We start from the raw sequence: 115,343 nt of genomic DNA, 5'->3' as shown, positions 1-115,343 counted from the left end.
TGCCCGGCACGGCGAAGATGATCTGGAATCCGGCTGCTTCGAGTGTCGGGCCGAACCAGCCCTCCCGGCCGCCGTAGACCAGGATCAACGCGAGGCCGACGACGATCGGCGACACCGACAACGGCATGTCGAGCAGGGCGTTCAGCGTCCGTTTGCCGGGGAAGTCGTAGCGGACCAGCAGGAGCGAGATGCCGACGCCGAAGACGGTGTTGATGACCACCGCGACGACCGCGACCAGCACGGTGAGCTGCAACGCGTGGGTCACGTCGGGGTCGGTCAGGATGTCGTTGAGGTTGACGAAGCCGTCGGCGAACGCGTTCCGTCCGACCAGGTACAACGGCCAGGCCACCAGGAAGAAGAGGTACGCCGTCACGACGAACCGCAGGACGTACCGGCCGGGACGGCGACCGACACTGTTCCGCGCGACGGTGCGGTGTTCAGCCACGGCGCATCACCCTCCGCTGAATGACGTCGAGTACGACGATGACGGCCAACGACACGGCCAGCAGCACCACGGCGACCGCCGCCGCGCTGTCGGGATTGTCGTTCTCGATGCTGCTGAGGATGCGGACCGAGGCCACCTCGGTCCGCATCGGCAGGTTGCCGGAGAGCAGGACCAGTGAGCCGTACTCGCCGACGGCCCGGGCGAACGACAGGGTGGCGCCCGCCGCGATGGCCGGCGTGAGACTGGGCAGGATGATCCGCCGGAAGGTGGTGAACCGGCTCGCGCCCAGCGACGCTGCCGCCTCCTCCGCGTCCGGGTCCAGTTCGGAGAGCACCGGTTGCACGGTGCGCACGATGAACGGCAGCGTGACGAAGAGGAAGGCGAGGAAGACCGCGATCCGGGTGTTGGCGATGTTGACGCCGAGCGGGCTGTCCGGCCCGTACAGCGACAGCAGCACCAGGCCCGCGACGATCGTCGGCAGCGCGAACGGGACGTCGATGAGGATCTCCAGCGCCCGCTTGCCGAAGAACCGGTCCCGCACCAGCACCCAGGCGATCAGCGTGCCCATCACGACGTTGACCAGCGTGACCAGCAGCGCGGTGCCGATGGTCAGCCGGAGGGTGGCGGCGGTCTGCTCGTTGGTCACCGTCCGCCAGAAGCCATCCCAGCCGCCCTCGCTGGCGGTCACCACGACGGCGGCGAGCGGGATGAGGACCAGCAGGCTGAACCAGACCATCGCCACGCCGAGCCCGAGGCCGGAGACCCAGGTGAGCGGGAGGCCGGCCCGGGCCGACCGGCGGTTGCCCGCCGGCCGGTCCGGAACCAGGGTCGCCGAGGTCACTTGGCCTTCCCGGAGGCCGCGATGATCTTGGTCACGATGCCGTCACTCTCGTCGAAGAACTTCTCCGACAGCGCCGACCAGCTCTCGAAGTCCTTCTCCACGGTCAGCAGCTTCTGCGGGGCCGGGAACGGGTTGTTCGGGTCGATCGCGCCCTCGACGCCGCTGGTGTCGACGCCGTCGATGATCGGCCGGAAGCCGGTCAGCGCGAACTGCCGCTGCCCCTGCGGACCGAGCACGAAGTCCAGCCACTCCTTCGCCTTGGGGTCGGCGTCCTTGAGGATCGCGCCCGGGTTCTCGATCAGCATGGTGGTCTCCGGCAGGACCCAGTCCAGCTTCTCGCCGTTCTGCCGGGCGAGGATCGTCTCGTTCTCGTACGCGAGCAGGACGTCACCGGTGCCACCGAGGAACGTGGTGGTGGCGTCCCGTCCGCTGTTCGGCAGCGACACGACGTTGCCGAAGAGCTTGGTCACGTACTCCTGTGCCTGGGCGTCCGTGCCGCCGTTCGCGGCGATGTGGCCCCAGGCGGCCAGGGCGTTCCACCTGGCGGCACCCGAGGACGCCGGGTTCGGGGTGACGATGCCGATGCCGGGCTTGACCAGGTCGTCCCAGCCCTGGATGTTCTTCGGGTTGCCCTCACGGACCGCGAGCACCACCACCGACGACGAGACGATGCCCTTGGTCGGGCCGTCGTCCCAGGTTTCCTCGACCAGTCCGGCGTCGACCAGACGGGTCACGTCACTGCTCACCGAGAAGTGCACGTAGTCGGTCTTCAGGCCGGCCACCACGGCGCGGCTCTGGTCGCCGGAGGCGCCGTACGAGGTCCGGAACCGGACCCCCTCGCCCGCCTCGGTCTTGTTCCACTCGGCGGCGATGGCCTTGTTGGCCGCCTCGGGTACCGCGAAACCGACGATGCTCAACGTGGCGGAGCTGCCGCCGGCCGCGTCACCGCCGCCGCAGCCCGACAGCGCCACGCCGGTGACCATGGCGAGAGCGATGGCCGCTCTGATCCGGTGCCTCATCGGAACCCGTCCTCCTCCAGTGCGTGACCGCACTATATAAATCCGACCGATTAGATAGGGAATATGCCCGTTTTGAGCTGTCGTGTACCGAAACAGTGTTGGAGGCGGTCACGGACCGGGCGCCGATGCCCGGCCGGCACGGCGACGATCCCCCGTCGCGCCCGACTCCACATCGGACGCGGCAGGTCTGGTCGTCCGCGCCGACCGCGCACCGAATATCCCACTAACTCGACAGGTTTTCAAGCCTTGCCCAGAGGGGCTGTCCGACCGGCTCGACGCGCCGATCCGTCACGCCACCCGGGGTGGCCGATCAACGACGTCGCGCGCCAGCCCGACCGCCGGCGCGAGCAGGTCGGCCAGCGTGGTGTGGTCGACCACGTCCTCGATCGCCCGATGCACCGACAACCACACCTCCCCCAGCCCGGCGGCCACGCCGTGATAGGTGGCGACGTCGGCGGGCGCGCCACGGACCGTCGTCAACGCCCCGCCGGTGGCGCGCAGCACGTCACCCACGGTGATCCCCTCCGGCGCGCGGGTCAACGCGTACCCGCCGTCCGCGCCGCGCAGACTGTGCAGCAGGCCGGCCCTTCGCAGGTCCAGCAGGATGCCCTGGAGGAACGAGTACGGGATGTCCTGGCTCGCGGCCAGCACCGCCGCCTTCACCACCGCCGGGTGGCGCTCGGCCACCGCCAGCATCGCCCGTACGGCGTAGTCCGATCGCGCTGAGACGTACACGTCACCCCACCAGCGCCCTACATAATCCATCAAACATATAGGAATGGTGGACAGTTAGGGGCGGCGCGTCAAGGTGTCGGGCCCGACGGGCTACTCGCCGCGCATCGCGCGTACCGCCTCCCCGGCGAAGAGACAGGCGGCCCGGTGCCCCGGGACGACCTCGACCGGCGGCGGATCGGTCCGGGCGCAGTCCGACCTGGCCTGCGGGCACCGGGTCCGGAAGCGGCAACCCGTCGGCGGGTCCACCGGGCTGGGGATGTCGCCGTTGAGGATGATCCGCCGACGGGCCCGCTCGACCTGCGGATCCGCCACCGGGATCGCCGACAGCAGCGCCGCAGTGTACGGATGGGCGGGCTGCTGCCAGATCCGGGCCGGCGTACCGGACTCCACGATCCGCCCCAGGTACATCACCGCCATCCGGTCGCTCATGTGCTCCACGGCGGCCAGGTCGTGCGCGATGAACAGATAGGTCAACCCCAGATCCCGTTGCAGCCCCCGCAGCAGGTTCATGATCTGCGCCTGCACGCTGAGGTCGAGCGAGGCGATCGGCTCGTCCAACACGATCAGGTCGGGCTCGCCGGCCAGGGCGCGGGCGATGCCGACCCGCTGCCGTTGACCGCCGGAGAGCTCGTGCGGATGCCGGTCGGCGAGGTCCCGACGCAACCCGACCATGTCGAGCAGTTCCGCCACCCGCTGCCGCCGCGCGGCACCCCGATCGGTGAGCCGATGCACCACCAGCGGTTCGGCGATGCTCGCGCCCACCGTGCGACGAGGATCGAGAGACGCCTGCGGATCCTGGAAGACCATGGCCACCCGGCGACGCAGCGCCCGCAACCGCCGCCGCGACCAGTGGGTCACGTCCTGCCCGGCCACCCGCACCGTGCCCGAGGTCGGGTCGACCAACCGCAGCAACGCCAACCCGGTGGTCGACTTGCCGCTGCCCGACTCGCCCACCAGCCCCAACGTCTCGCCTCGGCGTACCCGCAGCGACACCCCGTCCACCGCGCGGACCACACCCGCCGGGGTGGGGAACCACACCGTCAGGTCGTCGAGGGCGGCGACCACGTCGGCCGGCTCGCCGGGCCGGTCGCCGGTCAGGTGCGGCTCGGTCCGCTCGGCGGTCATCGGGCCTCCCCGTCGTGCCGGTGCGGATAGAACGTGCGGACCTCGTGCCCGGCCGACACCGGCACCAGCGGCGGCGACTCGTGCTCGCAGCGGGCCTCACCCCGCACCGGGCAGCGGGGCCAGAAGGCACACCCGGCCGGCAGGTCCAGCGGGCTCGGCGGGGCACCCCGGATGGTGACCAGCTCGCCGCCGCCCGCCGCCGGGTCCGGCCGCGCCGCCAGCAGCGCGCTGGTGTACGGGTGCGCCGGCCGGCCGAAGACCGCCTCGACCGGCCCCTGCTCCACGATGCGACCGGCGTACATGACCGCCACCCTGTCCGCGATGCCGGCGACCACGCCCAGGTCATGGGTGATCCAGACGACCGCCGTACCGAGTCGCCGCCGCAGGTCCGCCACCAGCTCGACGATCTGCGCCTGCGTGGTGACGTCCAACGCGGTGGTCGGCTCGTCGGCGATCAGCAGGTCCGGCTCGCAGGACAACGCCATCGCGATCACCACCCGCTGCCGCATACCGCCGGAGAACTGGTGCGGGTACGCGTCCACCCGCCGCGCCGCCGACGGGATCCCGACCAGGTCGAGCAGCTCGACGGCGCGCGTGCGGGCGGCCCGCCGACTCAGGCCGAGATGCTCCTCGCTCGCCTCGGCGACCTGCCGACCCACCGTCAACACCGGGTTGAGCGACGTCATCGGATCCTGGAACACGAAGCCCACGTGCCGCCCACGCAACCGACGGCGCTCCGACTCCCGCAGCCCGGTGAGTTCCGTACCCAGCAGGTGCACGCGCCCGGTCACCCGGGCAGAGCGCGGCGCGAGCCCGGTCGCGGCCAACACGCTCATGCTCTTGCCGGAACCCGACTCACCGACCAGGGCCAGGGTCTCCCCCGCCCGAACCGACCAGTCCACCCCGACGACCGCCCGCGCCGGTCCCCGCCGGGTCCCGATCGTCACGGCGAGATCCTCGATCCGCAGCACCATCCGCTCGCTCATGTCACCTTCCTTCGGGCTTCGGCGACGGTGAGCTGGCGGGGGTCGAGCACGTCCCGCAGCGCGTCGCCGACCAGGTTGAACGCCAGGACGGTGAGGAAGATGGCGGCACCGGGGAAGACACCGAGCCACCACGCGTCGGTGACGAACTCCCGGCCGTCGTCGAGCATCCGCCCCCAGGCCGGTTCCGGCGGCTGCACGCCGAGACCGAGGAAGGAGAGCGCCGCCTCGGAAAGGATCGCGAACGCCAACGACAGCGAGGTCTGCACGATCAACGGCGCCGCGATGTTGGGCAGGACGTGTTGACCCATGATGCGCAGGTCCGACGCCCCGATGGAGACCGCCGCCCGGACGAAGACCTGCTCGCGCACCGAGAGCACCCCGGCTCTGGTAACCCGGGCGAAGATCGGCGTGTAGACCACCCCGATCGCGATCATCGCGGTGAGCAGTCCGGGGCCGAGCACGGCCACGATCGCCACCGCGAGCAGCAGCACCGGGAACGCGAACACCACGTCCATGCACCGCATCAGGACGTTGTCCAGCCAGCCGCCGTAGTAGCCGGCGAGCAGCCCGAGGGTCACCCCGACCGCCAGGGCGATGCCGACGCTGACCAGCCCCACCTGGAGCGACACCCGGGCCGCGATCATCACCCGGCTGAGCACGTCCCGGCCCAACTCGTCGGTGCCGAACGGATGCGACCAACTCGGCGCCTGGAGCATCCGGTCGGTGTCCACGTCGTTGATGCCCGACGGTGCCAGCCAGGGACCGGCCACCCCCACCACGACCAGCACCACGAGCACCGCGCTGCCGCTCAGGGCCAGCGGATCACGCCCCAGCGCCGACAACGCGCGGCGTACCTGCCCGTCGCCGCCGGATCCCCGCGAACGGACGCCGGCCCAGGGCGGGACGAGGCGTCCGAACCGCCCGCTCATCGGACCCTGATCCTCGGGTCGAGGCGGGCGTAGAGGACGTCCACCAGCAGGTTCACCAACAGGAACAGGGCCGCGACCAGCAGCACCGCGCCCTGCAACACCGGGTAGTCACGGGCCCGGACCGCGTCGAAGGTGAGCCGGCCGATGCCGGGCCAGGCGAACAGCACCTCGATCACGATCACCCCGCCGAGCAGACTGGCCAGTTGCACCGCCACCACGGTCACCACCGGGATGAGCGCGTTGCGCAGGACGTGCCGCAACACCACCACCCGGGCCCGCAGCCCCTTCGCCTCGGCGGTGCGGACGTAGTCCTCGGAGAGCACCTCCAGCATCGACGAGCGGATGAAGCGGGTCAGGATCGAGGCGGTGACCAGGCCGATCGTGGCGGCCGGCAGGACCACGTGCGAGGCCCACCGCGCCGGGTCCTCGGTCAGCGCCACGTACCCCGACGGTGGGAACCATCCCAGCACCCCGGCGAAGAGCAGGATGCCCATGATGCCCATCCAGAAGTCCGGCACCGAGACACCGAACTGGCTGAACACGCGGACCGCGTGGTCGACCAGCGAGCCGCTGCGGATGGCCGAGACGATCCCGAGCGGGAACGCCACGAGCACCGCGAACAGCACCGCGGTGAGCGCCAGCGACAGTGTCGCCGGCAGCCGTTCCAGCAGGATCGCGGTGACCGGCCGGCCACTGCGGAAACTGACGCCGAGGTCGCCGGTCAGCGCCCGGAAGAGGTAGTCGAAGTACTGCGGGACCAGCGGCTGGTCCAGCCCGGAACGGGCCCGCAGCGCGTCGTACGTCTCCTGGTCGAAACGGGTGCCGAGCGCGACGCGTACCGGGTCACCCGGCACCAGTTGGATCAGCAGGAACACCACGAGGGTCACGCCGATCAGCACGACGCCGGACTGCACCAGCCGGCGGATCACGAAGCGGGCCACCTGCGGTCCCCGCCCCGGTCACTTCGCCAGCGCCGCGTCGCGGAACCGGATCGCCCGGTCGGTGCGTACCTCGTAGCCGGTCAGACCGCTGGACCAGCCCTGTGCCACATCCGGGTTGTAGAGGTAGATGTAGCTGGCGTCGTCGACGATCTGCTTGGCCACCTGCTCGTACCGCTGCTTGCGGGCGCCCTGGTCGGTCTCGGTGCGGGCCTGGTCGAGAAGCCGGTCCACGGTGGGGTTGGCGTACTTGTGGAAGTTGAAGGTGCCGCCACTGTGGTGCTGGGCGTAGTAGAACTCGTCCGGGTCGATGTTGCCCAACCAGCCGAGCATGAACGCGTCGAAGTTGCCGTTGCCCTGTTCGTCGAGCCACTGCGCGAAGTCCAGCGTACGGATCTTGACGGTGACGCCGACTCCCGCCAACTGCGAGGCGATCACCTGTGCGGCGGTGACGGTCTCCGGGTACTCGGTGGTGACCATCAGGTCCAGGGTCAACCCGCTGACACCGGCCTGGTCGAGCAGTTGCCGGGCCTGGTTCACATCGTGCGTGTACGGCGCGTACTCGTAGTGGTAGGCGCTGTTCTGCGGGATGGCGGTCTGGTTGACCGTGGCCAGCCCGAACTTGGCGGCCTTGGTGATCGCCTCCCGGTCCAGGGCGAAGGCGATCGCCCGGCGCACGGCGACGTTGTCGAACGGCTTACGGGCCTGGTTGAGGGCGAGGTACCAGTAGTCGGTGGACGGCACCGAGCGCACCGTCAGGTCGTCGGCGTCGAGCAGCGCGGGCACCTGCTGCGGCGGCAGGTTGTCGGTCCAGTGGACCTCGCCGCCACGCAGGTTCTGCAGGGCCACGGTGGGGTCGCTGACGAAGGTGAAGTTCACCCCGTCCACCTTGGGCTTCTCGCCCCAGTAGTTGTCGTTGCGGACCAGCCGGATGCTGTCGCCACTGGTGTAGGAGCCGATCGCGAAGGGACCGCTGCCGACCGGCTTGGTGGTCACCTCACCGGACTCGATGTTGGCCTTCTGCACGATCGCCACACCCTTGAAGCCGCCCAGGTTGGCGAGCAGGTTCGGGGTGGGCGCGGTCAGCGCGATGACCACCGTGGCGGGATCGGGCGCGGTCACCGACGTCACGGTGGAGAATTTGTACGCGGTGTTCAGCTTCTCGTCGATGATCCGGGTGTACGAGTAGACGACGTCCTCGGCGGTCAGTGGCGACCCGTCGGAGAACGTGACTCCCTCGCGGAGCGTGAACGTCCAGGTGAGCTGGTCGTCGCTGGTGGTCCACTCAGTGGCCAGCGCGGGTTGCATCTCCAGGTTCGCGTCCGGCTCGACCAGGGTGTCGTAGACGTTCTCCAGGACCTGGAAGCTGTAGTAGGCGGAGGTCTTGTGCGGGTCGAGCTGGTCGGGTTCGCCACCGATGGCGGCGTTGAGGACACCGCCCGCGCTCGCCCCGTCGGCCCCGTCGACGTCGACCCCCTCGCCCGTGGTGCAGCCCGCGACTGCGACGAGCATCAGGGTGAAGGTGGCGCCGGCCAACCGGAATCTGGTGCTGGACATGGTCCTCCCCTGGATTCTTTCCCGGCTACTACTGAAAGATTTTGGCGAGTCTGGCCTGCTCTCCGGCGATTGTCAACATAAATCGGGGTATATCTGGCAGGACGTGGTTCCGCCGGCTCCCTCCTGGACCTCACGCTAACCGCAAACGGCCGTGACGGCAGGACGCGTACGGCGGCAGGATCAGAGGCAGGACCAGCAGTAGAGGTGTTCGTCGGCGCTCCGGGCCCGTCGGGCGAGCGCGCTGACCTCCTCGATCACCGGCTGCATCTGGTCGTCGGGAAGCGGCCCGTCCCAGGCGAGTTCCTCGCTGCGTCCCCATCGCGCGGACAACTCGGGCGTCTGGTCGGCGGTGATCGACGCCAGCGTATCCCGGGTCGCGTCGTCGAGCGCGGTCAACCAGGGGCCGTCCTCGGCCCCGCTCCACACCAGCCGGTCCTTCACCGGGTCGTCGGCGTCCGCCTCATTGCGCACGAGAGCCACCAACTCGCCCAGCGTCACCGACGGGTCGATGCCCTTGCAGTCGATCGCGTCGACACCGGGCCGCCCGTCGGCGAGAGCCACCGGCCCGCCGTCGATCTCCGCCATCAGCCGCACCGCCGCGGCGTCGTCGGCCGCGCGAAAGTAGGCGTACAGAACACCCATGCCGGTATCCCAGCAGAGGGGTCCGACACTGTCGTCCTCGCCGCTGACTCAGGGCTGCCCGTCGGGGCAGTTGTTGCTGGTCAGCTTCATCGTGAACTCGGCGTCGTCGCTGGTGATGCCGGACGGCACGCCGTCGAACCAGGTCTCCACCTTCTGCCAGCCCACCCGCTGCTCGTAGTGCAGGTGCGGAGCACCCGAGTTGCCGGTGCTGCCGATCCGCCCGATCTGCTCACCCTGCGCGACCCGCTGCCCCTCCTCCACCAGCGGCGGTTCGAGCAGGTGCAGATACTGCGTCTCCCACCGACCGCCGTGGTCGATCTTCACCCAGTAGCCGCCGCCCCGGCCCCGGGGGCCCTCCGGATTCTCCGGTGTACGCCCACCCAGCGACCCGTTGATGCCGGACACCGTGACGGTGCCCGCGTACGAGGCGAGCACCGGCTGCCCCCACTGCTCGCCCTGGAGCGGGAAGAAGTCGACGTCGTACTCGCCGTGGCCGGGGTAGGTGCCCACCTGCCACGTCTCGCCGCAGCCCACCGGCATCTGGAACAGCGGGCGCGGTCCCGGCGGCAGCAGTTGCGGCACCACCACGTAGGCGGCCGCGCCCAGGGCCGCGACGGCACCGAGCGCGAGCAGGAGTCGCCAGGGACGGCGGGTACGACGATGGGTGCGGGGATGGCCGGTCGTCACCCTGCCAAGCATGGCAGAGGCCGGCGAGTGGCTTCGCCGCCGCCGAGGCCCGACCCCGACGGCCACGTTCACCAGGGCCGCGTTCGGGTAACGACCCGGCATGGCGCGGTACACGAAACCGGAACTCCGGGAGCAGATCAAGGCCGAGATCATGGCCTCCGACCGGGGCGGCCGGCCCGGTCAGTGGTCGGCCCGCAAGTCGCAACTGCTCACCAAGGAGTACGAGCGGCGCGGCGGCGGCTTCCTGGGGCCGAAGGACTCACGGCAACGGTCGTTGGAGCGCTGGGGTGCGGAGAAGTGGCAGACCAGCACCGGCTCCACCCGGGCCCGCAAGGGTGACGAAACGGCGCGATACCTGCCGAAGAAGGCGTGGGAAAAGCTCTCGGACGAGCAGAAGCGCGACACCGAGACCAAGAAGCGACAGGCGTCGCGAACCGGTCGGCAGTTCGTCGCCAACACCGGACCCGCCAAACGTGCCCGCAAGGAGGCGACCTCGCCCCGAGGCCGGGCCGCCACCTCGGCCGAGCGGCTCACCGAACTGACGGTTCCCGAGGCCAGTCGACTCGTACCCGGCCTGGACAAGAACCAGCTCCGGGCGGCGCTGCGACGCGAACGCGGCGGCAAGGCCCGCAAGACCCTCCTGCAACGCCTCCAGTCGGAACTAGACCGCCGCTGACTCGCGCGCGCACCTCAGGCGCCCACTGGTGCAAGGAAGGGTCCCCTGCTAACGCCTGGTGCATAGCAGGGGACCCTTCCTAACATCTCCTCGCCGGCGCAGGGCGGCGTGGGCGCGCGAGGCGGGGCGAGCCCGCGAAGGTGGGTAGATTTGTTGCTGCTGGAGCGACAACAGATCTACCCGCCTATCGCTGTGTCTGCGTGGACGGAGCGCAGCTGCGGCGGCGGAGCGGGCGTGGCCGCCCGCACGCCAGCCACGGGCGGCAACGCCGTTTCGCCCGCCCAGCGTTCGCCTCCTGCTGCACCGGAGCTGCTCGACGCCGATCGCACCGCGTCGGCTGAGGTACGCCACCGCACCGCAGCCCGGGACGTCCTCGCCGACACGATCCGCCATCCGGACGCGCCTGCGACGGTCGTCTCGCTGGCCGTCACCCTCGGGGTGAGCTGAGCCGCGACCCTCCGGTCAGCTACGGCACAGCAGGGCGTCGGGTTCCTTGCCGGGTGACCAGATCCAGGCGCGGTAGGCGACGCCGACGAGGTGTTCACCGACGGCGCACTGCCCCTTGAAGTGCCCGTTGGCGAAGTCGCCGCCGGGATTGCCGGCCGGTCGGTTGTCGCCACGGTCGAACCAGACCGTCCGGCGGGTGCCACCGACGGTGGTGCCCGCGTCGCGGCAGAGCACGGACGACAGGTTGGCGCCACGGACGGCGTACCCGACGACGGTCTTGTGCGGCGGGCATTGCAGCTTGGTGAAGCCGGAGGCCCAGTCGACGTCGACGTGCGACTCGTCGCGGACCACCACGTGGCCGCCGGTGTCCGGGGTGTCGGTGCACAGGCCCCGGTTGCCGGTGCGGCTCAGGCCGATGAGCCGCTGGTCGTCGGGGCAGACCGCCTTGCGGGCGCCGGAGTCCCAGTCCGGGGCGGCACGCATCCGTACTGATTGGTTCAGGTCGGTGTGGTCGAGGGTCAGCATCGACCACTTCCGCACCGGGGCGACCGGGCCGGTCCGGCCACCGGTGACCAGGCGACGCCACGCGTCGGCCCGCCAGTCGTCGCCGTCGTAGAGGCCCATCCGGTGACCGGCGGCGTCCCAGTGCAGCAGCGCCCAACCGTTGCCCCGCCGGTTGTCGTGCCAGCCGACCAGGGGCCAGTACGCGAAGTCGGCGTCGGTGGCGATCAGGTGGTCGACGAAGTGGTGGAACCAGTCCCGGGAACGCTGGTTGGTGTTGTCCCGGCCGCCGACGCCGAACTCGCTGATCCAGACCGGTGCGGTGAAGTGCCGGTCGGCGTCGAGCGCCACGTACGTCGCCTGCCGCCGTACGGTCTCCACGAGCTGGTCGCGGGTGAGGTCCTGGTAGCGGGGGTCGCTGGTCTCGCCGATGCCGGTCGCGCCGCTGTGGTTCGGGCCGGTGTAGCCGTAGAAGTGCGCCGAGTAGACCAGTTTGTGGGAGCGCACGAGGGTGTGCGAGAGCCGGCCGACCGGTTCGAGGGTGGGGCGCCCGTGCGGGAATCCGTCCACCGGCAGGCCGTACCAGTTGATGCCCTCGATGATGATCAGCAGGTGGGGGTTGGCCTCGGTGAGGATCCGGTCACCGACCCGCTGGGCGGCGGCGTGCCAGTCGTGCCGGTCGCCGAGTCCCCAGTTCGGGTCGTCGAGGACGGTGCGGCGTACCTCGTTGTAGAGGTCGGCGCCGACGACCCGGGGGTTGCCGGCGTACCGGCGGGCCATCAGGAGCCAGTCCTGTTCCCACTGGGCGGTGCTCTGGCTGGCGTTCCAGCGTTCGTTGCCGTCGACGCCACAGCACCAGCGCGAGGTGTTGGTGTGGTTGTTGAGGATGACCGCGAATCCCTCGGCGGTCAGCGTCCGGACCGTCTCGTCGTACACCTGGATCGGGGTCCGGCCGCGCAGGTGCGGGTTGGCGCGGACGGCGGCGTCCGGCACCGGGCGGGTGTCGCGGATCATCTCGTTGGAGAACGGCAGGCGGATGCTGTTGAGGCCGAGTTCGTGGAAGCCGGCGACGATCTCGGCCATCGGGGCGCGGTCCAGGCCGATCGGGATCTGGTCGGCCATCTCCCCGGCGTGGTGGGTGGCCGGGTCGGCGCGGTCGCCGCTGCCGGTCCAGGTGCCGCTGGCGCCGTGCCAGTTGCCGGACCTGAGCTTGAAGCGGTTGCCGTGGGCGTCGACCACGTACCGGCCCCGGGTGCTCAACGGGCCGGTCCAGGAGGCGGCCAGATCGTCGGCGGCCGTCACGCTACCCGCAGCCGTCGAAGGACGGGCACTGGCCGGCACGACCGCCGGAACCAGCCCGGCCAGCAGGCCGGAGACGGCGACGAGGCACGGCATCGACCTGCGCATGGCGACCTCCCGACACCGGCTGATCACCGTCGATAGTAGACGGTCGATGGCAGTCGCGCACCGGCCGCGAGCCCCGTCCTCCAGACCGGGGTCGGAGGAGGGGCTCGCGGATGCCGGTCGGTCAGGCCGCGTCGAGGCGGGCCAGTTCCTCGGTCGAGAGTTCCAGGTCGGCCGCGCCGACCGAGTCCCGGATCGTCTCCGGGCGCGACGAACCGGGGATCGGGATCACCGTGGGCGCCTTCGCCAGCATCCAGGCCAGGCAGACCTGTTGCGGACTGACGCCGCGCTCCCGGGCGACCTCGGCGAAGACCGCGAACCGGGAACCCAGTTCGGCGGCGTTGGAGATGCCGCCGAGCGGACTCCAGGGCAGGAAGGCGATGCCGAGCTCGGCGCAGAGCGCCAGCTCCGGTTCGCTGGAGCGGAAGGCGGGCGAGAACTGGTTCTGCACGCTGACCAGTCGGCCGCCGAGGATCTCGTTGGCCTGCCTGATCTGGTCGGGGTCGGCGTTGGAGATGCCGGCCATCCGGATCTTGCCGGCGTCGAGCAGGTCCCGCAGGGCGCCGATGGAGTCCGCGTACGGGGTGTTCGGGTCGGGGCGGTGGAACTGGTAGAGGCCGATCGCCTCGACCCCGAGCCGCTTGAGCGACGACTCGACGGCGTCCCGGAGGTGCTCGGGCCTGCCGTTCAGCGTCCAGAGGCCGTCGCCGGGGCGTACGTGGCCGCCCTTCGTGGCGATCAGCACGTCGGACGTATCGCCGCCGTAGCTCGCCACGGCGTCGGCGATCAACGACTCGTTGTGACCGGCGTCGGCGGGGCCCAGGTGATAGGCGTCCGCGGTGTCGATCAGCGTGACCCCGGCGTCCAGCGCGGCATGGATGGTGGCGATCGAACGCTGTTCGTCGGGGCGGCCCTCGATCGACATCGGCATGGCGCCGAGGCCGATCGCGCCGACGGCGACGTCACCGATACGGCGGGTCTGCATACAGGCTCCTCCTCGAAGCAGTGCGGTTGGCGGGCGGGCGGGTGGCCCGCAACGCCCGGATTCCACCTTCTACCCCGATAGCTAAGCTGTCCAACAGAAGAATCTGATTCCGGCAATCGGTGGCGGTGATGAATCGTGGAGTTGCGCCAGCTCGAGTACTTCGTGGCGGTCGCCGAGGAACGGCACTTCACCCGCGCCGCCGAGCGTCTGCACGTGGCGCAGTCCGGCCTCTCCACGTCCATCCGCTCGCTGGAACGTGAGCTGGGCGCCAGCCTCTTCGTCCGCAACACCCGCAGCGTGGAGCTGACCGACGAGGGGCGGGCGCTGCTCACCCAGGCCCGGCACGCCCTGGCCAACGTGGCCGCCGCCAAGGACGCGGTCGCCGCCGTACGCGGACTGCTGCGCGGCACGCTGGCCATCGGCACCCTCCAGTGTCTCGGCGCGGTCGATCTCGCGGCGACGTTGGCCCGGTTTCACGCCGCCCACCCCGGTGTCGAGATCCGGTTGCGTCAGGGCGGCTCACCCGACCTGATCGAACGGGTCCGCACCGGCGACCTCGACCTGGCGTTCGTCTCCGCGCCCGCGAGCGTGGTGCCCGGCGTCGCGTTGGCTCCGTTCCGGGCCGAGCCGCTGGTGCTGGCCTGCGGGCCGACCCATCCGCTGCGCGACCGCACCGCAGTCGACCTGCGGGAGTTGCCGGGCGAGACGTTCGTCGACTTCTCCCCAGGCTGGATCAGCCGCGATGCCGTCGACCAGGCGATGGCCGCCGCCGGGGTGGAGCGGCGCGTCGCGTTCGAGGTCAACGACGTGCACTGGCTGCTCGACCTTGTCGGTCACGGGCTCGGCGTCGCCGTCGTTCCCCAGGTCTTCCGGGGCAAGCGGACCGCCGCGCGCTTCGTGCCGCTCACCGACCCGCCGCACTGGCAGCTCGCCGTGGCGACCGCGGGTGGTCGGCATCCCAGCACCGCCGCCACCGCGCTGCTCGGCCTCGACGGCATCCGGGCCGCCGCGACGAGTCGGCCGGCCTGACCGACGCCGGGTCGGCGCTGCGGTACGTCCGTGCGCCGACCCGACGCACGGCACCGAAGCGGTCCGTACACACTGGATGGTCATGCCTGACGACACCAGGACGACCGGATGCCGCACGTCGCTTCGTTTGTACGCGGAATAAATAATCTCCGCCTTCTCGATGCGGCAACACGCGCTTCTTCGCACCCTCACATCGCCCCGCGAATCGGACATCTGACCAGCTCAGAGCGGTGTCGTCGGACGCCCGAGACCAACTCGTTACTTGACGCAATAGTTCGTTCGCCGTAGGAAGGAAGTGTGACTGACGTGGTGACGCCACCAACGAGCCCGGTGAGCCGGGAGCGGTCGAAGGAGATCAAGCGCCTCTCGGTGATCTCCACCGCCCGCCAGGTGCGGCTGCTCTCCCGCGCCGAGCTGACCGAGCTGACCGGGTTGAGCCCCGCCACGCTCACGCCCCTCGTCCGCGAGCTCATCGCCGAGGGCTACCTGATCGAACGCGGCCCGGGCACCTCCCGGGCCGGTCGCCCCCGGGCCATGCTGGAGTTCAACCCGCGCGCCGAACTGGTCGCCGCGGTGTCGTTGGAGCCCACCCGGATCAGCTGCGAGATCGCCGACAGCGACGGCACCGTCATCGCCCACCGGGCGGTCCGACTCGCCGGCGACATCGTCGAGAGCATCTGCCGCTCCGTACCCGAACTGGCCGGCGACGGGCTGCCCGCGCTGCGCGGGGTGGCGATCGCCGCGCCGGGCGTCTCCTCGGGCGGCACGGTCCGGCTCGCCCCCTCGGTGGGGCTGGTCGAGGGCCGGGAGATAGGCGAATCGGTGCAACGCCACCTCGGCGTGCCGGTCGTGGTGGACAACGACGTCAACCTGATGGCGGCCGGTGAGCACGCGGCCGGGGCCGGCATCGACGTGGCCGACCTGCTGCTGCTGCACGTCGCCGACGGCATCGGCGCCGGACTGGTCCTGGACGGGCAGGTCCGTCGGGGCGCCGGTGGCGCGGCCGGCGAGGTGGGCTTCCTGCCGCTGGACCCGAGCGACCGGGGACACGACGGGATCGGCCCGTTCGAGGCCCGGTGGTCGGAGAACGCCGTCGCCGAACGAGTCGTCGCACTGGCTCCCGGGCGGCGGCCGGACGCACCGGTGGCCGCCCTGGTCGAGCTCGCCCGCACCGACGCGCGGGCGGCGGCGTACCTGGACGAGGTCCTGGCCGCCTGGACCCGGTTGATCGTCTCCTGCGTCTGCGTGATCGACCCGGGCCGGGTCCTGCTCAGCGGCGCCGCCACCCAGCTCGACGACGACGCCGTGGCGCGGCTCCAGACGCTCGTCGACGCCTCCGCGCCCGCCACCACCGAGGTACGCCGGGCGGTCCTCGGCGACCGCGCGGTGCTGCACGGCGCGGTCAGTTACGCCCTCGCCGCTGCGGCGGCCGGCACACCCCAACTCCTACCCACCCCTTGATCCCTTCCCTCGGAGGTACCTCATGAAACGACGACTTCTCCTGGCCGGGGCGCTCGCCTCCGTGCTCGCCGTCGGCACCGCCTGCGGCGGTGGCGGCTCGGACGACGCGGCCGGTGACGTCCAGCAGCTCACCATCTACACCGCCCGGGACAAGAAGGTCACGGACTTCGTGGTGGAGAAGTTCACCGAGAAGTACCCCGAGTACCAGGGCAAGGTCGAGATCCTCAACATCGGCGCCCAGGAGATCCTGGAGCGGGTCCGGGCCGAGAAGGCCAACCCGCAGGCCGACGTCTGGTGGGGCGGCACCCAGCAGGGTCTGTCGGCGGGTGCGGCCGAGGACCTGCTGGCCCCCTGGCAGCCGTCGTTCGCCGGGGACATGGACGCGCAGTACAAGGACGCCGAGGGCCGCTGGTTCGGGGAGATCCTGCTGCCCGAGGTCATCATGTACAACAACGCGGCGCTCACCCCGGAGCAGGCCCCGAAGGACTGGGACGACCTGCTCGACCCGCAGTGGAAAGACAAGATCATCATCCGGGACGTGGCCGCCTCCGGCACCATGCGGTCGATCTACGCCTCGATGATCCAGCGTCTCTCCCCCGACGGCAGCAACCCGCAGCCCGGGTACGCTTGGCTCAAGCGCCTCGACGCCAACACCGGCTCGTACGCGGCCAACCCGGCCGACCTGTACCTCAAGCTCTCCCGCCAGCAGGGCACACTGAGTGCCTGGAACCTGCAGGACGTGCTGTTGCAGGCCAACCAGTCGAACATGCCCTTCGGCTACGTGATGCCCACCTCCGGTGCGCCGGTGCTGGTCGACGGCCTCGCCGCGGTCAAGGGCGGCAACTCCGAGGGCGCGCAGAAGTTCATCGAGTTCCTCTTCGACGACGGGCTCCGCGCCGACCTGGCCAAGGACTTCTTCCAGATCCCCGCCATCGAGATCGCCGACCAGCCGGAGTGGCTGGCCCAGCTCGACCTGCGCCCGATGAACGTCGACTGGAACGTGATCGCCGAGCACGAGACCGAGTGGATCAACCACTGGAACAGCCAGATCAAGAACAAGGGCTGACCGCGTCGGCACCGGGTCGGGGTACGCGTACCCCGACCCGGCCGCCGTCCGGCCGACCGCTGTTAGGAAGGGACCCTTCCTATACCGCAGGCGTTAGGAAGGGCCCCTTCCTTTCATCGCGGCCGGCAGCACCCCTCTTACCTACGACCGGCAGCACGAGAAGGAGGACATCATGATCGATGTCACGCTGGAGTCGGTGAGCAAGCGATTCGCCCGCGCCGGTGACACCGCGGCCGTCGACGATGTCGACATCAGCATCGCCGCCGGTGAGTTCTTCACCCTGCTCGGCCCGAGCGGCTGCGGCAAGACCACCACCCTGCGCATGGTGGCCGGGTTCTACTTCCCCACCTCCGGCCGGATCCGCTTCGGCACCGAGGACGTCACCCGCCGCCCACCGAACAAGCGTGACACCGGCATGGTGTTCCAGAACTACGCGCTGTTCCCGCACATGTCGGTGGCGCAGAACGTCGCGTACGGGCTGAAGATCCGCAAGGTGGGGCGGGCCGAGTCCCGGCGACGCGTCGAGGAGGCGCTGGGCGAGGTGCACCTCGGCGGGTACGGCGAGCGGCGCATCGACCAGCTCTCCGGCGGTCAGCAGCAGCGTGTGGCGCTGGCCCGAGCCCTGGTCATCCGCCCGCGTACGCTGCTGCTCGACGAGCCGCTCTCCAACCTCGACGCGAAGCTGCGCGAGGAGACCCGGACCGAGATCCGCCGCATCCAGAAGGAGAGCGGCACCACCGCCATCTACGTCACCCACGACCAGGCCGAGGCGATGGCGATGTCGGACCGGATCGCGGTGATGGAGTCCGGCCGGGTGCAGCAGATCGGTGCTCCGCAGGAGATCTACCACCGGCCGACCAACGCCTTCGTGGCCCGCTTCATCGGCCGCAGCAACGTGTTGTCGCTGCCGGTCACGGCCGTCACCGACGAGACGGTCACCGTCGGCCGTCCGGACGGCACCGAGATCGTCGTGGCCGCGCCGGTCGGGCACGGCCTGCGTTCCGGCGAGACCGCGCTGGTGTCGGTACGCCCGGAGCACATCGGGCTCACCTCGGCCACCGAGGCGGGCGCGCTGCCCGGCCGGGTGACCGAGCTGGAGTTCACCGGCATGGCCACCAACCTGGTGGTCGAGGTGGCCGGCGAGTCGGTGCAGGTGGCCGCCATCGACGTGCCGTCCGGCGTCGCCGTCGGCGACCAGATCGGGCTGCGGCTCAACCGGGAGCGCATGTGGGTGGTGCACCCGTGACGGCCGCACCCAGCGCCGCCACCGTCCCGCCGATCACCGAGGACCCGACCCCGCCCGGACGGGGTCGCCGTCCCCGGCTGGGCGGACGCTTCGCCGGTGGCGCCAGCTCCCGCTGGTTCCCGTACGCGCTGGTGTTCCCGCTGGCGCTGATCCTGTTCGGGTACGTGGTCCAGCCGATGTTCGCCACCTTCGCGGAGAGCGTCGGGGTGGACGGGGTGGCCAACTACACCGAGTTCCTGCGCGGCGGGGGCGTGGCCCGGTCCGCGCTGCTCACCTCGCTGGGCATCTCGGCGGCCAGCGTGCTGCTCTGCGGGATCGTCGGCGTGGCGATGGCGTTCCTGCTCAAGCGCTTCCAGTTCCCCGGCCGCCGGCTGATCGAGGCGATCATCCTGGTGCCGGCCGCGCTGCCGCCGCTGATCGGCGCCATCTCGTTCCAGTTGCTCTACAGCGAGACCGGCATCCTGCCGCGCGGGCTCCAGCAACTGTTCGGCACCGAGAGCCCGGTGCTGCCGTTCACCGGCATCGCCGGGGTGCTGGTGGTGCACACCTTCACCATGTACCCGTTCTTCTACCTCGCCGCCTCGGCCGCCCTCGCCGGGATGGACCCGTCGGTGGAGGAGGCCGCGTACAACCTCGGCGCCGGTCGGGTCCGGGTGTGGCGGACCGTGCTGCTGCCGATGCTCACCCCGGCGCTGGTCTCGGCCTCGCTGCTGGTGTTCATGACCTCGCTGGCGTCGTACACCGCTCCGCTGCTGTTCGGGGTGGACCGCACGATGACCATGCAGATCTACATCAACCGCACCAACGGCGACCTGCCGATGGCCTCCACGTACGCCTCGGTGCTGGCGGTGGTGTCGATCCTGTTCCTGCTCGGCATGCGCTGGTACGAGGGGCGGCGCAGCTACCGCTCGCAGTCCAAGGGCGTCGCCGCGCACCGGCGGGAGATCACCAACCCGTTCGGCAAGTGGGCCGCGCTCGCCGCCTCGATCCTGGCCACGGTGGTGCTGCTGGCACCGGTGGTCACGATCGGCCTGGTGGCGTTCTCCGAGGACGGGTCGTGGACGACCGAGGTGATCCCGTCGGCGTACACCTGGCAGAACTTCGTCACCATCTTCTCCGACCCGAGGGCGTTCCAGCCGATCCTCAACTCGTTGCAGATGAGCCTGATCGCCACGGTCGCCTGTGTGGTGGTCGGCGTGCTCATCGCGTACGCGGTGCGGCGGTTGGACTTCCGGGGTCGGGCGCTGCTGGACGTGGCGGTCATGCTGGCGTGGGCGCTGCCCGGCACGGTGGTGGCGATCAACCTGATCTCGGCGTTCAGCACCGGCAACGCGTTCAGCTTCGGGCAGGTGCTGATCGGCACCTTCTGGATCATGCCGTTGGCGTACTTCGTGCGGTTCCTGCCGCTGGTGTTCCGGTCCAGTTCGGCCACGCTGGCGCAGATCGACCCCTCGCTGGAGGAGGCGGCCCGCAACCTGGGCGCCTCGTGGTGGCGGGCGTTCGGCACGGTCACCCTGCGGCTGATGATCCCCGGGGTGGCGGCCGGCGCGCTGCTGGCCTTCGTCAACGGCGTCGGTGAGTTCGTCGCCTCGGTGCTGATCTACACGTCGCAGACCGCACCGATCTCCGTCGAGATCAACAATCGGATGTACTCGTTCGAGGTCGGCACCGCCGCCGCCTACGGCATGCTCCAGGTGGCGCTGATCTTCGTGGTGATGGTGGTCTCCGGTCGGCTCCAGAGCGGCCGGTCGGCGTCCCGGGAGGCGGCGAAGTGGACGACGTGACGCGTACCGAGGTGACCGTGGACTGGCCGGAGTCGGGCCTGCTGCCGATCGGCCGGGTGCCCGGTGGCGAACTGGCGGCGGTGGCCGCCGCCGCGGACTTCGCGGTGCTGCCGGTGGGCGCGGTGGAGTGGCACGGCCCGCACCTGCCGCTGGGCACCGACCTGATCCTGGCCGAGGGGTTCGCCGCCGAGAGCGGCGCGACCGGCGACGGCCCGCGCGGGGTGCTCTTTCCCGCCGTGGCGTATGCGGCCTGCCCGGGGCAGACCCGTCCGTGGCCGGGGACGGTGGCGATCCGTCCGGAGATCGCGGTCGGCTACCTGGCCGACGTGATCGAGGGGATCGTCGCCGCCGGTTTCCCCCGCCTGCTGATCGTCAACGGGCACGACGCCAACATGTCCACCGCGCGGGCCGCGATGGAGTGGGTCTCCGGCCGCCGGCAGGCCAGCCTGCTCTTGGTCAACTGGTTCCAGTTGGTCACCCCGGCGGAGACCACGCAGATCTACGGCGAGCTGCCCGCGCGGGGGCACGGCGGGGCCTACGAGACCTCCGGCGTGCTCGGCTTCGACCCCGACGCGGTACGCCTCGACGCGGTCGAGGACCTGCCGCCGAAGCCGAAGCTGCCGGTGGCCCACCCGTACGTGCTGGTGGAGTCCCGGCCCGACCCGTGGCAGGGCTGGTCCGGGCACATCTCGCTGGCCGACGTGGCCAGCGGCGAGCGGGTCCGGCACATCGCCGGTGCCCGGTTGCGGGAGATCGTGGCCGCCTGGGTCGCCGCCCCGCCACCCGCGCCGCCCACCGCCGATCCCCTGCCCACCGATCCGCCGCCGTCCGGTGATCCGCTGTCCGGGGAGGAGGGGTGACCGTGGACCGGGGACTGGACGTCGTCGACTTCCACCTGCACTTCCGCATCGGCGCCGACGAGACGATCCACGCCTGCGAGGAGGCCGCCGGGATGCACCCCGGCGGGGCACCCGGGCGGGCAGCCCGCGCCGCCGCCTCCGCCCCGTACGCGCGGGCGTGGCGGCAGGCGTGGTCGTTCCCGGAACCGGAGCCGCCCGCCGCGCACTGGCCGGACGAGGCCGACCGGTGGGCCGACGAGTTGCGCCGGGTGGGCGTACGCCGGGCGGTGTTCGTCACCGGCGGCGGCAACGACGCGGTGGCCGACGTGGTCGACCGGCACCCGGACCTGCTGCTCGGCTTCGCCCACCACGACCCGTACGCACCGGACGCCGCGGCCGAGCTGGAACGGGCGGTCACCGAACGCGGCCTGCGCGGGTTGAAGCTGTTCGCGCCGTTGCTGCGCGGCCCGCTCGACGGGCCGGACCTCGATCCGCTCTGGGGCACCGCGCAGCGGCTCGGTGTGCCGGTGCTGATCCACATCGGGCACTACGGCAGCGCCGGCGGCCTCACCTTCGGCCGGCACGGTGGTCCGGAGGAGCTGGCCCGGATGGCCCGTCGGTTCCCGGAGCTGCCGGTGGTGGTGCCGCACTTCGGCGTGCAGTACGTGCAGGAGCTGCTCTTCACCGCCTGGGGCTGCCCGAACGTGCACGTCGACACCTCCGGCTCCAACCAGTGGGTGCGGTGGATGCCGTACAAGCTGACGCTGGAGGACCTGTTCCGGCGCTGCTACGAGACCATCGGCCCGGAGCGGATCGTGTTCGGCAGCGACTCGTCGTGGTTCCCGCGCGGGTACGTCACCCGCTACCTCGACGACCAGCTCCGCATCTGCCGGGAACTGGGCCTGCCCGACGAGCACCTGCGCGCGATCTTCGCCGGTAACGCCGAGCGCCTGCTCGGCCTGGACGACTGACCGGCCGACCGTCCGGGACGGCCCCCGCGCCGACCCGGCCCGCAGAGGAAGTAAGGAACTCCGTCATGAGCACACCCGCGCTGACCACCTACCAGCGGCACCACCTGCGTCCCACCTACGACCACCACGTCGGGCACCTGTTCCCGGCGATGGTGCGGGCCAGCCAGGCGCACGTGGTGATGCTGACCGAGCAGGGGTTGATCCCCGCCGATCGGGGCGCCCGGTTGCTGCGCGGACTGGCCGAGCTGCGCGCCGACCAGGCCGACGCGCCGCCCTTCGACGGCACCTTCGAGGACACGTACTACCTGGTGGAGAAGCGCCTCGCGGCGGCCTGCGGGATACCCACCTCGGAGCTGGACGTGCAGATGGCGCGCAGCCGCAACGACCTCGACGCCGGGGTGTTCCGGATGCTGCTGCGCGACCAGCTGACCGGCGTGCTCGACCGGGTACTGGCCACCGGCACGGTCGCGCTGGACGCCGCGGACCGGTACGCGGACGTGGTGATCACCGGCTACACCCACCGGCGTCCGGCCCAGCCGACCACCATCGGGCACGCCCTGGCCGGGTACGCCGAGGCGCTGGCCGGGGAGGCGCTCGCCTACGCCGACGTGATCGAGGCGCTCAACGTCTCGCCGCTGGGGTCCTGCGCCTTCGCCGGCACCGACCTGGACATCTCCCCCGCCCGGGTGGCCGAGTTGCTCGGCTTCGCGGGTCTGGTGACCAATTCGTACGAGGCGGTGGCCGGCGCCGACCATCTGGTGCGGGTCGGCACCCTCAACGCCCAGGCGCTGGCCACCGGGGCGCGGCTGGCGCGCACCCTGATGGACTGGCTGAGCTGGCAGTGGGTGACCACGCCCGGTGACTTCACCCAGGGCAGCAGCATCATGCCGCAGAAGCGCAACCCGGTGGTGCTGGAGCACCTGGTCTCGTACGCCGGGCAGGCCGCCGCTGACGCCGCCTCGGTGCTGAACAACGTGGGCGCGGCCTGGTGGGAGGACTCGAACAACGCCACCACCGACGTGCAGGTGCGGCTCTGGGAGAGCAACGACCGGACGGACCGGTTCTTCGCCCTGCTCGGCGGCTTCCTCGCCGAGATCGCGCCGTTGACGCCGCCGCCGGCGGCCGAGATCGTCGCCTCCGGGGCCACCACGACCGCCGCCGCCGACGCCCTGACCCGGCACGGTGTGCCGTTCCGGGCCGCGCACTCGGTGGTGGGTCGGCTGGTGCGCGGCGGTGCCCCGCAGGGCTGGACCGCCGACGATGTGCGGGCCGCCGCCGAGGGGCTGGTTCCCGGCGGGCTCGACGACGCCGCCGTGGACGACCTGATCGCCGCCGCCGTCCGGCCGGAGCTGGTGCTCGGCCGCGCCCAGGCCGACGGGCCGGGCAGCGACGCGGTACGCGCCCAGGTGGCGACGCTGCGAGGCAGCTTCGACGCGGCGCGGGCACGGCTGGCGGCGGTACGCGACCGTCTCGACCGGGCCGACACCGCACTGGACGCGGTCGCCACCGAGATGGCGGCCCGATGAGCGTGCAGCTGGCGCGACCCGAGTCGGGCGCGTACACCGACGGGCTGCTGCTCGGCATCGACTTCGGCGGGACGAAGATGGCCGTCGGGGTCGCCGACCGGCAGGGCCGGCTGATGGCCCGTGAGCGGGTTCCGACGTACGCCGAGCGCGGTGCGCCGCAGGCGCTGGACCGGGCGCTGCGGCTCGCCGCCCGGCTGCTGGCCGAGGTGGGCGGCCCGCTGCTCGCCGCCGGGGTGGCCTCCCCCGGGGTGATCCGGGCCGACGGCATCGAGCTGGCGCCGAACGTTCCCGGCTGGGAGAGCCTGCGGCTGGCCGACGCGGTGCGGGAGACGCTCGACGTCACCGAGGTGGCGGTGGACAACGACCTCAACGCCGCCGCCCTGGCCGAACTGCGGCTCGGCGCGCTGCGCGACGCCGATCCGGGCCTCGTGCTGGGGCTGGGCACCGGAGTGGCCGCGGCGATCACCGTCGGCGGCACGGTGGTCTCCGGCCACCGGGGTGCCGCCGGTGAGATCGGGTACGCGGTCTCCGGCGGCCCGTGGCCGGGCACCATGCTGGAGTTGGACTTCTCCGGTCGGGCCCTGGACGTGGTCGCCGCCGAACTGGGTCTCTCCGGCGGCGCGGCGGCCCTCGCCGGTGCGGCCGAACGACCGGGGTCGGAGCGGCAGGCGTTGATCGCCCGGCTCGACGAGTTGGCCCGGCACCTGGTCACGTGTTGTCTGCTGCTGGACCCGCAGCGGGTGGTGCTGGTCGGTGGGGTGGCCGGCAGCGCCCTGATCCGGGAGCTGCTGGTCGACCGGCTCACCGAGGTGCTGCCGCATCGGCCGGAGGTGGTACTGTCCCGGTTCGCCGACGACGCCGCCCTGCTGGGCGCGGTCACGCTCGCCCGGGAGGCGGTCGTGGTCACCGGCTGACCGCCGGGACGACACCCGCTACCGGATGGCGCCGCGCCACGACCACAGGTTAGCCTCACCTAACTTGTGGAGAGTGAGGCGAGATGGCAGAGCCGACGGCGGGGGTCCGCCGCACCGACCGACGGCGGGTGAGGTGACCGTGCGAGTCAGCCCGACCGGCCGGTTGTTCGGCGAGATGTTCTGGCGGCAGCGCCGGGACACCGCGCTCTGCACCGCCTTCTGGTCGCTGCACCAGGTGTGCGAGGCACTGGTCCCGGTGGCCATCGGCCTTGTCATCGACCAGGCGGTGAGCACCGGGTCGACCTCGGCGATGCTCTGGTCCGTCCTGGGGATCTTCGCGTTGTTCACCGCGTTGACCATGGGGTGGCGGTCCGGCTTCTGGTTCCTGTCGAAGGCGGTGACCGAGGAGTCACACGTGCTGCGGATGCGCGTGGTCCGGCGACTGCTGGGCGGGCAGGGCATCCGCACCGGCCGGCAGAGCGGAGAGCTGCTCTCCATCGCCACCACCGACACCCAGGCCGCCGCCGACTCACTGGAGCTGGGCAGCCGGGTGATCTCTGCGCTGCTCGGGCTGGTCGTCTCCACGATCGTCCTGCTGCGGATCGACTGGACCCTCGGCCTCGGGCTGGTGATCGGCATCCCGGTGCTGGTGCTCGCCCTGCACGCGCTCGGGCCGCTCGTGGAACGCCACACCTCGGCGCAGCAGCAGGCCATCGGCCGGGCCGCCGCGACCGCGTCGGACCTGCTGCAGGGGCTCCGCCCGCTGCGCGGGTTCGGCGGCGTCGACGAGGCGTCACGGCGTTACCGCACCGCCAGCCGCACCTCGCTGCGCGCCAACGTCGGCGCGGTCAAGGCCGGTGCCGCGTTCGTCGGGGTGTCGACGTTCACCACCGGCCTGCTGATCACCATCGTGGCCGCCCTGGCCGGCTGGTTCGCCCTGGAGGGGCGGATCACGGTCGGGCAGCTCATCACCATCGTGGGCCTGGCCGCGTTCATCACCGACCCGGTGCTCAACCTGGCCGACTGCGTCTTCCGGCTGGCCACCGCGCGGGCCAGCGCGGCCCGGGTGGCCGAGGTGCTGGCCGCGCCCGAGCGCGCCACCTCCGGCGTACGGGAGGCGCAGCCCGGTCCGCTGGTCCTCGCCGAGGTGCACACCTCGGGCCTGGACGGTGCCAGTCTCGAGGTGCGCCCCGGGGAGGTGCTCGGGGTCGTCACCGGGCAGACCACCACCGCCGACGACGTCACCGACCTGTTGGCCGGGGCACGGGCACCGGAGCGGGGCGAGGTGACCCTGGCCGGGTCACCGGTCGGTGACCTCGACGTCGCCTCGCTGCGGCAGGTCGTGCTCGTCGAGCCGCACGCGGTCGACCTGTTCGGCGGCACCCTGCGCGAGGTGCTGCAGAGCGGGGACGACCGGGACGACGCGGCGCTGCGGCAGAGCATGGCGGCGGCCTCCGTCGACGACCTGCTCGCCGAGGGCGGCACCGGGCTGGACCGCGAACTGCTCGACCACGGACTGAACCTCTCCGGCGGGCAACGGCAGCGGATCGCCCTGGCCCGGGCGCTGCTCGCCGACCGGCCGGTCACCGTGTTCCGCGACCCGACGACGGCAGTCGACGCGGTCACCGAGCACGCCATCGCCGAGGGCATTCGCTCCCGTCGGGCCGGGGACGACCGGGCCACCGTGCTGGTCACCACCAGCGCTCCCCTGCTCGACCGGTGCGACCGTGTCGTCTTCCTCGACGCCGGGCGGGTGGCCGCCGTCGGATCGCACCGGGACCTGCTCACCCAGTCCGCGTACGCCGAGGTGGTCCTGCGATGAGCGCGACGACGATACTGCCGGTCGCCTCCGGCCGGGAGACCCTGGCCACGTTCTGGCGCAACCTGCGCCGCTATCCGCTGCTGGCCTGGACGTCGGTCCTGACGTCCGTCGCGGCCAGCGCCGCGGCCGTGGTGGTGCCGATCCTGCTCGGTCGGCTGGTCGACCTGGTCGTCGCGGGCGGCACCGTCGACGCGCTGCTGGTGACCTCGGCCTGGATCCTCGGCATCGGTCTGCTCGCCGCCGTGCTGACCGGCGTGTCCCGGTGGCTGGTCACCGAGTGGGGCATGCGGGCCTGCGCCGACCTGCGGGAGGAGGTGCTCGACCGGGCCCTGCGGATGGACTCGGCCCGGCTGGAGAGCGCCGGCTCCGGCGACGTCGCCGCCCGGGTCACCGACGACGTGGAACAGGTCACCGACTCGGTCCGGCTGGCCGCCGGGATCTTCACCGCCCTGGTCACCGTCGTCATCACCTTCGCCGGTTTCGCCACCCTGGACTGGCGGATCGCGCTCGCGTTCCTGGTCGTCCTCCCGGTGCACGTGCTGAGCCTGCGCCGGTTCGTGCCCCAGGCGAAGCGGCTCTACGCCGCCGAGCGCGAGGCTGCGGCGGAACGGACGCAGAGCCTGCTGACCACCTTCACCGGCGCCCGGACGGTGCACGCCTACGGCATGGCGCAGCGGCAGGGCCAGCGGGTGGACGGGGCGTCACGCAAGGCGGTCACCGCGCGCCTGCGGGCGGTACGCGGGTTCCTGTGGTTCGCGAACATGATGAACTACGCGGAGGCGATCGGCCTCACCGCCGTCCTGCTGACCGGCTTCCTGCTGGTCCGCGCGGGCGAGAGCAGCGTGGGTGACGTCACCGCCGCCGCGCTGCTGTTCCACCGGCTCTTCGGCCCGCTCGGCATGCTCCTGATCTCGTTCAACGACGTCCAGTCGGCCGGTGCCGCGCTCGCCCGGCTGGTCGGCATCACCGGACTCGACGTGCCGGAGTCGCGCCCGCGTGCCGGTGACCGGCCGGCGGGCGGGATCGGCGCCAAGTCGATCGGGCACCGCTACCCCGGCGGCCCCACCGTGGTGCACGACGTCTCGGTGGAGATCGCGGAGGGCGAGTCGCTGGCGGTGGTCGGCGAGAGCGGTGCCGGCAAGACGACGCTGGCGGCCATCCTCGGCGGGGTGTTCCCGGCCGCCGAGGGCGAGGTGCTGCTCGGCGGGCGACCGATCGCCGACCTGGATCCGGTGGAGCTGCGCCGCACCGTCGGCGTCGTCACCCAGGAGGTGCACGTCTTCGCCGGCACCCTCGCCGACGACCTGCGACTGGCGGTGCCGCACGCCGACGATGAGCAGATGTGGGACGCGCTGCGGCTGGTCGGTGCCGACCAGTGGGTCGCCGCGCTGCCGGAGGGGCTGCACACCCGGGTCGGCGAGGGCGAGCACCCGGTCACCCCGGGGCAGGCGCAACAGGTGGCGCTGGCCCGGGTCGCCCTGCTCGACCCGCCGATCGTGGTGCTCGACGAGGCGAGTGCCGAGGCCGGCAGTGCCGGTGCCCGGCAACTGGAGCTGGCCAGTGCCGCGCTGGTGCGCGGACGCACCGCCGTGGTGGTCGCGCACCGCCTGACGCAGGCGCAGAGCTGCGACCGGATCGCGGTGATGGCGCACGGACGGATCGTCGAGCTGGGCACCCCGGCGGAACTCGTCGCCGCGGGCGGCCGGTACGCCGAACTCTGGGCCGCCTGGCAGCGCTGACCGTACGCCGGGCGGCGGGCAGGCAGCGCCGTCCGGACCGCCTGCCGCCGGTCAGGGCCGTCCGCGCCACCGGTCAGGGCCGTCCGGCGGGGGTCAGTCGGCGGTCGGCTCCGCCCGGCCGGCCCAGCGGCCGCGTACGTGACCGATGTGCACGCGCATCAGCCGTTCCAGTCCGGCCCGGTCGCCCGCCTCGATCAGGTCGAGCATCTCGACGTGCTCGCGGGCGGAGGGCACCAGTTCCCCGGTCTCGGCGAGCCGGGTCAGCCCGAACAGCCGCGACCTCGCCCGCAGCTCACCGACGAGCGAGACCAGGTGACTGTTGCCGGCCAGCGCGAGCAGTTCCAGGTGGAAGCGGCGGTCGTGCTCGATGTACGCGATCAGGTCCCTGCGTTCGGCCACCTCGACGATCCGGTGGGCGATCGGTCGCAGGCGCGCGACGTCCTCGGCGGTGGCCACACCGATCACCCGGACGGTGGTCGGCACCTCGATCAGCTGGCGGATCTCGGTCAGGTTGTCAAGCTCCCGATCGGACAGTTCGGTGACCCGGAAGCCCTTGTTCCGCACGGTCTCGACCAGGCCCTCCTTGACCAGGTCGAGCATCGCCTCGCGGACCGGGGTGGCGGAGACGCCGAGTCGGGCGGCGAGCGTCGGCGCCGAGTAGACCTCGCCGGGGCGCATCTGGCCGGCCACCAGCGCGGCCCGCAGGGCGTGCGCGACCTGTCCCCGCAGGCTCGGTCGCGCCCCCAGGGACGGCAGTTCCAAGGCGTCAGTCACCACCACGTCTCCTTCCCGCCGCATGGTAGGCGACGCCACGGCGGCGGGTCCCGGGACACCCGGCGCGGCTCAGCCTCCGGCGGGTGCGACGGTCACCGTGTGCAGGGCGGTGTAGAAGTCCTGCGCCGCCTTGCCCTGTTCGCGAGGTCCGTAGCTGGAGGCGCGCTCGCCGCCGAAGGGCAGGTGGAAGTCCACTCCGGCGGTCGGCGCGTTGACCTTGATCTGTCCGGCCGCCAGCCCGTCGGCGAAGCGCAGCGCGGCGTCCAGGTCGGCGGTGAAGACCGAGGCGGCGAGCCCGTACCGGACGTCGTTGGCGGCGGCCAGCGCCGCGTCGACGTCGTCCACCCGGCTCAGTGTGCAGATCGGACCGAACACCTCCGCGCGCTGGAGCAGGTGGTCGGCGGGGACGTCGGCCAGCAGCGTGGGGGCGACGAACCAGCCCGCTTCCCGGGGCGTACGGGCACCGGTGAGCAGCCGCGCACCGGCGGCGACGGCACTCTGTGCGGCCTCCCGCACCCGGGCCCGGGCGGCCTCGTCGATCACCGGCCCCACCACGGTCTCCGGCGCGGCGGGATCGCCGCAGGCCAACGCCGCCACGGCGGTCACCAGCGCGTCGGTGAACGCGGTCGGGTCACCCACCACGATGACGCGCTTGGTGGCGGTGCACTTCTGGCCGGCGTACCCGAACGCGGCGTAGGCGACCTGCCGGGCGGCGGACTCGACGTCGGCGTCCGGCAGGATCACCGCCGGGCTGAGCCCGCCCATTTCGCACTGCACCGGCACGCCCCGCGCCACGGCGGTCGCGCCGACGCCGGCGCCCACCTCGGCGGAGCCGGTGAACGACACGACGTCACCGGCGTCCACCACCGCCCGGCCCGTCTCGGCGTCACCCGGCAGCACCGTCAGCAGCCCGTCGGGCAGGTACGGCGTGACCAGCTCCGCCAGGCGCACCGCGCAGGCCGTCGCCTGCGGTGCCGGCTTGAGCAGGACGGCGTTACCGAAGGCCAGCGCCGGGGCCGCCTTCCACATCGGGATGGCCAGCGGGAAGTTCCACGGCGTGACCAGGCCGGCGACGCCACGCGGTCGGCGACGGGTGTACGCCAGGCCCCGACCGCCGCTGGGGTCGTGCACCGCACCGGTCGGGTCGTAGACCTGCTGGGCGTAGTACCGCAGCAGCGAGACCGTCCGGGCCGCCTCACCGCGCGCCTCCGTGATCGGCTTGCCCACCTCCCGCACGACCAGGTCGACCAGTTCGGCGGTGGCGTCGGCGACCGCGTCGGCGGCGGCGTGCAGCGCCCCGGACCGCTCGGCGGGTGGTGCCGCCGCCCACCCGGGCTGCGCGGCGCGGGCCGCCCCGGCGGCCGTGCCGACGTCCTCGATGGTCGCGGCGGGCACCGAGACGACGACATCCTCCGGACGCTGGGGGGAGGCGGACACGACGACGGACATGAGAACTCCAGTGCTGGTCAGAGCAGGAAACCGGCGGGGAACGGGTCGGTGGGGTCGAGGAGGTACTGGGCGGTGCCGGTGATCCAGGCGCGGCCGGTGACCGTCGGGATCACGGCCGGTCGGCCCGCCACGGTGGCGCGGTCGAGCAGCCGGCCGACGAAGCGGCTGCCGATCAGCGACTCGTTGACGAAGTCGGCGCCGAGCGCCAACTCGCCCCGGGCGTGCAGTTGGGCCATCCGGGCCGAGGTGCCGGTGCCGCAGGGCGATCGGTCGAACCACCCGGGGTGGATGGCCATCGCGTGCCGCGAGTGCCGGGCGTCGGACCCGGGGGCAGCGAGGTAGACGTGGTGGCAGCCGGCGATCGTCGGGTCCTCGGGGTGCGCCGGCCGGAGTTGGTCGGTGACGGCGTCCATGATGGCCAGACCGGCGTCGAGCATCCGCTGCCGGGTCTGTGGGTCGGTCGGCGTGAAGGCGATCCCGAGCCGGTCGAGGTCGACGACGGCGTAGAAGTTGCCGCCGAAGGCGAGGTCCAGGGTGACCGGGCCGTACCCGGGCACGTCGACCGTGGCGTCCAGGTCCGACACGAAGGCGGGCACGTTGCGCAGGGTCACCGACTCGGCGTGCCCGTCGCGGACCGCCACGTCGACCGTCACCAGCCCGGCCGGGGTGTCCAGCCGGATCACGGTGGTCGGCTCGGTGACGGTGACCATGCCGGTCTCCACCAGCACGGTGGCCACCCCGATGGTGCCGTGCCCGCACATCGGCAGGCAGCCGCTGACCTCGATGAAGAGGACGCCCCAGTCGGCGTCGGGCCGGGTGGGCGGTTGCAGGATCGCCCCGCTCATCGCGGCGTGCCCGCGTGGCTCGCACATGAGCAGGGTGCGGAGGTGGTCGAGATGGGCGACGAAGTGCCGGCGCCGTTGTGCCATCGAGTCGCCGGGGATCACACCGATGCCGCCGGTGACCACCCGGGTCGGCATGCCCTCGGTGTGCGAGTCGACCGCGTGGAACACCCGCGTGCTGCGCATCGTCCTACCGCCCTTCCCGTCACCGGCCGCCGGCCGCCACCGCCTTCTCGGTGGCCTCCCGGACGAGGCGCTCGTGGTCCGCCGTGAGGGGCACCCGGGGCGGGCGGCAGGGCCCACCGTAGCGTCCGACGACGTCCATCGAGAGCTTGATCGCCTGCACGAACTCGGTCCGCGAGTCCCAGCGCAGCAGCGGGTGCAGCGCGCGGTAGAGCGGCAGCGCGGTGGCCAGGTCGCCGTCGGCCGCCGCGTCGAAGAGCCGGACGCAGGCCCGGGGCAGCGCGTTGACGTACCCGGCGATCCAGCCGGGCGCGCCGGCCACCGCGAGCTCCAGGGTGACGTCGTCGGCCCCGGCGATGAGGTCGAGACCGGGTGCCGCCTCGGCGATCCGGTAGGCGCGGCGGACGTCGCCGGTGAACTCCTTGACGCCGACGATCAGGCCCTCGCCGTGCAGGCGGGCGAGCAGCTCCGGGGTGAGGTCGACCTTGGTGTCGATGGGGTTGTTGTACGCCACCACCGGCACGCCGACCTTGGCGACCTCGCGGTAGTGCGCGACCACGGCCCGCTCGTCGGCCCGGTAGGCGTTCGGCGGCAGCAGCATCACCGCCGCGCAGCCGGCCTCGGCGGCGTCCTCGGCCCACCGCCGCGCCTCGATCGCGCCGTACGCGGAGATGCCGGGCATCACGGTGAAGCCGTCGGGTGCGGCGTCGACCGCGACCCGGACCAGCGTGCTGCGCTCCTCGGGGGTGAGGGTCTGGTACTCGCCGAGCGAGCCGTTCGGCACGACCCCGTCGCAGCCCTCGTCGGCGAGCCAACGGACATGCTCGGCGTACCGGTCGACGTCGACCGCGAGTCGGTCGTCGAGCGGCACCGTGGTGGCCACCAGTACGCCGTGCCATGGTCTCGACCGAGGGGGCATCGGGTGCTCCTTATTCCGTGGCGGCCAGTACAATGTCACACACTACAACGGCGTCCCGCCGCCCTCCAGCCCCCGACGTCGGAGGTGCCATGCCTGCGCCCCGCCACCCCGCCGCCCCGCCGCCCCGCCACCCCACTGCCCCGCCGGGCCCTGTCGCACCGCTGCGCCCGGCCGACCGGGCCGGTGCTCGCGTGCGTAGCGGGGCGGTGGACCTGGTCGTGGTGGGGGCGGGCATCGTCGGCGCGGCCTGCGCCCACGAGGCGAGCCGGGCGGGCCTGTCGGTGACCGTCGTCGACAGTGGACCGATCGTCGGCGGCACCACCGGGGCGGGCGAGGGGAACATCCTCGTCTCCGACAAGGAACCCGGCCCGGAACTCGACCTCGCGCTGCACTCGCACCGGCAGTGGCGCGCCCTGGCCGACCTGCCGGTGCGCGACACGACCTTCGGTGACCTGGTGGAGATGGAGGCCAAGGGCGGACTGGTGGTCGCCACCGACGGGGCGTCGCTGGACGGTCTGGCCCGGCTCGCCGCGCGGCAACGTGACCTCGGCGTCGAGGCGGTCGCGGTCGACCGGGACCGGCTGCACGCACACGAACCGCACCTGGGCGACGACCTCACCGGCGGCTACCGGTACCCGCAGGACATGCAGGTGCAGCCGATGCTCGCCGCCGCCCACCTGCTGCGACTGGCCCGCCGGGGCGGCGCCACCGTGCTGCCGCACGAGCCGGTCACCGACCTGCTCCGGGACGGACCACGGGTGGTCGGCGTACGGACTCCGCGACGCGACATCCCCGCCGCCGCCGTCCTCAACGCCGCCGGCACCTGGGCCGGTCAGGTCGCCGCACTGGCCGGTGTCGTGCTGCCGATCGCGCCCCGACGCGGCTACATCCTGGTGACCGAGCCGCTCCCGGCGCTCATCCGGCACAAGGTGTACCTCGCCGACTACGTCGCCGACGTGGCCAGCGACTCGGCCGCGCTGCGGACCTCCACGGTGGTGGAGGGCACCCGGGCGGGCACCGTGCTCATCGGCGCCAGCCGGGAACGCGTCGGCTTCGACCGGAGCCTCTCCGTCCCGGCCCTGCGGCAGCTCGCCGCCGGTGCGGTACGCCTCTTCCCGGTGCTGCGCGACGTGGCGGTGATCCGCGCGTACCGGGGATTCCGGCCGTACTGCCCCGACCACCTGCCGGTGATCGGCCCGGACCCCCGGGCCCCCGGGCTGCACCACGCGTGCGGCCACGAGGGCGCCGGCATCGGCCTGGCACCGGGCACCGCGCGTCTCGTCACGCAGAGCCTGCTCGGCACGCCGCCCGAGATGGACCTGACCCCGTTCCGCCCGGACCGGTTCGACCCGGAGGTGCCCCGGTGATCCACCCCGACGAGTTCGAGATCCTCCTCGACGGCACGCCGGTGCCCTGTCGCGACGGCTGGACCATCGGCGCCGCCCTCACCGCCGCCGGGGTGCTGTCCTGGCGGGACACCCGCGTCGGCGGGCGACCCCGGGGGCTGTTCTGCGGCATCGGAATCTGTTTCGACTGCCTGGTGACCGTCAACGGACAGCCGTCGCTGCGGGCCTGCCTGGTGCCCGCCACACCCGGCGACGACGTCCGCACCCAGCAGGGCACCGGGCGATGACCGGCGTACGCGTGGACGTGGCGGTCGTCGGTGCCGGGCCGGCGGGACTGGCCGCCGCGCTCGCCTCGGCGGAGGCCGGCGCCCGGGTCGCGATCGTCGACGCGGGCGTACGCCCCGGCGGGCAGTACTGGCGCTCCCCCGCTCCCGGCGCCGGCCGCTTCCGGCCGGCCACCCTGCACCACGGCTGGCGGCGGTTCACCTCCACCGTGGACCGTCTCGCCGCGCTGGCCGACGCCGGTCGGGTCGTCCGGCTGGCCGGGCACCACGTCTGGTCCGTCACGCCGGACGGCGACGGTTGGGCGCTCCGCTGCCTGGTCGGCGCCGAGCCTCGGCAGCACGGCACACCCGACCCGGTCACCGTCGCCGCCCGCCGGCTCGTCCTCGCCACCGGCGCGTACGACCGGCAGGTGCCCTTCCCTGGCTGGGACCTGCCCGGCGTGATCACCGCAGGCGGGGCGCAGGCCCTGCTCAAGGGTCATCTGGTCGTACCCGGACGGCGGGTGGTGGTGGCCGGCACCGGGCCCTTCCTGCTGCCGGTCGCCGACGGTCTGGCCCGGTACGGCGCACGGGTGGCGGCGGTGGTGGAGGCGAACGGTCCGCTCGCCCTGGCCCGGCACCCCCGCGCGCTGCTCGGCGCGGCCGGCAAGTTCGGTGAGGCGGCCGGGTACGCGGCCCGGCTGGCGCGGCACCGGGTGCCGGTCCGGCATCGGCACGTCGTGCTGCGGGCCACCGGCACGGACCGGCTGACCGGGGTGGTCGTCGCCCGGCGAGGTCGGGACGGCCGGGTACGCACCGGCACCGAGCGGCGGATCGACTGCGACGTGCTGGCCGTCGGGTGGGGGTTCACGCCGCAACTCGACCTGGCGCTCCAACTCGGGTGCGCGACCCGGGTCGACGCCGACCAGAGCCTGGTGGTGTCCGTCGACGAGCAGCAGGCGTCGAGCGTCGCCGGGGTGTGGGCGGCCGGTGAGGCCACCGGCGTCGGCGGCGCCGACCTGGCGACGGTGGAGGGTCGGATCGCCGGTGCCGCGGCGGCGGCTTCGCTCGGCGCCGGACCGCTGCCCGGGGATCGGGCGGCACGTCGTCGACGCCGTGCCCTGCGCCGGTTCGCCGCCGCCCTGCACCGGGCCTACCCGATCCCCGACGACATGCTCGCGCGGTGTGCCGACGAGACCGTGGTCTGCCGGTGCGAGGAGGTCGACGCGGGCGGGATCCGGCAGGCCGTGGAGTTGCTGGGCGCTACCGAGGCCCGCACCGTCAAGCTGCTGGCCCGGCCGGGGATGGGCTGGTGCCAGGGCCGGGTGTGCGGCTTCGCCACCGCCTGCCTGACCGCCCACCACGCCGGTCGGGCGGTCACCGGGGCGGACCTGCGGGCCTTCGCGGAACGACCGATCGCCGCCCCGCTGTCGCTGGGACGACTGGCCGCGTCCGAGAAGGACGGATCCGGGGTGGATCACCGCTAGGCGGACGCCTCCACGGGCGCCCGAGAACCCCAGGTAATCGCGTCTGTGAGCGTTAACATCGCGACGTTACCTACCGGTTTCGCATTCCGCACATCACCGGGTCACGGGATTGACGAGCGGAAAGTTAACGCTCACACTCGCTGACAATCCACCCCGCGCCGCCGCACCGGTCGAGCCGTACCCCACCTGGAAGGACGATCCTAAGTGGCTGAATCCGTTGAGATCCCCGTGAGTCGACGTCAGGTCCTGCAGGTGTCCGCCGCCGGAGTAGCCGCGGTCGCCACCGCGAGTGCCTTCCCGACCGCCGCACAGGCGGCACCGACCCCGGGTTCGGGCCCCGGTACGCCCGCGCCACGCCTCGCCGATCCCGGTCCGGGCGGCACCGCACCGGTCCGGCCGTTCCCGCTCCGTGACGTCCGGCTCGGCAACGGCCTGCTCCAGGAGAAGCGGGACCGGATGAAGAACTACCTGCGGCAACTCGACGAGCGGCGCTTCCTGGTGCTGTTCAACAACCAGGCGGGCCGACCCAACCCGCCCGGGGTCACCACACCCGGCGGCTGGGAGGACGGCGGCCTGCTCAGCGGCCACTGGGCCGGGCACGTCATGACCGCCCTCGCGCAGGGATACGCCGACCTCGGTGAACCGATCTTCAAGAACAAGCTCGACTGGATGGTCGGCGAACTCGCCGCCTGCCAGGCGGCCATCACGGCCCGGATGGGCACCGGCGATCCGGGCGGCGATCCGCAGGAGCCGGCGGAGCCGGAGATCGACCGGGTGCCCGGCCGGTTCGGCAGCGGCCTGCGACTGGGCGGTCCCAGCCGGGCCGAGCACGTGACGCTGCCGCAGGAGGCGATCAGCCAGCTCACCGACTTCACCATCGCGACCTGGGTCAACCTGGCGGCCACGCAGAACTGGAGCCGGTTGTTCGACTTCGGTCAGAACAGCACGGTGAACATGTTCCTCGCCCCGCGTGCCGGATCGACCGGTAACGCACCCCGGTTCGCGATCACCGTCGGCGGCAGCGCCGGCGAACAGCAGATCAACGGCACTACCGCGTTGCCCGTCAACCAGTGGGTGCACCTGGCCGTCACCCTCACCCAGAACACCGGCACGTTGTACGTCAACGGCGTCCAGGTCGGCCAGAACACGAGCATGACGTTGAGTCCGGCGAACCTGGGGAACCCCGGCAACCGGTGGATCGGACGGTCGCAGTACGGCGACCCGATGCTCAACGCCACCGTCGACGAGTTCCACATCTTCGACCGGGCGCTCAGCGCACAGGAGGTGGCGTCCCTGCAGAACTCCCCCGCCGGCAGCACCGGAGGCGGCTCGATCGCCTGGTACCGGTTCGAGGAGGAGGGCGGCTCGACGATCCTGGACTCGTCACCGAACGGCCGCGACGGCGGGATCGTCGCCACGCAGAGCGGCGGGACCGAGCTGTGGGTGCCGACCCACCCCGGCTACCTCGGTGCCATCCCCGAGGACGCGGTGCTGCGACTCGGGCCGCCCCGGTGGGCGGTGTACGGCAGCAACGCGGCCACGAACACCTGGGCCCCCTGGTACACCCAGCACAAGATCATGCGTGGTCTGCTCGACGCGTACTACCACACCGACAACGCCACGGCGCTCGACGTGGTGACCAGGATGGCCGACTGGGCGCACCTGGCGCTGACGGTCGGCGACAAGAACCACCCCGGCTATCCGGGACCGATCACCCGGGACAACCTGAACTACATGTGGGACCTCTACATCGCGGGCGAGACCGGCGGCGTGAACGAGGTGTTCCCGGAGATCTCCGCGCTCACCGGCGACAGTCGGCACCTGGAGACCGCCAGGCTGTTCGACAACCGCGAGTCGCTCTTCGACGCCTGCGTGGAGAACCGGGACATCCTCGTGACCACCCCGGCCACCAACCCGGGCCGACGCCGCCCCGACCGCTTGCACGCCAACTCGCACGTGCCGCAGTTCGTCGGCTACCTGCGCGTCTACGAACACAGCGGCGACACCGAGTACTTCCAGGCCGCGAAGAACTTCTTCGGCATGGTGGTCCCGCACCGCGCGTACGCCAACGGCGGCACCGGCGGCAACTACCCCGGCTCGAACAACAACATCGAGCTGTTCCAGAACCGGGACAACATCGCCAACTCGATCGCCCAGGGCGGTGCCGAGACGTGCACCACGTACAACCTGATCAAACTCGCCCGCAACCTGTTCCTGCACGAGCAGAACCCGGCGTACCTGGACTACTACGAGCGGGGCCTGATCAACCAGATCGCCGGGTCACGCGCCGACACCACCACCGTCAGCAACCCGCAGGTCACCTACTTCCAGCCGTTGACCCCGGGGGCCGCCCGTGGCTACGGCAACACCGGCACCTGCTGCGGCGGCACCGGGGTGGAGAACCACACCAAGTACCAGGAGACGATCTACTTCAAGTCCGCCGACGACTCCACCCTCTGGGTCAACCTGTACGTGCCGTCGACCCTGACGTGGTCGGAGAAGGACCTCACCGTCGTCCAGGAGACGGACTACCCCCGCCGGGACCACACCCGGCTGACCGTCAACGGCAGCGGTCCACTGGAGATCAAGCTTCGCGTACCGGCCTGGGTGCGCAAGGGCTTCCAGGTCAGCGTCAACGGTGTCGCACACCAGCACACCGCCACCCCGGGCAGCTACCTGACACTGAGCCGCACCTGGCGCTCCGGCGACACGGTCGACATCCGGATGCCGTTCAGCATCCGCATCGAACGCGCCATCGACCGCCCCGACACCCAGGCCCTGTTCTGGGGACCGGTGCTGCTGCAGATCCTCGGCAACCCCGGTGGGGGCGCCTTCCGGGAGCTGTCGTTGTACCGCCACCTCCGGCGCGACGGCGACTACAGCCGGGCCGCCATCACCCCGAGCAGCACCACGGCCGCCGGTGACCAGCTCTTCGCCACGCACGGGTTCACCCTGCGGCCGTACTACGTCGCCGACACCCAGGCCGTCTCGTCGTACTTCCGGCGGGTCGAACCGACGGTCGTGTTCGGCGGCATCGACACCGGCGTACCCAACCACAAGCGCAACGACGGCCTGCCCGCGTACGACATCCCGGTCACCGGAGTGCCGTCACCCGGCACCGACGGTCCGACCTTCCTCGACCTGCTCTGGGACGAGGCGCCGTTCGCCGGCCACGGCCAGTTCGTCACGGCCGTCACCCGCATCGCCGACGCCTTCGTCGACGCGGACGTCTTCACCGCCGCGCAACGCGACCGGATCGTCGCCGACGCCACCCGGGCCAGGGCCGAACTCGACCCCGGGTCCTCGTTCGATGTCGAGGTGACCGCGAAGACGCACCGCATCGGCGGCACGGCGTACGTCTCCGTCTCCGCCCGCAACGACGACCAGGTGCCGCTCACCATCGAGCTGGTCACCGCGTTCGGCTCGCGGACGGTGACCGGCGTCGCCCCGGGCAGGAGCGCCTTCCAGCAGTTCACCACGCGCGCCGCGGCGGTACCGGCCGGCACCGCCACCGTCCGGATCACCGGCACCGTCGACGGCGAGGAGATCGTCACCGAGGTCGAGGCCCCGTACCCGGCGCTCGGCTAGTGCTCTGCCGGGTGGCGGCGCCCGCCGGGGCGTCGTCACCCGGTCTGCCGCCCACCCGCTCGCCGCGAAGTTGCCGAACTGCCCGACACGACGGCCGTTCCCGGTGGAGTCTGCCAGGGAGGAGACGGCGGGGAGGCAGGATGCGGCAGCGCAGACGGGCGGGACTGCTGCTGCTCACCGCCGTGCCGCCGACCGTCGAGGCCACCGTCCTGGTCGCCCTGGGCTTCGTCGCCGCCACCGGGCTCGCACCGCAGACCTCGGCCGTCTGGCCGTACGACACCTACCACGACCTGCGGTGGCTGTACGTCTACCACGAGTCCTGGCCGAAGTTCCTGTTCTGGTTCGGCGTGCTGGTGGTGGCGCGGGGTGTGTTCCACACCGTGCTGGTGGTGCTCGCCTGGCCGGACGGGGTGCCCCGCCCGCCGGTGCGGTGGCTGCTGCGGCGCAGCCTGGGGCTGGCCCTGCTGGTGGCGGTGATCGTGGCGCCGTGGGCGTTGATCTCGGTGGCCGCGTCGGTGGTGGCGCTCTCCTGGGTGCTGCTGGCCTCCCTGCTACCGATGTTCCTGCTGGCACCGTTCCTGCAACGGGCCGCCGTGGTCGGTCCCTGGTGGCGCGGACTGCCGTCGCTGTCCCTGGTCGGCTGGTCGCTGCTGAACTTCGTGGTGCTGACCATGGCCGGTGCGCTCTGCTGGAGCGTGCCGGGCTGGTGGACCGTGCCGGTGGCCGCCACGGCTGGCGTGGTGAACGGCCTGCTCTGGGACCGGACGGTGCACGCCGCCCTGCGCGCGCACCGCATCCGGTTGGCGTGGCTGCCGGCGACTCCGGTCGCGGCCGTGCTCGCCCTGGCGGTGCCGCTGCTCATCCCACCGCTGATGCACGCGGTGCCGGGCAAGAACCTCCAGGCCGAGACGATGGTGCTGGACCATCCGCTGCCGCCGGAGGTCCCGCAGGCGATCATCGTCCTCGCCGGCTACGGCTCCGCGTACGGCGGCGAGGCGCCGGTCGACGACCGCGTCGAGCGGTTCTCCTACCGGGGGCTGGACCCGGACGGCACACCCCTGCCGTACGCGCCACGCGACACCACGATCTCGGTGGCGCAGAGCGCACGGCTGCTCGGCGAGCAGGTGCAGCGGCTGCACAGGCGTACCGGTCGGCCGATCGCGCTGCTCGGTGAGAGTGAGGGGGCCATGGTCGCCCGCACCTACCTCCAGGAGGGCGCCCATCCGGCGGTCGACGCGCTGGCGATGTTCAGCCCACTGATCAACGCGGGGCGCGCCTACTATCCACCACCGCACCAGGACCGGGGCTGGGGCGTGGTCACCGGGTGGCAGTTGCGACTCATGTTCGGCGTACTGCACAAGGGCGGTGGTGCCGGCACCGGTCCGGACGAGCCGTTCATCCGGTCCCTGGTCGACAACGCGCCGTTCTACCGCAACCAGCTCATGTGCCCGGTGCCTGGCGTACGGATCGTCGCCTTCGTCCCCACCAGCACCGCCGCCGAGGCGCCACCCGGCGACTACGCCGACATCCCGGTGTTCCAGATGCCCGGCGTCCACGGCGGCCTGCTCGACCGCGCGCTGGTCGAGGAACGGCTGGTCGCCTTCCTCTCCGGCGAGTCGATCGAGCAGGAGCGCGACGAGTATCCGCTGCTCCAGCGGCTCGGCGCCGCGTGGCAGGCACCGCCGTTGGCCATCGCGGCCAACCCGGCCTGGGCGGCGTTCCGGCAGCCGGACCCCGCGTTCACCGGCAAGGTCTGCCTGCCGACCCGCTGACCCGGTCGGGGCCGGCACCGCCTTCACCGGGTCGCGCGCGGTTCAGGGGGCCGGCGAGGCGCGGTGCAGGAGGATCAGCCTGGCGGCGGCCAACGCCGGTCCGAGCACCAGCACCGTCTGCACCGGGTGGTAGGTGAAGAGGAACAGGTGCAGCACGACGAAGACCGCGACGGCGGCCAGCGCGAGCAGCCCCGACCAGCGACGGCTCAGGGGTACGAGCGCCCCGGCCAGGGCGACACCCACCCCGGCGGCCAGCCGCAGCCAGACCCACCCGGTGATGTCGTGCCGGTGGACGACGCCGTCGCCGAACGAGACGTACCGGTCGCCGGTCAGGTCGGCGCCGGCCGCCACCGCGTCGAAGATCCCGGCCGCGCCGAGCAGCACCCCCGCCAGCAGCAACGCCCGTGCGCGTACCTCGCCCCTCGTCACCACTCCCCCGTCGTCCGTCGACCCGACGGCGGCCCGTGGTGCCGCCGGCCGGTCGGCGCGTTCCGCTCCGGCGCCCGCCGAGTGTCCGGCGCGTTCAGCGGGTGATCTCCAGATAGCGGTCGATCATCGCGTTCACCTGTTCCGGAACCTCCAGTTGCACGAAGTGCCCGGAGCCGGCGGTCTGCCCGATGTGCGACTCGGGGACGAGTCGGGTGAGGTGGGCGTAGTCGGAGAAGGGCTGGTCGGTGCCGACCATCAGCAGCGGCCGGGCCCAGGTGGTCAGCGCCGCCACGTCGCCGCCCTGCCGCACGTACGCGGCCAGTCCGGCGATCGGCTCGTAGGCGATCTCGGTGGAGGGTCGGCCCATCGCCCGGACCACCCGCTCCACCAGGCGCGGCTCGGAGTAGGGCCGGAAGTACGAACGGACGATCTCCTCCCGGGCCACGCCCGACGTGTCGTCGCGCAGTGATTCGGCCACCTCGCCGATCGCGTCGGCGGCCCCGGGCGGCCCGGCCACCGCGGAGTCCAGCATCACCAGGCCGGTGAACCGACTCCGGTCGGCGGCTGCGGCGGCCAACGACCAGACCCCGCCGAGGCTGTGCCCGATCACCGTGACCCGGCGCAGGTCCAGCGCCTCGGCCAGGGCGCGCAGGTGACCGCCCATCTGGTCGACGCCGTACCCGTCGGGCGAGGGCTGACTGTCGCCGTGGCCGGGCATGTCGACGGCGATCACCCGGGCCGGCCGGGCGGCCAGGTGACGGGCCACCGGTTCCAGGTACGTGTGGTCGCCGCACCAGCCGTGGACGAGCAGGAACGTGCCGCCCCGTCCCGGCCCGTACGTGTGGTAGCGCATCCCTGCCGCGACCCGTCCGTCCACCGTCGCACCTCCCCGGACTGATGTGCCCCGTACTTCCACTGAAGCACGACCCCACACCAGAAGACAATTATATGTTGTATGTCCGATTTACCGCGTTGCCGACACGGCAGTGGACGGGGAGGGGCAGGTGGACGGAGTGCTCGACAGCTTCTTCGCGAGCCTGGCCGAGACTCCGCCCGGCCGCCTGCCCACCACACCCACCGGGGTGCTCCGCTTCGACTTCGACGGGCACGACACCTGGTTCGTCGCGCTCGCCGACGGCCGCGCCCGGGCGTACCGGGACGGCACCGACGCCGACTGCCGGGTGGAGATGAGCCGGGCCTCGTTCGAGCGTCTCCTCGCCGGCCGCGACCACTTCGTCTCCATGCTGTTCCGGGGAGTGCTATCGGTCGGGGGCGACCTCGCCCTGATGCACCTCTTCCGCCGACTGCTGCCGGTGGCCGCCAACAGCGTCGCCGTCGAGCCGGCCACACCGGGTACGACCTTCGCCGAACCCGGTCTGGTCGGACTCCAGCAGGCCACCCGCATCTTCGCCGGCAGCCTGTTCATGATCAGCGAAGCCAACGGGAACGTCGGAACCACGCCGACCACCCCGATGGGCCTCTACTTCTTCGACACCCGGTTCCTGTCCACCTGGGACCTGACCCTCGACGGGGAGCAACTCTCGGTGCTCTCCCACGACGCGGTGAACACCTGGGAGTCCCGGTTCGGGCTGGTGCCCGGCGAGCCCACCCACTACGTCAGCGCGACCACCTCGGTCATGCGGCGACGCCAGGTGGACAAGGAGTTCCAGGAGGAGATCACCCTGCTCAACCACGCGCCCGCACCGGTGCAGTACACCATGCGGCTGGCGGTCGCCGCGGACTTCGCCGAAGTCCCCGAGGTCCGCAGCGGGCTGCGCCGGGACCGACCGGTGGTCGCCCTGGTGGAGCAGGACACGCTGCGGCTGCACTACAAGCGGGAGAGCCTGCACCGGGAGACGGTGGTCACGGCGAGCGAACCGGCCCGGATCGACGAGGACGGGCTGACCTTCACCGTCACGGTCGACGCGAAGAGCGCCTGGAGCACCCGGCTGCGGGTACTCACCCTCGTCCGCGACCTGCACAGCCGCGACCTGCGGGAACGGCTGAACAGTTCCACCGGGCGCTCCGACAGGCGGGTCCTGACCGACATCGCCCGGTTGACCGGGTCGGCACCCCGACTGCGTGCCGACTACGAGCCGTTGCAGCACGCGTACGAGCGGTCCGTGCGCGACCTCGCCGCACTGCACTATCCCGGCCTCAACTACCTCGACGGCCTGCCCGCCACCGGCCTGCCCTGGTCGATGACCCTGCTGGTCCGGGAGAGCCTGATCAGCAGCTTCCAGGCGCTGCCCTTCCTGCCGGAACGGGCGGCCCGGACCCTGCGCATCCTGGCGCTGACCCAGGGCGCACGGGACGACCCGTTCCGGGGCGAGCAGCCGGGCAAGATCGTCCAGGAGTGCCGGTACGGCGACTCGGCAGCCTTCAACGACACCCCCGAGTCGGCCAACTTCACCGCCGTCGACACCACCGCCCTCTTCGTCATCCTGCTCGACGAGTACGAGCGGTGGACCGGCGACGCCGACCTGGTCCGTGGGTACGAGTACGAGGTGCGGGCGGCCATCGCCTGGCTCGACGGCCCCGCCGACCCGCAGCGGACCGGTTACGTCTGGGCCGGTTGCCAGACCAGCCGCACCGAGGAGGTGGGCGGCACCTGGCGCAGTTCGGCGCACGCGATCTGCTTCGCCGACGGCCGTCCGGCCGGATTCCCGCAGGCGACCTGCGAGGTCCAGGGCTACACCTACGACGCCAAACGGCGGGCCGCCCGGATGGCGCGCCTGTTCTGGCAGGACCTGGAGTGGGCCGACCGGCTGGAACGCGAGGCCGCCGAGTTGCAGGACCGCTTCGACCGGGATTTCTGGCTGCCCGACCGGGGGCACTACGCGGTGGCGCTCTCCGCCGACGGTCGACCCGTGGACGGGCTGGCCTCGAACATGGGCCACCTGCTCTGGAGCGACATGGTCCCGATGTCGCGGCGCGACGACGTGGTGCGGCACCTGTTCGGTCCCGGCCTCTGGTCGGGCTGGGGCATCCGCACCGTCGCCGAGGACGAACCCGGCTACAACCCGCTCGGTCGCCACACCGGTGCGGTCTGGCCCTGGGACAACTCGATGATCGCCTGGGGACTGTGTCGGGCCGGGTTCCGGGCCGAGGCGGCGCGCATCGCCGAGGGCATGCTGGAGGCGAGCCGCTACTTCGATGGCCGGCTGCCCGCGTACCTCACCGGCTACGACCGGGCCGCCACCAAGGTCCCGGTGCCGTACGGGCTCGCCGACAGCCCGTACGCCCCGTCCAGCGGTACGCCCCTGATGGTGCTGCGTACGCTGCTCGGCCTGGAGCCGTACGCGAACCACCTGGCGGTGGAGGCCGGGGTGCCGGAGGAGATGGGCCAGATCGAGCTGCTCGACATCCCGGGTCGGTGGGGGTACACCGACGCGCTGGGGCGGGGCCGTCCGTTCCGTGCCCGCCGTACGCCCTGAGGTGTAAGGAGGGGACCCTTCCTATACACGAGGCGTTAGTAGGGGGCCCTTCCTTACCCGCGGTCGGCGGGGGTTGGGGGGTGCCGGTCGGCCCAGCGGCGGGCGATGGCGGCACAGACGACCAGTTGGATCTGGTGATAGATCATCAGGGGCAGCACCAGCAGGCCGAGCGCCTCGGGCTGCACCAGCACGGCCGCCATCGGCAGACCGGTGGCCAGGCTCTTCTTGGCCCCGCAGAACAGGATCGTGACCCGGTCGGGACGGTCGAAGCGGAGCACCCGGCCACCGGCGTACAGCAGCCCGAGCACCAGCGCGAGCAGCCCGGTGACGAGGGCGATCAGGACGGCCAGCCGCCCGGGTGAGACCTCGTCCCAGACCCCGGCCACCACGCCGGCGCTGAAGGCCGAGTAGACCACCAGCAGGATCGCGCCCCGGTCGACCCGGCCGGTCAGGGCTCGGTGCCGCTCGATCCAGCCGGCGGTCCAGCGGCGGGAGAGTTGCCCCGCCACGAACGGCACCAGCAGTTGCAGCACCACCGTGCCGATCGAGCCGGCGCTGACCCGTACCTCGCCGGAGCCCTGGAGCAGCAGGGTGACCAGCAGCGGGGTGAGCGCGATGCCGGCGATGTTGGAGAAGGAGGCGGTGAAGACCGCCGCCGGCACGTTGCCCCGGGCGATGGCGGTGAACGCGATCGAGGTCTGCACCGTGGACGGCACGGCGCAGAGGAAGAGCAGACCCTGGTACAGCTCGGGGGTCAGCACCTCCGGTCGCAGCGGCGCGGCGGCGAGCCCGAGCAGCGGGAAGAGCACGAACGTGGCGAGCAGCACCACCACGTGCAGCCGCCAGTGCCGGGCACCGTCGAGCGCCGCCCTCGGGGCGATCTTGGCGCCGTGCAGGAAGAAGAGCAACGCCACCGCGAGCGCAGCCGCCACCCGCCCCACCTCGGCGGCCGTGCCGCGCAACGGGAGGAGGGCGGCCAGCGCCACGGTGCCGAACAGTGCCGCGATGAACGGGTCGATCGGCAGCCGACGCGGCCAGCGCATCGCCTCTCCTCTCCGGTCGCTCCTGCTCTGCGCCGCCTCGGGGCGGCCGCCCGATCATTGTCGGCCCGGATGGATCAGTGGGAAAGGCGATCATCGCGCTGACTGCCATCACGGACCGTGATAGCTTCTCCCGGGTGTACGACCCTGTTCAGCTACGCAGCTTCCTGGCGGTGGCCCAGGCGCTGAGCTTCACCCGGGCGGCGGCCCGGTTGGGCCTGCGCCAGTCCACGGTCAGTCAGCACGTGCGGCGGCTGGAGGACGAGACCGGGCGACCGCTGTTCGTGCGGGACACCCACAGCGTCGGCCTCACCGTCGACGGCGAGGCGATGGTGACCTTCGCCCGCGACATCCTGGACGCGGGCGACCGGGCCCGGCGACACTTCGCCACCGGGCCGGTACGCGGCCGGCTTCGGCTCGGCGTCTCCGACGACCTGATCTCCACCCACCTGCCCCGGGTCCTGCGCGACTTCCGGCACCGGCATCCGCTGGTGCACCTGGAGCTGACCGTCGACCTGAGCGGCACCCTGCACCACCGGCTCGACGCGCAGCAGTTGGACGTGGTCTTCGCCAAGCGCCTCGCCGGGCAGGAGCGGGGTCGGCTGGTCTGGCGGGACCGGCTGATCTGGCTGGCCGCACCCGACCATCGGCTCGCCCCGGACGAAGCGGTGCCCCTGGTCGCGTACCCGCCGCCCAGCATCTCCCGGGCGCAGGCCCTGGACGCGCTCGGCGCGGCGGGTCGGGCCTGGCAGCTCGCCTGCACCAGCACCAGCCTCGGCGGGCTGGTGGCGGCGACCCGTGCCGGTCTCGGGGTGATGGCCCACTCGGCCGAACTGGTCCCGCCCGGGTTGGTGCCGGCCCCGGCCGGGCACCGGCTGCCGCCGCTGGGCGAGGTGGAGTTCGTCCTGCTGCACCGCGAGAGCGCGCCCGCCGACACGGTGGCCGCCCTGGCCGAGGCGATCCTGACCGCCGGGGCCCGGACCACTCCCACGTCCTGAGCGCCGCCACAGCGGACGGCCCCGCCGGCCGGATGCGGACGGGGCCCATCGGCCATGATCATGACGGGCGTCGCCGTACTAGGCTCGCGCCGTGGACGACACCCCGACGGCGTACCGCGAGGCGGTGCGGCGACTCACCACCACGGCGCCCGGCGCGCGCTACGCGGCGGCGCAGGCCCTGATCGCCCTCGGCGCGACCGACTCCGAGCGGCGGCAGCCGATCACCGACACGATCTGCGCGTGGCTGCGTGACACACCCGCGCCGGACGGCGTCGACACCGAGGAACGTCGCGCGGCGCTGCGCCTGCTCACCGACCGGTTGCGCGGCGCCGGCCCGGCCCCGCGCACCCCGCCCTGGGACGGGATCAGCGTGGACCTGTCCGGCGCGACGCTGCACGACGCCGACTTCCGCGCCTGCCGGCTGCGGGCGGTCCGGTTCGCCGACACCCGGTTCCACGGGGCCACCGCCTTCGAGGGCGCCACCGTCGACCGCGACGCGTCGTTCCCGCGCGCGGTCTTCGCCGACGACGCCACCTTCACCGGCATGCGGGTCACCGGCGACGCCGGTTTCGGCCGGACCCGGTTCCGGGGACGGACGGACTTCACCGGCGCGGTGTTCGCCGGCATGGCCTGGTTCGGCCGGGGCGCCGAGACCTGGTGGGAGGAGGACGAGGCGTGGGACACGGTGGACGAGATCGCCCCGGCGCCGTGGGACGAGCCGAACGAGGACGACCCACACTGGCCGGTCGCGGTCCTGGTGGAGGACTACCAGGACTGGGCGGAGGGTGGCGACGGCGCGCGGTTCGTCGGGGACGTGTCGTTCCGGAACGTACGCTTCGACGGCCCCGCCTGGTTCCACCACGCCCGGTTCGGGGCCCGGGCCACCTTCGCCGGTGCCCGGTTCGCCGGGCGGAGCCACCTCACCCACCCCGGCGGTGACCTGACCGGCGCCCACTGGGCCGGCGGCACCGACGACGGCGAGTCGGAGTGGCCGTTCGGCTGGACGGTCGACGCCGCAGGCGGTCCCCTGACGCCGGACGCCTCGGTCGGGCCGTACACGCGGCAGTTGGCCGATGCCGACCCGGTGGTCCGCGCGGCCGGACTGCGGATCCTGGCCCGCCTCGGCGACGACCGGCCCGAGCTGCGGCAACGCGTCGCCACGGCGCTCTGCGCCTTCCTCCGGGTGCCCGTCCCGTTCCCGCTGGACGCCTCGCACCGTACCGCCGGCCAGGACGCCCTGCTGCGGGAACGGCGGCTGGCGCAGCGGTTGCTCGCCGACCGGCTGCGGCCCGGTCCGGGACAGTGGCGCGGTGTGCACCTGTGGCTCTGCGGCGCCACCCTGGTCGACCTCGACCTGCGCGGCGGCGAGGCCGGACACGTCGACTTCACCGGCGCCCAGTTCCACGGCACCACCCGACTCGACGGCAGCCGCTTCGACCGCGTGTCGTTCAGCCTGGACGGGCCGTCGGGCCGCGCCGTCTTCCACGGTGACGTGGTGTTCGGCACCACGCCGCCGAAGCACGTGGTCCTGCACGGCGCGGTGGCCTGACACCCGACGGTGTCACCGTCCGGCCCGCCGGGTCACGGGTCAGCGGGCCGGGAAGCGCAGCACCCGGTCGTCGCCGTCGCGGACGTCGCCCCGCCCGTCGGTGTTGGAGGTGGTGACCCAGAGCGCCCCGTCCGGGGCCACCTGCACGGTGCGCAGCCGCCCGTACCCGTCGAGACGCGCGGACGGCTCACCGAGCCGGTCACCGTCGAGTGGTACGACCCAGAGCCGCTCGCCGCGCAGCGCCGCGACGTAGGCGTTCCCGCCGGTGATCGCCATGCCGGACGGCGACGCCTCCCGGGTGGACCAGGTGATCAGCGGGTTGGTGTAGCGTCCGCCCGCCGTGTCGCCCTCGCCCTCGACCTCGGGCCAGCCGTAGTTGCGTCCGGCCTCGATCAGGTTGACCTCGTCGACGTCGTTCTGGCCGAACTCGGTGGCGAAGAGCCGTCCCTCCGGGTCCCAGGCCAGGCCCTGCACGTTGCGGTGCCCGAGGCTGTAGACCGGGGAGCCGGCGGTCGGGTTGCCGGGTGCCGGTTCGCCCTCCGGCGTGAGCCGCAGGATCTTGCCGGCCGGGCTGGCCGGGTCCTGGGAGCTGCCGGTGTCCCCGGCGTCGCCGGTGCCGACGTAGAGCATGCCGTCGGGGCCGAAGGCGATGCGTCCGCCGTTGTGGAAGCTGGCCTTGGGGATGCCGGAGAACACCACCTCCGGCTGACCGCCGTCGAGCCGGAACCGCACGATGCGGTTGTCGGCGGCGGCGGTGAAGTAGGCGTAGACCAGGTCGTCGTCGGCGAAGTCCGGCGACACGGCGAGCCCGAGGAGTCCGCCCTCGCCACCGGCGGTCACGCCGGGCACCGTGGTGACCTCGCCGGGTGTGCCGCCGCCCGGGGAGATCCGCAGGACCCGCCCGGTGTTGCGCTCGGCGACCAGCGCGTCTCCGCCGGGCAGGAACGCCAGCCCCCACGGCACGTCGATGCCCCGGGCCAACTCCTCCCCCGCGTCGAGGTCGGGCGCCGCCGACGGGGAACTGCTCGCCGTACTGGTGGCCACCGGGCCCGGATCCGGGCCGGGGCCGGTGGCGTCGGTGTCGCCGTTGCCGCACGCGGCGGTCCCGGCCACCAGCAGTACGGCCAGGGCCGATCCGGCCCACATTCGGTATCGCATTCGTCTCCTTCAGCGGTCTCCTGCGTGTCCCGGTCCTGCGAGCAGCGAACCAGGTGGCGGCGAAAATCAGGGAAAAGGCGGGCCGAGGGGCGTCGGCCTCCCCGGCTCAGGCCGCCAGGGTGGAGATGTCGATGACGAACCGGTAGCGCACGTCGGCGGCGAGGACCCGCTCCCAGGCATCGTTGACCTGCGCGGCGTCGATGACCTCGACCTCGGGTGCGATCCCCCGCTCGGCGCAGAGGTCGAGCATCTCCTGGGTCTCGCGGATGCCGCCGATGGTGGACCCTGCCAGCGACCGCCGGTTGTCGAAGAGCGTGAACATCCGGACCGGCATCGGCTCCGGCGGCGCGCCGACCGTGACCAGCGTGCCGTCCAGGGCGAGCAGGTTCAGGTAGTCCTCCAGGTCGATCTGCGCGCTCACCGTGTTGACGATCAGGTCGAAGCCGTACCGCAGCCGGGTGAAGGTCTCCGGGTCGTTCGTGGCGTGGTAGTGGGCGGCGCCGAGGCGAAGCCCGTCGGCGCGCTTGTTCAGCGTCTGGGACAGCACGGTCACCTCCGCGCCCATCGCGGCGGCGAGCTGGACCGCCATGTGACCGAGACCGCCGAGGCCGACCACCGCGACCCGGCTGCCGGGTCCGGCCTTCCAGTGCCGCAGCGGCGAGTACGTGGTGATGCCGGCGCAGAGCAGAGGCGCTGCCTTCTCGAACGGGATCGCCTCGGGGATCCGCAGCACGAAGTGCTCGTCCACCACGATGTGCGTCGAGTAACCACCCTGGGTGACCGTGCCGTCCCGGTCGGTGGCGTTGTAGGTGTCGGTGAACCCGCGCAGGCAGTACTGCTCCTGACCGGCCTGGCAGTTGGCGCACTCCCGGCACGAGTCGACCATGCAGCCGACCCCGACCCGGTCACCCACGGCGTGCCGGGTCACCTCGGCACCGACCTCGGTGACGACGCCGACGATCTCGTGCCCGACGGTCAGCGGGTACGGCACGGTGCCCCAGTCGCCGCGCACGGTGTGGATGTCGGAGTGGCAGATCCCCGACCAGGCGATCTGGATCAGCACGTCGCGCGGCCCCACCTCCCGCCGACGGATCTGGCCCGGCGCGAGGGGCGCGGACGCGGACGTGGCGGTGTAGGCGCTGACGAGGGTCACAGCTCTCCCAGGTGGGGTGGTCGACGGTGCCGCGTACGGGGTGGCCGAGGGCGGCTCGATCGAGCCTAGCCGCGCCTGCTGACCGGAGCCGGACACGACGACGCGCCGCGACACCCCGCGACGAGGCGGGTACGCGGCGTGCGGTGCTGCGACGGACGGTCGAGGGGGTGCGACGGTCGGCCGAGGATGCTGCGGCGGTCAGCCCAGGGTGCGCAGGCGCTCGGCCAGGACGTCGCGGAAGAAGTCGAGGAACCCGTCCGGATCCGGTCCGGCGTTCTGCAGCACGATGTGGTCGAAGCCGGCGTCAACGTAGGTGCGGACCGCCTGGACGTACGTCTCCGGGTCGGGGCCGACGGCGAACTGCGCGCGGATGTCGTCGTGGGTGACGGTCCGCGCGGCGGCCTCGAAGTTGACCGGGTTCGGCAGTTCGCTCATCACCTTCCAGCCGGTGACCGCCCAGCGGCTGGTCTCCCAGGCCGCCCGCACCGCCTGCTCCTCGTCAGTGGCCCAGGCCATCGGGACCTCCGCGTAGCGCGGCCCCTGACCACCCATCCGCTGGTAGTTCCGCACCAGGTCGGCCACCGGCTCGGTGGCGAACAGACCGTCACCCAACTCGGCGGCGATGGCCACCGACACGGCCCCGCTGGCGGCGACGGCGATGACCGGCGGACGGTCCGGCAGGTCGAACACCCGCGCGTCCTCCAGGTGCAGGTGCTTGCCCTCGTACGAGTGGTAGCCGCCGGACCAGAGCAGCCGGATGATGTCCAGCGCCTCCCGCAGCCGTTCGTGCCGCCCGCGTGCGCTGGGGAACCCCTGGCCGACGACGTGCTCGTTGAGTCGCTCACCGGCACCGACGCCGAGCGTGAACCGGTTGTCCGAGATGATCGCGAGGGTGGCGGCGGCCTGCGCGATGATCGCCGGGTGGTAGCGCACCGTCGGGCAGGTCACGCCGGTGGCCAGACCGATCCGGTCGGTGCGCGCGGCGACGGCACCGAGCACTGTCCAGGTGAACGAGGAGTGGCCCTGGCCGTCCAGCCACGGGTGGAAGTGGTCGCTCATCTCGACGAAGTCGAACCCGACCTCCTCGGCCCGGACCGCCTGCCGGATGATCTCCTTCGGCCCGAAGCCCTCACTGGCCAGCTTGTACCCGATCCTCATCGACTCCCCCGACCTCCGACCGTGCGCCTGGTGACCACTGTCGCACTGTCCGACCGACCGGACGGCGGAATCGGGACACACCTCGGACGCCGACGGCCGGCTCCGTCGGCCGGCGCGGTGGCTGCGACACCTGTCGAGGCACCGTGAACGATTACGGGGAAATGGTCCTACGATTGTCGGGCCTTCGTCCGACAATTGTCGAAACGCCTCCCCAGCGTCCGCAACCGGGCGCGCGAAAATAGTCGGTCGCGCGTTCCCGGAACGACCGAACGGTCTCCTTCTGAGGATTTACTGAGATTCCCCGACCACGCTCGGAGAACCCTCCCGGGAATCGACCGGAACGCTGCCGGAAAATCGCTTCCGACATTCGGCTGCAAACGGTGGCTGATCTCTCCTCGATGCATTGCTAGCAGCCCTGGCCTGTGCTTAGGTGACGGACTAGATCCACCCGATCACTGTGGAGGACATTCATGAGCCCAACCATGCCGGCATCACCGACGCGTCGGGTAAAGCGTTCTGTCGCGGTCGCCGCCGCACTCCTCATCGGCGCTCCCGGCGCCGTGGTGGCACTCACCGGTCCGGCGGTCGCCCAACCCCTCGAATCGCACTGCGGAAACGAGACCGGCAACAAGTCGGTCCAGGGCTTCATCAGCCACGAGGAACTCCGTCGGAGCCTTCGGCAGATCGAGCACACCAGCAACGGCAAGGTCCGTGTCGACGTGGCCGGGCACTCGAATCACGGTCGCGAGATCTGGACCGCGCGGGTCGGTGAGGGCGACCGGGTCGTCCTGATCCAGAGCCAGATCCACGGCAACGAGATGCACGGTACGGCCGCCGTGCTCGACGCCCTGCGAACGCTCGGCAACAACTCGAAGCGGTCCCAGGAGATCCGCAAGGCGGTCACCGTGGTGGCCATCCCCAAGCTCAACCCGGACGGCAGTGAGCTGGACACCCGGCAGAACGCCCGCACGTGGGCCGATGTCGTCGCCGACTTCCCGCAGTTGTCCGACGCCCGGACCGCCTGGAACTACAACACCCGGGTCGGCGGGTTCGACGTGAACCGCGACTTCAACCCCGACCTCGACTACGTGCCCCGGCCCGCCGACTTCCCGGGCAACAGCGCCTCCGTCGGCTGGTTCATCACCCCGGAGGCCCAGGCCGCCCGGGACGTCTACCGCGCGCTGGAGCGGGAGTTCGGCACCGTCGACGTCTTCGCCGACCTGCACAACCAGGCCGCCTGCTACACCGGCGTGGGGATGGACGACTACACCACCCTGTCCATCTCCGGACGCTTCATCACCGACCCGGCCCAGCACGGCACCTGGCCCAAGTTCGACTACGACGCGTCGCGCCGGGTGAACGTCGCGGTCTACGACGCGCTCCAGTCCGGCAACTCCCCGCAGAGCAAGGTCACGCTCTACCCGCAGAACACGAACCTGCCCGGCACCGCGCTGGGTTCGTTCGCGCTGCGCGGCAGCGCCACCATCCTGTTCGAGACGCGCGGCCAGACCCAGTCCTGGGGCCAGAAGCAGCACGGCATGCTGACCAAGCAGGTCGAGGACGGACTCTTCGGCATCGTCGACTCGATCACCGACGGCACCCTGGACGACATCGACCCCGCGCGGTACGACCTGATCCCCGCCCGGATGAACGTCCCGCGGAGCTGACCCCGCGACCACCATCGTCGCCCCGGCCCCGCTACGGCCGGGGCGACGCCTTTTCCCGGCGGGGTTCCGCCGTCCCGCGTCGACGCCGCGGCGGCCTCGCCGACCACGAGCCCCGGCACGTGAAGAGACCGCACATCCCGCCTTCTGATCGGGACTGCGCACCGACCCGGCCCGGACACTGTCCGTTGCCGGTACAGGCCGGTGCGGTGCAGGCCCGTCGTGGGGAGTGGCGCGGTCATGGTGACGAGATGGCGCAACAGATGGCGGCGCGGCCGGTTCGGCCCGGACAGCGCCGACGCGCTGCGGACGGCGACGAGTGCCGCACCGCCGCCCACGGGGGCCACCCCGCCGGGCCGAGCGGCCGGACGTAACCCGTTCACCCGACTGTTCCTGTGGTGCGCGGGGATCGACCGCACCCTCGTCGAGACCCGGTCGGAGCGGTACCGCTACGTCGGCATCGGCGTGTTCATCGTGCTGATCGCGACCCTGTCGGCGGTGATGTTCGCCCTGTTCGGGTCCGTGATCCGGGGCGGGTTCACCGTCGCGTTGATCCCGTTCGCCGTCGGCTGGGGTGTGCTGATCTTCTGGGCCGACCGCTCGATCATGGCCGAGCCGAACTACGGCGACCTCCGTCACGTCGACGCCGGATCCGGCACGCGGCGCGCCGGCTGGTGGTCGCACGGTCGGCAGGTGTCGCAGTACGGCTTCCGGGTGGTCATCGCCATCGGTGCCGCCTTCCTGGTCACCGAGGCCGTCCTGCTGCTGCTCTTCCAGTCCGAGATCCGCCGCGAGCTGGACCGCAGCCACACCGACCAGGTAACGGTGGCGCAGCGGGTCGACTCCCGGGGCGAGACCGCCGAGATCGCCGCGCTGCGGTCCGAGAAGCGGGCGAACGACGACCGGGTCACGGCAGCCGAGCAGGCGGTCACCGAGGCGGCGGATGCCCTGGCCGGCGAGGCGGACGGGTCCAGCGGCAGCGGACGGCCCGGCTTCGGCCAGGTAGCCGCGCAACGTGAGACGGAGCTACGGCGACTGCGCAAGGTCGCCCGGCAGACCCGCGATGAGGTCGCCACCGCCAACGCCGTCCTCGACGAGCGCATCGAAAAGCTGCAGAGCGACCGGCAGAGCAGGATCGACGCGAGCGTCGCGGCGATCACCGGCGACCGCGGGTGGATCACCCAGGAGCGGGCGTTGCACCGGTTCCTCCAGGCCAACCGCGACAACCTGCTGGTATTGGCGATCCCCTGGGTCCTGCGGGTGACGCTGCTCGCCATCGACCTGCTGCCGGTCTCGCTCAAGCTGCTCGCCCCGCCGACCCTCTACGACCGCCGGGTCCGGGCACAGGCCGAACTGTCGGCGTATCGCACCAGGCGCTGGTTGCAGGCAGGACGCGACTCCGTCGACCAGCTCGCCGATCTCGACCAGGTCCGCGCCAACACCCTCTACGACCTCGCCCGCGAAGAGGAGAACTACCGCAAGTCCACCCGCCTGGGTCACCTCAGGAACGGCGGCTGACCAGCCCGCCCCATCCCCGAAGCGGAGATGCCGATGTCACACTCCACACAGGACCTGATCGACGGGTACAGACGATGGGCCGAGCGGGTACGCGCGCAGACGCAGGCCGCCAGCCCGCCCGCTGAACTCCTGGACCTGCGCAAGGACCTGGTCGCCCAGACCTACGAGCTGGAGAACGCCTGCCTGGCACCGGTGACCATCGGCGTGGTGGGTGAGTACAGCGCCGGGAAGTCACTTCTGCTGGGCACCCTGCTCGGCCGTCCGGAGTTGCTGCCGGTCTCGACGGAGGCGACGACCGGCAACGTCACGGCCGTACGGCTCGGCGCCGGGCCACCCGGCTCACCGGTGGAGGTGACGTCCGCCTCGGTGAGCCTGCTGTCGGCGGCACAGGTGTCGGCCGGCACCGTCTTCGTCCTCAACAAGATCTGCAACACGGTCGCCGAGACCAACCTGCCCGTCGACGTGTCGACGCTGCGCGAGTACCACCCGGTGCGGGACGGCTGGACGACCTTCGAGAAGTGGTGCCGCAGGTACGTCTGGCCGGAGCGTCCCGACGGCGCGCTCCCCGAGTCCAGCCTCCTGGCCATCCGGGACTCGGCATGGGAGCTGCTGCGTATCCGTGACGCCCTGGACCGGGCCGGGGAGCTGGTGCACCCGACGAACGCGGGGGCGTCGCGGCCGCTGCACCTGGACGCGTACGCCGAGGGGCTGACCATCGGCGGCTCGCGCAGACCACCGACGTCCTATCCGGTCCGTCCACCGGCGATCCCCCTCTCGGCGCACACCGAGCTGACCGCCACGGTGCTCCGGGAGATCTTTCCCCTGCTGGGGCGGATCACCCTCCAGGTCTCGGTGCCGGCGGACCGCTGGCCGGTCGACCGGCTGGCCGGCGTGCAGGAGGTCGAGTTCCTCGACTTCCCCGGCCTCAACGCGCGCGGCGCCGCCCGCGACGACTTCCTCTCGGCCGCTCTGCTTCGCGACACTCACACCATCCTCATCACCGTGCGGGCGGAACGGCCCGGCACCGAGGTCGCCACGAAGTTCCTGGCGCTGCTGGCCGGGCATGGACGCAGCAAGGCCGAGCTGGCCGATTCGGTGCTCGTGGTGGCCACCATGTTCGACCTGCTCACCCCGCCGGCCGTGCCCACAGGGACACTCACGATCGACCGGCTCGCCCACGCCGACGCCGGCTTCCGGGCCCTGGCCCGCACCGGGTACGAGCTGACCGGCCAGCGCCCGGACCGGATCGCCCTGGCCAGCCTGCTGCACGCGATCGACGTGCATCGGATGCCGTACCAGCCGGACCGGGAGCTGGCCGGGGTGCTCGCCGCCCACCGGACGGTCGTGCAGCAGCGGATGGCGGCCTGGCACGGGATCGGGGATGCGCTCTCCGCCGGGGACAGCGGCGCGCCACTGGCCCGGGCGGTCTGCGCCGCCGCCGAGGACGGCGGCGTCGAGGCGTTGCGGGCACTCGTCGCCCGGCACGTGACGGAGCACGGCGTACGGCTCAAGCTCGACGCCCTGCGTCGGCACACCGCGACGATGCACCAACTCGTCACGACCCTCCAGTGGCACGACGCCAGCACCTCCCGTCAGGCCGGTGACGACGTGGTGGGCGACCTGTTCCGGCTGCGCGACGAACTGCTCGCGGCGGAACAGGTCCTCGTCGGTGGTGCCGCGAAGCTGCGCCCCGGCACCGCCGACCCGGTGTGGCGACAGCATCTGGACGACTCCCTCGACCTGCTGCGGGTCTCCGTGGCCCGCACCGTGTTCGGCTGGCAGGGCTGGGACGAGACGCTCGACGCCACGCTGGACACCGGACGGGTGGTGGTCCCCGGCCACGCCGCCCGTGGACACGTCGTCGACGAGGACGACGACGAGGAGGACCGGCGTACCCACACCCCGCAGAGCGGGGGCGGCGGTGCCGAGCTGCTGACGAACACCGCCCAGTTGCGGCTACGCTTCGCCGGCTTCGTGGGCGATGCCACCCGGGAGGCGGGTCATCAGTTCCACCGGCTCACCGCCCTGTGGGTCGACGAGACGAGCAAGGCCCTGACCTCGGTCTGGAACGGGCCTGGCGACCCGTTCGACGAACCGGACCGGGCGGCGGCGCTCGCCGCGCTGGACCCGGACGGCGGGGCCAACCGGCGCACCTGGCTGCGCAGCTACACCCAGCTGCAATGGGTGGTCAAACGGATCCGTCGACGCTCCGAGGCGCTGGCGCAACCGGCGCCACTCGACGGCCCGGACGTGCCCGACCTGTTCCCGTTGCTGCCCGCCCAGCAACTGCCGTGGGCGACGGCACCCGGGCAGGCACCGGTGACCAGCCAGGACGAGGGGCAGGAACAGCACGTCGTCCGGCTGCTGCGGATGCGCCAGGAGGTTGCCGACGGCGTGCTGCGCATCGCCCAGCAACGCCTGTTCGACGCGCTCGTGGACCTGGCGAACCGGGTCCGGCGGGAGGTCACCGAGGTCCACCAGGAGATCCCCAAGGCGGTGTCGATCGAGCGGCTCGTCGCCGACGCCTCCGCCGACTGGCTCGGCGGGAACGCGCCGCCGGGCGGCACCACGACCGGCTCGGTGTGGCAGCGACTGCTCCGGGACTGGCCGACCGATCTGGATCCCACCCAGGAGGGGGAGGCATGACCGTCGAGATGGTCTTCGAGCCGGCGGCGGGCAGCCGTACCGCCGTGGTGGCACCCGACCGGTTCCGGCTGTACCTGCACCACGGGCGCTACCACCTGCCCCGGGTGGCGATCCGCGCCACGGACGGACCGGTGGAGGTGTGGGACGTCTTTCTCGCCGACGCCACACCGGCCACCGGGGCCCTCGGCCGCTACCTGGCCCGCAACTACCCGACGACGTCGTGGCGGGCCGTCACGGTGGGCGAGCCCCATGAGGTGTCCGCCCCGGTTCCGGTCTTCGAGTACCTGAACCTGCCCGGCGCGGCCGGTCGGCTGGAGTCCGTCCGGCTCACCTGGCGGGTGACCTTCGGCGGCGAGTCGGTGACCACCCGGGACTTCACCCTGCTGCTGGAGTTCGCGGCACCCGACGCCGAGCCCGGGACCGACACCCTCGCCGGGTCCGAGGGTCTGGGCAGCGGGGTGGCGGAGCAACCGCTGCGGCAGCCGGTGACCGGGTACCAGGTGGCCAAGATGTTCGCCATCGACTTCGGCACCTCCAGCTCCACCATCACGATGGTGGACGACCACAAGATCCAGGGCAGCGACCTCGACCCCGCGCAGGACGAGATGCTCCGCGCCGCCCTGGCGGAGCTGCTCCAGTCCGCGGGGCCGGACGACGGCGCGGCCCGACCGGCCTGGCTCGACCTGCGCGACAAGTGCCTGCGGCTGGTACGGGAACGGACCGCCGGCCTGCCGGGCTTCCAGGACCACCCGTTCACCGACGTCGACGAGCTGGTCCGGTTGCTCGACGACACCAGGGAGGGCGTCACCGAGTTCCGGGCCCGCGTGCGGGACCTGGTGATGACCGCGCTGAGGCCGGGCGCCACCAGCGATCTGCTGCTGAGCGCCTGGCTCGCGGGCCGCCTGCACCGGATCCTCGACGACGCCTTCTACACCCCGGCGCTGGCCACCTCGAAACTGATGAAGGTCGAGTTCGACCAGGTCGACAACCCGGACACCGTCTCCAGCACCGTGCACGTCATCGGCACCGACCCGGCGCCGGCCCGGGTCAGCCTGGTCCGGCCGACCGAGGACGAGAGGGGGTACGTCCGCTCGCTCCCGGGTCTCAAACGCGCGTTGGGCCGGAGCCAGCCGCTGGCGCCCGACCTGGCACGCCTGCACTGGAAGCCCGCGCCCAGGAAGCCGGCCAGCAGCGACTTCCTGGTGCTGCACGCCTACAACTGGCTCATCGACAGCGCCCTGCGCTTCGCGGCACGCACAGGTTCGGGGCAGCCGCTGGGGGTGGGCCACGTCGTCGTCACCTACCCGACGACCATGCCGCCGGCCCGCCGGGAACGGCTGCGCAGCCTGTTCCAGGACGACCTGCTGGTGCCGCTGCCGACCTTCACCTACGACGAGGGGGTCGCGGCGGGCATGTACTTCCTCATGCGTGAGCTGCGCGGCAGTCTGTCGGAGGGGATGGAACGGTTCCGCAGTCGCAGCCGTCCCGTCGACGTGGCCGGGCAGCGGATCTGGCGCCGGAACCTGCTGGTGGTCGACATCGGTGGCGGGACCACCGACATCGCCCTGCTCGCCCTCGACCTGGAGGACCGGACCCCGCCGGCCGCGAACGACCCGAGGGCGGGCTGCTCCTACCTGATCACCCCACGGGTACTCGGCTCCACCGGTCATCCGCAACTCGGCGGCGACCTGCTCACCCTGCGGGTCTTCTACTGGATCAAGGCGAGGTTGGCGGACGCGCTGGTGGAGAACCTGCCGGAGCAGGAGCGTCGGCGGATACAGGACACCTACCAGTGGCCCGGGGTCAGCCGGGCGGCCGACGGCAGCTACCAGCCGCTGGCCCCGATGGTGCTGGCGAACCAGACGCTCGACCCGGCCCCGTCGTCGGTCCGCCAGGCGTTGAGCGACCTGCTTCCGACCGACGCCGAGTCCGGCATCTCGACGTACGCCTTCACCGTGCTGTGGACGGAGGCGGAGACTGTCAAGATCGAGTTGGGTCGGCTGGCCGGGCCGGGCTCCGTCACCATCCTCGACACCCAGCTCGACCAGGTCCTCGCCGAGGTCCGCAGGAGCGGTGTCCCGTTGGTGAAGGCCGACGTGCGGGCGCCGTCGTTGGAACTGTCCAGTGCGGACTTCGTCCGCCTCGTCCGGCCGGTCGTGGTCAAGGCGGCCGACCTGGCGGCGGACATCGTCAACGTGCGCCTCCGCGGCGCCGACGCGGAACCGCTCGACCAGGTCTTCTTCTCCGGCCGGAGCGCCCAGATGCCGGTGGTACGCCAGATCGTCGGCGAGACGCTCGCCCGGCGGCTCAGCCAGCACGGCGCCACCGGGACCTGGGACCCGTCGGCGATGGCGGTGGAGACCACGAACGCCAAGCAGGCCGCCTCGCTCGGCGCCTGCTGGGCGGAGGAGCAACAGAACCTGCGCGGCACCGCCGAGGACGGCGCCGGGATCGTCGCCCAGCTCAACCGGGGCGGCAGCGCCGTGATGATCGACGTGAACAACATGTTCCTCTCCCTGCCGTGCCACTTCTTCCTGCGCGAACCCGACGGCGGCAGCGGTCTGCTGCTGCTGGAGGCGGGCACACCCTGCCGCTACAGCGACCGCAACGGCAACCTGGCCGCGCGCAGCCGCTGGTATCCGGTCCCCCGCAACCTGCGGGTACACCGCGACCTCGGTGCCCGCGAGTCCATCGAGTGGGGCGAGTTCCAGTTCCATCTGGCGACCCACGCACTGCGCCAGACCGGGCTGACGCTACCCGGCGAGCCCCCCGCCGACCTGTACTTCCAACTGCAGATCGACCAGGACCTCACCCCGACGGTCTTCCTGTGTGTGGGCGGCACTCCCGACCACCTGCTGCACGAACCGGGGGTGAACATCCTGCCCCGACTCCGCGCGGGGGCCACCGGCCCGGACGGGACCATCGACCGGCTGCCGGTCGCGATCCACGTCGGGGCTCCGTCGACCCGTCACACCGAGCACCGGCCGGACGGCCCGACCCTAGTCTTCCCCGCCGACCCGGACCAGTCGGCGTGGCAGCACCGGATGCACACCCTGCACCCGGACGAGCCGCCGGTACCCGGGATGGTCGGTGAACATCCGCTGCCGGTACCCGTGGACGTCGGCGACGGGCAGCGGCTGTGGCAGTTCGAGGGTGTCGACGCGGCGGGCGACACCGTCGTCCTGGCGCAGCTCGCGCCGCCCGACGGGCCGTACGACCCGGCGGTGCGCTACGTCGCCTCGCTGGACCGGCGAGGTTGGCTGCGGGTGCACCGCGGCTATCCGAGATACCTGACCACCACCCGGCTGACCGACATGCTCGGCCATCCCGGGGCCGTCTTCCACACGGCGATGAGCGAGGGAGAACCGATGTGGAACGAGAACTGGGACCCGTTCACCGGGAGGCACTGATGGATGCGGTCCACCTGGACGGCCGGTCGCTGGAGTCGGCGTTGTACACCCTCGCCCGGCGCGGCGGGCCCCGCGCCGAGCAGGCCCGGCGGGCCTTCGACGGTCTCGGCCAGGCGTTGGCTGCCGCCGCCCACTGGCCGCCGCCCGCTGACGACGACGACCGGGAGACCGGTCGGCTCATCGACGTCGTGCTCCACCACCTGTCGGCCGCCGTCGATCCGGCGTCGACCGTGGCTCGGCCGACCGTCGAGACGACGCCCACCACGTCGGTACCGACCGGCGCCGCCACGTCCACCGCCGACCCCGTGTCCGGCCGTGGACCGGCGCCGGGTCGGCCGGGTCCGGCGCTGCCCACGGCCGAGGTGGTCCCGCTCACGGAGATGTTCCTCGCCGACCGCGAGGTGGCCGCCTGGCGGGACGCCGCGCCGCCGTCCGACCCGGCCCACTGCTGGGAGTGGATGTGGTTGACCTGCCTCGGGTTTCCCGAGCCGCAGGCCACCGAGTGGCGGCGTCGCCTGGCACACCTGGGAGGTGCCGGCGTCGGGCCGCCGAGCGCGTTCGCGCCGGACCTGTCGACCGTGGGCGGCGAGGGACTGGACCTGTCCGGCGCGGAACCGGACGCCGAGGTCTCCATGGTGCTGCACGGACGCGAGGACGACCTGGCGCGGCTGGTGACCGACGTGCTCAGTCTGGCGGGCAGTCACGCGTCGCTGGACCACAGTCTGCAACCGGACCGAGCGGGCAGGCACCGGTTGGACGACGAGGGGCAACTGCGGCACTACCGGGAGCATCTGTGGCGCCGGCTGCGGGAGTACGCGGACGAACCCGACCAGTACGGCCGACTGCGCCGTCTGGTGCTGGTCGACGAGGCGGTGCGTTCCCTGTTCCCGCGCCCGCTGCCCGCGCCGGGCAGTTGGTGGCGGCAGTTCGCCGCGCGGTCCGACGCGCTGCTACGCCACCGTTTCGCGGACCACGACGCCGACATCGTCGTGCCCGCCGGCCCCTATCCGCCCACCTGGCCGCGGCATGGAGGTAAGTCGACCAGTCCGAATCAGGACATGAAGGTGGTGAGCGCGCCGACCAAACGTCGTCCCTCCGTGGAATGGGTGCTCCGGGTCGCCTACCGAGACGCCGACCACACACTGGCCGGTCGAGTGATCTACACAGAGTGAACGGGTTGCCGGCGTACCGTGAAAGATGATGCCGGGTGGCCACCGAGGAACGCTAGCTTCCTCGCATCCGCTTCGCCGGCCCACCCGGGAGCTTCCGTGATCCCCGAACAACGATCCGCCCGCAGCAGCGCGTGGCCGGCCGGCAGCTTCCTCGCCGGGCTGGCCGAGAACGACCGCGCGGTGATGCTGGCGGCCGGCAGTCCCCGGTCGTGGCGGCCCCGCGACCTGATCATCCGCGAGGGCGACACCGGCACCGCGGCCATCCTGCTGCTGCGCGGGCATGTCCGGGTGCTCGGCTCGAAGGCGGACGGCAACCCCACCCTGCTCGCCGTCCGGGTCGCCGGTGACCTCATCGGTGAACTGGCCGTCCTCGACGGTGGTCCACGGTCCGCGTCGGTCGTGGCGGCGGCGCCCGCCTCGGGACGGGTCACCCCCGCCGCGGACTTCCGCCGGCTGCTCGACGAGCATCCCCGCCTCGCCGAGGCGGTACGCCGGGTCGTCACCGCCAAGCTGCGGATGGCCAACCGGCACCGGGTGGACGTCGGGGGCGACCCGGTGCGGGTCCGCATCGCCCGATTGCTCGTGCACATGGGCGAGGTCTACGGCCGCCCGGTCAGCGACGGCATCCTCGTCGACGTGCCGTTGAGCCACTCGGACCTGGCCGAGCTGGTGGCCGCGGCGGAGCCGAGCGTGCAGCGGGCGCTCGCCGGGCTCAAGCGCGACGGCGCGGTGACCGTCGGTTACCGGCGAGTGGTGATCACGGACGCGGGGCGGCTGCGGATCGTGGCGACGACCATCGCGCCCTAACCGGCGAGGGTCACCAGGGTCATCGCCGCCAGCGCCGCCAGCACCATCAGCGCCATCCAGTTCAGCGCCCTGACCACGTGCCGGTTCTTCACCATCGCGATCTCCGCCAGCCGCCGGGCCGATTCCCACGCCTCCACACGCAACCGGCCGGAGGCCACGCCGGCTGCGGGCGCCTCCGGCCCGCCGAGGGCGCCCGTGGCAACCGCCGGGAACGCGAACCGGTTGTCCGGCGCCGGCGGGGTCAGCCGTGGACGCAGTCCCTGCATGAGGTGGTATCCGGAGATCAGGAACCCGACCATCACGGCTGCCAGCAGCGGTACGGCCGTCAGCCCGGCCGCCCCACCGGAGGCGACCAGCGCGACCGCCTCCCGCAGATGGGTGGAGACCACCACCGCGATGCCGGAGTGCACCACGAGCAACATGCTGACCTTGCTGTCCGCCTGCTGTGTGGCGACCTGGAACGAGGCGTTGATGGTGCCGGCGACGGCGATCTCCTCGGCGGGTGTCAGGGGCGGGTCGGGTGGTGGCGTCGGTGGTAGGCCGGTCATGTCGACAGCACACCACCGACACGCCGACCGATCGACATCAGGTGATGGCATCGACACGAAACGTCACCACCCGTCCGGCCGTACCCGCCGGTCACGGATGCGGAGGGTCGTCCTGGTGCAGGTCGTCGTGGTGCAGGTCGTCATGGAGCACCACGTCGTGGCGCGGCTCGTCGACGTCGTCCGGGTGGCTCGGATGGTCGGGGTCCAGCCGGTCGGAACCGTCGTGGTCACCGCGACGCGTGTGGTGACCGCCGGCGACCACCGTACGCCCACCGGCGGTCGAGGCCGCCCGGTAGCGGTGGGCCAACTCGGCGGCGACGGTCGCCAGCCCGGAGACCGTGAGCACGGTGGCGACCCCGTCCCAGCGGATCTCCGGACCGTACGGGTCCGGTGCCGGCCCGGCGGGCGGAAGGCAGACCCAGGCGACCACCGGTTCCTCGCGCAGGGTCAGCGCGACGCGCGAGAAGTGCTCCCGGGTCAGTCCGGGATAGTTCTGGCTGACCAGATCCGCGTAGAGGGCGTGCGGCACGATGACCGCGAGATCGCTGTCCGGTCGGGCGTCGGCCAGCTTCCGCTTCAGCACCGGGACGCCGACCAGGTCGTTGACGAGAATCGAGGCCGGACCGGCGAAGCCGTTGGGGCTGCGGGCGGTGGCACCCTCCACGATCGCCATCCGGGCCCGGATCGGCCCGAACTCACCCGGGTCACGGTTGTTCTCGGACAACCCGTGCCGGAAGCCCCGGATCAGCGCCGGGACCACGCGGGCCTCGTTGAGCCCCGGCGGGAACACCAGCATTAGGCCGTCGCCGCTCTCCTGGGGCTCGACCTGGCGGATCCGCGCGTAGCGGCAGGCGCACTGCACGATCCTCAGCAGCCGCACCTGGGCGTCGTAGTGGGTCGCCGCGGTACGCCGGCTGTACTTCTCGATGTCGACCGCCATCAGCAGTCTGCGGACGAAGTTCCCCTGCAGGACCATGTCTCCGTCTCCTCTCGGGCGCCGGGCGGGACCCACCACACCGGACCGGCGCCGCGGCACGGCCATTGTCGGACCGGTTGACCACGCCAGATGCCGTCGTATGACCGGAACAGCCGTCGCCGACGGACCTAGCCTCGACGCGACCGGCATCGTGACCCGGAAGGCCAGGTCCATGTCCACCACTGTCGTGCCCCCGTACCCGCCGCCGCGCTCCGTGCTGACGGAGCTGGCGCGCTGCGCCGCCCTCGCCCGGACCGGCGGACCGGCACTCGACCCGTTGGCCGACCTGTTGCGGCAGGCCGGTGACCGGCTGTCCCAACCGATGCGGGTCGCCGTCGTCGGCCAGATCAAGCGCGGCAAGTCGACGCTCGTCAACGCGCTCCTCGGCACGCCGGTCGCGGCCACCGGCCAACTGGAGTTGACCTTCACCGTCAACGAGCTGCGGTACGCCCCGGTGCCCACCGTCCGGGTCCACTACCGCGACGATCCGACGCCGACCGAGCTACCGCCGGAGCGGCTGCGTGAACTGACCGTGCGCGATCCCGCGCAGCTGGCACACCTGCGGCGCATCCGGAAGGTGGAGTTCGGGCTGCCGCACGACCTGCTGCGCCGGTTCCGGCTGGTCGACACCCCCGGGCTGGGCAGCGTCCACGGCGTCGACTCGGCGAACACCAGCGAGTTCCTCGGGCTCGTGCCGACCGACGGCGGCGCCGTGGGCTCCACACTCGACGCCCTGCGCCGCACCGCCCGGGAGGTGCACCACGACAGCGCAGCCGAGCTGGACCGCGCCGACGCCGTGCTCTATCTGTTCAGCCGCGCCCTGCACCAGACCGACAAGGCGACACTGGAGGACTTCCTGGGCGATGTCGGGGGCGCGGTCACGCCGTTGCGGGCGTTCGGCGTGCTCACCCGGTGCGACCAGTTCTGGCCGCCGATGGCCGACCTGCCCGGCAGCCCCGACCCGATGACGTTCGACCCGATGGTCGCGGCGCGGGCCCTGGCCGACGACCATCTTCGCCGGCCCCGGATGCGGCGGATGTTCTACACCATCCTGCCCGTCTCGGGGCTGCTCGGCATCGGCGGGCAGACCCTGACCGACGCGCACCTGAACTGGTTGGCCGAACTCGCGACCGGCGACCCGCGACGGGTCGCCCGCCACGCCTCCGACGCCGGACGCTTCGCCCACGCGCCGCACCTCAACGGCATCACCCTGCCGGTCGCCGAACGTCGGGTGCTCGCCGAACACCTCGGCGTCTGGGGCGTCACCCGTGCCTGCGGGTACGTCCGGGACGGTCTCACCCCTGCCGAGATCCGGGACCGGCTGCGTGCCGACAGTGGGGTCAGCGCCCTGGAGGACCTGATCGTCAGTCATTTCGGCAACCGGTCCACGCTGCTCAAGCTCGACCACGGGTTACGCGACACCGACCGGGAGGTGGCGCGCATCCGGTTGACCGCTCAGCGGGGCGGCCCGCCGGTGCCCACCCCGGTGGGCGAGGTCGCCGCCGCGGTCGAGCGGCTCCGCGCCTGGATGCCGGCCTTCGCCGAGCTGCGGACCCTGTCGGCCTTCTACAACGGCGAGGTGACGCTCACCGCGCCGGAGTCGGCCGAACTGCTGCGCGTCACCGGGGAGCACGGCACCAGCTGCGCTGCCCGGTTGGGCCTGCCCGAGGAGAGCGCGCCTCGGCTCGTCCTCGACCGCGCCCGGGAGCGGGCTCGTGCCTGGGCGGCCCGGGAGCAGGATCCGACGCTCGACCGGCCCACCGCGCGAGCCGTCCGCACCATGCGACGGTGCCACGAACACATCGCCCACCGGGCCCGCCAGGCGCTGCGCCTGCTCTCCGACGTGGACGACCTGGACCAGCCGCCTCGGCTGGACCCGGCGTGGTCCACCGCGGCCAGCACATGATCGTCCACCACCCGGCCCTCTGAGAGGTGATCGCAGTGCACACGCTCGACCGACTCCGGCAGGACACCGTCTCCCTCCTCGACCACGTCCAGGTCGTCCTCGCCGACGACCTGTCACAGTCCGCCGCGCGGATGCTCACGGCCGAACGCGAGCGGGTGGCGGCCGGCCGCTACCACGTGGTCGTGTGCGGCGAGTTCCGGCAGGGCAAGTCCAGCCTGCTCAACGCACTTGTGGAACGGGTCGGACTCTTCCCCGTCGACCTGGACGTCACCACGGCGACCGTCACCGCCCTGCACTGGGCCGAGGCGGAACAGGCGGTGGTCTACTTCGCCGAGGACCCGGACGACCCGTCGGCCGCCCCCACGTCGCGACCGGTCCGGCTGGAGGAGATCACGGAGTTCGTGACCGAGCAGGCGAACCCGGACAACACCCGCCGGGTGAGCCTGGTGGAGATCGGGCTGCCGCTGGAGCCGCTGCGCTCCGGCCTGGTGCTCGTCGACACCCCCGGGATCGGCAGCCTCAACCCGGCGCACACGGCCGCGACGCGGGCGTTCCTCCCCCAGGCCGACGCGTTGGTCTTCGTCTCGTCGGCGGTCGAGCCGCTGGGCACACCCGAGTTGGAGTTCCTCACCCATGCCCTGACCCAGTGTCCGACCGTCCTGGTCGCGATCACCTGCACCGACAAGGTCGTCGAACCCCAGCCCGTGGTGGCGGCGGCCCGCGCCCGCATCGCCGCGGTGGCCGGCGTACCCGAGGAGGAGCTGCGGGTGGCCGCCGTCTCCGCCTACCGCAAGAACGCCGCGCTGGCCGACGACGACCCCGACTTGCTCGCCGAATCCGGTTTCCCCGCCCTCGAACGCGAGCTGTGGGGCGCCCTCGCGGCCACCTGCGGTGCCCGGCAGGTCGTCCGGGCCGCGGACGCCGTGACCACCCTGCTCGACGACGCCATCGCTCCACTCGCGACCGAGTTGACCGCGCTGGTCGACGACACCCTCGACGAGTTGGGCACGCAGATCGAGAAGGCCCGGGCCGAAGCCGACAGACTCCGCGCCGAGACCCAGGGGTGGCGACGGGGCCTGCGTGGTGACATGGAGATGGCCGCCCGCGATGTACGCGACCAGCTCGGCGTGGACTTCGACCAGATCGCCGAACAGTTCCGCCGCAGCCTCGGCACCGACGAGGCCGTCTCCGACCCGAACGCCCTGGCCCGCCGGATCTCGCACCAGATCGTCGACGCGGGCCAACGCGCCCAACGGGAACTCCGGATGGCCGCCGAACACCTGGCGAGCCGGTACGCGCAACGCCTATCCGTCGTCGTCGACCTCCCGCAGGGCGCCGACCTCGTCACCGCCCCCAGAGTGGGCGACGTGCATCCGACGCGCAGCAGCCAGCCCACCCGCTTCGCCACGTTCCGCACGGGGTGGAGCGGCAGCATGGCGTACGGCGGGGCGGGCGCCGCCATCGGCGCGGTGGCGGGCAGCGTCATCCCGATCGTGGGCACCCTGCTCGGCGGCATCGTCGGTGGCATGGTCGGCCAGATCACCGGCTGGTTCGCCGGGCGGCAGGAGGCCCAGCTCCAGGCCGAGCACCGCCGCCGGCACGAGCAGGTGGCGGCGCTACGCGACCGCGTCATCCCGATGATCGAATCCTCTCGTCGACGGGCCGAACGGCAGTTCACGTACCAGGTCAACGACTACGTCGACGCGCTGGCCCAGGCGTTGGAGGACCACGTGGCGGCGCAGAGCGAGTCGTACGCCGCCACCGAACGGCGGTTGGCTGCCGCCCGGGCCCGTGACGAGCTCCAGCGGGCGGAACGGATCGCGGAACTCAACGCGCGGGTGGCCGTCTTCGCCGGCCTGCAGGAGCAGTTCGACCGGCTCCGGGACCGGGCCGACGACCTGACCCGCCCGACGGACGAGCCCGAACGGCGACCGTGATGCCGAGCGGCCTCGTCTACGGCGTCGACTTCGGCATGTCCACCTCGGCGCTGGTGATCGGCCGCCCCGGTGGGGAGCCGGTCCTGGCCCGCGACCCGGCCGGGCGGCCCGACGTACCCACCGTGCCGTCGGCGGTGTGCCTGTTGCCCGACGGCACGCTCGCGGTCGGCGCCGTGGCCGAGCACGCCGGGCGGCTCCGCCCGCAGCACTACCGATGCCGCTTCAAACGGGACTTCGCCGATCCGATCCCGTGGGCACTCGGTGAGGACTGCGAGCTCACCACGCACGAACTGACCGCCGAGGTGTTGCGCTTCCTGCGCGAGCAGGCCACCGAGACGGTCGCGGGCACACCGGAGCGGGTCGTCGTGACGGTGCCGGCAAGCTGGGAGGACCACAACCGGCACCTGATGCGCACCGCTGCCGGCGTCGCCGGCTTCGACCCGGCCACGGTACGGCTGGAGCCGGACCCGGTGGCCGCCGCCGCGTACGCCTTCGCCGACACCACGTTGCCGGCGCAGGTCACCGCGCTCGTCTACGACCTGGGCGGCGGCACGTTCGACTGCGCGGTGGCGCAGACCGGCCCGGACGGCGCATTCGAGGTGCTGGGTCGACCGGGTGCCATCCCCGACCTCGGCGGCACCGATATCGATCGGATGCTGCTGGCCCACATCCGCCAGCGGTTCCCGGACCGGTGCGCCCACCTGTTCGCCGACACCACCGACCTCGACCTGCTGCCCCGCCGGCTTCAGTTGCGCGACACCTGCGAGCAGATCAAGATCCGGCTCTCCACGGTCACCACCCACTCGGCGGATCTCACCGACCTGGACCCGCCGACGACGTTCACGTTCACCCGCGACGAGCTGGACGAGCTGGTCCGGCCGGCGTTGCGGGAGACCATCACGGAGTGCGAACGGCTTCTCGACGACCTGGGCCTGCGATGGTCCGACATCGACCGGATCGTCCCGGTGGGCGGACCGACCCGGATGCCCTCGGTCGGGCGGACCCTGTCCGGGCACACCGGACGGCCGGTCCTGCGTACCGCCGAACCGGAACTGGCCGTCGCGTACGGTGCGGCGCTGCTGGCCGCCCGACCCACGCCCGACACCCGACGGTCGGCGCGCCGCGCCTTCTCCGCCAGGCCCGGCCCCGGCCAGGCCACGATGCCCGCCGCCGCGCCGACGACCGCCACACCCGACGGTGGACGCAGGCCCGACGGCGGTGGGACGCCGTCCGGCGTCGACCAGCACGGCCGGACCGACCCACGGACGATCGCGGTGGGACGCCGGGTCTATGCGGTGGCGGTCGACGGCGCGGGTGCCACCCTGGCGACCGGCTCGCCCGGCGAGGTGCAGCTCTGGGATCTGCGCCACGACCGGCTGCGCTGGCGTCGTCGCCTCGGCCCCGGTGACGATGCGGCCAGCGGCGTCTGCTGCACCCCCGACGGTGCCCGGATCGCGGCGGCGGGGCGGGACGGCACCGCCCGCGTCTGGGACGCCGTCACCGGTGACCAACTGCTGCGGGTACGCCACGACGACTGGGTCGACGCGGTGACCTTCAGCCCCGACGGCACACTGCTCGCCACCGCCAGCCACGACCAGACCGCCGTGCTCTGGGACAGCCGGTCGGGACGCCGGTTGGCCACGTTCGCCGGCTCGCACCGCCTGCACGGAGTCGCCTTCCATCCCGACGGCTCGCTGCTGGCCACGGCTGCCGGACGCCGGGGCGCCGAGGTGTGGAGCGTCGCAGAACGCAGACCGCTGCGGCTGCTGCCACACGACGACTGGGTCAACGCGGTGACCTTCAGCCCCGACGGCACACTGCTCGCCACCGCCGGTTACGACGGCACCGCCGTGGTCTGGGACACCGCATCCGGTGACCGCGTCGTCTCCGTCCGTCACGACGGCGGGGTCCTGGCGGTGGCGTTCGGATCGCGGGGTCGCCTGCTCGGCACCGCCGGGGACGACCGCACCGGACGGGTGTGGACGGTGCCGGAGGGCCGGGAGGTGAGCCGGATCCACCACGCCGGAGTGGTGCACGGTGTGGCCTTCGCCGGCCCGCGCACCCTCGTCACGGGTGGACACGACCTGGTCGTCCGGATCAGCACCTGGTCCGACGCTGGGCAGGAGGGCCGGTAGCGTCCGGCCCGGCCTCGGCGGCGAAGATGCGTACGGTTCTCCGGGTGCACGCGCCGCCCGTCACGGAAGACGCGGTGTCGAACGGGTTCGGACGCGTCCGGCGGCCACACGTGCAGGTGCGAACGGGCGCCACGGTCTACATGGATCGTCGTCGACGGGTTGACCCGACTGTAAGACATCTTTACAGTCCTGTTTCGACGCGTGTCGGCAGCTACCCCACGACGACAGAGGGAGTGGAATGTCCAGACTGCGTACTGCGGTGTCCGGAGTCCTCGCCGCCACACTCGCCATGGCCGGCGTCCTGGTCGCCGCCCCCGGCGCACAGGCCGCGACCGCCGACTTCGCCAAGGTCCAGGAGTGGGGTGGCGGCTACGAGGCCCGCTTCACCGTCCGCAACGACACCGCCACCACCATCTCCAGTTGGCGGGTCGACTTCGACCTGCCGGCCGGATCCACGCTCGGCAGCTACTGGGACGCCCTGCTGACCAGCAGCGGCAACCGGCACAGCTTCACCAACCGCACCTGGAACGGCACCCTGGCCGCCGGGGCGTCGACCACCTTCGGCTTCATCGTCTCCGGCAGCGGCACGCCGACCAACTGCACCGTCAACGGCGGCTCGTGCCGCGGCGGCAACGCCGACACCCAGGCGCCCAGCGTGCCCGGCAACCTCCGGGTCACCGGCACCAGCACGTCGAGCGTGGCGCTGGCCTGGAACGCCGCGACCGACAACGTCGGGGTCGCCGGCTACGACGTCTACCGTGGCAGCATGCTCGCCACCAGCGTCGTCGGCACCACCACCGCCACCGTCGGCGGCCTGAGCCCCGCCACCGCGTACACCTTCTCGGTCCGGGCCCGCGACGCCGCCGGCAACGTCTCGGCGGCGAGCACGACGGTCACCGCGACCACGGCACCCGGCACGGTGACCGGCACCCCCGCCTCGATCAACGGTCAGCTGCGGGTCTGCGGCGTGCAGCTCTGCAACAAGTACGGCCGACCGATCCAGTTGCGCGGCATGAGCACCCACGGCATCCAGTGGTACTCGCAGTGCGTCAACAACGCCTCGCTGGACGCGCTCGCCTACGACTGGAACGCCGACGTGCTGCGCATCTCCATGTACATCCAGGAGGGCGGCTACGAGACCGACCCGCGCGGCTTCACCGACCGGGTGCACGACTACATCGAACGGGCCACCGCACGTGGCATGTACGCCATCGTCGACTGGCACATGCTCACCCCGGGCGACCCGAACCACAACCTGGCCCGGGCGCGCACCTTCTTCACCGAGATCGCCCAGCGCCACAAGGACAAGACCAACATCCTGTACGAGGTGGCCAACGAGCCCAACGGGGTGAGCTGGGCGTCGATCAAGAGCTACGCCGAGCAGATCATCCCGGTCATCCGGGCGCAGGACCCCGACGGCGTGGTGCTGGTCGGCACCCGCGCCTGGTCGTCGCTGGGCCTCTCCGAGGGCTCCTCGGAGACCGAGATCGTCAACAGCCCGGTCAACGCCTCGAACATCATGTACACCTTCCACTTCTACGCCGCCTCGCACGGCACGACGTACCTGAACGCGCTGTCCCGGACCGCCGACCGGCTGCCGGTCTTCGTCACCGAGTTCGGCACCCAGACCGCCTCCGGCGACGGGGCGAACGACTTCACCCGTGCCCAGCAGTACCTGGACCTGATGGCCACCAAGAAGATCAGTTGGGTGAACTGGAACTTCTCCGACGACTTCCGCAGCGGTGCCGTCTTCCTCACCGGCACCTGCGGCGGCAGCTCGTACACCGGGACCGGCGTCCTCAAGCCCGCCGGGGTCTGGGTACGCGACCGGATCCGTACCCCGGACAACTTCCCGACCAGCTGACCACCGACGTGCGGCGGGGCGGCCCGGAGGTCCGCCCCGCCGTCGCGGACGGTGACCGTCGGTGGAGACCGGACGCCTGAGACGGAACGTCGACCCCGTCAGGGGTTGAGGTACGCCAGTACGGCGAGGACCCGCCGGTTGTGGTCGTCCGAGGGCGGCATGTCGAGCTTGGTGAAGATGTTGTTGATGTGCTTGCTGACGGCCTTCTCGGTGATGTGCAGCTTGCCGGCGATCGCGGCGTTGGAGCGGCCCTCGGCCATCTCGCCGAGCACCTCCCGCTCCCGGACGGTGAGGACCGCGAGAGGCTCCCGGCGGGCCAGCAGTCGAGAGATCACCTCAGGGTCCATCGCGGTCCCGCCCTGGGCGACCCGGCGGACCGCGTCGACGAACTCGCCGACGTGGGACACCCGGTCCTTGAGCAGGTAGCCCACGCCGCCGTGCGGTGTGCTGAGCAACTCCCGGGCGTACAACGGCTCGACGTGTTGGGACAGCACGAGGATCGGCAGACCGGGGATCCGGGTACGGGCGGCGATTGCGGCGTGCAGGCCCTCGTCGGTGAACGTCGGCGGTAGCCGCACGTCCACGACCGCCACCTGGGGCCGGAGGCTGACCAGCGCCGGCAGCAGGGCGGGGCCGTTGTCGACGGCCGCGACGACGTCGAAGTCGAAGGCCCGCAGGATCCGGGTCAACCCGTCCCGGAGGAGTGCGTGGTCCTCGGCGATGACAACGCGCACGGCAGCTCCATGGTGACGGCGGTGGGCCCTCCGGCCGGGCTCGACACGGTGATCGTGCCATCGAAGGCGGCCAGACGGCGTTCGATACCCCGGAGGCCGGAACCGGCGCCCGGGTCGGCACCACCGGTCCCGTCGTCGGCGACCACCATGGTCAGCGTGCCGTCGGAGTGCCGCAGGGACACCGCCCCGGTCCGCGCCCGACTGTGCCGGACCAGGTTGGTCAACGTCTCGGCCACGGCGAAGTAGGCGGCCGACTCGACCGGGGTGTCGAGTCGGCCGGGCAGGTCGACATCGACCGTGATCGGCACGGGCAGGCCCAGCGCCAACGCCCGCACCGCGCCGTCGAGCCCGCGCTCGGCCAGCACCGGCGGATGGATGCCCCGGACGAGATGGCGCAACTCGACCAGGGCGGTGCCGCTGGACTCCCGTGCTTCCGCGAGCATCTCACGAGCCGCGTTCGGGTCACGGTCGATCAGCTCGTCGGCCAGGCCGATCATCATGCCCAGGGAGACGAGGCGAGCCTGGATGCCGTCGTGCAGGTCACGCTCGATGCGACGCAGCTCGGCGGCCTGGGCGTCGACGGTGTCGGCCCGGGTGACGGTCAGTTCGGTGACGCGCAGTCGCAGCTCCGCGGCCTTGGTCGGGGCGAGCAGCAGCCGGGCGAAGTACCCGTCGACGCGGCGCAGCCACGGGGCCGACCAGAGCCCACCGGCGAGGATGGCGACGCCCTGCGGCACACAGACCAGCCCTTCCACGGCATTGTCGACCGACCAGACGAGGCCGTAGCCGTACCAGTCGGTGCCGAGCCAGATCCAGACCGGCACCAACGTCAGGCCCATGACGCCATAGAGCGGCACGGCCAGCGAGATCAGACCGAGGGCGGTGGACACCACCGCGCCGGGCAGGAGCCAGGCGAGATCGCGCCAGGTGGCCGGGTCCGTGACGATCCAGCGGAACCGCCGCCACCCGCCGGGGACGCCGCGTGCCGGGGGCGGACGGTAGGGCCGGGACACCGGGACACCGGCGCGGGTGGCCCGCCGGCGTTCGAGATCCGCGCGGTGGCGGACCAGCGTCATCGTCCACGGCAGCAACGCCATGCCGAGGAACGGCACCGGGACCAGGGCCAGTGCCACCAGCGAGACGCCGAGCAGCACGAGGTTGGTCACGGCCAGACCGACGGCGGCCAGACCGGCGAGTACGGCGCGCAGGCCCCGCCACGCCCACGCGTACGCCCGCTCGTCGCCGTCGACCCGGTCCATCGTCACATTGTGCCTGCGTGTCAGCCGCTTCTCGGTGGTGCTAGCACCCCGTCGTAGGGTGGGGGCAGAACTCCTGACGGGGGCGTCCCCTGTGCGGTCTGCTGGGACCATGACGACCGCCACGACGCCGCCGCGCCCGACGAGCGGCAGCGATTTCGCCGTCCTGTCCCGCCGGATCACCGATGCCGGGTTGATGCGACGCCGGCCCCTCTACTACGCCCTGAGGTTGGGTGTCGTCGGGCTCATGTTCGTCGGTGGCTGGACGGCCTTCGTCACCCTCGGTTCGTCGTGGTGGCAGATGATCACCGCGGTCTTCCTCGCCGTCACGTTCGCCCAGGTCGCGCTCGTGGCACACGATTTGGCACACCGCCAGGTGTTCCGGACCAGGCGTCCGAGTGCGGTCGCCGGGCTGGTCGCCGGCAACCTCGGCGTCGGGATGAGCTACGGCTGGTGGATGGAGAAGCACACCCGCCACCACAACAACCCCAATCACGACGATCTCGACCCGGACGTGGCCCCGGAGGTGCTCGTCTGGACCGCGGAGTCGGCCGTCGGCCGTCGCGGGCTGCGCGGATTCGTCGTCCGGCACCAGGGCGTCCTGTTCTTCCCGCTGCTCACCCTGCTCGCCGTCAGCCTGAAGGTGTCCAGCGTCAAGGCGTTGCGGGACGGCACGGTGAAGCGACCCGCTGTGGAGACCGCCCTGCTTCTCCTGCACGCCGGTGGCTACCTCACGGCCCTGCTGCTCGTGCTGACCCCGCCGCAGGCCGTCGCCTTCCTGCTGCTGCACCAGGCGCTCTTCGGCGTCTATCTCGGGATGACCTTCGCGCCCAACCACAAGGGGATGCCGCATCCGACCGGCACCGAGGACTATCTGCGCAAGCAGGTGCTGACCTCGCGCAACGTTTACGGCAGCCGGTTGGTGGACGCGGCACTCGGCGGCCTGAACTACCAGATCGAACACCACCTCTTCCCCGCCATGCCGACGCCCAACCTGCGCCGGGCCCAGCCGATCGTGCAGGCGTACTGCGCCGAGATCGGGGTTCACTACGAGCAGACCGGCCTGGTCGACTCGTACCGGCAGGCGCTGCGACACCTGCACGAGGTGGGTGCCCCCGCCCGGGCCGCGTACGCCTCCCGGTGACTGTGTGGCGTAGGCGGAGGCAGGCCGGGTAGGCAGCGGGTTCGGAGATTCCCCGACCACCGGGCACTGCCCGCCGGGAGGAGAAGTCGTGTCTCAGGACTACCGCAAGAACCCCGAAAAGGTCTCGAACCTGACGCCCGAGCAGTACCGGGTCACACAGGAGGCCGCGACCGAGACGCCCTTCGCCAACGAGTACTGGGACAAGAAGGATCCCGGTCTCTATGTCGACGTGGTGTCCGGTGAACCCCTGTTCGCCTCCGTCGACAAGTACGACAGCGGCACCGGCTGGCCGACGTTCAGCAGGCCGGTCGAGTCCACGAACCTCGTCGAGATCCCGGACAGCAGCCTCGGCGTCACCCGCACCGAGGTCCGGTCCGCGCACGGCGACAGCCACCTCGGCCACGTATTCGACGACGGTCCGATCGAGACCGGCGGGCTGCGCTACTGCATGAACTCCGCCGCGATGCGCTTCGTGCCCCGCGACGACCTGGAGCGCGAGGGCTACGGGGCGTACCTCGACCGATTCGCCGCACGGCGCTGACCCCGTCCGACGACTCCCGTACACCCGCGAGAGCGGGAGAAGGAGGCAGAGATGGCCGTCAAGACCGAAGCCCGACCGCGTACCACGCAGATCCGGCCGTTCACGGTCGAGATCCCGCAGGCGGAGCTGGACGACCTGCGCCGCCGGATCGCCGCCACCCGGTGGCCGGAGCAGGAGACCGTCGACGACCAGTCGCAGGGCGTGCCGCTCGCCACGATCCAGGCGGTCGCGCGCTACTGGGAGCAGGAGTACGACTGGCGTGGCGTCGAGGCGCGGCTGAACAGCGTTCCGCAGTTCATGACCGAGATCGACGGACTGGACATCCACTTCATCCACGTCCGCTCGAAGCACGAGGACGCGCTGCCGCTGATCATCACGCACGGCTGGCCCGGCTCGGTGATCGAACAGCTCAAGGTCATCGGCCCGCTGACCGATCCCACCGCCCACGGCGGCAGCGCCTCGGACGCCTTCCACGTGGTGATCCCGTCCATGCCCGGGCACGGCTTCTCCGGTAAGCCGACCATGCCGGGCTGGGGTCCGGAGCACATCGCGAGCGCGTGGACCGAGCTGATGCGGCGCCTCGGGTACGACCGTTTCGTCGCCCAGGGCGGCGACTGGGGCGCGATCATCTCGGACCTGATGGGGGTCCAGGCACCGCCGGAGCTGGCCGGGATCCACACCAACATGCCGGGAGCCGTACCGGCGGATCTCGACAAGCTGTTCCAGTCCGACATGAGCGGGGCGAACGATGCCCTCGGCTCGCTGCCGTCGAACCTCTCCGACGAGGAACGGCGCGCCTGCGAGCAACTGAACTTCGTGTGGAAGCACGTCGCGTACGCCCTCATGATGGGCACCCGGCCGCAGACCCTGACCGCGCTGGCGGACTCGCCGGTCGGCCTGGCCGCGTTCCTGCTCGACCACGACGCGCGCAGTCTGGACCTCATCTCGCGGGTCTTCGCGGGCAGGCCCGGCGGCCTCAGCCGGGACGACGTGCTGGACAACATCACGTTGTACTGGTTGACGAACACCGGCGTCTCGTCGTCCCGGCTCTACGCGGAGAACGCACTCTCGTTCTTCGCCACCAAGGGCGTACGCGTGCCGGTGGCGGTGAGCGTCTTCCCGGACGAGCTGTACGAGGCACCGCGTAGCTGGGTGGAGCAGGCGTACCCGAACCTCGTCTACTACCACCGGCTCGACCGGGGCGGGCACTTCGCCGCCTGGGAACGGCCGATGGCCTTCGCCGAGGAACTGCGCGCCGGTTTCCGGCCGCTGCGCTAGACGGCAGTCGCACCACCGTCGTGCCCGGTGTCCTCGGACACCGGGCACGCGCATACTCCCGTTCGCCGGATCACCGGTCATGCGCAGACCCCGCCTCGGATCGTCGGTCGTCGCGTCAGCGGTCAGGCATGGCGGTGCAGGGATCGGCCTCGGCGTCCGCGCGCAGCCGCGCCACCGCGCGGGCGAGGAGTTCCTGCCGACGATGGTCCCGGCGGACGTGCACGACGATGCGACGCCGGACGACGGGACGGACCACCGGCCTCGCCACCGCGCCCCCGGGCAGCTCCACGACGGCCAGGCGCGGCAGCAGTGTGACGCCGACACCGGCCGCCACCAGGCGCAATGCTGTCCGGTGGTCGTCCAGACGGGCGGCGAATCGGGGGGTGAACCCGGCGGTCCGGCAGGCGCTGGAGATGATCTGCCCGATCGGGCTGTCGTAGATGTCGTGGTCCACCCACGGCTCGGCACCGAGGTCCCGCAACGCGATCTCGGGGGCGTCCACGAGCGGGTGCCCGGCGGGCAGGACGGCGACGAGTTCCTCGACGGCGAGGTCGTGCCGCTGGTAGCCGTCGACCCGTACCTCGACGCCGCCGGCCGGCTCGGTGCGGATGTCCAGGTCCGGCTGACGGCGCCCCCGCCCGTCGACCGGCTCGTTGAGGCTGATCTCGACGGTGAGGTTCGGTCGGTGCTGCCGAACGGTCCGCACCAGCTCCGGGATCCACCGTTCGGCCGCCGAGGCGAAACAGGCGATCGCCAGGTGCTCGCCCTGGCCGCCACGAAGGTCCGCGACGACCCGTTCCAGCCGCTCGAAGTCGGCGACCAGTGTCTGCGCCTGGTCGGCGAGATGTCGGGCAGCGTCGGTGGCGACGATGCCCCGTCCCTGCCTCACGAAGAGGACCAGGCCGGTCTCCCTGGCCAGTTCGGTCATGTGCTGACTGATCGTGGCCGGGGCGTAGTTCAGGTTCCGGGCGGCCCGGTTGATCGATCCGGCCGCCAGGACCGCCCGCAGCACCACCAGGCGTCGAGGGTTCAGCATGCGTCGACCGTACGGCGACGACGAACGATCAGCGATCTTTGTCTGCTTGTCGCCCCGCCGGGGCCGTCGCAGGATGACCGGCAGGGACCGGCTCCGCCGCCCGACGGACGAGAGGACCGCTGATGGACACGACCTTCTGGGACCAGGCGGACCGCCTGCTGATCCGGTACGGGGCCAGCTTCACTCCCCGGATCATCGAACGCGCCCGGGGGGCGTACGTCTTCGACCGCGAGGGCAGGTCGATCCTCGACTTCACCTCGGGGCAGATGAGCGCCATCCTCGGCCACGGGCACCCGGACATCGTCTCCACCGTCTCGTCCGCGGTCGCCTCACTGGACCACCTCTACAGCGGCATGCTCAGCCCGCCGCTGCTCGCGCTGGCCGAACGGCTCGCGGCCACACTGCCCGACCCGCTCGGCAAAACGCTGCTGCTCACCACCGGCGCCGAAGCGAACGAGGCGGCGATCAAGATGGCCAAGCTCTACACCGGCCGGTACGAGATCGTCTCCTTCGACCGGTCCTGGCACGGCATGACGCAGGGGGCGGCCTCGGCGACGTTCTCCGCCGGGCGGCGCGGCTACGGTCCGCCGATCCCGGGTAACCTCGCCCTGCCCACACCGAACGCCTACCGGTCGCCGTTCCGTAGCGCAGACGGCGCACACGACTGGGAGGCCGAACTCGCGTACGGCTTCGCCCTGGTCGACCAGCAGTCCGCCGGAAGCCTCGCCGCCTGCCTGGTCGAACCGATCCTCTCCTCGGGCGGCATCATCGACCTGCCGCCCGGATACCTGGCCCGCCTCCGGCAGATGTGCGACGAGCGCGGGATGCTCCTCATCCTCGACGAGGCGCAGACCGGCCTCGGCCGCACCGGCACGATGTACGCCTTCGAGCGCGACGGGGTCGCCCCCGACATCCTGACCCTGTCGAAGACCCTCGGGGCGGGACTGCCGGTGGCCGCCGTGGTGACCAGCGCCGAGATCGAGCAGGTCTGCCACGACCGGGGGTTCCTCTTCTACACCACCCACGTCTCCGACCCGCTGGCGGCGGCGGTCGCGCTGACCGTGCTCGACGTCATCGCCCGAGAGGACCTGGTGCGGCGTGCCGCGCGACTCGGCGAGCAGCTCACCGATCGGCTCCAGGCGCTGCGGGACGAACACGAGGTGGTGGGCGACGTCCGGGGCCGGGGCCTGCTCCAGGGCATCGAGCTGGTGACCGACAAGGTGAGCCGCACACCGGCCGACGCGTTGGGTGCCCGGGTCACCTCGGCCTGCCTCGACCGGGGACTGCACATGAACATCGTCCAACTGCCGGGCATGGGCGGGATCTTCCGGATCGCACCACCGCTCACCATCAGCGACGAAGACCTGCACGCCGGCCTGGACATCCTCGACGCCGCACTCACCGCCGTCCTACGCGAAGGGTGACACCGCTCGGTGGCCGACGCGCCCCATGTGGTGACCGAGAGACCGAGCATGGCGGCGGAAGTCCTCCACACTAGGCTTGCCGCCATGTCAGAGCCAACGCCCGAGCCGCGCAGGGTCGGCCAGCTGGTATGGGCCCCCGACGAGGTGACCGCCGGCATCGGAAGCCAGGTGCAACCACAGGTCAGCCGAGGTCGCAGGGCGTTGCAGACCGGGCTGGCCGCCTTCCTCCTGACGTGGGTACCAACCCTTGCCATTCTCCTGGTGGCCAACTTCGCCGTACCGTCGCTGACCGACGACGCCGGTGCCGGACGAGTCGCCCTCTGGGCGTTGCTGATCGCCGTGTTGTTCGCGGTCACGGCGGCGGTGAGCACGCTGTGGTCGAGGCCCGACCGGGACGGAGAGGAGCCCTCGGGCCTGGTCGTCGCGCTGCGCGTCGTGCGTGGTGCGCTGCTGACCGGTGTGGGTGCGGGCGCGGTGCTGGTGTGGCAGGGGCTGTCGGTGGAGCAGGCTGCCACGTTGGCGGTGATTCTGGCGCTACTCCTGCGCGTCCTGCCGGTGGTGGCGGCGCGGACGTTCGCGCGACGCCGGAGCGGCCCGGCGGAAAGCCCCACCGCCCCGTAGCCGTACCCACTCAGGCCAGCTTGCCAGGAGGTGGGGAGATTTGTTGTCGCTAGAGCGACAACAAATCTCCCCACCTACCCAGGCACCGCCCCACCCGCATGCAAGGAAGGGTCCCCCGTTAACACCAGGTGTTAACGGGGGACCCTTCCTTGCATGCGTATCGACGGCCGTGCGTCCGGCGACTCAGCCGCGCACCGCGCTCGTGTCCGCACGCGAGGCGCCACACCCCGCGCCGCGACACGCGGGGATGAATCCTGCGAAGGTCTGGCGACGTACAACTGATTGGTTGTATGTTGGGGTGGTGACGGAGACGAGTGACGACCGGGCGGACGCCCTGTTCCACGCGCTCGCCGACCGCACCCGGCGCGACATCCTGCGCCGCGTGCTCGCCGGGGAGCACTCCGTCTCCGCGCTCGCCGCCAACTACGACATGAGCTTCGCCGCCGTGCAGAAACACGTCGCCGTGCTGGAGAGGGCCGGCCTGCTGACCAAGCGACGCAGCGGCCGCGAGCAACTGGCCAGCGGCGACGTGCAGGCGGTGCGGTCGGTGGCGTCCATGCTCACCGAGCTCGAACAGGTCTGGCGCGGCCGCATCGCCCGCATCGACATGCTCATCGCATCCGAAACCGACCAGGAGGACTGAACAGTGCCCGTCACCGACGTCAAGCAGGACCTCGACAACCTGAGCCTGACCATCACCGCCGACTTCGCCGCACCGGTGGAGCGGATCTGGCAGGTGTACGCCGACCCACGCCAACTGGAGAAGGTCTGGGGACCGCCGACCTATCCGGCCACCGTGGTCGACCACGATCTCACGCCCGGGGGCCGGGTCACGTACTACATGACCAGCCCGGAGGGCGAGCGGTACGCCGGGTACTGGCTGGTCACGGCCGTGGACGAGGCTCGCAGCTTCGCCTTCGACGACGGCTTCGCCCACGACGACCTCTCCCCCAACCCGGAGATGCCGGTCTCCAAGTGCGTCTACACCTTCAGCGCGCACGACGGCGGGACCCGGGTGACGTACGTGAGCACCTACCCGTCCGCCGAGGCCCTCCAGCAGGTGCTGGACATGGGCATGGTGGAGGGCGCCACCGGAGCGATCAACCAGATCGACGGGTTCGTCGCCGCCTGACCGCTGCGCAAGCCGGCGCCGGCCCCGCAACAAGGTGCCCGCACGGGGAGAGCCGGCGCCGGCGCCGATGTTAGGAGGGGACCCCTTCTATACCGTAGGCGTTAGCAGGGGGCCCTTCCTTACACGAAGGCGCGTGGTTGACTGGTCGATCGGGGAACGAGCAGCAGGGGGTGGCGGGTGCGGGTACTCATCCTCGGGGGCACCGCCGAGGCACGTGATCTCGCCGCCCGACTCGTCGACCGGCCGGGGCTGTCGGTGATCTCCTCGCTGGCCGGGCGGGTCGCCGATCCCCGCCTGCCGGTCGGTGAGGTACGCATCGGGGGGTTCGGTGGTGCCGACGGCCTGGCCCGGTGGCTCGACACGCACCCCGTCGACGTACTGGTCGACGCCACCCACCCGTACGCGGCCCGGATCCGGACCGCCGCCGTCACCGCCGCTGCCCAGGTCGGCGTACCTCATCTGCGGCTGGAACGACCGGGCTGGACGGCGCGGCCGGGTGACCGCTGGCACCGTGTGCCGGACGTGGCCGCCGCCGTCCGGGAACTTCCGGCGCTCGGGCGGCGGGTCCTGCTCACCACCGGACGGCAGAGCCTGGCGGCGTTCCGCCCGTCGACCGGGCTGTGGATCCTGGCCCGGGTCGTGGACGCGCCGGACGAGCCGCTGCCGCAGCACATCCGACTACTGCGCAGCCGGGGTCCCTACACGCTCGCCGGTGAACTGGAGCTGATCCGTACCCATCGCCTCGACGTGGTGGTGACCAAGGACAGCGGCGGCCGGCTCACCGAGGCGAAACTCGACGCGGCCCGCCAGCTCGGCCTACCGGTGCTGATGATCGACCGGCCGGTGCCCGCCGTCCATCCGACGACGGTGTCCGGGGTGGACGAGGCGGTGGACTGGGTGTCGGCGCTGCCGGTTCAGCCGGGATAGGTGCGCGGCGTCCAGACCGCCACCGACTCGTCGCCCCGCGTGCTGACCTGGGTGGTCGACGAGCCGATGATGAGCAGGCACCGCATGTCCACGGTGTCCGGGTCGAGATCACCGAGCGTGATCACGGTGACGGACTCGGTGGCCCGGCCCACGTCTCGGGCCAGCACCACGGGCGTCTTGGGGTCACGGTGGCGCAGCAGCGTCTCCCGGGCCGCGCCCACCTGCCAGCGACGGCTGGCCGAGGCCGGGTTGTAGAGCGCCAGGACCAGGTCGGCCGCGGCGGCGGCGGCCAGGCGGGCCTCGATGACCGGCCACGGTTTGAGCCGGTCCGACAGGGACAGCACCGCGAAGTCGTGCCCGAGCGGGGCACCCACCCGGCTCGCCGCCGCCTGCGCCGCCGTCAGGCCCGGCAGCACCCGTACCGGCACCCCGGCGAATCTCGCCTGGCCGGTCGCCACCTCGTAGACCGCGCTGGCCATGGCGAACACGCCGGGGTCGCCGGAGGACACCACCACCACCCGGGCCCCGCCGAGTGCCAACTCCAGGGCGTGGGCGGCCCGTTCGGTCTCCACCTGGTTGCCCGAGGTGTGCCGCTGCTGGCCGGGACGCACCGGCACCCGGTCCACGTACGGGCCGTAGCCCACCAGGTGCTCGGCCTCGCGCAGCGCCCGCGCCACCTCGGGGGTGAGCCAGCGGGGTCCGGCCGGGCCGAGCCCGACCACGACCACCTCCCCCGCCGACGCCGGTCCGGGTGCCGGCAGGTCGTCGCGGCTGGCGGCGCTGGTCGGGCTGGGCAGCAACGCCAGCGAGAAGTACGGCACCTCGTCGGTGGACACGTCGGCCAGCGGGGCGTGTCGTCCGCGTGGTGAGGTGGCCCGCTCCACGTACCAGGTCTCGGGCAGTCGGCCCGCGTCGTCCAGGGCGGCGCGGACGTTGTCGAAGGTCCGGCCCAGCTTGAGTACGGCGGCGGCGTCGGTGTCGGCGAGCCGCCGCGCGAGTTCCTCGGCGGGCAGCGTGCCGGGCAGGACGGTCAGCACCTCGTCGCGTTCGACGAGCGGCCGACCCAGCACGGCGGAGGCGGCGCTGATCGAGGTCACCCCCGGCACCACCTCGGCCGGGAACCGGTGCGCGAGCCGCTCGTGCAGGTACATGTAGGAGCCGTAGAACATCGGGTCGCCCGCGCAGAGCACCACCACGTCGCGTCCGGCGGCCAGGTGGACGGCCAGGCGCTCGGCGCTGTCGTCGTAGAACCGGCGGATCACGCCCTCGTAGCCGGCCGGGTCGTCGGTGCCCTCGGTGGTGACCGGGTAGACCAGGGCCTCGTGTACGTGGTCCTCCCGCAGCAGACCGGCCACGATGGAGCGGGCGATGCTGCGGCCGTGCCGGGCCGAGTAGTACGCGACCACGTCGGTCTCGGCGATCAGCCGGGCCGCCTTGACCGTCAACAGTTCCGGGTCGCCGGGTCCGACCCCGACGCCGTAGAGCGTGCCGGGCTCCACCATGGTCACTCCACCTCGCTCGCGATGCCGTTCACGGCCGCCGCGGTGACGGCGCTGCCGCCCCGACGACCCTGCACGACCAGGTACGGGATCCGGGCCGGATGCGTGGCCAGCGCCTGCTTGGACTCGGCCGCGCCGATGAACCCGACCGGTACGCCCACCACCGCCGCCGGCCGACCCGCGCCCTCGTCGACGAGTTCCAGCAGCCGGAACAGGGAGGTCGGGGCGTTGCCGATGGCGACCACGGCGCCGTCGAGCCGGTCCCGCCACAACTCCATGGCGGCGGCGCTGCGGGTGGTGCCGAACTGCCGGGCCAACTCGGGCACCGCCGGATCACGCAGCGTGCACACCACCTCGTTGTCGGCGGGCAGACGGGTGCGGGTGATCCCGGCGGCGACCATCGCCGCGTCGCAGAGCACCGGCGCACCGGCGGCCAGTGCGGCGTACCCGGCGGCGACCACCTCGGGGTGTGCCTCCACGTCGTCGACCAGGTCGACCATGCCGCAGGCGTGGATCATGCGCACCACCACCCGGGCGACGTCGGCGGGGAAGCGGGACAGGTCGGCCTCGGCGCGGATGGTGGCGAACGAGCGGCGGTAGATCTCGGCGCCTTCGCGGACGTAGTCGTAACTCATCGTGGTCTCCGTGCCTGTGCCACCCGCTCGGACAGCGGGCCGTGGTGATCCCCTCGGGGACCGGCGACACGGTAACCGGCGCCGGTGGCCACCGCCAGGGCAGCCGGACCGGACGGTCGGCCGCAGCACCGGTCACAGCCCGCCCAGTGCAGGGGAAGCGCGTCGGCGGCGGGCGGCGCGGCGGCGGTCAGGGCGGCCGTGGCGTCGGCGCGGACGTCGGCCAACGCGCTGCCGCAACCGGGTCGGCCCGCGCAGGCGGTCACCCCGACCCAGGGCGAGGCGGGATCGACGACCAGCCCGGCCCCGGTCAGCACCGGCACCGCCGACTCGGGTGCGGCGACCACGACGACGGTCCGCCACGGGGTCACCACCACCGGCCCGTCGGTCAGCGCCGCGACCGCCTCGGCCTGCGCGGCGGTGAGCCGGCCCAGGGGCGCGGCGGCGACCACGAACCCGGCCGGGTCCGGACCGACCGGCGGCGGGCCGCCACGCGGCACGTCGACCGGCGCGGCGTGCGGCCCGCCCAGTGCCGCGACGATGGCGGCGGGTGCCTCGGGCAGGTCGGCCACCCGCCACACGTCCCGCCGGCCGGCCCGGTGGCGCAGGAAGGCCCGGGCTGCGGCGACGATCGTTTCGGCCGCCTCGTCGGCGTCGGCCCGCAGCCCGACGTCGCGTCCCGCCACCAGCAGCGCGCCCGGGTCGGCCAGCCAGCACAGGTCCGTGCCGAGGGTGGCGACGTCACCCCGGCCGTCGTCGACGGCGATGAGGAAACGGCCGCTGAGGTCGGCGAGGTCGGGACAGGCGCAGAGCGCCTCGTCGACCCGGCCCACCACCGGCCGTACGTCGGGCCGCCCGTCGTGCTCCAGGCCGCTCAGCGGTGAGGCGACGATGTTGCGGACCGTCTCGTGGGTGGCGCTGGGCAGCAGCCCCGACTCGACCAGGACGGCGGCGATGCGGTCCACCGCCACCTGGTCGGGGATGCCGCGGAGCTGCACGTTCGCCCGCGAGGTCAGCTCCAGCGTGCCGTCGGCGTCGCGTCGGGCGGTGGCCGCCAGCCGGCGTAGCTGTGACGTGCTCAACCGGCCGCCGGGAAGCCGGACGCGGACCAGCAGACCGTCGGCGGCCTGGTGGGCCCGAAGCGCCCCGGGACACCGGTCGGCGCCGGAACGGCCGGACGGGGAGGAGACAGCGGGCACGTGCTCATCGTAGAGTCAGACTCTCGGCACGGAATGCGCCGAGATCAGCATCACGCGGTCGGTGCGGAGGAACCCGGTGCGAGTCCGGGGCGGTCCCGCCACTGTCACCGGTCCGGCCACGTGCCGGGCCGCGAGCCAGACACTCCGGTCGACCGCGACCGACGGCCACGGGCGCGGACCCGGGGAGGAGTCAACCATGCCCGGTGACGGCGTGATCCTACTGCTGTCCACCTCGGACACCGACCTGCTCAGCGCCCGGTCCAGCGGTGCGACGTACCGGCTGGCGAACCCGGCCCGCGTCGGCGAGGAACCGGAGGCACTGGCCGACCTGACGGCCGGCGTGGACCTGGTGGTGGTCCGCATCCTCGGCGGTTACCGGATGTGGCAGCGTGGCCTGGACACGCTGCTCGGCGGCGACGTGCCGGTGGTCGCCCTCGGCGGTGAACAGCTTCCCGACGCCGACCTGATGGCCCGCTCCACGGTGACCCGGGGCATCGCCGCCCAGGCGCACGCCTACCTGGCGCAGGGCGGTCCGGACAATCTCCGCGAGCTGCACGCGTTCCTCAGTGACACGGTGCTGCTGACCGGCCACGGCTTCGCGCCGCCGGTCGCGCACCCCACCTGGGGGGTGATGTCACGTCCGGCCCCGACGGGGACCGGGCCGACCGTGGGCATCCTCTATTACCGGGCCCACCAGCTCAGCGGCAACACCGCCTTCGTGGAGGGGCTCTGCGCGGCCGTCGAGCAGGCCGGTGGCGTGCCACTGCCGGTGTTCTGCGCGAGCCTGCGCGCCCCCGAGCCGGACCTGCTGGCCACGCTTGGCCGGGCCGACGCGCTGCTGGTCACGGTGCTGGCGGCCGGGGGTACCCGGCCGGCGGAGGTCTCCGCCGGGGGCGCCGACGAGGCGTGGGACGTCGGTGCGCTCGCCGAGTTGGACGTGCCGATCCTCCAGGCGCTGGCGCTAACCCAGGACCGGGCGTCCTGGGCGGAGAGCGACGACGGGCTCAGCCCGCTGGACGCGGCCACCCAGGTGGCGGTGCCGGAGTTCGACGGTCGGCTGATCACCGTGCCGTTCTCGTTCAAGGAGACCGACGCCGACGGGCTGCCGCACTACGTCGCCGACCCGGAGCGTGCCCGCCGGGTCGCCGGCATCGCGGTCCGGCACGCACGGCTGCGGCACGTGCCGCCGGCCGAACGACGGATCGCGGTGGTGCTGTCGGCGTACCCGACGAAGCACTCCCGGGTCGGCAACGCGGTCGGTCTGGACACCCCGGCCAGCGCCGTACACCTGCTGCGGACGCTGCGCGGGCAGGGTTACGACGTCGGTCCGGTCGACGGCCCGGACGCGCTGCCCGGCCTGCTGCCCAGCGGCGACGGCCAGGACGCCGACGGGGACCGCCTGATCCACGCGCTGATCGCGGCCGGCGGCCAGGACCCGGAGTGGCTCACCGAGGAGAAGCTGGCCGGCAACCCGGTACGCGTCCCGGCCGCCACCTACCGCCGCTGGTTCGACGCGCTCCCCGACGACCTGCGGGAGGCGATGACCGAGCACTGGGGTCCCGCCCCGGGTGACCTGTTCGTCGACCGGTCCGCCGACCCGGACGGCGAGATCGTCCTGGCCGGGTTGCGGGCCGGGAACGTGCTGCTGATGATCCAGCCGCCTCGCGGTTTCGGCGAGAACCCGGTGGCCATCTACCACGATCCGGACCTGCCGCCGACGCACCACTACCTGGCCGCCTACCGGTGGCTGGACGAGGAGTTCGGCGCGCACGCCGTGGTGCACCTGGGCAAGCACGGCTCGCTGGAGTGGTTGCCCGGCAAGAACCTCGGCCTCTCCGCGAGCTGCGGCCCGGACGCGGTCCTCGGCGAGCTGCCGCTCATCTATCCCTTCCTGGTCAACGACCCGGGTGAGGGCGCGCAGGCCAAGCGGCGGGCGCACGCCACCATCGTGGACCATCTGGTGCCGCCGATGGCCCGCGCGGAGAGCTACGGCGACATCGCCCGGCTGGAGCAGTTGCTCGACGAGCACGCCAACATCGCCACCATGGACCCGGCCAAGCTGCCGGCCGTACGGGCGCAGATCTGGACGCTGATCCAGGCCGCCCGCCTCGACCACGACCTCGGCATGGAGCAGCGTCCGCACGACGCCGAGTTCGACGACTTCCTGCTGCACGTCGACGGGTGGCTCTGCGAGGTCAAGGACGCGCAGATCCGCGACGGCCTGCACGTCCTCGGGCACGCCCCGACCGGCGAGGCGCGGGTCAACCTGATGCTGGCCATCCTGCGCGCCCGCCAGGTCTTCGGCGGTCAGGCCGACGCGGTGCCCGGTCTGCGGGCCGCGCTCGGCCTCGACGAGGGCGGCGCCGAGCAGACCGCCGAGGTGGACCGGATCGAGGCGGTGGCCCGACGGCTGGCCGAGGAGATGGAACGGCACGACTGGTCCGCCGAGGCGGTCGACCGGGTACGCGTCGAGGTGCTCGGCGACGACCACCCGCACGGCGCGGAGGTCGGCCGGGTGTTGACGTTCGCCGCGACCGAGGTCGCGCCACGGCTGGCCGGCACCACCGGGGAAATCGACGCCGTGCTGCACGCCCTCGACGGGGGTTACGTGCCGGCCGGACCGAGTGGGTCGCCGCTGCGCGGCCTGGTCAACGTGCTGCCGACCGGCCGCAACTTCTACACCGTCGACCCGAAGGCGATCCCCAGCCGACTGGCCTGGGAGACCGGGCAGGCGATGGCCACCTCATTGCTGGAGCGTTACCGCCGGGACACCGGCGAGTGGCCACGCTCGGTCGGTCTGTCGGCGTGGGGCACCTCGGCGATGCGGACCTCCGGCGACGACATCGCCGAGGTGTTGGCGCTGATCGGGGCGCAACCGGTCTGGGATCCGGCGTCCCGGCGGGTCACCGGCGTCGAGATCGTCCCGCTGGCCGACCTGGGCCGCCCCCGCATCGACGTCACGTTGCGCATCAGCGGCTTCTTCCGGGACGCCTTCCCGCACGTGGTGCTCCTGCTGGACGACGCGATCCGGGAGGTGGCGGCGCTGGACGAGCCGGACGAGGTGAACTACCTCGCCGCGCACGCCCGTGCCGACAGCGCCCGGCACGGCGACGACCGGCGTGCCACCACCCGCATCTTCGGCTCCAAGCCCGGTGCGTACGGTGCCGGGCTGTTGCCGCTGATCGAGAGCGGGAACTGGCGCGACGACGCCGACCTGGCCGAGGTCTACACCGTGTGGGGTGGGTTCGCGTACGGCCGTGACCTGGACGGGCGGCCCGCCCGGGAGGACATGGAGTCGGCGTACCGGCGGATCGCGGTGGCGGCGAAGAACACCGACACGCGTGAGCACGACATCGCCGACTCCGACGACTACTTCCAGTACCACGGCGGGATGATCGCCACGGTGCGGGCGTTGACCGGGCAGGCGCCCCGGGCGTACATCGGGGACAGCACCACCCCGGACGCCACCAGGACCCGGTCGTTGACCGAGGAGACCGCACGGGTGTTCCGCGCCCGGGTGGTCAATCCACGGTGGATCGCCGCGATGCGCCGGCACGGCTACAAGGGCGCGTTCGAGATGACCGCCACGGTCGACTACCTGTTCGGGTACGACGCGACGGCCGGCGTGGTCACCGACTGGATGTACGAGCAGCTCGCGGAGAGCTACGTCCTGGACCCGGAGAACCAGCAGTTCCTGCGCCGGTCGAACCCGTGGGCGCTGCGCGGGATCGTCGAGCGGCTCACCGAGGCCGCCGACCGTGGGCTCTGGGCCAAGCCCGATCCCGCCCTGATGGACGCGCTACGGCAGGCGTACCTGGAGGTGGAGGGCGACCTGGAGGAGTCCGGCTGAGCGGTGCCCGTCCCGGGGAGCCGTCGGTCCCCCGGGACGGGCTCGGGCGACGTGCCCGGGACGGGGCTCAGACGTCGGCGAGCTGGGTGACGTCAGCGAACGCGGCGACCGCGCCGATCACGGTGACGGCGGGTGCGCACAGGTGCCCGGCGGCGGCGACGTCGGCGATGTCGGCGAGGCTTCCGCGCATGACGCGTTGCCGGTCGGTGCCGCCGTTCTCCACGCTGACCGCCGCCGTCGCCGGGTCCATGCCGTGCCGCAGCAACGCGTCGGTCACCTCGGGCAGCGTCTGCACCGCCATCAGCAGCACGATCGTGGTGCCGGAGCGGGCCACCCCGGCCCAGTCGACGGTGCTGCCCGGGTCGTCGGGCGGCAGGTGGGCGGCGAGCACGGTGAAGCCCTGTGTCAGACCGCGATGGGTCACCGGCACACCGGCCAGCTCGGGCACGGCCACCGCGCTGGACACCCCGGGTACCACCTCCACCGGCACCCCGGCGGCCCGACAGGCCAGCACCTCCTCCATGCCCCGGCCGAAGACGAACGGGTCGCCGCCCTTGAGCCGCACCACCCGGTGTCCGGCCTGGGCCTCGGTGACCAGGATCTGGTTGATCTGCTCCTGGGGGACGAACGCGCCGCGTGGCACCTTCGACACGTCGACGACCCGGACGCCGGGCCGCAGGTCGCGCAGCACCGCGTGCGGCACGAGCCGGTCGGCCACCACCACGTCGGCCTCGGCGAGACGGTCCAGCGCCCGGCGGGTGAGCAGACCCGGGTCGCCGGGGCCGCCTCCGACCAGCGTGACCCGGCCGACGGCGGGCGCATCGGCCGGGGTGGGACCGGTCGACCCGGACACGCGCGGGGCCGGGATCACCCCGGCCGCCGGGCTTGCGACAGCCGGGACGGCGCCGGAACCACCGGGTTCCGGGTCCGCGACGGCAGCGGGGGTGCGGGGTGCCGCTCCGGTGGTGTGCCGGTGCACGGCGGTGGCGAAGCGGGCCGCCAGGCTCGGGTGTCCGGCCCAGTGCACGTGCAGGTAGGAGGCGTGCACGGTGCCGGCCACGACACCGTCGGGCACCGGCGCGGCGGTGCCGTGCGCGGCGGACGGGCGGGGCCGGAACCGCCAGGCGGGCGTGCTGTCGGGATCGGCGTCGACGCGGGTCCGGTGGAACTCGTGGCCGGTGACCGCCTGGTCGGCGTCGGCGAGCACGCTCTCCGTGGTGGCCCGCGCGTCCCGGTAGCCCAGCGTCAGCCGGTCGGTCATCCGGGCGCGTACCGGCAGGACCCCGGTCATCGGCGCGCCGTCGAGGTCGCGGGCCAGGTAGAGCAGGCCGGCGCACTCGGCGACCGTCGGGACGCCGCGCGCCGCAGCGTCGGCCACCTCCCGACGCAGGGGTGCGTTCTCGGTCAGTCCGGCGGCGTACACCTCGGGGAAGCCGCCGCCGAGGTACAACCCGGTGGTCTGCTCGGGCAGCGTCGGGTCGTGCAGCGGGTCGACCGGGGCCAGCCGGAGGCCGGCGGCGGTGAGCAGTTCGTCGGTCTCGGCGTACCGGAAGGTGAACGCCGGCCCGGACGCGACCGCGACGGTCCCCTCCACGGTGAGACCGGACAGTTCGGCCACCGGGTCCCAGGCCGGGCCGGGCAGCGCGGGTGCCCGGCGGGCCACCGCGACGACCTGGTCGAGGTCGACACCGGCGGCGACGTGGGCGGCGAGCGCGTCGACGGTACGCGCGGCGGCGGCGGCCCGCTCGGCGACCGGCACCAGGCCGAGGTGCCGGCTCGGGGTGTCCAGGGTCGCGTCCCGGCCCAGCGCCCCCAGCACCGGCACGCCGGTGACGGCCAGCGCGTCGCGGATCTCCGCCTCGTGGGTCACCGAGCCGACCTTGTTGAGGACCACCCCGGCGACGGTGAGCTGCGGGTCGAACGTGGCGAAGCCGTGCACCAGCGCGGCGATGCTGCGCGAGGCACCGGAGACGTCCACCACGAGCAGCACCGGGGTACGGGTCAGCCGCGCCACGTGGGCGGTGGAGGCGTACCCGGCCCGACCGACCGCGCCGTCGAGCAGGCCCATCACGCCCTCGACGATCGCGATGTCGGCGGGGGCCCCGACGGTGGCGCCGTGCCGCAGCAGCGGCAGGATCCGCTGCTCGCCCTGGAGGAACGGGTCGAGGTTGCGGCCCCGGCGGCCGGTGGCCAACTCGTGGTAGCCGGGGTCGATGTAGTCCGGGCCGACCTTGTGGCCGCTGACGGTCAGGCCGCGCCGCCGCAGGGCCGCCATCAGGCCGGTGGCCACCGTCGTCTTGCCCTGCCCCGAGGCCGGAGCGGCGACGATCAGCCGGGGCGGGAGGGTCACCATTCGATGCCCCGCTGCCCCTTCTGACCGGAGTCCATCGGATGCTTGATCTTGGTCATCTCGGTGACCAGGTCCGCCGCGTCCACCAGCCGGGGATCGGCGTCCCGCCCGGTCACCACCACGTGCTGGTGACCGGGGCGCTGCCGCAGCGTCTCCACCACCTCGTCGACGTCCACCCACCCCCACTTCATCGGGTAGGTGAACTCGTCGAGCACGTACAGGTCGTGGGCGGACGTGGCGAGCCGGCGCTTGATCTCCGCCCAGCCCTCCGCGGCCTGCGCCGCGTGGTCGCTCTCGGTGCCCTGGGTCCGGCTCCAGCTCCAGCCGGCGCCCATCTTGTGCCAGGAGACCGGGCCACCCTGGCCGGTCTGCTCGTGCAGCGTGCCGAGGGCGCGTAGTGCGTGTTCCTCGCCGACGGTCCACTTGGCGCTCTTGACGAACTGGAACACCGCGATCGACCAGCCCTGGTTCCAGCCGCGCAGGGCGAGCCCGAAGGCGGCGGTGGACTTGCCCTTCGACGGTCCGGTGTGGACCATCAGCAGCGGCCGGTTGCGGCGTTGCCGGGTGGTCAGCCCGTCGTCCGGCACGGTGACCGGTTGGCCCTGTGGCATCAGGCGGCCCCCCTGGAGGTGCGGACGGCGGTGTGGGCGCGTACCGCGTCGGTGAGCGCGTCGGCGGCGACCCCCTCCAGCGGCAGGTACTGACCGCCGAGCGTGGTGGCCAGGTCGGCGGCGAGTCGCATGCGTACCCGGCCCTGCTCGCAGTCGACGACCACGGTGCTGGTGCCGGCGGCGGCGAGCAGGCGGGCCGCCTGCCGGGCCCGACCGACCGCGTCCGGGCCGGTGGTGGCGCGCCCGTCGGTGACCAGCACCAGCAGCGGACGCCGTCGCGGATCGCGGATCCGTTCCACCCGTAGCACCTCGCGGGCGCGCAGCAGCCCCTCGGCCAACGGGGTGCGGCCTCCGGTCGGCAGCGTGGCCAGCCGGGCGGCGGCCACCTCCACGCTGGCGGTCGGCGGCAACGCCACCTCGGCGTCGGTGGCGCGGAACGTCACCAGGCCGACCTTGTCCCGGCGCTGGTAGGCGTCGAGCAGCAGGGAGAGCACCGCCGCCTTGACCGCGCCGACCCGTTGGCGGGCGCCCATCGAGCCGGAGGCGTCCAGGCAGAACAGGATCAGGTTGCCCTCGCGGCCCTGCCGCACCGGCAACCGCACGTCGCCGGGACGGACCAGGATGCCGGGACCCTGTCGGCCCCGGGCCCGTTGGTGCGGGGCGGCGGCGTGCAGGGTGGCCACCAGGTGGGGCCGTCCGGTCGTCGCCCCGTCGGGACGTCGGGCGCCGACGGTGCGGCCGGTGGTGGTGCGGGCCGGCGAGCGGCGGCCGGCGACGCCGAGGCCGCTGCCGGGGACCTGTAACAACCGGGCCCGGTAGGGCGCGCCGGCCGGCACCGGTGCGGGGACCGTCCGCTCCCCCTCGGCGCCCGGGGCGGGCGGGGTGTCCGGGCGGGAGCGGTACGGGCGGTCGTCGGCGGAATCGCCCTCGGGGTCGCCCGGGCCGCCGCCGTCGGGCGGGCCGTCCGGGTCGTCCGGGCCCGGTGGGCCGTCCGTGGGCGGATCCGGCTCCTCCTCGGGCGGCCCGGGCTCGTCCAGCCCGGCGTCGTGCAGCGCCCGGTCGAGGTCGGCGGCGTCCTGCTGCGGCGGGTCGAAGGGGTTGCGGCGGCGGCGATGCGGCAGGGCCAGCCGGGCGGCGACCCGGACGTCACCGACGCTCACCTCGGTGCGCCCGCACCACGCCGCGTGGGCGATGGCGGTCCGCGCGATGACCAGGTCGGCGCGCATCCCGTCGACCTCGGCGGCGGCGCAGAGGGCGGCGATGCGGGTCACCGTCGCGTCGTCGAGACGGACCGTCGGCAGCAGGGTCCGGGCCCGGGCGACCTGTGCGCCCAGCGCCGCGTCGGCGTCGGCGTAGCGGGCGGCGAAACCGTCCGGGTCGGCCTCGTACGCCAGCCGTCGGCGCATCACCTCGGCCCGCACCTGCGGGTCCCGGCTGGCGGCGACCTCGACGGTCAGACCGAAGCGGTCCAGCAGCTGCGGGCGCAGCTCCCCCTCCTCGGGATTCATGGTGCCCACCAGCACGAACCGGGCCGCGTGGGTGACCGAGACGCCGTCGCGCTCCACGGTGGCGCGCCCCATCGCCGCCGCGTCGAGCAGCACGTCCACCAGGTGGTCGTGCAGCAGGTTGACCTCGTCGACATAGAGCAGGCCACGGTGGGCGGCGGCCAGCAGGCCCGGGTCGTACGCGGTGACGCCCTCGCGCAGTGCCCGTTCCAGGTGCAGCGCGCCGAGGAGGCGGTCCTCACCGGCACCGACCGGCAGTTCCACCAACCGGGCCGGACGCGTACGGGCCGGTGGGTCGGCCGGGTGCGGCCCGTCCGGACAGTCCGGGTCGGGTACCGCCGGGTCGCAGGAGAAGCGGCAGTCGGTCACCACGTCGACCGGGGGCAGGAACGCGGTCAGGGCCCGCACGGCGGTCGACTTCGCGGTGCCCTTCTCGCCTCGGACCAGCACACCGCCGATCGCCGGGGAGACCGCGCACAGGTTCAGCGCCAACGCCATGTCGTCCATGCCGACGACGGCGGAGAAGGGGTACGACCGCACGGCCACACCTTTCACCTCGCGTGGGTCCTCGCCCACGGCCGGTCACCGACCACGCCGACGCAGCGGCCGACGTGGCACGACGCAGCGAGTGTCTGGCTTCCGGTGGCCGGCGCGGGGCCGGACCGGTCACAGTGGCGGGACCGCCCCGGATTCGCCGACCCCGTTCGGGCCGGCTCACCGGTGTTCCCCACCGCGCCGTCGTCGCCGATGATGTCACACCGACCCCCCGGGGCGGCAGGGTCGCGGATTGCTGGACTACCGTTGCGCCGCGTGAGGTCCATGACATCCCCGGTCGCCGTGGTCGGCGTCGGCGCGGACGGCTGGGCGGGGCTCGGCGAGCGCGGACGCGACGCGGTGCGGCAGGCGGAGGTCGTGCTGGGCGGCCGGCGGCACCTGGACCTGCTGCCGGAGAGCGTGCCGGCGCAGCGGGTCGCCTGGCCGACGCCGTTGCTGCCGGCCCTGCCCGACCTGCTCGCGACGCACGCCGACCGGCGGATCTGCGTACTGGCCAGCGGCGACCCGATGTGGTTCGGCATCGGCACGCACCTGGTCCGGCTGCTCGGCGCCGACCGGGTGCGCGTGGTCGGCCATCCCTCCTCGATCACGCTGGCGTGCGCGCGGATGGGCTGGCCGGTGGAGCGGGTCACCGTCCGCAGCGCGGTCGGCCGTGACCTGGACGAGGTCCGCCGCGACCTCGCCCCGGGCCGACTGCTGCTGGTGCTCAGCACCGATGCCGCCACCCCCGCCGCGCTGGCCCGGCTGCTGACCGACGCCGGGTACGGCGACAGCGAACTGACGGTCCTGGGCGCGCTCGACGCCGACACGGAGCAACGGGTCGACGGCCGGGCCGAGGGTTGGGCCGCCCCACCCGGCGATCCGCTGAACGTGGTCGCGGTGCGGGTCGTCGCCGTACCCGGCACGCGGGTGCTCTCCACCGTGCCCGGTCTCCCGGACGACGCCTTCGCGCACGACGGCGCCCTGACCAAGCGGGAGGCCCGCGCGTTGGCCCTGTCCCGGCTCGCACCCACCGGCGACGACCTGCTCTGGGACGTCGGGGCCGGCAGCGGCAGTGTGGCGGTCGAGTGGCTGCGCAGCGATCCCTCCACGTCGGCGGTGGCGGTGGAGGGCCGTGACGACCGCGCCGACCGGATCGTCGCCAACGCCCGGAATCTCGGCGTACCCCGGTTGCGGGTGGTCCGGGGCCGGGCGCCGCAGGCCCTCGCGGACCTGCCCGCACCCGACGCGGTCTTCGTCGGCGGCGGGCTGACCGCACCGGGGGTGTTCGACGCGGCCTGGGACGCGCTGCGTCCCGGCGGGCGGCTCGTCGCCCACGCGGTCACCCTCGAAGGCGAGCGCGAACTCACCGACCAACTGGCCCGGCACGGTGGGGACCTGACCCGGTTGTCGATCGAACGCGCCACGCCGCTGGGCGGTTTCACCGGGTGGAAACCGGCCCGCGCGCTGGTGCAGTGGGCGGTGAGCAAGCCATGACAGTGCACTTCATCGGCGCCGGACCGGGCGCCGCCGACCTGATCACCGTACGCGGGCAACGCGTCCTGGCCCGCGCCCAGGTCTGCCTGTACGCCGGCAGCCTGGTCCCCGCCGACCTGCTCGCCACCTGCCCGCCGGACGCCCGGCTAGTGGACACCGCCGAGCTGACGTTGGACGAGATCGTGGCGGCGATGGTCGAGGCGCACCGCGACGGTCACGACGTCGCCCGCCTCTGCTCCGGCGACCCGGCCGTGTTCAGCGCCGTCGCCGAGCAGACCCGGAGGCTGGACGCGGCCGGGGTGCCGTACGAGATCGTGCCGGGCGTGCCGTCGTACGCGGCGGCGGCGGCCACGTTGCGCCGGGAGCTGACCGTGCCGACCGTCGGGCAGACGGTGATCCTCACCCGTACCCAGGCCCGGTCGACGCCGATGCCGCCCGGGGAGACCCTGGCCGAGCTGGGCCGCAGCCGCGCCACGCTGGTCCTGCACCTGGCGGTGGCGCGGACCCGGCAGATCGCCGGAGAGCTGGTCGGGCACTACGGGTCGGACTGTCCGGTGGCCGTGGTCGCCAACGCCAGCCGTCCCGACGAGATCGTGCTGCGCGGCACCCTGGCCGACATCGCCGATCAGGTGGAGGCGCACGGCATCCGCCGGACCGCGGTGATCATCGTCGGGGCCGCGCTGGCCGCCGACTCCTTTCCGGACAGTTACCTCTACTCCCCCGGCCGGGACCGTAGCGCCAAGCGTCCGCACGGGCCGACGGCATGAGCGCCGCGCGGACGATCCTGGTGATCGGCATCGGGGCCGGCGACCCGGGTCAGCTCACCCTCGCCGGAGCCGAGGCGATGCGCCGGGCCGACGTGTTCTTCCTGCTGGACAAGGGTGCCGAGAAGCACGACCTGATCGCGTTGCGGCAGGAGCTGCTGGCTCGTTTCGCCCGGCCGGAGCATCGGGTGGTCGAGGTACGCGACCCGGACCGGGACCGGACCGCCGCCGGGTACGTCTCGGCGGTGGACCAGTGGCGACGGGACCGCGCCGACCTGCTGGAGGAGGCCATCGCCGCGCACCTGCCCGACGGGGGCTGCGGCGCGTTCCTGGTCTGGGGCGATCCGGCGCTCTACGACAGCACCCTGGCGGTGGTGGAGGAGATCCGGGCGCGCGGCCGGATCGCGGTGGAGCACACCGTGATCCCGGGCGTCAGCAGCGTGGCAACGCTCGCCGCGCGGCACCGCATCGGGCTCAACCGGGTGGGCCGGGCGTTCCTGGTGACCACCGGCCGCCGGTTGGCCGAGCAGCTGCCCTCGGACGTCGACGACATCGTGGTGATGCTGGACGCGAACTGTTCCTTCACCCACTACCTGGACGAGGACTTCGACATCTTCTGGGGCGCCTACCTGGGCACCGCCGACGAGATCCTGGTCGCCGGACGGCTGTCGGAGGTGGCGGAGCGGATCGTGGAGACCCGCCGGGAGGCCCGCCGCCGCAAGGGCTGGATCATGGACACGTACCTGCTGCGGCGCCGGGATCCGGCCGGCGGGGCGTGACCGGGCCGACGGGCGACGTGGCCCGGACGCGGGCGCGAGGGTGCCTCTCGCCGACCCGCGTCCGGGCGGTCACGTCGTCACCACCGGGTCAGTAGCTGACCGTCGTGGCGGTGGCGGTGTCGGTGACGATCGCGATGCCGGCGCTGGTGCCGAGCAGTTCGGCCCCGGCCCGCAGCAGCCCGACGGCCTGCGGGTAGGACTTGATACTGCCGGACGCCTTGACCCGGCTCCGGCCGGCGGCCCGGGACACCAGGTAGCCGATGCTCTCCGGGTTGGCGACCTCGACGGCGCCGCTGCTGGCGTTCTTCAGGTACGCCGCACCCGCCTCGATGGAGAGTTCGATGGCGGTCTCCCGCTCGGCCGCGGTCAGCAGCGGCAGTTCCAGCATCACCTTGACCGGCACTCCGGAGGCGCGGACGACACCGGCGATGTCCTCGCGGAACTCGTCGTACATGCCGCTCTTGAGCCAGCCGATCTGCACCCCGATGTCGATCTGTGCGGCACCGGCGCGTACCAGGCTCTCCGCCTCGAACGCCTTGCCGGCGCTGGTGGTCACGCCGACGGTCGGGAAGTCCAGGGCGGAGGCCACCTGCACGTCGGTGCCGCGCAGCACCTCGGCGACGACCGACACCCAGGAACCCGGCACCATCGCCGCGTTGAAGCCGTGGGTGAGCGCCTCCTCGGCGTGCGTGATCATGCGTTCCCGGGTGGTGCCCACCTCGATCAGGGTGTGCTGGATGTACGGCGCGAGGGCGGCCGGGGTCAGGTCGGCCGGCAGGGCCGTCGTGGCGGACGTCATGGCGGGGATCTCCTTTGTGCGGACGTGCGGCACCCGGCGGCCGGCGTCGCGCGCCTCGGCCGCCGTAGTGGCGGAACTGGGGATGGTCAAGGACCGGGTGAACGGGAGCGGCACACCGCTCGGTCGGGTCACGACCAGTCGATCAACACCTTCCCGACGTGGCCGGCGTCGGCCGCGGCCAGCGCCTCGGCCGCCTGGTCGGCCGGGAAGGGCGGGGCGAGCAGGTGCGCCAGCGCGGGCAGGCCACGGGCGGCCCGGAGCACGGCCGGGAACTCCGGCTGGGTGAAGACCCAGCTACCGAGCACCCGCAGTTCCTTGCGGATGACGTCCACGCCGGGGTCGATCTCCATGCTGTTGTTCGCGCCCAGCAGCACCACCGTGCCGTGCGGCCGGGCCAGCTTCATCACCTGCGCCTGCGCGGTCGGGTTCGCGGAGCACTCGAAGACGATCTCCGGTCCACGGCCCTCGGTGACCGCCGCGACGGTCGCGACGGGGTCCTGTCCGAGCGGGTCGACGACCACCGCCCCCAGCGTCTTGGCCAGGTCCCGCCGCCCCTCGATGGGGTCGACCGCGTAGACCTCGGCACCGGCGGCCACCGCGAGGGCCACCACGCTGCAACCGACCGGCCCGAGGCCGAAGACGGCGACCCGGTCGCCGACGCCGACCCCGGACTTGCGGACCGCCGAGTACGCGGTGCCGAAGTTGCAGGCGATCAGCGTCGCCAGTCCGTCGCTGACGTCGTCGGGTACCGGCAGGACGCCGGTCGTCGGAGCGGTGACGTACTCCGCGTCGGCGCCGCCCCGGTGGTTGCCGAGCGTCCGCCGGTCGGCGCAGAACATCGGCTCGCCGCTGCGACAGAAGACGCACTCGTCGCAGCCCGAGTGCTGGTAGACGATGACCCGGGTGCCCTCGGCCGGTCCGGCGCCGGAGGCGGCGGCTGCGGCGATCACGCCCACCGCCTCGTGGCCGGGCACGGTGTGCAGGCGGTTGTCGAGTTCGGCCGCCGGCTTGCGGTAGTGCGGCAGGTCGCTGCCGCAGACCGCCGACGACGTCACGCGTACCAGTACCTCGTCGGGGGCCGGCACCGGGCGCGGCACCCGGCGTACGACCGAGGTGCGGTCACCGGTCAGCATCAGCGCCCGCATCGACGGTTCTTCCGTGGGGTGGGCTTCCATCTCGCGTTCTCCTCGAATGGTGCGTGTCACGCCGCAGCCAGGTCCGTCACGTCGAGGTACCGGCTGTACAGGGCGTCGTAGACAGGGACGGTGGTGGGATCGGGCAGGTGGCGGCGGGCGGCGGCGGGGGAACCGGCGGCGTGCGCCAGATCCGGGTACCGGCCGAGGCCCACCCAGGCGGAGAGGGCGGCGCCGCGCAGCGGTGCGGCCTGCGGATCGCCGGCCGGGACCTCGATGGCGCGGCCGGTGACGTCGGCCAGGATCTGGCCGAAGACCTCCGAGCGGGCACCGCCGCCGATCGCGGTCACCGTCGGTCCGGCCAGGTCCGTCGGCAGGTGTCGCAGCACGTCGCGGACCTGGAGGGCGATTCCCTCCATGGTGGCCCGGACCAGGGCGCCCGGTCCGTGGGTGAAGTCGAGGCCGTCGACCCGGCCGCCGGCCGCCGTCCAGTGCGGGGTGCCGACGCCGGCCATGGTGGGCGCGAAGAGCAGACCGCGTGCGCCGGGTTCGACCTGCCGGGCGTCGGCCGACATCCGCTCGTACGCCGTGTCGTCGTCGCCGTAGCGCAGCAGTGTCCGCAGCCAGCGCAGTGCCGACCCGCAGGCCGGGATGGTGCCCTCGACCGAGACGCAGTTCTCGACGACGTGGGCGGCGCGGACGAACCCGGCGGGGTCGACGACGTCACCGACGGCGGCCGGGAAGACCATCGTCGCCGAGGTGCCGAGGTTGACGGTGGCGGCGCCGGCACGGACCCCGCCACCACCGGCCGCCGAGCACTGCTGGTCGCCGCCGCCCACGTACACGGGCAGCCCGCGCGGCAAGCCGGTGGCGTCGGCCACCTCGTCGCGCAGGGCACCGGCGACGTCGGTGGCCGCGCGCAGCTCGGGCAGGCGGGCACCGTCGAGGTCGAACGCCGTGAGCAGGTCGTCGCTCCACTGCCCGGCGTGCAGGTCCAGCAGGCCGTACCAGGAGGCGCAACTGCGGTCGACCTGCGGTCGGCCGCCGGTCAGTCGCGCCAGCAGCCATTCCTGGACACCGACGAAGGAGGACGACGCGGCGTACGCCTCGGGGGCGTGGGTCCGCAGCCAGACGAGGGTGGCCAGGGCCGGCATGGTGCTCAGCGGCATCCCCGACACCCGGCTGTAGGTGTCCGGGTCGACGGCCGCCCGCAGGGCGTCCAGCTCGCTCGCGCCCCGCTGGTCCATCCAGAGCACCAGCGGGGTGACCGGGCGCAGGTCGGCGTCGAGTCCGGCGACGGAGGCCCGCTGGGTGGACAGGGTCAGCGCGACCACCCGGTGCCCGGCCTGTGCGGCCACGGCCCGCATGGCACGCAGCTCCCCGACGGTCACCTCCCACATCGCCGGCAGGGACTGTTCCGCCCGGCCCGGCTGCGGGTGGTCGACGGCCAACTCCCGGCTGTGTTGGCCGTGCACCTCGCCCCGCTCGTCGACCAGGGCGCAACGGATCCCGGTCGTGCCGGCGTCGACCACACACACGACGTCGGTCATCCCTTGACCGCCCCGAAGCTCATGCCGGTGACGAGCTGCTTCTGCGACAGGAAGAGCACGATGGCGACGGGCAGCACAGCCAGCGTGCCGGCGGCCATCATCGGGCCGATCGCCACCGACTGGAACTGCATGAACCCGAGCATCGCCACCGAGACGGTCTTCGCCTCGCCGCTGGCCAGGGTCAACGCGAAGACGAACTCGTTCCAGGAGAAGATGAAGTTCAACACCGCCGCCGCGGCGACGCCGTTGCGCACCATCGGCCACGCCACGCTGACGAACTTGCGGGTCTCCGAGCAGCCGTCCAGGTCGGCGGCCTCGAAGACCGCGGCCGGCAGGTCGGCGAAGAAGCTGCGCAGCAGGAAGAACGTCACCGCGAGGTTGACCACCGTGTGCATCACGGTCAGCGCCCAGACCGTGTCGATGCCGCCGAGCTGGCGGAACAGCACGAAGTACGGGATGACCACGACGACGGCGGGGAGCATCCGGGTGGACAGCACCCAGAACTCGAAGTCGGCGCGGCCCCGGAACTTCATCCGGGCGCAGGCGTACGCGGCCGGGGTGGCGGCGGCGATGGCGATCGCCGAGGACACCACGGCGACCAGGACCGAGCGGCCGATCGCCGACATGAAGTCCGCGTCGCCGAACAGGTCGACGACGTTGAACATGTAGAGCGGGGCCAGCCAGTCCGGCGACCCACCACGGATGTCGCTGGGGGCGGCGAAGCCGACGCGGAGCATGAAGGCGAACGGCAGGACCGACCAGAGGATGAGGCCCCAGATCGCCACGGTCCGCAGGACCCGGCCTTTGCGCGTCTCGTGCACTAGTGCTCCAACCGTTGCAGCGCGGGCGCGGCGAACCGCTTGCCGAGGATGAAGAGGACGACGAGCAGCAGCAGGCCGAGCGCGGACGCCTCGCCGATGTGCAGGTCGTTGAAGGCGGTCCGGTAGATGCGGACGACGAGCGTCTCGGTCGCCGCGCCCGGTCCTCCCCCGGTGATGATCCAGATCGAGTCGAAGGTGCGGATCGCGTCGATCGCGCGGATCGTCACGACGAAGGCCACCAGCGGCTTGAGCATCGGCAACGCGATGCGGACCAGCCGCTGCACGGCGTTCGCGCCGTCCAGGGCGCCCGCCTCGAAGGTCTCGTCCGGCAGCGACTTGAGCCCGGCGAGCATGACCAGCGTGATGAACGGCGCCCACTGCCAGATGTCGACCACCACGAGGGCCACCACGGCCAGCATCGGCTCGGACGTCCAGCCCGGAGTCGGCAGGCCGAGCGCGCCCAGGGTGGCGTTGATCTGCCCGCCGTCCGGGTTGAGCATCAACCGCCAGGAGAGGTACGCCGCCACCGGCGTGGCGCCGAAGGGCAGCACCAGCAGGGCCAGGTAGAGCCGGCTGCCGCGCAGTGGCCGCCAGAGCAGCGAGGCCGCGAGCGTACCCAGGGCGAACTCGGCGACCACGGCGACCACCACCATGCCGACGGTGAGCAACACCGCGCGCAGCAGACCGGGCTCGGAGAGCGCGTCGGCGAAGTTGGCCAGGCCGGCGAACCCCTGCTCGTCCGGGCGGGTCAGGTCGTTGCGTCGCAACGACCCGACCAGCACCGACACGAACGGGTAGAGCGTGAACGCGAGCAGCAGCACGGTCATCGGCGCGAGCATGCCGACGAGGAAGAGTCGCCGGCCCCGGTCCTCGCGGGGGCGGCGCGGCGGGCCGCCGGTGCGACCCGGACGCGTCGGCGGCGTCGGGTCGGCGGCCTGCCGCGCGAGCACGGCTGTTCGATCTGCGGACATCACAACCTCGTTCGGCCTGGACTGCTCCGGCAGTCGTCCACGGTGGTGGGGCGAGACGTCATCGGCCGGCCCGGGCCATCGCGGCCGCCGCGTCCGACATGGCCCGCTTCGGGTCCTTCCCGTCCACCAGCACCTTGATCAGTTCGAGGGAGAGCGCGTCGGCCTCGCTCGGGAAGGTCGGCCGCGCGTACGGCACCCGCTCCGGCTGGACGGCCTGGAGGTTGGCGACGATCTCCTGCGACATGTCGCCCGGGTAGAAGGAGAGGAAGTCCTTGTTGGACCAGACCGACTCGCGGGCCGACGGGCTGCCCGACTCGGCGCTGACCGCGGTGGCGGTCTCCTTGCTCATCGCCCAGGCGTAGAAGAGCGCCGCCTGCTCCTTCTTGCGCGACGCCTTCGGGATGCCGGCCATCCAGTACCAGTAGTTCGGGGCGGCCGGGGCGGCGGCGCTGCCGGGCCAGCGGGACACCGCGATCTGGTCGGTGTGCTGGCTGCTGCTCTTGTCCAGTACGACCGACAGCAGCCCGCTGGCGTCGGTGTAGAGACCCGCCCGGCCCTCGTTGACCGAGCCGGTGGCCTCCAGCCAGCTCATGTTGGACGCGCCCTTCGGGCCGTACCGGCTGAGCAGCTGCTGCACGTACAGTTCGGTCGCCGCGACCGCCTCGGGGCTGTCCACCGCCGGGGTGTTGCCGGCGTAGAACTCGCCGCCCTGGGTGAGGAAGTAGTTCGTCCAGGTCCAGACGATGTCGAGACCGCGTCGACCGCGCCCGGCGAACGGCCGCTCCATGGTCGCGGAGAGCTTCTGACTGGCGTCGACCAGGCTTTCCTGAGTGGGGAAGCCGGTGATCCCGGCCTGCGACGCCAGGTCCTTGCGATAGATCACCACGCCCGCCTCGGCGGAGAGCGGCAACGCCATCAGCTCACCGTTGAGGCTGCTGGCCCGGCGGGCCGGCTCGAAGAAGTCGTTCGGGTCGAACCAGCCGGTGTTGACCAGGTCGCCGCCGCCGAAGTACGCGTCCAGCGGTTCCAGCCAGCCCGCGTTCATGTACTGCCCGGCCTGGAGGTTGCCGACCATCAGGGCGTCGTAGGTGGTGGCGCCGGAGGAGAGGGCCACCAGGGCCTGCTGGTAGTAGCTGTCCTCGGAGAGCGTGTTGGCCTTGAGCGTCATACCGGTCAGCGCCTCGAACTCGGCGAACCGCTTGCTGACCGCGGAGGTCCACCAGTGCTCGCAGAGCAGGAGGTTGAGCGTCTCGCCCTTGAAGCGGTCCCAGGTCATGCCGGAGCCGTCGAACGTGTCGGCCGCCGCCGCGACGTTCGCGGTGCCGGTGTCGCCCTCGCGGCCGGCGCAGGCGCTGAGCGCCACGGCGCCGCCGATCCCGAGCACGCCGGTCAGCAGGCCGCGCCTGGACAGCCGGAAGGGAGCCTCGTTGCGCATGATGTCTCCTCAGGGCAGCGTGCGACGACGGCGGTGGCGAACCACCGTCGGCACGGGTGGGGGTGGGGTGTGGTGTTGGGGGAAGGACGTGGTGGGGCGGGGCGTCCTACCGTTTGATCCAGGAGGAGATCCGTACGCGGTCGCCGCGTACCCAGACGTCGGAGTACTCGACGGAGTCTCCGTTGGCCTGGTAGGAGATCTGCTCGAGGTAGAGGACGGGCACCCCGGGACGCAGCGCCATCGCGGTGCTGACGTCGTCGTCGGGAAGTATCGCGGAGAAGGTACGCCGGACCGAGTCGACGGTCACGCCGTAGTCGTGTTCGAGCACTCCGAACAGCGACCGTTCCTGGAGGACCTGCGGTGACAGGTCCGGGCACAGGGCGGTGGGCAGGTAGTTGTCGAGCAGGTAGACCACCTCGCCGCCGACCGATCGGGTCCGGCGGATGGCCAACACGCTGAGGTCGTCGGCACGCAGGCCGAGGTGGGCGGCGATGTGCGAGGGGGCCTGCACGACACGGGCGGAGAGCACCTGCGTGTGGTACTCGACGCCCTCCCGGTCCAGACTCTGCGCGGTGGAGATCAGCTCCTGGGCGAACTCCTGCTCCAGCATCTGGCCCCGGACGAAGGTGCCCTTGCCCCGGGTCTGCTTGAGCAGGCCGGCCTCGATCAGCGTACGGATGGCCCGGCGGACCGTGCCCCGCGAGACGTTCAGCGCGGCGGCCAGCTCGGGCTCGGCGGGGAGCTTCAGGTGTTCCGGCCACTCCCCCGACTCGATGCGCTGCCGCATCAGTTGCGAGATCTGCTCGTGCAGCGCCTCGGCCTCGGCGGGCGAGACCTGTCGGGTGAGTGCCCTGATCGCGGCGGGGTTCAGTTCCTGCGTCGTCGCCACGCCTGCTCCTCGTCGCTTGTTCAGTGATGTCCGCATTAGTCTGTGGACATCACTGAACATAGGGCCGGTCGATCACGCCGTCAAGCCCCTGACCTGAGGAAACTTGGCGCGGGTCGACTCACCCCACGACCGGGCAGTGATACACGACGACGGACGGGGTGCCGGCCGTTGGCCGACACCCCGTCACGGTCGATCACGTCAACTCGCGGAGCAACTCGCGGTCGGCGTGGTGTTGTTGCCGTTCTTGTAGAGCGTGACGCCGAAGTTGTTGCCGTTGCCGTTCGGCCGGGCGGTGAGGGTGCCGCTGGAGCCGCTGATCGACGCGTTCCAGCTGTTCTGCACGCTCTGGCCGCCGTTGGTCCGGATGGAGACGGTCCAGTTGTTGCTGCCGCTGACCGAGAAGTTCACGTTGAACCGGTCGCTCCAGTCCTCGGCCCGACTCACGCTGACCGAGCAGCCGCCGCTGCCGGGCGGCGGGGTGGTGGGGTTGGTGGTGCCCCCACTGTTCACCGTGATGTTGGAGCTACCGCTGCTCTGGTACCCCTCGGTGGCCATGATCTGGTAGTAGTGGTTGCCCAGGTTCATGCCCCGGGCGGCCCACGCGTCGAAGTGGTTGCCGGTGGTGATGGTGCCGCCCACCCGCTTCGACGTCCGGACGCTCCAGTACTGGTAGAAGGTCTGCGTGCCGTCGATCGACGGCTGGTTGACCCGCTGGGTGCGGTAGATGTCGTACGTACCGCCGTCGGTGTTGATCGTGCCCATGGAGTTGGCACCCGGCGGACGCCAGCTTCCCCAACTGTCCACGATGTAGTACTCGACCAGCGGGCTACGCGTCCAGCCGTACAGGGTCAGGTACGAGTTGCCGTTCGGGCTGAAGGTGCCCGAGTAGGTGACGTTGCGCCGCGTACCCGGGTTCCAGCCCTTGCCGGCGACGAAGTTGTTGACGTTGCTCCACTGGGTGCTGTACTGACCGCCGTTCCCCATCGTCATGGAGACGTTGCCGCTGTCCTTCCAGAAGGAGAAGAAGTAACCGTTGTGGTTCCCCTCCTGGTTGGACGTCACGGTCTGGGCGTGGGCGGGACCCGTCGCGATCGCCACGGTGCCGGTCGTGACCAGCGCCACGGCGCAGGCCGCGCCGATGAGCGACCGGAGGCGACCGCTTCTGCGGCGTCTCGGTGGGACGAGGCCGTCGGGCATGCTTCCTCCTCGGGACGGCTGGCCGGAGGCCAGCGGTGCGTACGCGCCGACCGCCTCTCGGCGGCCCGGGCGACCGCCGTCGACGGTCGGCGCGTATCGCGTTCGGTGGTGGTGGGGTACCGGTCGTGCCGCAGGGTGACCGGCGGAACTGGTGGCGACCTCGACGACGATTGAGCCGCGTCGATGGGCAACAGTATTGGCCGACTTCCCTGGACACGTCAACAACTTCCGGAAACACTCCCGACATCAGCGACCGACCGGAACAACCGAGCACCGCGCTGTTGATCCTGTTCAGCGGCGCCGCGAGCGCGTCACCTCGGACGATAGCCACCGCAACTATCGGTGTCGCCGCGGACACGCCGGGCCCCTGCCGTCGTAACTTCCAGGAGGTTTCCGGACGACGGCCGGCACCGGCGGGCGCTCACCGACCCTGACCGCCTCCGAGCGCCAGCGCGGTCAGCGCGGCGTTGACGATGCTCCCCGGCATCAGGTCGTGCAGTTCGTAGAGGTCGGCCACCGTGCCGGACTCGCCGAACCGGTCGACCCCCAACGGCACCGCCGGCACCCCGAGCGCCGAACCGATCCAGGACATCGCGTGCGACGCCGCGTCGTGGACGGTGACCACCGGCGCCCGGGTGCCGAACGCGCAGTGCAACGCACCCGGCAGCTCCGGCAGGGTGGCGGTCCGCACCGACCGGCGCAACGACCGCTGCCAACTCCGGTACAGCCGGTCCAGGCTCGTCACGTCGACCACGTGTGCGGCGATCCCCTCCTCGGCGAGTTCCGCGGCGGCCGCGAGCACCTCGGGCAGCACGGCCCCGGAACCGACCAGGTGCACCAGCGGTGCCGGCGCGAGCCCGTCGCCGCGCAGGTGCGGATACTCCAGGTACGCGTCGACCAGGCGGTACGCGCCGTCGAGCACCTGCCGACGCAACGCCACGTCGCCGATGCGCTGCCGGGCGGCCTCGTACGGCTGCTGGTCGATCGGTCGGGTGGTGAGCCGGAAGTAGTAGCTGCCCTCCCCGTCGCCGGATGCGTCGGTCCCGCCGTCACCGGTCGGCTGCGCCGCCGCGCCGACGCGGTGCAGCGCGTCGCAGAGCAGCCAGTCGAGCGCGCCCGCGTAGGCGGGCTCGACGAAGGTGACGTTCGGCAGTTCCAGGCCGACCGAGGGGGTGATGGTGGACTGGTGCGCCCCGCCCTCGGCGGCGAGCGAGACCCCGGACGGGGTGCCGGCCACCACGAACCGCGATCCGGAGTAGGCGCCGTAGACGAAGGCGTCCAGTCCACGCAGGACGAACGGGTCGTAGACCGTGCCCACCGGCAGCAGGCGCTGGCCGGACAAGTGCTCGGCGAGACCGAGTTGGCCCAGCAGCAGGAAGAGGTTCATCTCGGAGATACCGAGTTCGACGTGCTGCCCGGTGGGCCCCTCGCTCCAGCGCAGGATGCCGTCCTCGGTCCAGCTCCGCCGCGCGGTCGGGGCGAACACACCGGTGCGGTTGATGAATCCGGCCAGGTTGGTCGAGGTGGCCACGTCCGGCGCGGTGGTGACCAGGTACGGGGCCACGGTGTCGATCCGGGCGAGGTCGGTCAGGATGCGACCGAACGCCTCCTGGGTGGCGATCGGCCGGCGGGTGCCGACTCCGGTCTGGGCCGGCAGGGCGATCGGCGGTGCGGGGGCGGCGGCGGGTCGGCGCAGCAGCTCGGCGCGTCCGGCGGCCAGGGCCCCGGCAGCGGTTCCCGGGTCGAGGCGGTCCCACTCGGTCTGGGCGGTGAGGCCGAGCTGTGCCCGCAACTCGTCGATCTGCGCGCCGGTCAGCAGGCTGGAGTGGTTGCGCGGATCACCGGCGGTGGGCAGACCCCAGCCCTTGACCGTGTACGCGAACACCACGCTGGGCCGGTCGGTGACCGCGTCGCACTGCGCGTACGCGGACAGCAGCGCCTCGACGTCGTGGCCGCCGAGGTCGCGCACCAACGTCGCGAGGTCCTCGTCGGCCACCTCGGCGAGGACGTCACCGAGTTCGGCCGGCGCCCCCTCGGTCAGCCGGTCGCGCAGGGTCCGGCCGGTGAGGCCGAACATCGACTGGTACTGCTCGTTGGGCATCCGGTCCAGCCAGGCGCGCAGGTGGTGACCGCCGGGGCGGGCGAACGCCGCCTGGAGCCGCCGGCCGTACTTCACCTCCAGCACGTGCCAGCCCGCCGCCTCGAACTGGCCACGCCACTGGTCGATCCGGACCCCGGGGACCACCCGGTCCAGGGACTGCCGGTTGAAGTCGACGAGCCACATCACGTCGCCGAGCCCCTGGGTGGCCGGGTCCGCCACGGCCTCCCAGATGTTGCCCTCGTCGAGTTCGGCGTCGCCCAGGATGGCCACGAAGCGGGACCGGGGACGGGGCCCGAAGTGCGCGTCGACGTACCGGCGGGTGGCGGCGGCGAACAACGGTGCGGCGGCGCCGAGCCCGACCGAGCCGGTGGAGAAGTCGACCCGGTCCGGGTCCTTGGTCCGGGACGGGTACGACTGGAGGCCGCCCCGGCTGCGCAGCCGGGTGAGGTACGCGCGGTCCAGGTCGCCGAGCAGGTACTGGATCGCGTGGAAGACCGGCGCGGCGTGCGGCTTGACCGCCACCCGGTCGTCCGGCCCGAGGTGGGCGAACCAGAGCGCGGTCATCGCCGAGACCAGCGAGGCGCTGGACGCCTGGTGGCCGCCGACCTTCACCCCGTCGAGGTTGGGTCGTTCCCGGTTCGCGGCGTCGACCATCCGGACGGCGAGCCACAGCACCCGGCGCTGGATCTCGTCGAGGTCGGCGTACCCGGGCTCGGCCGGCTCACGGGGTGCGACGGCGGTCGGGGTGGACGGAGGCATGGCAACTCCCAGCGTGGCCGGTGGTCGGTGGTGAGGGGACGGACCGGGCGGCGGTCAGCGGATCAGCGGCCAGCGGGCGAAGCGGTCCGGGCCGATGGCGCGTTCGTGTCGGCGGGCCTGGTCGGCGACGGCGGCGAGTACCTCGTCGGTGTCGATCCGGGTGAACCGTCCACGGTCGTAGAGGATCTCGCCGTCGACCAGGACGGTGTCGACGGTGCGGGCCCCGGCATAGAAGACCAGCCAGTCGACGGGGTCGTCGAAGGCCGGCAGGGACTGGGGCCGGTCGGTGGCGTGGACCACCAGGTCCGCGCGTTTGCCCACCTCGATCGAGCCGACCTCGTCGGACATGCCGAGTGCGCGGGCACCGTGCAGGGTGGACATCTCCAGCACCTGCTCGGCGGTGAGCGTGGGCAGTTCGTCGCGCAGTTCCCGGAAGACCGTCGCCGCGAGGTATGCCTGACGGAACAGGTCACGCGGGCCGGACAGGCCGTCCGAGCCGAGCGCGACCGTGACGCCGTCGGCGACCATCTCCGGGAACCGCCCGTCGCGCAGCGCCCCCTTGGCCCGCCGCAGCGACGCCGACGGGCAGTGCACGACCCGGGTGCCGGTCTCCCGGACCAGGTCCCGCTCGGCGTCGTCGGTCTGGATCATGTGCACGAGGGTGGTGCGCGCGCCGAGCAGACCGAGGTCGCGCAGCCGGGTCACGGGCCGGACGCCGTACCCGGCGAGGCTGGCGTCCACCTCGGCCCGGTCCCACGACTGGTGCATGATCAGCGGTACGTCGTACTCCCCGGCCAGACCGGCGGCGGCGGTCAACAGCGCGTCGCTGTCCAGGCCCATGCCGACCAGGGTCACCGCGGCGCGGACCCGCGCGTCGGGCCGCCACGGGTACCGGTCGAGCTGGTTCCGGAGCCGGGCCAGGCAGGTGTCGGTGTCGGCCGCCACCTCGACCAGCACACCGTCCTGCGGCACGTCGCAGAGGATGTGGCCGGGGATGCCGCGCATCCCCACCGCCGCGATCCCCCGCGCGGTGGCGTCCAGGTGCACCGAGCCGCCGGTGTCGGCGAACAGCGTGGTGCCGCTGGACACCATGTCCATCGCGCTCAGGGTGGCGGCCAACTCCTCGTCGTACGGGGTCTTGCCGAGGTAGGCCACCTCCTCCACGGTCTCCCAGCTCTCGGCGCCCTTGGGCGCGATGCCCCGGACCGTCTCGGTGCCGGTGTGCACGTGCGCGTCGACCAGGCCCGGGTGGACCACGGCGCCGGCCAGGTCCCGTTCCGGCCCGGTGGTCGCCGGACGGAGCCGGTCGGGGCCGACCCAGCGGATCCGGCCGGCGTGCACGACGATCGTGCCGTCGGTGAGGATGCGGCGGCGCGGGTCGAGGGTGACCACGCGCCCGTGGCGCAGCACGAGGTCGGCCGGCACGGGCGCGTCGGTGCCGTCCGGCTGCGGCCCGGTCGTCGACGGGTCAGCCACGGCCCGCTCTCCCCAGGTGCAGGATGGTGCTGCGCACGGTGGAGAACTCCAGCAGCGCGTACGGCGCACCGACCCGGCCGATGCCGCTGCCGCGTCCGGGGTGGCCGCCGAACGGCAGGTGCGTCTCCCAGACGTTGGAGTGGTCGTTGACCACGACGCTGCCGCACGGCAGTGACTGCGCCACCCGGAACGCCCGGTCCAGGTCGGCGGTGAAGACCGCGCCGTTGAGCCCGTACCCGCCGGCGGCGACCAGATCGGCGAGCGCCTCCTCGTCGCGGAACGGGGTGAGCGGGACGACCGGGCCGAAGGTCTCCTCGGTGAACACCAGTGACGCCGGGTCCACCCGGTCGAGCACGCTCAACGGCCAGTACCGGTCGGTGGGGGCGTCGGTCAGCGGCTCGCCGCCGACCACCAGCCGGGCTCCCCGGTCGGTGGCGTCGGCGAGGTGCTCGCGCATGGTGGCACCGGTCTGCGCCAGGTGCAGTGGGCCGAAGGCCGCGTCGGTGTCCTCCGGTGCGCCGACCCGACGCTCGGCGGCCACCGCCGCGACGGCGTCGAGTACCTGCCGGTAGCGGCCCTGTTGGACCAGGACCCGCTCGGTGGCCGCGCAGCTCTGCCCGGAACAGAACGTGGCGGCGGTGACGACGGCCTCGGCCACCTGGTACGGGTCGGCGTCGTCGAAGACCACGGTGGGGCCGTTGCCGCCGAGTTCGAGCAGCAGCCGACGCATCCCACCGGTCGCGGCGATACGGTGCCCGACCGTGCTGCTGCCGGTGAACCCGACGGCCGCCAGGCCCTGGTGGGCGGCGAGTGCCGCACCGGTCTGCGGTCCGCCCTCGACCAGGGTGACCGCGCCGTCGGGCCAGCCCGCCTCGACGATCGCGGCGAGCACGTGGGCGCTGCTGCGCAGGGTGCTCTCGGCCCCCTTCCAGACCACCGTGTTGCCCATCGCCAGCGCGGGCCCGAGGTACTCCAGCGGGATGTTGACCGGGAAGTTCCAGGGGGTGATCACGCCGATCACCCCGAGCGGGATCCGGTCGACGAAGACGCGTTTGGCCGGGTCGGACATGGTCGGCGTGCCGTCGTCGAGGCGGCGGGCGTACTCGGCGGTGCTCTCCAGCGCGTGGATGGCGGTGTCCACCTCCGCCTCCGCCTCGGCCCGGACCTTGCCGTGCTCCACCAGGAGATCGGCGACGACCCGGTCCCGGCGGGCCCTCAGTGCACGGGCGGTCGCGATCAGCAGGTCACACCGCTGCCAGCGGGACAGCGCGGCCATCCGGGGCAGTGCCGCCGAGGCGGTGCGTACGGCGGCGTCGACGCCGGCCGGGCCGGCCTCCGCCCATTCGCCGAGGTGTTCCCCGGTCACCGGACTGGACAGCGGGTTGACGGTCATCGTGGCCTCCTGCCGTCGGCGGCGCGGCGCAGCACCCGCCCCGCCGGTCGTGGTGTGGTGGGAAGGAGTTCGCCGTACCCGGCGATCCCGTTGACGAGGACCTGCCGCACGCCGTCGGGCCGTACGGTCGGGTCGTCGCCGCCGTCGTGCAGCGCGGCGAGGTCCACCACGACCAGGTCGGCCCAGTGCCCGGGGACGACCCGGCCCCGCCCGACCAGCCCGAACCGGTCGGCGACGGCGGCGCTCTGTCGGCGGACCGCGTCGGCCAGTCGCTCGGGTCGGTCGGCGGCGGCGCGCAGCGTCCGCACGAAGGTGGCGAAGTTGCGCGGATGCGCGCCCGGCGTGGGGTCGATGACCCATCCGTCGGAGCCGACCATCGCGGCGGGGTGGGTGAGGACCCGGTCGACGTCGTCGGCGGTCATCGCGTCGACCAGCATGGTGGCCCCGGCGGCGTCGTCGGCCAGGATGTCGAGCAGCAGTTCGCCGGGGGTGACGGCGAGCGCGGCGGCGGCCTGCGGCAGCGGGCGTCCGATCACCGGCCGCCACCGGGGCGAGGCGTGCGAGACGACGACCTCGTCGAGGCCGACGTAGCCGCCTCCGGCGGCGAGTTCGGTCAGCAACCGCGCCCGGCCGGTCGGGTCGCGGACCAGCCGACGGATCGCCTCGACGCCGCCGGTGTCGGCCCAGTCGGGCAGCGCGGCGGTCAGCGTCGTCGCGCCGACCGTGTACGGGTACATGTCGACGGTGACGTCGACGCCTGCGGCGCGGGCCCGGTCGATGTGCGCCAGGGTGGTGCGGGTGGATCCCCAGTTCGCCCGTCCCATCGCCTTGAGGTGCGAGATCTGGGTGGCCACGCCGCTGCGCGCGGCCAGGTCGAGGATCTCGTCGACGGCGGCGACGCAGCCGGACCGTTCGTCGCGCAGGTGCACCGCGAGCACCGCACCGGTCGTGGCGGCCAGCGTCGCCACGTCGGTGAGTTCGGTCCGGTCCGCCGCACGGCCGTCGGGGTACGCCAGTCCGAGGCTGACCCCTACCGCGCCCTGGGCAAGTGCCCGGGTGATCGCGTGGCGGACACGTGCCCGGTGCGCCCCGGTGTCCCCGTCGGTGCGGGCGGTGGCCGCCCGTACCGAGCCGTGGCCGATCATCGGCGCGACGTTGACCCGGACTCCGGCGGCGGTGAGCGCGGTGCGGTAGGCGGCCAGGTCCGGCCAGCCGTGCGGCAGGAGCGGGTTGAGGAACCCGCCGCTTGCCGGTAAGGCGTCCGGGTGGCGCACCGGGAAGGGCGAGAAGCCGCAGTTGCCGGTGACGACGGTGGTGACTCCCTGACGCAGCAGCCCGGCCGCGTGCGGCGCGGTCGGCAGGGTGAAGTCGGCGTGCGAGTGCGCGTCGACGGCACCGGGCAGCACGTGCAGGCCACGGCAGTCGACCTCGACGGCGTCGCGGACCCGGCCGGTGGGGCCGAGCCCGTCGATCCGGCCGGCACTGATCCGGACGTCGGTGACCGTGGGCGGACCGCCGGTCCCGTCGACGACGGTGCCGCCGCGCAGCAGCAGGTCCGGGCCGCCGGTCATCGGCCACCGCCGGAGGCGGCCACGGTGACGGTCTCCAGCACCGTGTCACCGTCGACGAAATGCAGGTGGCGGGTGAGGTTGGCGGCGACGCAGGCGTGGTTGGGCACGAAGCGCAGGCGGTCGCCGACGCGGAACCGCCCGGACGGGTCGTCGACGACACCGTGTTCCTCGGAGAGCCAGGACAGCACCGCGCCCCGGTCCGGGTCCTCGCCGTAGCCGTCGAGCACGCTGACGCCGTGCGCGCCGCGATCGAGGCCGAAGACCTTGGAGCCGGCGTCGACGACGGCGCGTCCCGGGCCGGTGCTGACCACGGTGCAGAGGACGGAGAGCGCGCACTGGTCGAGGGTGGCCACGCCGAGGGCGACCTGGGTGCGGTCGAGCAGCGCGTAGTTGCCGGGCCGGGTCTCGGTGACGCCACGGCGGTCTGCGGTGGTGAGGAACGTCGGGGTCGAGCCGACGCTGACCACCTCGCAGGTGGTGCCGGCGGCGCGGAGCGCGGCGGCGGCCCGCCGGACGGCGTCGGCCTCGGACTGGGCGGTCCGGGCCAGGTGGACGGCGTCGCGGGCGGCGTAGGCGTGGCCGGCGTGGGTGAACACCCCGGCGATCCGCAGGCCGGGCCGACCGGTGACCAGGTCCGCCAGGTCGGCGGCGTCGTCCGGCTCCACGCCGCAGCGCCCGAGGCCGCTGTCGACCTCGATCAGCACCTCGATCTCGACGCCGGCGCGGATGGCGGCACCGCTGAGCGCGTGGACGCCGGCCGGGCTGTCCAGCCCGACGAGCATCCGCGCCGGGGTGGTCGTCGAGAGCGCCACCAGGCGGTCCGCCTTCACGGCGGTGACCACCGGGTAGGCGAGCAGGTAGTCGGCCGCGCCGGACGGGCGCAGCGCGTCGAGTTCGTCCAGCTTGGACACGGTGAGTCCGGTGGCCCCGGTGGCGAGCTGCCGGCGGGCTATCTCCACGGTCTTGTGGGTCTTGGCGTGCGGACGCAGCGCCAGCCCGTCCCGGTCGGCGATCTCGGCGCCCCGGCGCAGGTTGGCGTCGAGCCGGGGGACCTCCACCAGTGGCGCGGGGGTGTCGAGATCGGCCAGTCGGCGGGGTACTCGGGTCGAGGTACTCGCTGCGGCGCTCACGCTGGTCGGGCTCCCCTCGTCGGGTGGTTCCGGGCCCTTGTCCGACGGTCCTTGAGGCCCTACTGTGACGTCAGACGCTGTGACTACGAATGCACAGTAGGGTTGAGGCGGGAGGCTGTCAACGGATGGGCGCCGGGACTCGGATCGCAGACTGGATCACCACCGAAAGGTCCACATTTGAAGAGCGTACGCCCGCATCAGCGGCTCTCTTCCGACGCGCTAGCCAGGTCCTTCCGGGAGGCGACACACGCTATTCGCTGGCGATGAATCCGTATCCCGTTTACGTGGAACGCGCCGCCGGAACACGTCTGGAGGACGCCGACGGTCACCGGCTGCTCGACCTGATCTACAACGCGACGTCGC

Annotated in this window: 91 protein-coding genes, 2 pseudogenes and 1 riboswitch (2 of these 94 running past the window's edge); of the genes and pseudogenes, 44 read left to right on the top strand and 49 right to left on the bottom strand. The window is 72.5% G+C overall.

Features of this window, described 5'->3' with window-relative positions; all coding sequences use genetic code 11:
* From ACFYTT_RS03885 to ACFYTT_RS03835, 11 genes are all read right to left on the bottom strand, one after another.
* Window positions 1-445, bottom strand: partial view of a sulfate ABC transporter permease gene (locus ACFYTT_RS03885; RefSeq protein ID WP_387257597.1) — the 5' portion only. 392 nt of this gene lie to the left of the window's left edge; the window shows 445 of its 837 coding nt (coding positions 1-445); the start codon lies at window positions 443-445; the stop codon falls past the left edge of the window.
* The gene (cysT, locus tag ACFYTT_RS03880) at window positions 438-1,286 is read right to left on the bottom strand and encodes a sulfate ABC transporter permease subunit CysT (protein ID WP_176093820.1); all 849 of its coding nucleotides are present in this window, start codon (window positions 1,284-1,286) and stop codon (window positions 438-440) included. Before cysT ends, ACFYTT_RS03885 begins: the two co-directional genes overlap by 8 nt.
* Window positions 1,283-2,305 carry a sulfate ABC transporter substrate-binding protein gene (locus ACFYTT_RS03875; RefSeq protein ID WP_176093819.1) on the bottom strand — a complete coding sequence of 341 codons (1,023 nt, stop codon included), beginning with the start codon at window positions 2,303-2,305 and terminating at the stop codon, window positions 1,283-1,285. The genes cysT and ACFYTT_RS03875 overlap by 4 nt, the downstream gene beginning before the upstream one ends.
* A 288-nt stretch (window positions 2,306-2,593) precedes the next feature.
* The gene (locus tag ACFYTT_RS03870; RefSeq protein WP_387257963.1) at window positions 2,594-3,040 is read right to left on the bottom strand and encodes an RrF2 family transcriptional regulator; all 447 of its coding nucleotides are present in this window, start codon (window positions 3,038-3,040) and stop codon (window positions 2,594-2,596) included.
* A 90-nt stretch (window positions 3,041-3,130) separates the two neighbouring features.
* Entirely contained in the window at window positions 3,131-4,165 is a 1,035-nt protein-coding gene (locus tag ACFYTT_RS03865) for an ABC transporter ATP-binding protein (RefSeq protein WP_387257594.1), read from the bottom strand.
* A complete protein-coding gene (locus tag ACFYTT_RS03860; protein ID WP_387257592.1) occupies window positions 4,162-5,151 on the bottom strand; it encodes an ABC transporter ATP-binding protein in 990 nt (329 codons plus the stop codon). The genes ACFYTT_RS03865 and ACFYTT_RS03860 overlap by 4 nt, the downstream gene beginning before the upstream one ends.
* The gene (locus tag ACFYTT_RS03855; RefSeq protein ID WP_236145634.1) at window positions 5,148-6,080 is read right to left on the bottom strand and encodes an ABC transporter permease; all 933 of its coding nucleotides are present in this window, start codon (window positions 6,078-6,080) and stop codon (window positions 5,148-5,150) included. The genes ACFYTT_RS03860 and ACFYTT_RS03855 overlap by 4 nt, the downstream gene beginning before the upstream one ends.
* The gene (locus ACFYTT_RS03850; RefSeq protein ID WP_131052158.1) at window positions 6,077-7,021 is read right to left on the bottom strand and encodes an ABC transporter permease; all 945 of its coding nucleotides are present in this window, start codon (window positions 7,019-7,021) and stop codon (window positions 6,077-6,079) included. The genes ACFYTT_RS03855 and ACFYTT_RS03850 overlap by 4 nt, the downstream gene beginning before the upstream one ends.
* Before the next feature lie 18 nt (window positions 7,022-7,039).
* Window positions 7,040-8,575, bottom strand: coding sequence for an ABC transporter substrate-binding protein (locus ACFYTT_RS03845; protein WP_176093818.1), 1,536 nt, complete (start codon window positions 8,573-8,575; stop codon window positions 7,040-7,042).
* A gap of 180 nt (window positions 8,576-8,755) precedes the next feature.
* Entirely contained in the window at window positions 8,756-9,217 is a 462-nt protein-coding gene (locus ACFYTT_RS03840) for a hypothetical protein (protein ID WP_387257589.1), read from the bottom strand.
* A 48-nt stretch (window positions 9,218-9,265) separates the two neighbouring features.
* Window positions 9,266-9,904: a M23 family metallopeptidase gene (locus ACFYTT_RS03835; RefSeq protein ID WP_236145633.1), complete on the bottom strand. Its 639-nt coding sequence runs from the start codon at window positions 9,902-9,904 to the stop codon at window positions 9,266-9,268.
* Window positions 9,905-10,004: 100 nt separating this feature from the next.
* Here ACFYTT_RS03835 and ACFYTT_RS03830 point away from each other — a divergent pair, with 100 nt between their 5' ends.
* Both ACFYTT_RS03830 and ACFYTT_RS03825 read left to right on the top strand, forming a co-directional pair.
* Window positions 10,005-10,580 carry a DUF5872 domain-containing protein gene (locus ACFYTT_RS03830; RefSeq protein WP_131052154.1) on the top strand — a complete coding sequence of 192 codons (576 nt, stop codon included), beginning with the start codon at window positions 10,005-10,007 and terminating at the stop codon, window positions 10,578-10,580.
* A 150-nt stretch (window positions 10,581-10,730) separates the two neighbouring features.
* On the top strand, window positions 10,731-11,027 hold the full coding sequence (locus ACFYTT_RS03825; RefSeq protein ID WP_387257587.1) for a hypothetical protein: 297 nt from the start codon (window positions 10,731-10,733) through the stop codon (window positions 11,025-11,027).
* 15 nt (window positions 11,028-11,042) lie between these two features.
* On the opposite strand, the gene ACFYTT_RS03820 is transcribed toward ACFYTT_RS03825, so the two are convergent.
* Complete coding sequence (locus ACFYTT_RS03820; protein ID WP_387257585.1) at window positions 11,043-12,935, bottom strand: glycoside hydrolase family 5 protein; 1,893 nt, start codon at window positions 12,933-12,935, stop codon at window positions 11,043-11,045.
* Window positions 12,936-13,056: 121 nt separating this feature from the next.
* Window positions 13,057-13,917, bottom strand: a complete 861-nt coding sequence (locus ACFYTT_RS03815) for an aldo/keto reductase (protein ID WP_387257583.1) — start codon at window positions 13,915-13,917, stop codon at window positions 13,057-13,059.
* A 135-nt stretch (window positions 13,918-14,052) separates the two neighbouring features.
* On the opposite strand from ACFYTT_RS03815, the gene ACFYTT_RS03810 reads away from it, so the two are divergent.
* The 11 genes from ACFYTT_RS03810 to ACFYTT_RS03760 all read left to right on the top strand — a co-directional run bounded on the left by ACFYTT_RS03810 (window position 14,053) and on the right by ACFYTT_RS03760 (window position 28,314).
* Window positions 14,053-14,946: a LysR family transcriptional regulator gene (locus ACFYTT_RS03810; RefSeq protein WP_387257581.1), complete on the top strand. Its 894-nt coding sequence runs from the start codon at window positions 14,053-14,055 to the stop codon at window positions 14,944-14,946.
* 297 nt (window positions 14,947-15,243) lie between these two features.
* On the top strand, window positions 15,244-16,407 hold the full coding sequence (locus ACFYTT_RS03805) for an ROK family protein (protein WP_176093813.1): 1,164 nt from the start codon (window positions 15,244-15,246) through the stop codon (window positions 16,405-16,407).
* 22 nt (window positions 16,408-16,429) lie between these two features.
* Window positions 16,430-17,473, top strand: a complete 1,044-nt coding sequence (locus tag ACFYTT_RS03800; protein WP_387257578.1) for an extracellular solute-binding protein — start codon at window positions 16,430-16,432, stop codon at window positions 17,471-17,473.
* Window positions 17,474-17,645: 172 nt separating this feature from the next.
* A complete protein-coding gene (locus tag ACFYTT_RS03795) occupies window positions 17,646-18,719 on the top strand; it encodes an ABC transporter ATP-binding protein (RefSeq protein ID WP_131052147.1) in 1,074 nt (357 codons plus the stop codon).
* Entirely contained in the window at window positions 18,716-20,503 is a 1,788-nt protein-coding gene (locus tag ACFYTT_RS03790) for an iron ABC transporter permease (protein ID WP_236145632.1), read from the top strand. Before ACFYTT_RS03795 ends, ACFYTT_RS03790 begins: the two co-directional genes overlap by 4 nt.
* Window positions 20,500-21,363 carry a creatininase family protein gene (locus ACFYTT_RS03785; RefSeq protein WP_387257573.1) on the top strand — a complete coding sequence of 288 codons (864 nt, stop codon included), beginning with the start codon at window positions 20,500-20,502 and terminating at the stop codon, window positions 21,361-21,363. Before ACFYTT_RS03790 ends, ACFYTT_RS03785 begins: the two co-directional genes overlap by 4 nt.
* A 2-nt stretch (window positions 21,364-21,365) precedes the next feature.
* Window positions 21,366-22,313: an amidohydrolase family protein gene (locus ACFYTT_RS03780; RefSeq protein ID WP_217706004.1), complete on the top strand. Its 948-nt coding sequence runs from the start codon at window positions 21,366-21,368 to the stop codon at window positions 22,311-22,313.
* A 65-nt stretch (window positions 22,314-22,378) separates the two neighbouring features.
* Window positions 22,379-23,839 carry an argininosuccinate lyase gene (locus ACFYTT_RS03775; protein ID WP_387257570.1) on the top strand — a complete coding sequence of 487 codons (1,461 nt, stop codon included), beginning with the start codon at window positions 22,379-22,381 and terminating at the stop codon, window positions 23,837-23,839.
* The gene (locus tag ACFYTT_RS03770; protein ID WP_176093812.1) at window positions 23,836-24,753 is read left to right on the top strand and encodes an ROK family protein; all 918 of its coding nucleotides are present in this window, start codon (window positions 23,836-23,838) and stop codon (window positions 24,751-24,753) included. The genes ACFYTT_RS03775 and ACFYTT_RS03770 overlap by 4 nt, the downstream gene beginning before the upstream one ends.
* Before the next feature lie 133 nt (window positions 24,754-24,886).
* Window positions 24,887-26,575 carry an ABC transporter ATP-binding protein gene (locus ACFYTT_RS03765; protein WP_387257567.1) on the top strand — a complete coding sequence of 563 codons (1,689 nt, stop codon included), beginning with the start codon at window positions 24,887-24,889 and terminating at the stop codon, window positions 26,573-26,575.
* Window positions 26,572-28,314 (top strand): ABC transporter ATP-binding protein, encoded by a 1,743-nt coding sequence (locus ACFYTT_RS03760; protein ID WP_387257566.1) that lies wholly within the window; start codon window positions 26,572-26,574, stop codon window positions 28,312-28,314. Before ACFYTT_RS03765 ends, ACFYTT_RS03760 begins: the two co-directional genes overlap by 4 nt.
* Before the next feature lie 93 nt (window positions 28,315-28,407).
* Here ACFYTT_RS03760 and ACFYTT_RS03755 read toward each other — a convergent pair whose 3' ends face one another.
* The 4 genes from ACFYTT_RS03755 to ACFYTT_RS03740 all read right to left on the bottom strand — a co-directional run bounded on the left by ACFYTT_RS03755 (window position 28,408) and on the right by ACFYTT_RS03740 (window position 32,481).
* Window positions 28,408-29,088: a GntR family transcriptional regulator gene (locus ACFYTT_RS03755; protein ID WP_236145927.1), complete on the bottom strand. Its 681-nt coding sequence runs from the start codon at window positions 29,086-29,088 to the stop codon at window positions 28,408-28,410.
* A gap of 69 nt (window positions 29,089-29,157) precedes the next feature.
* Window positions 29,158-30,537 (bottom strand): aldehyde dehydrogenase family protein, encoded by a 1,380-nt coding sequence (locus ACFYTT_RS03750; RefSeq protein WP_387257564.1) that lies wholly within the window; start codon window positions 30,535-30,537, stop codon window positions 29,158-29,160.
* Window positions 30,538-30,554: 17 nt separating this feature from the next.
* The gene (locus tag ACFYTT_RS03745) at window positions 30,555-31,565 is read right to left on the bottom strand and encodes a proline racemase family protein (RefSeq protein WP_131053283.1); all 1,011 of its coding nucleotides are present in this window, start codon (window positions 31,563-31,565) and stop codon (window positions 30,555-30,557) included.
* A gap of 19 nt (window positions 31,566-31,584) precedes the next feature.
* Window positions 31,585-32,481: a dihydrodipicolinate synthase family protein gene (locus ACFYTT_RS03740; protein WP_357214260.1), complete on the bottom strand. Its 897-nt coding sequence runs from the start codon at window positions 32,479-32,481 to the stop codon at window positions 31,585-31,587.
* Window positions 32,482-32,672: 191 nt separating this feature from the next.
* Here ACFYTT_RS03740 and ACFYTT_RS03735 point away from each other — a divergent pair, with 191 nt between their 5' ends.
* From ACFYTT_RS03735 to ACFYTT_RS03715, 5 genes are all read left to right on the top strand, one after another.
* Window positions 32,673-33,848, top strand: a complete 1,176-nt coding sequence (locus tag ACFYTT_RS03735; RefSeq protein WP_357214258.1) for an FAD-binding oxidoreductase — start codon at window positions 32,673-32,675, stop codon at window positions 33,846-33,848.
* Window positions 33,845-34,114 (top strand): (2Fe-2S)-binding protein, encoded by a 270-nt coding sequence (locus ACFYTT_RS03730; RefSeq protein ID WP_357214256.1) that lies wholly within the window; start codon window positions 33,845-33,847, stop codon window positions 34,112-34,114. Before ACFYTT_RS03735 ends, ACFYTT_RS03730 begins: the two co-directional genes overlap by 4 nt.
* Window positions 34,111-35,577 (top strand): NAD(P)/FAD-dependent oxidoreductase, encoded by a 1,467-nt coding sequence (locus tag ACFYTT_RS03725; RefSeq protein WP_357214254.1) that lies wholly within the window; start codon window positions 34,111-34,113, stop codon window positions 35,575-35,577. The genes ACFYTT_RS03730 and ACFYTT_RS03725 overlap by 4 nt, the downstream gene beginning before the upstream one ends.
* Window positions 35,578-35,781: 204 nt before the next feature.
* Window positions 35,782-39,165, top strand: a complete 3,384-nt coding sequence (locus ACFYTT_RS03720) for a beta-L-arabinofuranosidase domain-containing protein (RefSeq protein WP_387257560.1) — start codon at window positions 35,782-35,784, stop codon at window positions 39,163-39,165.
* A gap of 140 nt (window positions 39,166-39,305) precedes the next feature.
* A complete protein-coding gene (locus tag ACFYTT_RS03715) occupies window positions 39,306-40,937 on the top strand; it encodes a hypothetical protein (RefSeq protein WP_387257558.1) in 1,632 nt (543 codons plus the stop codon).
* A 42-nt stretch (window positions 40,938-40,979) separates the two neighbouring features.
* On the opposite strand, the gene ACFYTT_RS03710 is transcribed toward ACFYTT_RS03715, so the two are convergent.
* Both ACFYTT_RS03710 and ACFYTT_RS03705 read right to left on the bottom strand, forming a co-directional pair.
* Window positions 40,980-41,366 (bottom strand): hypothetical protein, encoded by a 387-nt coding sequence (locus ACFYTT_RS03710; RefSeq protein ID WP_387257556.1) that lies wholly within the window; start codon window positions 41,364-41,366, stop codon window positions 40,980-40,982.
* A 94-nt stretch (window positions 41,367-41,460) separates the two neighbouring features.
* The gene (locus ACFYTT_RS03705; RefSeq protein WP_387257554.1) at window positions 41,461-42,243 is read right to left on the bottom strand and encodes an alpha/beta fold hydrolase; all 783 of its coding nucleotides are present in this window, start codon (window positions 42,241-42,243) and stop codon (window positions 41,461-41,463) included.
* Window positions 42,244-42,370: 127 nt separating this feature from the next.
* Here ACFYTT_RS03705 and ACFYTT_RS03700 point away from each other — a divergent pair, with 127 nt between their 5' ends.
* Window positions 42,371-44,803 carry a glycogen debranching N-terminal domain-containing protein gene (locus ACFYTT_RS03700; RefSeq protein WP_387257553.1) on the top strand — a complete coding sequence of 811 codons (2,433 nt, stop codon included), beginning with the start codon at window positions 42,371-42,373 and terminating at the stop codon, window positions 44,801-44,803.
* A 53-nt stretch (window positions 44,804-44,856) separates the two neighbouring features.
* Here the strand turns inward: ACFYTT_RS03700 and ACFYTT_RS03695 are convergent, their stop codons facing one another.
* Complete coding sequence (locus ACFYTT_RS03695; RefSeq protein WP_387257551.1) at window positions 44,857-45,846, bottom strand: bile acid:sodium symporter family protein; 990 nt, start codon at window positions 45,844-45,846, stop codon at window positions 44,857-44,859.
* Window positions 45,847-45,980: 134 nt separating this feature from the next.
* Between ACFYTT_RS03695 and ACFYTT_RS03690 the strand changes: the two genes are divergently transcribed.
* Both ACFYTT_RS03690 and ACFYTT_RS03685 read left to right on the top strand, forming a co-directional pair.
* Entirely contained in the window at window positions 45,981-46,841 is an 861-nt protein-coding gene (locus tag ACFYTT_RS03690) for a LysR substrate-binding domain-containing protein (RefSeq protein WP_357214236.1), read from the top strand.
* 91 nt (window positions 46,842-46,932) lie between these two features.
* Window positions 46,933-48,390, top strand: a complete 1,458-nt coding sequence (locus tag ACFYTT_RS03685) for a pentapeptide repeat-containing protein (RefSeq protein WP_131052447.1) — start codon at window positions 46,933-46,935, stop codon at window positions 48,388-48,390.
* A 39-nt stretch (window positions 48,391-48,429) separates the two neighbouring features.
* On the opposite strand, the gene ACFYTT_RS03680 is transcribed toward ACFYTT_RS03685, so the two are convergent.
* From ACFYTT_RS03680 to ACFYTT_RS03670, 3 genes are all read right to left on the bottom strand, one after another.
* Window positions 48,430-49,548 carry a PQQ-dependent sugar dehydrogenase gene (locus tag ACFYTT_RS03680; protein WP_387257549.1) on the bottom strand — a complete coding sequence of 373 codons (1,119 nt, stop codon included), beginning with the start codon at window positions 49,546-49,548 and terminating at the stop codon, window positions 48,430-48,432.
* Between the two features lie 106 nt (window positions 49,549-49,654).
* Window positions 49,655-50,701, bottom strand: coding sequence for an NAD(P)-dependent alcohol dehydrogenase (locus tag ACFYTT_RS03675; protein ID WP_131052448.1), 1,047 nt, complete (start codon window positions 50,699-50,701; stop codon window positions 49,655-49,657).
* A 198-nt stretch (window positions 50,702-50,899) separates the two neighbouring features.
* A complete protein-coding gene (locus ACFYTT_RS03670; protein WP_176093802.1) occupies window positions 50,900-51,859 on the bottom strand; it encodes a TIGR03557 family F420-dependent LLM class oxidoreductase in 960 nt (319 codons plus the stop codon).
* A 470-nt stretch (window positions 51,860-52,329) separates the two neighbouring features.
* Here ACFYTT_RS03670 and ACFYTT_RS03665 point away from each other — a divergent pair, with 470 nt between their 5' ends.
* The 6 genes from ACFYTT_RS03665 (at window position 52,330) to ACFYTT_RS03640 (ending at window position 63,076) form a co-directional block, all read left to right on the top strand.
* Window positions 52,330-53,526: a M14 family zinc carboxypeptidase gene (locus tag ACFYTT_RS03665; RefSeq protein ID WP_387257546.1), complete on the top strand. Its 1,197-nt coding sequence runs from the start codon at window positions 52,330-52,332 to the stop codon at window positions 53,524-53,526.
* A gap of 237 nt (window positions 53,527-53,763) precedes the next feature.
* Window positions 53,764-55,041, top strand: a complete 1,278-nt coding sequence (locus tag ACFYTT_RS03660; RefSeq protein WP_387257545.1) for a DUF4407 domain-containing protein — start codon at window positions 53,764-53,766, stop codon at window positions 55,039-55,041.
* 33 nt (window positions 55,042-55,074) lie between these two features.
* Window positions 55,075-57,687 (top strand): hypothetical protein, encoded by a 2,613-nt coding sequence (locus tag ACFYTT_RS03655; protein WP_387257543.1) that lies wholly within the window; start codon window positions 55,075-55,077, stop codon window positions 57,685-57,687.
* The gene (locus ACFYTT_RS03650; protein WP_387257541.1) at window positions 57,684-61,097 is read left to right on the top strand and encodes a hypothetical protein; all 3,414 of its coding nucleotides are present in this window, start codon (window positions 57,684-57,686) and stop codon (window positions 61,095-61,097) included. The genes ACFYTT_RS03655 and ACFYTT_RS03650 overlap by 4 nt, the downstream gene beginning before the upstream one ends.
* Complete coding sequence (locus tag ACFYTT_RS03645; RefSeq protein WP_387257540.1) at window positions 61,097-62,269, top strand: hypothetical protein; 1,173 nt, start codon at window positions 61,097-61,099, stop codon at window positions 62,267-62,269. The genes ACFYTT_RS03650 and ACFYTT_RS03645 overlap by 1 nt, the downstream gene beginning before the upstream one ends.
* A 96-nt stretch (window positions 62,270-62,365) precedes the next feature.
* Window positions 62,366-63,076 carry a Crp/Fnr family transcriptional regulator gene (locus ACFYTT_RS03640; RefSeq protein WP_131053622.1) on the top strand — a complete coding sequence of 237 codons (711 nt, stop codon included), beginning with the start codon at window positions 62,366-62,368 and terminating at the stop codon, window positions 63,074-63,076.
* Here ACFYTT_RS03640 and ACFYTT_RS03635 read toward each other — a convergent pair.
* The gene (locus ACFYTT_RS03635) at window positions 63,073-63,624 is read right to left on the bottom strand and encodes a hypothetical protein (protein WP_176093798.1); all 552 of its coding nucleotides are present in this window, start codon (window positions 63,622-63,624) and stop codon (window positions 63,073-63,075) included. The genes ACFYTT_RS03640 and ACFYTT_RS03635 overlap by 4 nt on opposite strands.
* 91 nt (window positions 63,625-63,715) lie before the next feature.
* The gene (locus tag ACFYTT_RS03630; protein ID WP_387257537.1) at window positions 63,716-64,600 is read right to left on the bottom strand and encodes a hypothetical protein; all 885 of its coding nucleotides are present in this window, start codon (window positions 64,598-64,600) and stop codon (window positions 63,716-63,718) included.
* 172 nt (window positions 64,601-64,772) lie between these two features.
* Here ACFYTT_RS03630 and ACFYTT_RS03625 point away from each other — a divergent pair, with 172 nt between their 5' ends.
* The 4 genes from ACFYTT_RS03625 (at window position 64,773) to ACFYTT_RS03610 (ending at window position 72,442) form a co-directional block, all read left to right on the top strand.
* The gene (locus ACFYTT_RS03625; RefSeq protein ID WP_387257535.1) at window positions 64,773-66,506 is read left to right on the top strand and encodes a dynamin family protein; all 1,734 of its coding nucleotides are present in this window, start codon (window positions 64,773-64,775) and stop codon (window positions 66,504-66,506) included.
* A 35-nt stretch (window positions 66,507-66,541) separates the two neighbouring features.
* Window positions 66,542-68,443, top strand: a complete 1,902-nt coding sequence (locus ACFYTT_RS03620; protein ID WP_387257533.1) for a dynamin family protein — start codon at window positions 66,542-66,544, stop codon at window positions 68,441-68,443.
* A complete protein-coding gene (locus ACFYTT_RS03615) occupies window positions 68,443-70,578 on the top strand; it encodes an Hsp70 family protein (protein ID WP_387257530.1) in 2,136 nt (711 codons plus the stop codon). The genes ACFYTT_RS03620 and ACFYTT_RS03615 overlap by 1 nt, the downstream gene beginning before the upstream one ends.
* Before the next feature lie 238 nt (window positions 70,579-70,816).
* Complete coding sequence (locus tag ACFYTT_RS03610) at window positions 70,817-72,442, top strand: cellulase family glycosylhydrolase (RefSeq protein WP_236145731.1); 1,626 nt, start codon at window positions 70,817-70,819, stop codon at window positions 72,440-72,442.
* Window positions 72,443-72,540: 98 nt separating this feature from the next.
* On the opposite strand, the gene ACFYTT_RS03605 is transcribed toward ACFYTT_RS03610, so the two are convergent.
* Both ACFYTT_RS03605 and ACFYTT_RS03600 read right to left on the bottom strand, forming a co-directional pair.
* Entirely contained in the window at window positions 72,541-73,176 is a 636-nt protein-coding gene (locus ACFYTT_RS03605) for a response regulator transcription factor (RefSeq protein ID WP_131053219.1), read from the bottom strand.
* The gene (locus ACFYTT_RS03600; protein ID WP_387257529.1) at window positions 73,128-74,435 is read right to left on the bottom strand and encodes a sensor histidine kinase; all 1,308 of its coding nucleotides are present in this window, start codon (window positions 74,433-74,435) and stop codon (window positions 73,128-73,130) included. The genes ACFYTT_RS03605 and ACFYTT_RS03600 overlap by 49 nt, the downstream gene beginning before the upstream one ends.
* A 109-nt stretch (window positions 74,436-74,544) precedes the next feature.
* On the opposite strand from ACFYTT_RS03600, the gene ACFYTT_RS03595 reads away from it, so the two are divergent.
* The 3 genes from ACFYTT_RS03595 to ACFYTT_RS03585 all read left to right on the top strand — a co-directional run bounded on the left by ACFYTT_RS03595 (window position 74,545) and on the right by ACFYTT_RS03585 (window position 77,395).
* Window positions 74,545-75,576, top strand: a complete 1,032-nt coding sequence (locus ACFYTT_RS03595; RefSeq protein WP_387257528.1) for a fatty acid desaturase family protein — start codon at window positions 74,545-74,547, stop codon at window positions 75,574-75,576.
* An 88-nt stretch (window positions 75,577-75,664) separates the two neighbouring features.
* Window positions 75,665-76,117 carry a peptide-methionine (R)-S-oxide reductase MsrB gene (gene msrB / locus ACFYTT_RS03590; protein WP_131053221.1) on the top strand — a complete coding sequence of 151 codons (453 nt, stop codon included), beginning with the start codon at window positions 75,665-75,667 and terminating at the stop codon, window positions 76,115-76,117.
* Window positions 76,118-76,168: 51 nt separating this feature from the next.
* Complete coding sequence (locus ACFYTT_RS03585; protein WP_387257526.1) at window positions 76,169-77,395, top strand: epoxide hydrolase family protein; 1,227 nt, start codon at window positions 76,169-76,171, stop codon at window positions 77,393-77,395.
* A 115-nt stretch (window positions 77,396-77,510) separates the two neighbouring features.
* Here ACFYTT_RS03585 and ACFYTT_RS03580 read toward each other — a convergent pair whose 3' ends face one another.
* On the bottom strand, window positions 77,511-78,431 hold the full coding sequence (locus ACFYTT_RS03580) for a LysR family transcriptional regulator (protein WP_176093794.1): 921 nt from the start codon (window positions 78,429-78,431) through the stop codon (window positions 77,511-77,513).
* Between the two features lie 122 nt (window positions 78,432-78,553).
* Between ACFYTT_RS03580 and ACFYTT_RS03575 the strand changes: the two genes are divergently transcribed.
* From ACFYTT_RS03575 to ACFYTT_RS03555, 5 genes are all read left to right on the top strand, one after another.
* Entirely contained in the window at window positions 78,554-79,855 is a 1,302-nt protein-coding gene (locus ACFYTT_RS03575; protein WP_176093793.1) for an aspartate aminotransferase family protein, read from the top strand.
* Window positions 79,856-79,939: 84 nt separating this feature from the next.
* Window positions 79,940-80,476: a hypothetical protein gene (locus tag ACFYTT_RS03570; protein WP_131053225.1), complete on the top strand. Its 537-nt coding sequence runs from the start codon at window positions 79,940-79,942 to the stop codon at window positions 80,474-80,476.
* A 301-nt stretch (window positions 80,477-80,777) separates the two neighbouring features.
* Window positions 80,778-81,119 carry a helix-turn-helix transcriptional regulator gene (locus tag ACFYTT_RS03565; RefSeq protein WP_176093792.1) on the top strand — a complete coding sequence of 114 codons (342 nt, stop codon included), beginning with the start codon at window positions 80,778-80,780 and terminating at the stop codon, window positions 81,117-81,119.
* Window positions 81,120-81,122: 3 nt separating this feature from the next.
* The gene (locus ACFYTT_RS03560; RefSeq protein WP_131053227.1) at window positions 81,123-81,608 is read left to right on the top strand and encodes an SRPBCC domain-containing protein; all 486 of its coding nucleotides are present in this window, start codon (window positions 81,123-81,125) and stop codon (window positions 81,606-81,608) included.
* A 177-nt stretch (window positions 81,609-81,785) separates the two neighbouring features.
* Entirely contained in the window at window positions 81,786-82,535 is a 750-nt protein-coding gene (locus ACFYTT_RS03555) for a cobalt-precorrin-6A reductase (protein ID WP_387257521.1), read from the top strand.
* Here ACFYTT_RS03555 and ACFYTT_RS03550 read toward each other — a convergent pair.
* The 3 genes from ACFYTT_RS03550 to ACFYTT_RS03540 are packed head-to-tail and all read right to left on the bottom strand — an operon-like array spanning window position 82,523 to window position 85,865.
* Complete coding sequence (locus tag ACFYTT_RS03550) at window positions 82,523-84,037, bottom strand: precorrin-2 C(20)-methyltransferase (RefSeq protein WP_387257520.1); 1,515 nt, start codon at window positions 84,035-84,037, stop codon at window positions 82,523-82,525. The genes ACFYTT_RS03555 and ACFYTT_RS03550 overlap by 13 nt on opposite strands.
* A gap of 2 nt (window positions 84,038-84,039) precedes the next feature.
* Window positions 84,040-84,669, bottom strand: coding sequence for a precorrin-8X methylmutase (locus ACFYTT_RS03545; protein ID WP_387257519.1), 630 nt, complete (start codon window positions 84,667-84,669; stop codon window positions 84,040-84,042).
* Window positions 84,666-85,865, bottom strand: a complete 1,200-nt coding sequence (locus ACFYTT_RS03540) for a precorrin-3B synthase (protein WP_387257517.1) — start codon at window positions 85,863-85,865, stop codon at window positions 84,666-84,668. Before ACFYTT_RS03540 ends, ACFYTT_RS03545 begins: the two co-directional genes overlap by 4 nt.
* A gap of 66 nt (window positions 85,866-85,931) precedes the next feature.
* A riboswitch (cobalamin riboswitch) is annotated at window positions 85,932-86,010 on the top strand.
* Window positions 86,011-86,061: 51 nt separating this feature from the next.
* Between ACFYTT_RS03540 and cobN the strand changes: the two genes are divergently transcribed.
* On the top strand, window positions 86,062-89,715 hold the full coding sequence (cobN, locus tag ACFYTT_RS03535; protein WP_387257515.1) for a cobaltochelatase subunit CobN: 3,654 nt from the start codon (window positions 86,062-86,064) through the stop codon (window positions 89,713-89,715).
* A gap of 67 nt (window positions 89,716-89,782) precedes the next feature.
* Here cobN and cobA read toward each other — a convergent pair whose 3' ends face one another.
* The 4 genes and pseudogenes from cobA to ACFYTT_RS03515 all read right to left on the bottom strand — a co-directional run bounded on the left by cobA (window position 89,783) and on the right by ACFYTT_RS03515 (window position 94,688).
* Window positions 89,783-90,568 carry a uroporphyrinogen-III C-methyltransferase gene (gene cobA / locus ACFYTT_RS03530; protein WP_387257962.1) on the bottom strand — a complete coding sequence of 262 codons (786 nt, stop codon included), beginning with the start codon at window positions 90,566-90,568 and terminating at the stop codon, window positions 89,783-89,785.
* A 117-nt stretch (window positions 90,569-90,685) separates the two neighbouring features.
* Window positions 90,686-92,068: pseudogene (locus tag ACFYTT_RS03525) on the bottom strand (cobyrinate a,c-diamide synthase); the annotation flags it as partial.
* Window positions 92,062-92,676 carry a cob(I)yrinic acid a,c-diamide adenosyltransferase gene (cobO, locus tag ACFYTT_RS03520; RefSeq protein ID WP_131057785.1) on the bottom strand — a complete coding sequence of 205 codons (615 nt, stop codon included), beginning with the start codon at window positions 92,674-92,676 and terminating at the stop codon, window positions 92,062-92,064. The pseudogene ACFYTT_RS03525 and the gene cobO, both read right to left, overlap by 7 nt.
* Window positions 92,676-94,688 carry a magnesium chelatase subunit D family protein gene (locus ACFYTT_RS03515; RefSeq protein WP_387257961.1) on the bottom strand — a complete coding sequence of 671 codons (2,013 nt, stop codon included), beginning with the start codon at window positions 94,686-94,688 and terminating at the stop codon, window positions 92,676-92,678. The genes cobO and ACFYTT_RS03515 overlap by 1 nt, the downstream gene beginning before the upstream one ends.
* 312 nt (window positions 94,689-95,000) lie before the next feature.
* Here ACFYTT_RS03515 and cbiE point away from each other — a divergent pair, with 312 nt between their 5' ends.
* From cbiE to cobF, 3 genes are read left to right on the top strand one after another with little or no spacing between them, the layout of a single operon-like run.
* Window positions 95,001-96,212, top strand: coding sequence for a precorrin-6y C5,15-methyltransferase (decarboxylating) subunit CbiE (cbiE, locus tag ACFYTT_RS03510; RefSeq protein WP_387257960.1), 1,212 nt, complete (start codon window positions 95,001-95,003; stop codon window positions 96,210-96,212).
* On the top strand, window positions 96,209-96,979 hold the full coding sequence (gene cobM, locus ACFYTT_RS03505) for a precorrin-4 C(11)-methyltransferase (RefSeq protein WP_131054543.1): 771 nt from the start codon (window positions 96,209-96,211) through the stop codon (window positions 96,977-96,979). Before cbiE ends, cobM begins: the two co-directional genes overlap by 4 nt.
* Entirely contained in the window at window positions 96,976-97,755 is a 780-nt protein-coding gene (cobF, locus tag ACFYTT_RS03500; protein ID WP_387257511.1) for a precorrin-6A synthase (deacetylating), read from the top strand. The genes cobM and cobF overlap by 4 nt, the downstream gene beginning before the upstream one ends.
* Before the next feature lie 88 nt (window positions 97,756-97,843).
* Here the strand turns inward: cobF and deoC are convergent, their stop codons facing one another.
* From deoC to ACFYTT_RS03430, 14 genes and pseudogenes are all read right to left on the bottom strand, one after another.
* Window positions 97,844-98,554, bottom strand: a complete 711-nt coding sequence (deoC, locus tag ACFYTT_RS03495) for a deoxyribose-phosphate aldolase (protein WP_131054541.1) — start codon at window positions 98,552-98,554, stop codon at window positions 97,844-97,846.
* 128 nt (window positions 98,555-98,682) lie between these two features.
* A complete protein-coding gene (locus tag ACFYTT_RS03490) occupies window positions 98,683-99,729 on the bottom strand; it encodes a zinc-binding dehydrogenase (protein WP_357214179.1) in 1,047 nt (348 codons plus the stop codon).
* 26 nt (window positions 99,730-99,755) lie between these two features.
* The gene (locus ACFYTT_RS03485) at window positions 99,756-101,237 is read right to left on the bottom strand and encodes an FGGY-family carbohydrate kinase (protein WP_387257510.1); all 1,482 of its coding nucleotides are present in this window, start codon (window positions 101,235-101,237) and stop codon (window positions 99,756-99,758) included.
* Window positions 101,234-102,058: a carbohydrate ABC transporter permease gene (locus ACFYTT_RS03480; protein WP_131054538.1), complete on the bottom strand. Its 825-nt coding sequence runs from the start codon at window positions 102,056-102,058 to the stop codon at window positions 101,234-101,236. Before ACFYTT_RS03480 ends, ACFYTT_RS03485 begins: the two co-directional genes overlap by 4 nt.
* A complete protein-coding gene (locus ACFYTT_RS03475) occupies window positions 102,058-103,029 on the bottom strand; it encodes a carbohydrate ABC transporter permease (RefSeq protein ID WP_176093783.1) in 972 nt (323 codons plus the stop codon). Before ACFYTT_RS03475 ends, ACFYTT_RS03480 begins: the two co-directional genes overlap by 1 nt.
* 58 nt (window positions 103,030-103,087) lie before the next feature.
* Complete coding sequence (locus tag ACFYTT_RS03470; RefSeq protein WP_131054034.1) at window positions 103,088-104,464, bottom strand: ABC transporter substrate-binding protein; 1,377 nt, start codon at window positions 104,462-104,464, stop codon at window positions 103,088-103,090.
* A 106-nt stretch (window positions 104,465-104,570) separates the two neighbouring features.
* Window positions 104,571-105,353, bottom strand: coding sequence for a GntR family transcriptional regulator (locus tag ACFYTT_RS03465; RefSeq protein ID WP_161594984.1), 783 nt, complete (start codon window positions 105,351-105,353; stop codon window positions 104,571-104,573).
* A 198-nt stretch (window positions 105,354-105,551) separates the two neighbouring features.
* Window positions 105,552-106,550 carry a glycoside hydrolase family 11 protein gene (locus ACFYTT_RS03460; protein ID WP_131054036.1) on the bottom strand — a complete coding sequence of 333 codons (999 nt, stop codon included), beginning with the start codon at window positions 106,548-106,550 and terminating at the stop codon, window positions 105,552-105,554.
* A 421-nt stretch (window positions 106,551-106,971) separates the two neighbouring features.
* On the bottom strand, window positions 106,972-108,207 hold the full coding sequence (locus ACFYTT_RS03455) for a transketolase C-terminal domain-containing protein (RefSeq protein WP_387257959.1): 1,236 nt from the start codon (window positions 108,205-108,207) through the stop codon (window positions 106,972-106,974).
* Window positions 108,208-108,236: 29 nt separating this feature from the next.
* Window positions 108,237-109,410 (bottom strand): annotated as a pseudogene (locus tag ACFYTT_RS03450) (1-deoxy-D-xylulose-5-phosphate synthase N-terminal domain-containing protein); the annotation flags it as partial.
* A 54-nt stretch (window positions 109,411-109,464) separates the two neighbouring features.
* Complete coding sequence (locus tag ACFYTT_RS03445) at window positions 109,465-110,886, bottom strand: amidohydrolase family protein (protein ID WP_387257508.1); 1,422 nt, start codon at window positions 110,884-110,886, stop codon at window positions 109,465-109,467.
* Window positions 110,879-112,279 carry an aldehyde dehydrogenase family protein gene (locus tag ACFYTT_RS03440; RefSeq protein ID WP_387257506.1) on the bottom strand — a complete coding sequence of 467 codons (1,401 nt, stop codon included), beginning with the start codon at window positions 112,277-112,279 and terminating at the stop codon, window positions 110,879-110,881. The genes ACFYTT_RS03445 and ACFYTT_RS03440 overlap by 8 nt, the downstream gene beginning before the upstream one ends.
* Window positions 112,276-113,850: an amidohydrolase family protein gene (locus ACFYTT_RS03435; protein ID WP_387257505.1), complete on the bottom strand. Its 1,575-nt coding sequence runs from the start codon at window positions 113,848-113,850 to the stop codon at window positions 112,276-112,278. Before ACFYTT_RS03435 ends, ACFYTT_RS03440 begins: the two co-directional genes overlap by 4 nt.
* A complete protein-coding gene (locus ACFYTT_RS03430) occupies window positions 113,847-114,980 on the bottom strand; it encodes an alanine racemase (protein ID WP_387257503.1) in 1,134 nt (377 codons plus the stop codon). Before ACFYTT_RS03430 ends, ACFYTT_RS03435 begins: the two co-directional genes overlap by 4 nt.
* 89 nt (window positions 114,981-115,069) lie before the next feature.
* Between ACFYTT_RS03430 and ACFYTT_RS03425 the strand changes: the two genes are divergently transcribed.
* On the top strand, window positions 115,070-115,343 hold the 5' end (the start) of the coding sequence (locus ACFYTT_RS03425) for an aspartate aminotransferase family protein (RefSeq protein ID WP_387257501.1). 1,091 nt of this gene lie beyond the right edge of the window; only the first 274 of its 1,365 coding nucleotides appear in the window; the start codon lies at window positions 115,070-115,072; its stop codon lies off the right edge, out of view.

The sequence above is a fragment of the Micromonospora sp. NPDC003816 genome (assembly GCF_042874705.1).
Taxonomy (GTDB): domain Bacteria; phylum Actinomycetota; class Actinomycetes; order Mycobacteriales; family Micromonosporaceae; genus Micromonospora.
This window is presented reverse-complemented; position numbering and strand designations above follow the sequence as displayed.

Excerpts from the sequence above, each read along its gene's own strand:
- ACFYTT_RS03875 (WP_176093819.1), bottom strand. The coding sequence starts at position 2,305 with ATGAGGCACCGGATCAGAGCGGCCATCGCTCTCGCCATGGTCACCGGC.
- ACFYTT_RS03865 (WP_387257594.1), bottom strand. The coding sequence starts at position 4,165 with ATGACCGCCGAGCGGACCGAGCCGCACCTGACCGGCGACCGGCCCGGC.
- ACFYTT_RS03860 (WP_387257592.1), bottom strand. The coding sequence starts at position 5,151 with ATGAGCGAGCGGATGGTGCTGCGGATCGAGGATCTCGCCGTGACGATC.
- ACFYTT_RS03855 (WP_236145634.1), bottom strand. The coding sequence starts at position 6,080 with ATGAGCGGGCGGTTCGGACGCCTCGTCCCGCCCTGGGCCGGCGTCCGT.
- ACFYTT_RS03845 (WP_176093818.1), bottom strand. The coding sequence starts at position 8,575 with ATGTCCAGCACCAGATTCCGGTTGGCCGGCGCCACCTTCACCCTGATG.
- ACFYTT_RS03840 (WP_387257589.1), bottom strand. The coding sequence starts at position 9,217 with ATGGGTGTTCTGTACGCCTACTTTCGCGCGGCCGACGACGCCGCGGCG.
- ACFYTT_RS03830 (WP_131052154.1), top strand. The coding sequence starts at position 10,005 with ATGGCGCGGTACACGAAACCGGAACTCCGGGAGCAGATCAAGGCCGAG.
- ACFYTT_RS03820 (WP_387257585.1), bottom strand. The coding sequence starts at position 12,935 with ATGCGCAGGTCGATGCCGTGCCTCGTCGCCGTCTCCGGCCTGCTGGCC.
- ACFYTT_RS03815 (WP_387257583.1), bottom strand. The coding sequence starts at position 13,917 with ATGCAGACCCGCCGTATCGGTGACGTCGCCGTCGGCGCGATCGGCCTC.
- ACFYTT_RS03800 (WP_387257578.1), top strand. The coding sequence starts at position 16,430 with ATGAAACGACGACTTCTCCTGGCCGGGGCGCTCGCCTCCGTGCTCGCC.
- ACFYTT_RS03795 (WP_131052147.1), top strand. The coding sequence starts at position 17,646 with ATGATCGATGTCACGCTGGAGTCGGTGAGCAAGCGATTCGCCCGCGCC.
- ACFYTT_RS03775 (WP_387257570.1), top strand. The coding sequence starts at position 22,379 with ATGAGCACACCCGCGCTGACCACCTACCAGCGGCACCACCTGCGTCCC.
- ACFYTT_RS03770 (WP_176093812.1), top strand. The coding sequence starts at position 23,836 with ATGAGCGTGCAGCTGGCGCGACCCGAGTCGGGCGCGTACACCGACGGG.
- ACFYTT_RS03760 (WP_387257566.1), top strand. The coding sequence starts at position 26,572 with ATGAGCGCGACGACGATACTGCCGGTCGCCTCCGGCCGGGAGACCCTG.
- ACFYTT_RS03750 (WP_387257564.1), bottom strand. The coding sequence starts at position 30,537 with ATGTCCGTCGTCGTGTCCGCCTCCCCCCAGCGTCCGGAGGATGTCGTC.
- ACFYTT_RS03745 (WP_131053283.1), bottom strand. The coding sequence starts at position 31,565 with ATGCGCAGCACGCGGGTGTTCCACGCGGTCGACTCGCACACCGAGGGC.
- ACFYTT_RS03740 (WP_357214260.1), bottom strand. The coding sequence starts at position 32,481 with ATGCCCCCTCGGTCGAGACCATGGCACGGCGTACTGGTGGCCACCACG.
- ACFYTT_RS03725 (WP_357214254.1), top strand. The coding sequence starts at position 34,111 with ATGACCGGCGTACGCGTGGACGTGGCGGTCGTCGGTGCCGGGCCGGCG.
- ACFYTT_RS03715 (WP_387257558.1), top strand. The coding sequence starts at position 39,306 with ATGCGGCAGCGCAGACGGGCGGGACTGCTGCTGCTCACCGCCGTGCCG.
- ACFYTT_RS03695 (WP_387257551.1), bottom strand. The coding sequence starts at position 45,846 with ATGCGCTGGCCGCGTCGGCTGCCGATCGACCCGTTCATCGCGGCACTG.
- ACFYTT_RS03680 (WP_387257549.1), bottom strand. The coding sequence starts at position 49,548 with ATGCGATACCGAATGTGGGCCGGATCGGCCCTGGCCGTACTGCTGGTG.
- ACFYTT_RS03670 (WP_176093802.1), bottom strand. The coding sequence starts at position 51,859 with ATGAGGATCGGGTACAAGCTGGCCAGTGAGGGCTTCGGGCCGAAGGAG.
- ACFYTT_RS03665 (WP_387257546.1), top strand. The coding sequence starts at position 52,330 with ATGAGCCCAACCATGCCGGCATCACCGACGCGTCGGGTAAAGCGTTCT.
- ACFYTT_RS03660 (WP_387257545.1), top strand. The coding sequence starts at position 53,764 with ATGGTGACGAGATGGCGCAACAGATGGCGGCGCGGCCGGTTCGGCCCG.
- ACFYTT_RS03655 (WP_387257543.1), top strand. The coding sequence starts at position 55,075 with ATGTCACACTCCACACAGGACCTGATCGACGGGTACAGACGATGGGCC.
- ACFYTT_RS03650 (WP_387257541.1), top strand. The coding sequence starts at position 57,684 with ATGACCGTCGAGATGGTCTTCGAGCCGGCGGCGGGCAGCCGTACCGCC.
- ACFYTT_RS03645 (WP_387257540.1), top strand. The coding sequence starts at position 61,097 with ATGGATGCGGTCCACCTGGACGGCCGGTCGCTGGAGTCGGCGTTGTAC.
- ACFYTT_RS03635 (WP_176093798.1), bottom strand. The coding sequence starts at position 63,624 with ATGACCGGCCTACCACCGACGCCACCACCCGACCCGCCCCTGACACCC.
- ACFYTT_RS03630 (WP_387257537.1), bottom strand. The coding sequence starts at position 64,600 with ATGGTCCTGCAGGGGAACTTCGTCCGCAGACTGCTGATGGCGGTCGAC.
- ACFYTT_RS03625 (WP_387257535.1), top strand. The coding sequence starts at position 64,773 with ATGTCCACCACTGTCGTGCCCCCGTACCCGCCGCCGCGCTCCGTGCTG.
- ACFYTT_RS03615 (WP_387257530.1), top strand. The coding sequence starts at position 68,443 with ATGCCGAGCGGCCTCGTCTACGGCGTCGACTTCGGCATGTCCACCTCG.
- ACFYTT_RS03610 (WP_236145731.1), top strand. The coding sequence starts at position 70,817 with ATGTCCAGACTGCGTACTGCGGTGTCCGGAGTCCTCGCCGCCACACTC.
- ACFYTT_RS03600 (WP_387257529.1), bottom strand. The coding sequence starts at position 74,435 with ATGGACCGGGTCGACGGCGACGAGCGGGCGTACGCGTGGGCGTGGCGG.
- ACFYTT_RS03595 (WP_387257528.1), top strand. The coding sequence starts at position 74,545 with ATGACGACCGCCACGACGCCGCCGCGCCCGACGAGCGGCAGCGATTTC.
- ACFYTT_RS03585 (WP_387257526.1), top strand. The coding sequence starts at position 76,169 with ATGGCCGTCAAGACCGAAGCCCGACCGCGTACCACGCAGATCCGGCCG.
- ACFYTT_RS03580 (WP_176093794.1), bottom strand. The coding sequence starts at position 78,431 with ATGCTGAACCCTCGACGCCTGGTGGTGCTGCGGGCGGTCCTGGCGGCC.
- ACFYTT_RS03575 (WP_176093793.1), top strand. The coding sequence starts at position 78,554 with ATGGACACGACCTTCTGGGACCAGGCGGACCGCCTGCTGATCCGGTAC.
- ACFYTT_RS03570 (WP_131053225.1), top strand. The coding sequence starts at position 79,940 with ATGTCAGAGCCAACGCCCGAGCCGCGCAGGGTCGGCCAGCTGGTATGG.
- ACFYTT_RS03550 (WP_387257520.1), bottom strand. The coding sequence starts at position 84,037 with ATGGTGGAGCCCGGCACGCTCTACGGCGTCGGGGTCGGACCCGGCGAC.
- ACFYTT_RS03545 (WP_387257519.1), bottom strand. The coding sequence starts at position 84,669 with ATGAGTTACGACTACGTCCGCGAAGGCGCCGAGATCTACCGCCGCTCG.
- cobN (WP_387257515.1), top strand. The coding sequence starts at position 86,062 with ATGCCCGGTGACGGCGTGATCCTACTGCTGTCCACCTCGGACACCGAC.
- cobO (WP_131057785.1), bottom strand. The coding sequence starts at position 92,676 with ATGCCACAGGGCCAACCGGTCACCGTGCCGGACGACGGGCTGACCACC.
- ACFYTT_RS03515 (WP_387257961.1), bottom strand. The coding sequence starts at position 94,688 with ATGGACGACATGGCGTTGGCGCTGAACCTGTGCGCGGTCTCCCCGGCG.
- cbiE (WP_387257960.1), top strand. The coding sequence starts at position 95,001 with ATGACATCCCCGGTCGCCGTGGTCGGCGTCGGCGCGGACGGCTGGGCG.
- cobM (WP_131054543.1), top strand. The coding sequence starts at position 96,209 with ATGACAGTGCACTTCATCGGCGCCGGACCGGGCGCCGCCGACCTGATC.
- cobF (WP_387257511.1), top strand. The coding sequence starts at position 96,976 with ATGAGCGCCGCGCGGACGATCCTGGTGATCGGCATCGGGGCCGGCGAC.
- deoC (WP_131054541.1), bottom strand. The coding sequence starts at position 98,554 with ATGACGTCCGCCACGACGGCCCTGCCGGCCGACCTGACCCCGGCCGCC.
- ACFYTT_RS03490 (WP_357214179.1), bottom strand. The coding sequence starts at position 99,729 with ATGGAAGCCCACCCCACGGAAGAACCGTCGATGCGGGCGCTGATGCTG.
- ACFYTT_RS03485 (WP_387257510.1), bottom strand. The coding sequence starts at position 101,237 with ATGACCGACGTCGTGTGTGTGGTCGACGCCGGCACGACCGGGATCCGT.
- ACFYTT_RS03475 (WP_176093783.1), bottom strand. The coding sequence starts at position 103,029 with ATGTCCGCAGATCGAACAGCCGTGCTCGCGCGGCAGGCCGCCGACCCG.
- ACFYTT_RS03470 (WP_131054034.1), bottom strand. The coding sequence starts at position 104,464 with ATGCGCAACGAGGCTCCCTTCCGGCTGTCCAGGCGCGGCCTGCTGACC.
- ACFYTT_RS03460 (WP_131054036.1), bottom strand. The coding sequence starts at position 106,550 with ATGCCCGACGGCCTCGTCCCACCGAGACGCCGCAGAAGCGGTCGCCTC.
- ACFYTT_RS03440 (WP_387257506.1), bottom strand. The coding sequence starts at position 112,279 with ATGACCGTCAACCCGCTGTCCAGTCCGGTGACCGGGGAACACCTCGGC.
- ACFYTT_RS03435 (WP_387257505.1), bottom strand. The coding sequence starts at position 113,850 with ATGACCGGCGGCCCGGACCTGCTGCTGCGCGGCGGCACCGTCGTCGAC.